We start from the raw sequence: 85,833 nt of genomic DNA on the forward strand, positions 1-85,833 counted from the left end.
CCGAGGGGCTTGCCCAGCAGCAGGCGAACGTACTCCGACCCGATGAATCCGGCTCCGCCGGTGACGAGGATCCTCACGGGTCCGGAAGTGTACGCGGGGCAGGTCGGGGAGCAAGCCACCCGACCGTTCGGTTGCCGCGGAGGAGATTCGGGGGCTTCCGGGTCGAACCGCCCGGGCGATTGCAGGTAGAGCGGCCGTCCGGTAGAAATCACCAGCGGCGTACGACTCGTCGTACTGCACGTGTCGCAATTATGGGGGGCGAAACGGCGTGTCGCTGGTCAATGCTGCTCGGCCGTCCTCGGGCTCCGGCGTGACACCACCCCCCGGTCGTCGCGCGATGGATCTGCTCCGGCGGCTCATCGCACCCGAGCGTCTCTTCATGGGCGCGCTGGGCCTGACCGGCCTGGCGGCGGTCCTGTCGGTGGCGCTGCCCCCGGCTGAGCGGGGCGAACTCTCCGCGAACATGGTGAGCGCCACGCTGGGCGCCGCCGTCGGTGGTCTGTCGCTGGACACGTTCCTGCTGTCCCGCCCGGCCGGTTGGGTCTTCTCCCGGGGCCGTCCGTGGGTCCTCGCCCTGTTGGGGGCCTCGGTCATCCTCTCCGCTGTCGCCGCCGCGTTGCTCATCGCGGTGGCCGGCCTCGGTAGCTACGTGATCGCGGTGGGGTCCGCGGCGGGTCTGACCATCTTCAACACGGTCTCGTCGATCGCGCTGCGGCAGAAGAGCTTCATGCTCGTCTACTCGATGCGTGCGGTGAGCGGGGCGGTCCTGGTCGGTGGCTACCTCGCTCTCTACGCCGCCGGGCACCTGGACGGCGGTCTGTGGAGCATGGTGTGGCTCGTTGTTCAGTGGCTCAGCGCGCTGGCCGTGTGCGGTCTGGTGCTGGGGATGGTCCGGCGGATCGGACCTGCGCCGACGCCAGCGGCCACGAGATCGGAATACCGCTCCGACGTGGTCGCGGTCGGGAACCTGCATCTCGGGATCTTCGCCCAGATGATGACGCTCCGGTTCAACCAGATCCTGGTGGCCCGGTTCGTCGGTGCCGGACCGCTCGGTGTCTACGCCCTGGCGGTCGCCGCGCTGGAGTTCGCGCAGGCCGGTGCCGTCGTGCGCGCGCAGCGGATCCTGGCCAGCCGGGACGGTGCCCACGGGCCCGACCCGACGCGAGCCGTGGTCAAGGCGGCCCTGCCGATTGCTCTGGCGGCTGTCGTCGGACTTGCCGTGCTGGGCTACGTGCAGCCGGAGTACCGGCATGCCTGGATCCTCGGTCTCGTCCTTCTGCCCGGTTCACTGGCCACGGCGGCCGGCAAGAGCTGGAGCGCCCTGCTGTTGAAGAGGCGGGGCGAGCGGGCGACGACCGTGGTCGCCATGATCACCCTGGCGTTCGCGATCCCCGCGTACTTCGCGATCATCCCCTGGGCGGGCGTGATCGGGGCGGCGGCTGCCTCCACGCTCGCCTACGCCGTACACGCCTTCGCGTCGAGAGCGAGTCTGCGCCGGGCGCAGTCGCCGAATCATGGGACGGTTTGACATGGATGTCTCCATTGTTGTCCTCGCGTGGGAGGACTTCGAGCGCAGCCGCGCCTGTGTGCTGTCGCTGCCGAGTGCGGCGGAGATCGTTGTCGTGGACAACGGCAGCTCCTTGCACATCCAGGAGGCGTTGAGCGAGTTCTGCGCCCAGCAGGGTGTCCGGTACGTCCAGTCCGGCTCGAACCTGGGGTACGCACGGGGAATGAACCTCGGCGTGCGTCACACGAGCCGGGCTAACGTCATCCTCTCCAACAACGACATCATCGTGCACGCCGATGCCGTGACCCGACTGCTGGCCGCCCTCGAGGACCCCAAGGTGGGTGCGGCCTTCCCCGGCGTGGTGACGCCGGCGGGTGTGTCGCAGACGGAGGGCGGGCGGTTCCTGAGCATGGGCGTCGGTTTCGCCCACGCCACCGGGCTGAGCCTCGTGCTGCCGAACCTGCGGATCGTCGCGCCGCCGGAAAAGGCGGACTGGCTGACCGGGCCCTTCGTGGCCATGCGCCGGAGCACCTTCGACGCCATCGGCGGCGTCGACGAGACGTCCTTCTTCTACTCCGAGGACATGCGGCTGTGCTGGGCCGTGCGTCAGCAGGGCATGCGGCTGGCGTACGTGCCGGAGGCCGTGATCATGCACGAGGACGATGCGACCGCCAAGCGGCGCTGGTCCGAGGAGGAGATCTCCCAGCGCCGTACCCGAGAGTTCATCCGGGCGAGCCGGGACATGGGCGGCCGGCGCGGCCGCATCGCCACGACGGCGTACGTGGGCGGGGTGCTGCTGCGGGCGGCGGTGGGCGGAAACCCCGTCCGTCGGGCGATCGCGCGCGGTGCCGTCGAGGGACTGCGTGCCTCGTGAAGGTGTTGTTTGTCTGCACCACGGGCGGCTCCGGACGGCGGCAACTCGGCGGCGCGGAACGGATCCTGACCGAAATCATCCCGGCTCATGCCCGGACGGGTGTCGAGGTCATCGCCGCCACCTCGGACGACGAGGTGGGCCATGCGTTGCGCGAGGCCGGGGTGCCCTGGATCGGGCTCAGCGCCACCAGCCGGATCGACCTGGCCTACGCCCGGGAGATCCGCCGCCTCGTCACCGAGGTGCAGCCGGATGTGGTCTGCGCCCACCTGCTGTCGGCGGCGATGCACTCCCGGGCGGCACTGAGCATGGAGCGCAAGCGGACCCCGCTCGTCGTCACGCTGCACAACAGTCTCTGGCAGTACCGGGACACCGCCGCGTCACTTCAGCAGAAGGCCGCCATCCAGTCCAACATCACCCTGGACCTGGCGATGCGCCGCGCCCGGCCACACGCGACGGTGGCGGTGTCCGAGTTCGAGGCCGCCGAGCTGCGCGACCGGGGCCGCGTCAAGAACATCCACCTGATCCCGAACCCGCTGCCGGCCACCTGGCCCAGCCCGAAGCCCGCGCACCCGCGGGAGCCGGGTCGGCGGCCGCTGGTCGGCTACCTCGGCCGGTTGGAGAAGGAAAAGGGGGTTGACCTCCTACCCGAGATCGCCGGCCTCCTCCCGGACGTGGACTTCAAGGTCGCTGGCGCCGGCTCACTGCCGATCGCCGCCCGACCGAACCTCGAACTCGTCGGCCGGGTCACGGCCGCGGATTTCCTCCAGCAGATCGACTGCCTGGTGGTGCCCTCCCGGGTCGAGTCGTTCGGGCTCAGCGCGCTGGAGGCGCTGTCCCTGGGCGTACCCGTGGTGCACACCGGGGCCGGCGGCCTGGCCGAGGTCACCCGGCATGCCACGGGCACGCTGGCGTTCCAGGCGGACCTCGCGCCCGCCGCGCTCGCCGGTGCCATCCGGGAGGCGGTCGTCCACCGCGCGCCAGACGAGGGGCAGCGGGTGGCCGAGTGGTACGCCGAGGAGTACGCCTTCGACCGGTGCGTGACCCGCTGGCAGGACCTGTACCGCTCGCTGCTGTGACCAGCACGCGTTGCCCTGCCCGGCTTTCCTTGAAAATGACCAACCAATGATGAGGGGGTGCCCGAGTGGCAGAGACGCTGACCATCGTCACGGTCCTCTACCGGTCCAGCGACATGCTCGCCGAAACGCTGCCGACCTGGGTACGCGCTGCCGACGGGCTCCCGGTGCGGTTCATCTTCGCCGACAACTGGCCGGAGGACGGGTGCGCGAAGGTCATCGCCAGTTGTCTGGACGACGACCGGTACCAGTACCTCCCCGACTCGTCGAATCCGGGTTTCGCGGCGGGCTGCAACCGGGCCGTCGCGGCGGCGGAGACGAGCCATGTCCTGCTGCTGAACCCGGACGTCTGGCTGCCGGAGGGCGCGTTGGCCCGTCTCTGCGCCACCATCGAGGCTGACCCCGGCAACCCGATCGCGGTCGGCCTGGCCATGCACGGCGGCGAGTACGTCGGCATCGACCTGCACCCGGTCTCGCTCTTCATCGACCGGGCCGCGACGGTGCCGCGGGGGCCACTCGGTCCGTCCGGCGGCGCGGCCGTCTTCCCGACCGCGCTCTTCCGCCGCTTCGGCGGATTCTACGAGCACCTGTTCGCCTGGGGCGAGGACGCCGACCTCGCCTTCCGGCTCTATGCGGAGGGCCTGCGCACCCGCCGGCTGGACATCATGCTCCCGCACGCCGGGGGCCACAGCGTCGAGGGCGACAACAAGCTCCAGGGATTCCGGGCGTTCCTGCTGGCCCGCAACCGGCTTCTGGTCGCGGCCCGGACCTTCACCTGGCCGCTGATGCTCGTCGCGATCCCGATCCTCGCGTTGGCGCACCTGGCGCTGGCCGCCCGACGCGCGAGTCAGGGCCTGCTGCGACCGTTCCTGCGCGGCGTGGGACGTGGACTGATCGAGGGGCCGTCCGCCCGCCGGCAGTGGAAGGGCAAGCGGTTCGGCTTTGCAACCCTGTTCAGCTATCTGAGAGTTCGGAGCGCGTGATGGCAGGACACCAGTGGAGTGTCGTAACGGTCACCTACAACTCGGCGGACACCCTCCGCCAGTGCTGGCGCGACGCCGACAAGCCCTACGAGTGGATCGTCGTCGACAACTGCTCCGCCGACGACTCGGTCGCGGTGGCGGAGGAGCTGGGCGCCCGGGTCATCCGGCTACCGGAGAACGTCGGCTTCTCCAGGGCCAACAACGTCGGCGTACGCGAGGCGGCTGGTCAGTACATTCTGTTCGCCAACCCCGACCTCGAAATCGGCCCGGACGGTTTCGACGTGCTCCGGCGGCACCTCGACGCCCACGGTGGTCTGGTCGCTCCCCAGCTGCTCTCCACGGAGGGGGTCCCCCAGCCCAACGGGCGAGGTTTCCCCTACGCCACCGCCAAGCTGGGCAACCGGAAGATCTGGCCCCTCTCCCGGCTGCACGCGACCTACCGGGTGGTGGCCAATGCCGGTGAGGCGGTCTACGTCGCCTGGGTCATGGGCGCGGCGGTCGCCGCCCGCACCGCCGACTTCATCGCGATGGGTGGGTGGAACGAGCGGTTCTTCCTCTACTACGAGGACCACGAGCTCGGGCTGCGGGCATGGCGACACGGCCTCCCGGTCGCCCTGCTCGGCGACGTCCGCTGGACCCACCACTGGGCACGTGCGACAAACTCGTTCCAGTGGTCGCGGGCGCACACCTTGGAGTTGCAGAGCGCCAAGACCTTCTTCGGCATGTTTCCCGAGTTCCTGGTCGGTCTGCCCCTAGCCGCTCGACGGCACCGGCGGGCGGCACGCCTGATCGGTTCACCGGTGGCTACGGACCACGGCGCGGGTGAACCCGTGCCCATGTCAGCCCCGCGGGCGACGTCCAGCTAGTGCCCTCCTCGCTCCTGCGGCGTTCGGTGCGACGAACAACGACGTGGCAGCCGATGGCCGAGGCGTATCGCGGGCGCGCGAACAGTTTCGGGGCCCTCCGGCTCGCATTCGCGCTCGTCGTGGTGCTGTCCCACACGGCGGCGCTCGGCTTCGGGCGTCCGCTCATGCAGCGGCTCGACGTGGGCGACGTGGCAGTGGCCGGATTCTTCACGATCTCTGGGTTCCTGATCGTCCGCTCCGCCCGGCGCAGCTCGGTGCCCCGCTTCCTGTGGCATCGGGCCCTGCGGATCTGGCCCGGCCTGTGGGTCTGTCTCCTGCTCACGGGCCTGGTCGTCGCACCCCTGCTCTATCTCGATCGGCACGGCACAGTCGACGGATTGTGGCGGAGTCCCGGAGGCGCGCTCGACTACCTGCGGCAGAACTGGTGGGGTGGTCTCCGCCAGCTCGGGATCAGTGACCTGCTGCAGGGTGACACGCCGTACTGGCGGTGGCAGGGCGGAAACACGATCAACGGATCGCTGTGGACGCTCGCCTACGAGTTCTACTGCTACCTGTTGGTAGCCGTCCTGGCCGCTCTCACCATCCTGCGCCGGCAGCTCCGGTGGCTTCCGCTGCTCGGCGCGGTGGGCGCCTTCGGGGTCATCTGCTGGAACTACTTCCTGCATGGCAGCGACGGGCAGGGAATCTGGATGACGGGGACGATCGGGCCGCTGCCGCTGCTCGGCGTGCTCCAGCAGAACGACCTTCTCTGGTTCGGCTTCATGTTCCTCCTCGGCGGGGTCGCTGAGCTGTACAGCGACCGTTTGCCGATCAACGACGTACTCGGTGTGCTCGCGCTGGTCGTCTTCGGCTGGTTCGCCGTGAGTGGGACCTTCTTCGGCCCGGGGCTGGTCGCCTATGCGTACGTCATCCTCTGGCTCGCCGTGCGGCTGCCGAAGGCGTTGCACCGGGTTGGACACCGCAACGACTACTCGTACGGGGTGTACATTTACTCGTTCGTCGTGCAGCAGGTCATGGCCAAGTTCGGGGTGCAGGCAATCGGTCTTCTCGGCTTCTTCACGGCCAGCGCCCTGGTCAGTACCGGGCTCGCGATGCTCTCATGGCACTGGGTCGAGAAGCCGGCGCTGCGGCTCAAGAACTGGACGCCATCCAAGCTGCGCGAGCGACCCGACGAACCGGCACCGCCGAGAGGTGGTGGCCCGACTGAGGACGTATCGGAGGGGAGCACCGCCGCACCACCCAGTCGCTTCCCCGCACCGGAATTTCACCGGGAAGCGGCCGTTGCATCAGCACCTGCTTAAGACCGGCAGCGCGTCTCGCTCCTTCCGACGACGACGTCAGGTTGGAGTATGACGCCCGACCGTTCCGCACTCGGGATGGGAATCCGTGTGGTTACACAGCTCGCACGCGCGGACGTGAGTCATTCCGACACGTCGGCGGCACCCGCGACCGGGCGCCGTCCCATCCCCGCCGACTGGATCGCCGTCGCCGTTCTGCTGGCCTTCATCCCGGTCGTCCACGACCTCAAGACCATGCTCACGGCGTCGTACTGGCTCGACGAGGCGTGGGTGGCACTCTCGGTACGGCTACCGCTCAGCGATCTGCTGGTGGCCACCTCGTCGACCCCGATCGGGTGGAGCCTCCTGCTGCGGCTGGTGCCGGACACCGACTACCTACGGGTGGTGCCGCTCGCGTTCCACGGGCTCTCGGTTGGCGCCGCGTACGCGCTCGGTCGTTTGCTGCACTGGCCGACGCGGCGACTCGGCATGGTGGCGGGCATGGTCTGCGGGGCGGCTGTCCTACTCCTCCCGGCCCAGCAGATCCGTCATGACCTCAAGCAGTACACCGCCGACGCCGCCGTCACGGTGTGCCTGCTCGCCCTGGGCGCCTGGACGGAGCAGACCTGGTCGCGGAGGCGGCTCGGAGTGATCACGGGCGCGGTCGCCGCGGGCATGCTGTTCAGCCACGTGACCGCCATCGCCGCTCCGTGCGTGTTCGGCGGGTTGTTACTGGTCACCGCGATCCGCCGCCAGTGGGCGCGGCTCGCGGAGGTGGCCGTGGCCGGGCTCACCGCCGCAGCGATCATCGCGATCGTCTACTTCGGTATCTCGGCGCGGGGCAGAAATGAAGCGATGCAGCAGTTCTGGGCCGGGAGTTTTCCCAGCCTGACCGAGCTGCCCGACTACCTCGGCCGGCAGATCGACGCCCTGACCCCGGTGCTCGGCGCTCCGGCCCTGGTCGTTGGCGGCCTGCTCGTCGCTGGCGTACTGACGCTCGTCGGGCAGGCTCGTCCCGCCTCCGCGACCGCGGTGATCCTGCTACCGGTGGCGGTGACATCGCTGGGGGTCGCGAGGTCCTATCCGCTGCTGGAGCTGCGTACCTCCCACTTCCTGCTCGTCACGACGGCGGCGGTGGCCGGCATCGGGGTCACCGGCCTGGCGAGCGGTGTGGCCGCGCTCGTCCGCCGCGGGCTCCCACGTGCGTGGCCCACCGCCATGACCGCGACGATCTGCGCGGTTCTGCTCGGGACGTTCGCCATGAACAACGGCCGCTGGTACCGGTTCGACGGCAACGAGTCAGGGCTCTACTACACCGCGATCGCGGTGACCGACATCCGCGCGGCCACCGAGTACGTGGCCACGCACCGATCGAGGAACGACGTCGTCGTCATGAACAACGCGGCGTGGTACGGCTTCGCGTTCTACTCGCAACACGACGACGTCAAGCTGGTCGCACCGTACGGCAACACCGTCGGCTGGTGGGTCGACATGCCCACCCGGTCCGACGTCGTCGTGATCCGGAACCGTGACACGCCAGGTATCCGTACCGGCCTCGACCGCGCGCTAACGCTGGCAGGACGGCGGGGTGGCGCTCGGATCTGGCTGATCCGCTCCCACGTCGTCGGCGAGGACGTGGAAGCCTGGCGATCGGCGCTCACCGGCTACCGGGTGGAACAGGTCACCGATGGGTTGGAGCCGGTCGCGTTGATCAGCGAGGGATGACAAACCCCGGCGCGACTGGCCGCACCGCGGCTACCTCGTCAGCTCGCTCTCCTGCTCCGGCCGCCGCCTCCCTGGAACGAACACCGACGTCGGCCGGGTTGACTCCGACGTGTTGTCCGCATCGGACAATGCGACCGCCAGGACGAACACGGCCACCGCCCCGAGCCACAGCCATGCGTCGAAGAAGAAGACCTGGGCCGCGATCCCGACGAGCAGGATGCGAGCCGTCAGCGAGCGGAAGCGCCAGTAGAGAACCAGCAGGATCGCCAGCAGGCAGGCCAGGCCGAGCAGCCCGTAGTTGTACCAGAAGGTCAGGTAGGTGTTGTCGAAGACCTGCGCCTCACCGTCGCCGATACCGACCTTCTCCAGGTAGCGAACGTTGGACTCGGGCCCGTTCCCGAACAGGACCGTCGACCAGTCCTGCGTGATGCCGTCCCAAACGACGCTGATCCGGGTGAAGCGCGCACTCGCGCTGGCCGATTCCAAGGGGTCGGAGATGCGCGACCCCGCCACGTCGACGGAATCCCCGTGGCTTGGTGTGGCGGCGGGGGTCGCAGGGGTGGGGGATTGCGCTGCGGGAGGTTCGGATGCTGGGGCAGGAACGGAGGCCGTCGGCGTACCGGCGAACCAGACCGGCCCCGGCGAAGTGGAGGATGAGGAGGAGGAGAAGCCCGGTGCCTTGACAGCCACGATCGCGAAGGCGACCGCGGTGATGAGGATCGCGCTACCCATGCCGCGCAAGGAGACCTTGCGCCATCGGAAGAGCAGCCACAGGGTGAGGGCGAGAACTGTCCCGACCCAGGCGCTCCGGGTGCCCGACAGCACCAACCCAACAAGGTTGGCGGTGAAGGGGACGTACCAGAATCTGCCCCGGATGGTCAGCGCAACGAGAGCCATCGCCATGGCGAAGCTGCCGTAGATGATGGGGTGCCCCGAAATGCCGACCGCCCGTGTCGCGTCGAACGCGGAGGTGTAGGTCCAGTGGTACGCGAATTGATCGAAGATCGGCCAGCTCAGCGAGAGCGTCTGATACTTGGCGAATACCGCGACCGGAACGCTGAGCCAGGTGAGCGTCCGGGCGATTCGGATGATCAGCTGTCGATCATGACGCGCTTCCTCGACAACATGCCAACACAGCACGCCGACGCACGCGAGAGGCGCGAGACCGACAGCGATCGGCTTAACCCCGTGCCAGTGCACCATCCCGGAGAGCAGCCCGGACAGGGGTAGGAGAAGCGCCGCCAGGATCACGTTCCGCCGCCACCCGTCGCGTTCGGCGCGAAGAAGGCGCCCCCAGACGGCGAGGAGGAAGAGAAGCAGCAGCAGTGAGTACGACGGGTTGGTCGGGTAGCCGAAGTTGATGGTCACCGGGATGGTGAAGGCAACGACCAACACGGCCCAGGTGGTCCGGGCCGGTTCCAGCAGCACCCAACCGAGCACGGCACCGACGCCGACCGCAACCGAAAGGTCCCACCTGCCGGCCATCAGGAATGCGGCAGCCAGGACGACAAGGCCGAAGCTGAGGATGCGGTACGCGAGCCCCATACTCTTGATCTTGTCGGTCAACTCCCGCATTCCGGCATAGAAGGTATCCACCATCAGCTGCCGCGGCGCCACAGATCCCGCAGAGCGTCCCAGTTCCCGGCGATGCCTTCTTCACAGAGCGTCTCGACGTAGAAGGCACCGTTCGTGTCGTCCGGGTCCCACCAGAGACCGCAGATGGTCCGGCCATCCCCGCCGTCGAAGGCGTACTCGACGTAGCTGCCAGCGGTGTTGCTCACCCCACCGGTCGTACGGGTCGCCTCGCGCAGCCCCGGTGCCAGCGCACCGCCGGAAAGGTTGAGCCCCAGACGGAACTTGCGCGCCGAGTCCTTCTGAGTCTTCCCGGGGTAGAGCACGAAGTGCAGCCACGCGCCGCTGTGGTCGCAGAAGACGTGCTGCTTCTCGTCGGCCGGCAGCTTCGGGGCACCGGGCCCGTTGTAGGACACGCAGCCGCCGATCCGGCTCAGCCAGGGCTTTGCCAGCGGAGCCAGCTCGCCCTCGAAGATGGCGCTGTTGATGGAGAACTGCGTCGCCTCGTACGGCGCGAGGGAGGCGCTGGCCGACGGCGAGGGCGGGCCGTCATCGTCGCCGCCGGCACTGCCGACGAAGAACCCCGCGGTGCCGGTGACCAGGGCGAGCACCAGCGCGCCAACGACGTAGAGCCAGCTGTGCCGCTTCGGCTCGGGCCGCACCGGGGCGATCCGCCGGCCCGTGCCCGCGAAGGGGTCGTACGCGGCCGGGGACGGCAGCGCCGGGTCATTGGCGGGAGGGGTCGCCGGGGTCTGCGACGCCGCCGGCGAGGTCGGCATACCCGAGACCGGCTGCGGGGGCGCGGACACCGGCTGCCCGGAGACCGGGTTGGTGTGCACGGCCCAGGGCAGCTGCGGCATGTGGGCCACCAACTCGGGCACCCCGGAGACCGACTGCGGCGGTCCGCTGACCTGCTGCGGCACGCCGGACACCGGTGGCGCCGACGAGGGCGGAGCCGAAGATGGGGGTGCCGAGACCGGCAGGTCGGGCACCGGCTGGTAGTCCATGCCGAGGCTCTGGAAGAGCCGCTGCGGGGCGTGCCCCTGCTCGGCCCGGTAGGCCACCCAGGGGTGGGCGGCCGACAGGTCGGCTGCGGCGTACTGGTGACCGCCAGCGGCCTGCGCCAGCGCGTTGGCCGCGGTGCCGAAGGCTTCGCGCCAGCGCTGGTCGGACGCGGCGACCCCGTCCAACACGGCCACGGTGGCGAACTGCCCCTGCCCGTCCACTGCCGCCCAGGCCTTACCAACCTGGCACGCGCCCAACAAATGGGTGTACCTGTACGGGCTCTCCGGCTGCATGCCACTCCTCCGCTCAACCGCCGTGCGGATCCTACAGAGCCTGCGCCAACTCAGCGTCCCGCCGGTCGGCCGACCGACAGGTCGGTAGAACGAGTGGTTCATGCGAACCCTTGCCCTCTGAAAGTTTTGATGCATAGAGTCCTGGCGTGAATGAAGGAGCTGTCGGGGCGCCGGTCGAGCAGGTGCTCGACCTGTTCGACGGGGTGCGACTCACCCCGACCCAGCGCCGGATCGCGCACTGCCTCGTGCAGCACGCCCCGGCCGTGGCGTACCTCTCCGCGGCCGAGGTCGCCGAGTTGGCCGGGGTCAGCCAGCCGTCGGTCACCCGCTTCGCCGTCGCACTCGGCCACGACGGCTACCCGGCCCTGCGCCGCCGGCTGCGTGACCTGACCACCGCCGCGCCCGGCGGACCGGCGGACGCCGGCAACGAGCTGCAGCAGGCGGTACGCGCCGAGATGGGCAACCTGGACCGGCTCGCGGGTCAGCTCGCCGACCGGGACCGGATCGCCGAGACCGGCCGGCTGCTCGCCGCCAGCCGCCCGCTGCCGGTGCTCGGCCTGCGGGCCGCCGCGCCCCTGGCCGCCTACTTCGCCTACTTCGCGGCCAAGGTGCACCCGGACGTGCGGGTGCTCGACGACGGCGGCAGCCTGCTCACCGACCGCCTGGAGCAGGCAGCCGAGGCCGGGGCCGGCGCGCTGCTCGCCTTCGTGCTGCCCCGCTACCCCCGGGAGACCCTGGACGCGCTGCGCGAGGCACGCGCCGCCGGGTTGACTGTGGTGGCGATCACCGACTCGCCGGTCAGCCCGGCCACCGAGCACGCCGACGTGGTGCTGCCCGCCGCGGTCGGCGCCCAGCTCGTCTTCGACCTGCACACCGCCCCGATGACCCTGGCCATGGTGCTGTTGCAGGCGATCTGCGACGCCGCGCCGGCCGACACCCAGCGCCGATTGGAGGCTTTCGAAGCCTCCGCGGCCCGCCGTCAGTTGTTCCTCAGTTGACCGGAGGAGACCGGAGATGACCCAGCCCGTCCGTGCCGCACGGGGCAGCCAGCTCACCACCCGTGGGTGGCCGCAGGAGGCCGCCCTGCGGATGCTCATGAACAACCTCGACCCGGAGGTGGCCGAACGCCCCGACGACCTGGTGGTCTACGGCGGCACCGGCAAGGCCGCGCGGGACTGGCCGTCGTACCACGCGCTGGTCCGCACGCTGACCGACCTGCGCGAGGACGAGACGATGCTGGTGCAGTCGGGCCGCCCGGTCGGGGTGATGCGCACCCACGAGTGGGCGCCCCGGGTGCTGCTGGCCAACTCCAACCTGGTCGGCGACTGGGCGACCTGGCCGGAGTTCCGCCGGCTGGAGCAGCTCGGCCTGACCATGTACGGGCAGATGACCGCCGGCTCGTGGATCTACATCGGCACCCAGGGCATCCTCCAGGGCACCTACGAGACGTTCGCCGCCGTGGCCGCCAAGCGGTTCAAGGACACCCTCGCGGGCACGCTGACGCTCACCGCAGGGTGTGGCGGGATGGGTGGCGCGCAGCCGCTCGCGGTCACCATGAACGGTGGCGTCTGCCTGATCGTCGACGTGGACCGCACCCGCCTGGACCGCCGGGTGCACGACCGCTACCTGGACGAGGTCGCCGACTCGCTGGACGACGCGGTCGGGCGGGTCCTCGCCGCGAAGCGGGACCGGCGGGCGCTCTCCGTCGGCGTGGTCGGCAACGCCGCGGAGGTCTTTCCCGAGCTGCTGAACCGGGGCGTCGAGATCGACATCGTGACCGACCAGACCAGCGCGCACGACCCGCTGGCGTACCTGCCGGTGGGGGTGGAGCTGGCCGACGCCCGGGAGTACGCGGCGGCGAAGCCGGCCGAGTTCACCGACCGGGCCCGGGCGTCGATGGCGAAGCACGTCGAGGCGATGGTCGGCTTCCTCGACGCCGGCGCCGAGGTCTTCGACTACGGCAACTCGATCCGGGGCGAGGCGCAGCTCGGCGGCTACCAGCGCGCCTTCGACTTCCCCGGCTTCGTGCCGGCGTACATCCGGCCGCTGTTCTGCGAGGGCAGGGGCCCGTTCCGGTGGGCGGCGCTCTCCGGCGACCCGGCCGACATCGCCGCCACCGACCGGGCGATCCTGGAGCTGTTCCCGGAGAACGAGTCGCTGGCCCGCTGGATCAAGCTGGCCGGTGAGCGGGTCGCCTTCCAGGGCCTGCCGGCCCGGATCTGCTGGCTCGGCCAGGGCGAGCGGGACAAGGCAGGTGTGCGGTTCAACGACATGGTCGCCTCCGGCGAACTTTCCGCCCCCGTCGTCATCGGCCGGGACCACCTGGACACCGGCAGCGTGGCAAGCCCGTACCGGGAGACCGAGGGGATGGCCGACGGCTCCGACGCGATCGCTGACTGGCCGCTGCTCAACGCACTGGTCAACACGGCCAGCGGTGCGTCCTGGGTGTCCATCCACCACGGCGGTGGGGTGGGCATCGGCCGCTCCATCCACGCCGGGCAGGTCTGTGTGGCCGACGGCACCGCCCTCGCCGGGCAGAAGATCGAGCGGGTACTCACCAACGACCCGGCCATGGGTGTGATCCGTCACGTCGACGCCGGCTACGACTCCGCCCGCGAGGTCGCGGAACGCACCGGCGTCCGCGTCCCGATGACGGAAGGACCGGCGTGACCGACGACCTTCCCGGCCGGTTCCGGACGCTGTGGGACGAGATCGCGCCGATCGGGCGGGACGCCGGCAGCGGCGGCTACCTGCGCTACGCGTTGACCGAGCCAGAGCTGGAGCTACGCAGCTGGTTCCGGTCGCAGGCCGACCGCCGAGCCATGCCGGTCACCGAGGACGGCAACGGCAACCTCTTCGCGCACTGGGGTGACCCGGAGGCCGGGGACGCGGTGCTGACCGGCAGCCACTTCGACTCGGTGCCGCACGGCGGGGCGTACGACGGGCCGCTCGGCATCGTGAGCGCGTTCCTCGCCGTTGACGAGCTGCGCGCCGCCGGCGTCACGCCGGGCCGGCCGCTGGTGCTGGGCGCGTTCGTCGAGGAGGAAGGGGCGCGCTTCGGCGTACCGTGCCTGGGGTCGCGGCTGCTCACCGGGGCGCTTCCGGTCGACCGCGCGGCCGGACTGCGCGACGCGGCCGGGGTGAGCTTCGCCGAGGCGCTCGGTGACCAGCCGGCGGGTGCCCGCCCGGAGCTGCTGGGCCGGTTCGGCGCCTTCGTGGAGCTGCACGTCGAGCAGGGCCGCGCGCTGGTCGAGGCGGACGCGCCGGTCGCGGTGGCCAGTGCGATTTGGCCGCACGGCCGGTGGCGCTTCGACGTCGTCGGCGAGGGCAACCACGCGGGTACCACCCGGATGGCCGACCGCCGCGACCCGATGCTCACCTACGCGTTCACCGTGCTGGCGGCCAACAAGGAGGCCCGGCTGCGCGGCGCGCACGCCACCGTGGGCCGGGTCGCCGTCGAGCCGAACGCCACCAACGCCATCCCGTCGAAGGTCACCGGCTGGCTGGACGCCCGGGCCGCCGACCCGGAGACCCTCTCCGGGTTGGTCGACGCGGTGCGGGGCAAGATCGCCGAGCGGGCCCGTCGCGACGGTACTGAGGTGACGCTGACCGAGGAGTCAGCGACGCCGCTGGTCGCCTTCGACGGCGGGCTGGCCGGCCGGCTGGCCACACTGCTCGACGCGCCGGTGCTGCCCACCGGCGCGGGACACGACGCCGGAGTGCTCGCCGCGCACCTGCCCACCGCCATGCTCTTCGTGCGCAATCCGAGCGGGGTGTCGCACTCCCCCGCCGAGGCGGCCACCGACGCCGACTGCGCCGCCGGGGTGCGGGCGCTGGCCCGCGTCCTCGAGGAGCTGACATGCCGGTGACCCCGACCCGCTGGCTCGCCGAGTACGCCTGGCTGCCCAACTACGCCGAGCCCACGCCCGACGTGCTGATCGAGACCGACGGGAAGCGGATCACCGGCGTGACGCCGCTGACCGCCGGAAGCCGGCCGCCCGCCGGGGTCGAGGTGTACGCCGACGCCGTGCCGCTGCCCGGGTTGACGCTGCCGGGGCTGGCCAATGTGCACTCGCACGCGTTCCACCGGGCGCTGCGCGGGCGCACCCACGGCGGCCGGGGCGACTTCTGGAGCTGGCGGGACCGGATGTACGCCGTCGCGGACCGCCTGGATCCGGACACCTACCTCGCCCTGGCCCGGGCGGTCTACGCAGAGATGGCGCTGGCCGGGATCACCTGCGTCGGCGAGTTCCACTACCTGCACCATCGCCCCGACGGCGGCGCCTACGACGACCCGAACGCGATGGGCGCGGCCCTGGTCGAGGCCGCCGCGCACGCCGGGATCCGGCTCACTCTGCTGGACACCTGCTACCTGACGGCCAGCGTGGACGGCCGGGCGCTGGCCGGGCCGCAGCGGCGTTTCGGTGACGGCGACGCGACCCGGTGGGCCGAGCGGGTGGCGGCGTTCCAGCCGACGGACTCCCACGCGCGGGTCGGCGCTGCCGTGCACTCGGTGCGGGCGGTCCCCGCCGACCAACTCGGCACGGTGGCCGCCTGGGCACGGGACCGGCAGGCGCCGCTGCACGTGCACCTCTCCGAGCAGCCCGCCGAGAACGACGAGTGCCGGGCCGTGCACGGCCGCACGCCGACCGCGCTGCTCGCCGAGCACGGCGTGCTCGGATCGAACACCACGGCCGTGCACGTCACCCACCCGACCAGCGGCGATTTGACGCTGCTCGGGGAGAGCCGGACCGGGGTGTGCCTCTGCCCGACCACCGAGCGGGACCTGGCCGACGGGATCGGCCCGGCCCGCCGGATGGCCGACGTGGGGATCCAGCTGAGCCTGGGCAGCGACAGCCACGCCGTGATCGACCTCTTCGAGGAGGCCCGGGCGGTGGAGCTGGACGAGCGGCTGCGCACCCGGCGGCGCGGCCACTTCACCCCGGTCGAGCTGCTCAGCGCCGCCAGCGCCGCCGGGCACGCCGCGCTGGGCTGGGCCGACGCCGGGCGGATCGCCGTGGGAGCCCGCGCCGACCTGGTCACGGTACGGCTGGACAGCGCCCGCACCGCCGGGGTGCCGCCGGTTGGCGCGTTCTTCGCGGCCGGGGTCGCCGACGTCGAGCAGGTCGTGGTGGACGGCCGTGTGGTGGTGGCCGAGGGCAGGCACCTGAGCGTGGACGTGCCGGCCGAGTTGTCGGCCTCGATCGAGGCGGTGACACCGGCATGAGCAGCCTGCTGGTCGACAACATCGGGGAGCTGGTCACCAACGGCGCTGGCGAGGGCCCGCTGGGCATCCGCCGCGACGCGGCCGTGCTGGTCGAGGACGGCCGGGTGGCCTGGGTCGGGCCGGCGTCGTACGCGCCGGCCGCCGACCGGCGGGTCGACGCCGGTGGGGCCGCCGTGCTGCCCGGCTTCGTGGACAGCCACGCACACCTGGTCTTCGCCGGCGACCGGGCCGCCGAGTTCGCCGCCCGGATGGCCGGCCAGCCGTACACCGGCGGTGGCATCCGGACCACGGTCGGCGCGACGCGGGCCGCCAGTGACGACGAGCTGCGGGCCACCGTACGCCGGTTGCGCGGGGAGGCCCTGCTCCAGGGCACCACCACCATGGAGATCAAGAGTGGGTACGGGCTGACCGTCGCCGACGAGGCCCGCTCGCTGCGAATCGCCGCCGAGACCAGCACCGAGACCACCTTCCTCGGCGCGCACGTGGTGCCCGCCGAGTACGCCGGCCGTCCCGACGACTACGTCGGGCTGGTCTGCGGGCCGATGCTGGCCGCCGCCGCGCCGCACGCGAAGTGGATCGACGTGTTCTGCGAGCGGGGCGCCTTCGACGTCGACCACGCCCGGGCCATCCTCGCCTGCGGGCAGGCCGCCGGGCTGGGCGTGCGGGTGCACGCCAACCAGCTCGGCCCCGGCCCCGGTGTCCAGCTCGGCGTGGAGCTGGACGCCGCCAGCGTCGACCACTGCACCCACCTGAGCGACGCCGACGTGGACGCGCTGGCCTCGGCGACCACCGTGGCGACCCTGCTGCCCGGCGCCGAGTTCTCCACCCGCTCGCCCTACCCGGACGCCCGCCGGCTGCTCGACGCCGGCGTCACCGTCGCGCTGGCCACCGACTGCAACCCCGGCTCGTCGTACACCTCGTCCATGCCGTTCTGTGTGGCCCTCGCCGTCCGCGAGATGCGGATGACCCCGGCGGAGGCGGTCCGGGCCGCGACGCTGGGCGGCGCGCGGGCGCTGCGCCGCGACGACATCGGCGTGCTCACCCCCGGCGCCCGGGCCGACCTCGTCGTCCTGGACGCCCCCTCGTACCTGCACCTGGCCTACCGGCCCGGTGTCCCACTGATCCGCCAGGTCCTGCTCAACGGAGTGCCGCAATGACGACCGTGACCATCCAACCCACCGGAATCTCCGCCGACGACGTGCTCGCGGTGGCCCGCGGCACCGCCACGATGGTGCTCGACCCGGCCACCCGGGACGCGATGGCGACCAGCCGCGCGATCGTGGACGGCATCGAGGCCGCCGGGCGGCCCGTGTACGGCGTCTCGACCGGGTTCGGGGCGCTGGCCAACACCTTCGTCGCCCCGGAGCGGCGGGCCGAGCTGCAACACGCGCTGATCCGCTCGCACGCCGCCGGGGTGGGCGCCCCGATGCCGCGCGAGGTGGTCCGGGCGATGATGCTGCTACGGGTCCGGTCGCTCGCCCTGGGCCGCTCCGGGGTCCGCCCGCTGATCGCCGAGGCGCTGGTCGACCTGCTCAACCACGACATCACCCCGTGGGTGCCGGAGCACGGCTCGCTGGGCGCCTCCGGCGACCTGGCACCGCTGGCGCACTGCGCGCTGGTGCTGCTCGGTGAGGGCTGGGTGCTCGGCCCGGCCGGCGATCGGCAGGACGCGGCGGACGCGCTGGCCGCCGCGGGGCTCAAGCCGATCGAGCTGGCCGCCAAGGAGGGGCTGGCGCTGATCAACGGCACCGACGGAATGCTCGGCATGCTGCTGCTGGCCGTCCACGACGCGGCGCACCTGTTCGCCATGGCCGACGTGACCGCCGCGCTGGCGATCGAGGCGATGCTCGGCTCGGAGCGGCCGTTCCTTCCCGAGCTGCACGCGATCCGGCCGCACCCCGGCCAGGCGACGTCGGCGGCGAACATCCACCGGCTGCTGCAGGACTCCCGGGTGATGGACTCGCACCGCGACGACCTGGCGCACGCCGTGCAGGACGCGTACTCGATGCGCTGCGCGCCGCAGGTGGCCGGCGCGGCCCGGGACACCCTGGACTTCGTCCGCACGGTCGCGGGTCGGGAGCTGGTGTCCGTGGTGGACAACCCGGTGGTGCTGCCGGACGGCCGGGTCGAGTCGACCGGTAACTTCCACGGCGCTCCGCTCGGTTTCGCCGCGGACTTCCTCGCCATCGCCGCCGCCGAGGTGGGCGCGATCGCCGAGCGGCGGGTGGATCGGCTGCTGGACGTCACCCGCTCCCGGGAGCTACCGGCGTTCCTCTCCCCCGACGCCGGGGTGAACTCCGGGCTGATGATCGCCCAGTACACGGCGGCCGGGATCGTTGCGGAGAACCGGCGACTGGCCGCCCCGGCCTCGGTGGATTCACTGCCCACCAGCGGCATGCAGGAGGACCACGTCTCGATGGGCTGGGCGGCGGCCAAGAAGCTGCGCACGGTGCTGGACAACCTGACCAGCCTGCTCGCGGTGGAGTTGCTGGCCGGCGTACGCGGCCTTCAGCTGCGCGCCCCGCTGGAGCCGTCGCCGGCCGGCCGGGCCGCGGTCGCCGCACTGGGCGGAGCGGCCGGTGAGCCGGGCCCGGACGTGTTCCTCGCCCCGGTGATGGAGGCGGCCCGCGCGGTGCTGGCCGGACCGGAACTGCGCGCCGCCATCGAACGGGAGGTCGGCCCGCTGGGCTGACCTCTGCGGGGTCGCTGTCGTCCGCCGCGGGTCAGGCGGCGGGCGGCAGCACCTTGGCGACCAGCTTGGCCAGCTCGCGCAGCGCCTTGCCGCGGTGGCTGATCGCGTCCTTCTGCTCCGGGGTCAGCTCGGCGTTGGTCCGGTCCTGCCCGTCGCCCAGGAAGATCGGGTCGTAGCCGAACCCACCGTCGCCACGCGGGGCGCGCAGCACCCGCCCGGACTGCCGGCCGTCGACCAGGTGCTCCTTGCCGCCGGGCAGCACCAGCGCCACCGTGCAGACGAAAGAGGCGGCTCGCTCCTCGTCGGGCACGTCGGCGATCTGATCCAGCACCAACTGGAGGTTGGCATGGTCGTCGCCGTGCTGGCCGGACCACCGGGCGCTGAACACACCCGGCATCCCGTTGAGCGCGTCCACCGCCAGCCCGGAATCGTCGGCGATGGTCGGCAGCCCGGTACGCCGGCAGCCCTCCCGCGCCTTGATCAGCGCGTTCTCGCCGAAGGTCAGGCCGGTCTCCGGCAGCTCCGGGTACTGCTCGACGTCATCCAGCCCGAGCAGGGCGATCCGGTGCGCGCCGAGCGCGCCGTCCAGGATCCGCTGGAGTTCTACCAGCTTCTTGCGGTTGCGCGTGGCGAGCAGGACCTTGTTCATGAGAGATCACCTTTGTTCGCGGCTGCGGGGCTCGCAAGCTCACTCCTCGCGCTCACGAGCCGAGGGCCTTCCGCTGGGCTTCGGCCAGGTCCGCGCAGCCGGCGACGGCCAGGTCGAGCAGGGCGTCGAGCTGCTCCCGGGCGAACACGCCTGCCTCGCCGGTGCCCTGTACCTCGACGAAGTCGCCCGCACCGGTGCAGACCACGTTCATGTCCACCTCGGCGGCCACGTCCTCCTCGTAGCAGAGGTCGAGTCGCGCCTCGCCGGCGATGATCCCCACGCTGACCGCGGCCACCGAGCGGTGCATCACCTTCTCCGGCTTCCCGGCCAACGCCTTGCGGGCGGCCAGCCAGTCCACCGCGTCGTGCAGCGCCACGTAGGCGCCGGTGATCGCGGCGGTCCGGGTGCCGCCGTCGGCCTGGAGCACGTCGCAGTCGAGCACCACCGAGTTCTCGCCCAGCGCCTTGAGGTCGATGCAGGCGCGCAGGCTGCGGCCGATCAGCCGGGAGATCTCGTGGGTCCGGCCACCGACCCGGCCCTTGACGCTCTCCCGGTCGGAGCGGGTGTTGGTGGCCCGGGGCAGCATCGCGTACTCGGCGGTCACCCAGCCGAGCCCGGAGCCCTTGCGCCAGCGGGGCACCCCCTCGGTGACGCTCGCCGTGCAGAGCACCCGGGTGCCGCCGAACTCGACGAGCACCGAGCCCTCCGGATGGGTGCTCCAGCCTCGGGTCAGGGTCACCGGTCGAAGTTGATCGGGCCCTCGCCCGTCAGGTCGCGCCATGCCTGCACCCTATGTGGTGCGGTGATCTCCCTGCCCCGGGGTGCCCCGACCGGACTCCGCGCCGTGCACGCGGAGGAATCCGGCGACGGCCGCCGGCCAGCCGAACTCCTCGGCCCGGGCCCGGGCGGCCCGCCGCCGCTCCGCCTCCGGCCGGGCCGCCAGCCGGGTCACCGCCGCGGCCACCGACGCCCCCGAGCCGTACGCGGCCAGCCCCGCCGTCCCGACCACCTCGGGCAGCGCGCTGGCCGCGTTGACCACCACCGGGGTGCCACAGGCCAGTGCCTCCAGCCCGGCCAGGCCGAAGGTCTCCACCGGGCCGGGTGCCAGCACCACGTCCGCGCTGGCGAGCAGCGCGGCCACCGCGGCGCGGTCGGGCAGGAAGCCGGTGAACGTGACCGGCAGGCCGGCGGCGCGGCGGGCCAGCGCGGTGCGCAGCGGGCCGTCCCCGGCCATCACCAGCACCGCCGGCACGCCGGCCCGGCGCAGCTCGGCCAGCGCCCGCACGGCCAGCTCGGGGCGTTTCTCCGGGGACAGCCGGGCGCAGTGCACCAGCAACAGCTCGGTCGGGTCGGCGTAGCGCTCACGCAGCCGCGGGTCGGCCCGGTCGGGACGAAAGGTGCCCAGGTCCACCCCGAGCGGCACCAGGTCCACGTTGTCCGCGCCAATCCGGTCGAACTCCTCGGCCGCCCAGCGGGTGGTGCACACGATCCGGTCGTACGCCCGGCTGGTCGCCCGGTTGAGCCGGTCGGCGGTCGGTCGGCGCAGCGCGTCCGGCACGCCCCACTGGCCGAGCAGCCCGGTCAGCGACTCGTGCGAGACCATCACCGACGGCACCCCGTGCGCCTTCGCCCAACTCCCCGTCCAGCGCAGCGACGACCGGTCGGAGACCTCCAGCCGGTCCGGCGCCAACTCGGCGAGCACCCGGGCCAACCGGCGCCGACCGGCGAGCAGCCGGTAGCCGCCGCTGCCGGGCAGCTCCGGCCCGGGCAGAGTGACGACCCGACCCCACGGGTGCCTCTCGTCGGTGGCCCGTGGGCCGGGTATCACCAGCACCGGATCGTGCCCGGCCGCCCGGTAGCCCTCGCCGAGATGCCGCAGCGCGGTGCGCAGGCCGCCGGAGCGCGCGGTCACGAAGTTGGCGAGCCGCACGATCCGCAGCCCACCGGCCGTCCCGGTCACGACGCGGCTGGCAGGCCGACGGTGGCGGCCCCGGCCCGTACGGCGTGATAGTGGCCGATCAGCTCGTCGCCGACCGCGGCCCAGCTACGCCGGCCCACGGCGGCGCGGGCGGCCAGCCCGTACGCCCGCCGCCGGTCGGCGTCGGCGGCCAACTCGGCCACCGCGTCGGCCAGCGCGTCCCCGTCGTTCGGCGGCACCAGCAGCCCGGTCACCCCCGGGTCGACCAGGTCGACCGGCCCGCCGCTGGCCGGCGCCACCACCGGCACGCCGGAGGCCAACGCCTCCTGGAGGGTCTGGCCGAAGGTCTCGTGCGGACCCGTGTGCACGAACAGGTCCAGGCTGGCGTAGAGCCGAGCGAGGTCCTCGCCGTGCTGCACCCCCAGGAAGTTCACCCCGGGCAGCGCCCGCGCCAGTTGGCGGCGGGCCGGGCCGTCGCCGGCCACCACCACCCGTACGCCCGGCAGCCGGGAGGTCGCCGCCAGCAGCTCCACCCGCTTCTCCGGGGCCAGCCGGCCGACGTAGCCGACCAGCAGTTCCCCGCCGGGGGCCAACTGGTGGCGCAGCGCCGCGCAGCGCTTGGCCGGGTCGAACCGGACGGCGTCGACGCCCCGGCGCCACAGCCAGATCCGCTGTACCCCGTTGGCGATCAGGTCGGCCGCGGCCCGGGTGGACGGGGCGAGGGTGCGCTGCGCCGAGTTGTGAATCTCCCGAAGCCGACGCCAGGCTGCCGCCTCACCCCAGCCCACCCGGTACGCCCGGGCATAGGCCGCGACGTCGGTCTGGTAGACCGCCACCGTGGGCAGCCGGTGCCGGCTGGCCAGCGTGGCCGCCCGAGCGCCGAGGATGAACGGACTCGCCAGGTGGACCACGTCCGGCTCGGCCGACAGCAGCGCCCCGGCCAGCCGGGTGGTGGTCGGCACGCCCAGCCGGAAGCCCTGGTATCGGGGCAACGGCACGCTGGGGATGCGCACCACCGGGTACGGCAACCCGTCGGTGTCCTGCCGGCCGGCCCCGGACGGGGCGGGTGCGATGACGACCGGCTCGTGGCCCCGGGCGAGCAGGTGTTCCGCCGTCCGCACCACGGAGTGCGCGACGCCGTTCACGTCCGGCGGGAACGACTCGGTCACGATGGCGATCCGCATGCCCACACCGTGCGGGTGCCACGGGTGCGCCAGACGACCGTCCGCTGACCGGCTGGCGAACAGTACGGCACAACACCGCTGGCCGACCCCGGGAGACCGGGACGCGGTGGGTCAGATGTCGTAGCTGGCGCCGGCCCGGACCACCTCGAGCGGCCCGGTGTACGCACCGGCGGCCGACTCCAGCGTGTGCGCCTCGCTGCCCCAGGCGGCCACCAGGTGGGTGAGCAGCAGCCGGCCCACCACGGCCTTGGTCGCCGTCTCACCAGCCTCCCGGCCGGTGAGGTGCAGATCCGGCGGATTGTCCGCGCCGTCGAGGTAGCTGGCCTCGCACAGGAAGACGTCGGCGTTCTGGGCCAGCCGCAGCAGCGCGTCGCAGGGCGCGGTGTCCGAGGAGTAGCAGAGCGATCGGCCGCCGTGCTCCAGCCGCACGCCGTACGTCTCGACGGGGTGGTTGACCCGGTCGACGGTGACCGTGAACGGCCCGATCGGGAAGGTGCCCGGTTGGAGGGCGTAGAACTGGTAGACGTCCTCCACGGTGCCGTCGTCGCCGTACGCGGCACTGAGCCGGTCCGGCGCGCCGGAGGGCGCGTACACCGGTAGCGCCGGGCGGGGGCCGTCCGGGGCGTACCGGCGGACCACCACGTACGACACGGCGTCGAGGATGTGGTCGCAGTGCAGGTGGGTCAGCAGGATCGCGTCCGGGGCGTGCAGCCCCGCGTACCGCTGGAGGCTGGACAGCGAACCCGAGCCGAAGTCGACCAGGAGCCGGAAGCCGTCCGCCTCGACGAGGTAGGCCGAACACGGCGACTCGGGGCCGGGGAAGCTCCCGGCGCAACCCAGAACGGTCAGTCGCATCGAGTCGTCTCGCTGTCACTGTCAGTAGCATCCGTGTCGGCCATCGTCCAGGCCGTGATCTCTACCGACGCGTGAGCCACGCTGCGCAGCCTACGCCGGGGTACCCGGCAGCAAGAATCATCCTCTGGAAGTTGTCACGAACGTGACACCTGTTCACGAGGCTGCGGACAGCGTGCGGGCCGCCGACGCGAGCGTCGACGGCCCGTACAAACCGACCGGATTGGTCAGGCCCAGAGCTGGCCCTCCAGGGCGTCCTCGGCGTCGGCCAGCGTCCCGCCGTACGCGCCGGTGGACAGGTACTTCCAGCCGCCGTCGCAGACCACGAAGGCCACGTCGGCACGGCGACCGTCGCGGACCGCCTCATGCGCCACCGCGAGCGCGGCGTGCAGGATGGCGCCGGTGGAGAAGCCGGCGAAGATGCCCTCCACGTCGACGAGCTGCCGGGTGCGCAGCACCGCGTCCCGGGTGCCCACCGAGAAGCGCCGGGAGAGCACCGAGGCGTCGTAGAGCTCCGGCACGTACCCCTCGTCGATGTTGCGCAGGCCGTAGACCACCTCGCCGTAGCGCGGCTCGGCGGCCACGACCTGGATGCCGTCGACCTTCTCCCGCAGGTAGCGTCCGGTGCCCATCAGGGTGCCGGTGGTGCCCAGCCCGGCCACGAAGTGCGTGATGGTGGGCAGGTCGTGCAGCAGTTCCGGGCCGGTCGTCTCGTAGTGCGCCCGGGCGTTCGCCTCGTTGCCGTACTGGTAGAGCATCACCCAGTCCGGGTGCTCGGCGGCGATCTGCTTGGCCGTGGCGACGGCCTGGTTGGAGCCACCCGCCGCCGGCGAGAAAATGATCTCAGCGCCGTACATCCGGAGCAGCTGGACCCGCTCGGTGGAGACGTTCTCCGGCATCACGCAGACCAGCCGGTAGCCGCGCAGCTTGGCCACCATGGCCAGCGAGATGCCGGTGTTGCCACTGGTCGGCTCCAGGATGGTGTCACCCGTCCGGAGCCGGCCGGACTCCTCCGCGGCGCGGACCATGAACAGCGCCGCGCGGTCCTTGATGCTGCCGGTCGGGTTCCGGTCCTCCAGCTTGGCCCAGAGCCGCACCGGAGGCGCCCCGTCGGGCACAGTCGGGGAGAGTCGGGGCAGGCCGACCAGCGGCGTACCCCCGCAGGCGTCGAGCAGGCTGTCGTACCGCGCCATGGTGACCGCCCTCAGCGGGCGGCGACGGCGCCGCGAGCCACCGCGGCTGCGGCGCTGTGCTGACTGATCGCCGCTGCCGCGGCGCTGTGCTGGCTGATCGCCGCTGCCGCGGCGAAGCCGAACGCGCCGCCGGCCACGGCCGGCAGGATGGTGACGCTGTCGCCATCGGCGAGCTTGGCGTCCAGCGCGCCGAGGAAGCGGACGTCCTCGTCGTTGACGTAGACGTTGACGAAGCGGTGCAGCGTGCCGGCCTCGGTGACCAGCCGGCCCCGCAGCCCGCCGTGCCGGGAGTCCAGATCGGCGAGCAGGTCGCTCAGGGTGTCGCCGGCGCCTTCGACGACCTTGGCGCCGCCGGTGTAGCTGCGCAGGATGGTGGGGATGCGAACCTCAATGGCCATGATGTCGTGCTCCTCGTTCAGGTGTGCCTACGGTGACGGGACGAAACGGGTGCGGCTGCTGACGGGTCAGCGGCCGGAACACTCGTAGTCGACCGTCGCCGGGCTCTGCCCGAACATGTAGGACTGGACGGCATGCGGGTCGACCCCGGCCTCCACGATCCGGACCGGCTCCTCGGCGATTACACCGTCGACGATCCGGAACGACCGGATCTCCTCCGAGTCGGGCTCGCGGGTCGAGACGAGCAGGTAGTGCGCGCCCGGCTCACCGGCGAAGGAGACGTCCGTCCGCGAGGGGTACGCCTCGGTGGCGGTGTGCGAGTGGTAGATGACCACGGGCTCCTCGTCCCGGTCGTCCATCTCCCGCCACACCCGCAGGTGCTCCATCGAGTCGAACTCGTAGAAGGTCATCGACCGCGCGGCATTGTCCATCGGGATGTGCCGGGTCGGGGTGTCGCTGCCGACGGGACCGGCGACCACGCCGCACGCCTCGTCGGGGTGGTCCCGGCGCGCGTGGGCGACGATCGCGTCGATGATCGACCGGTCGATGCTCAGCACGTGTTCCAGCCTAACGCCTGCCGGGCACGGGCCGAAGTGGTGCCGGTCACCGCTAGTCGATCAAGGCGTTGAGCAGCGACTCCTGCAGATATCCCAGGTACGCGTAGACCGACAGCTGGAACACCCGGCTGGAGGCCGGGTCCTCGGCCACCGCGTCGTCCAACTCCTCGCCCAGGTCCGTGCCGTCCTTGATCTCCAGCCGGACGCCCATCGCCAGCCGGGCGTCGTTCAGCGCCCGCAGCCACGCCTCGGCCGCCTCGGCGTCCAGCCGCACCTCGCCGCCGGCCTCATCGGGCAGCGCGGCCAGGATCGCCCCGGCCTGGTCGATCTTCGCGGTCTTCAGGTCGCCCTCGGTGTAACGGCGGAACTCGGCGGAGCCGGCCGCGTCCTCCGGGTAGACCGCCGGGAAGAGCCGGCCGACAACCGGGTCGGTGTGGTCGAAGCCGTCGGTGAGCAGGCCGACCACCTCGGAGGCGACCTTGCGCAGCACCCGCACCTCGTCGACGGCGAAGGTGGCGACGTAGCGGCCGGCCTGGCGACGGAACATGCTCACGAGCGGTCCACCGTCGCCCACAGCCCATACGCGTGCAGTTGCGACGCGTCGTGCTCCATGCGTTCCCGGGCGCCGGTGGAGACCACGGCCCGGCCCTTGTGGTGCACGTCCAGCATGAGCTGCTCGGCCCTCTCCCGGCTGTAGCCGAAAAGCTTCTGGAAGACCCAGGTCACGTACGTCATCAGGTTGACCGGGTCGTCCCACACGATCGTCACCCATTGCCGGTCAGACGCCGGCACCTCGTCAGTGTCCGGCGTCTCGACCGGTGCAACCTGCGGAGCCGCCATGCCCCCCATCGTGCCACCGGTTTCCCGGAACCGAGGAACCGGAACGCCGGCCCGGCGAGGATCGCCCACTCCGGCCGCCCCGGACCCGCCCTGGACGTCGTCGAACGCGAGGTGTGGTACCGACCCGGGTCGGGGGGCAGCCACGGCGTCAGGCGAGCAGGATGCCGTGGTCGACTGCATCGGAGAGCACCGCGCCCAGCGAGAGGCGGATCACCTCGAACCGTCGGGAGATCTCCCGGGACAATCCCAGCTCGACCTCCCGCAGCGCCCGCTGGGACCACGCCCGCGCGGCGTTGTGGTCGTCGTTGCCGGGAGTGCGCCACGTCTGCCAGCACCCACCGGAGAGCGCCACCGCGACCGGCGGGAGCACCTCGTCGCGCGACGCCGCCGGATAGCCGGACAGCGCGTCGATCGCCTCCGGGCCGGTCAGATTGGCCACCCCGGCCGTGCTGGTGATCAGCAACACCCGGTCCAGGTCGCGCCCGTGCCGGTGGTCAGCCAGGCCGTACTGCACGGCCGTGGCGATCCGGCGGCGCACGCCCTCGGCCAGCGGAGCGCCGAGCACCCGGGTCGCGGCATCGGCCACGATGCCCCGCACCGCGTGGTCGCACTGGGCGGTGGCCAACAGCGACAACGCGGCCATCTCCCGGTCCAGCAGCTCGGGCAGGCCGGCGCAGCCGACCCCGAAGACGATCTCCTGAACCACCCGCAGGTGGGTGTTCGCCAACTCCAGCGCGAGGTACTGGCGGATCCGCTGGGCGCAGGAGCGGGTCTGCCGGTCAAGCTGCTCGGACCAGTCCCCCGGGTCAGCGACCACGGCCACCCGGTCGTGCCGGCCCGGCAGCACCGGCGGATCCACGCTGGCCCGGTGCAACCCCTCGTCGGCCGACCAACCCACCAGCGCCCGGCGCAGGTCCGCAGCGGTGTCGGTGTCGGCGACCGGGAACCACCGCGCGCCGGCCAGTGCGGGCACCGCGGCCAGCAGCACCGCCCGGTGCGCCTCCACGGTCACCGCGACCGGGTCGACCTCGCCGGGCAGACCGCCGGCCGGCGGGACGGACGCCCCCGCGTCCTCCGTCGTCGCCGCGCCGTCGGGCACCGGCGCCCAGCCCGCCGCGCCGGGGGTGACCGCGAAGACGACCTTCACCGGGGCCGGGGCCACCTCGGCGAGCAGGTTCAACTCCGCGGCGGTGAACGCCTGGTCGGCCGCGATCACGAAGAGCAACGCGCCGGCCCGGCCGACCGCGTCGAGCAGCACCCGACCCCCGGCCACGCCGAGCGTGCCGCTGTCCGGCGTGTCGATCAGGGTGAAGTGCCGCAGCAGCGGCTCCGGCACGCTCAACTCGACACGCCGGGGCGGGCGGGCCAGCGCCGGGCCGGCCGCGTCCCGGTCCGCGCCGTACGAGTGCGGCTGGCGGTAGCCCGGCACGTACGCCGCGCGGGTGGGCTCCTTGGCGTGCCGCACCACCAGCCAACTGCCCGCCGGCACGGTGAGCATGACCGGGTCGAGCCCGAGCAGGGTGGCGAGCACCGCGCGCCGCTCGGCGCCGGCCGGGCCGACGGCGACCACGCCGAGCGGCTCCTCCGGAGCGGGGCCGGTCACCCCGACCTGGGTGGGCAGCGGGCCGCAGCGCGGCAGCTCGACTGGGCCGGCCATGTCGTCCGACGAGTCGACCGAGGGGAGAGGGCCCTGCTTCATCAGGTGGCCTCCCAGGGCAGGCGACCGGCGCGCCGGTCGCGTTGAAAATCCGGTGACAGTACCCGGATATCGGAACAGTACGGGCGGCCCGATGACCGGACGGAACACTACACATACTCACCGGTAATCACGAGATTACTCAACTTCGCTGCGTGACGGTCCGCGCGCAGACAGGTTTCGATGGATATGCTGCCCGGATGAGTCGATGGACGTTCGTCGGCCGAACCGACGAGCTCAACCGCCTGCTGGCGGCGGTGACCGGCGGGGCCGGCCGGGGGCTCTTCTTCAGCGGCAGCGCGGGCATCGGCAAGAGCCGGCTGCTGCGCGAGGGCGTGAGCACCCTGCCCACCGACCGGTACGCGATCTGGTCCATCGCGGCCAGCGCCACCACCGCCGCGCTGCCGTTCGGCGGGCTGGTGCAGGTCCTCCCCGCCGAGCAACCCCAGGGGCTCTCCCCCGCCGGCATCCTGCGCTGGGCCCTGGGCGTGCTGCACCAGCAGGCGGCCGGCCGCCGGATCGTGCTCGCCATCGACGACGCGCACCTGCTCGACCCGCCCTCGGCGGCGCTCGTGCATCTCGTCGCCCGGGACGAGAACGCCACCGTGGTCGGCACCCTGCGCGACGGCGAGCAGATCCCGCTGCCGATCCGGGCACTCTGGACCGACGACCTGGTCGAGCACATCGAGCTGACCCCGATGCCACAGGCGGAGACCGCCGGCCTGCTGGCGGCGATCCTGGATGGCCCGGTCGACGCCGGCTCCGCCGACCGGCTCGGCCGCCTGTCGTCCGGCAACCCACTGCTGCTGCGCGAGCTGGTGCACGCCGCCAACGGCAGCGCGGAGCTGAAGCGCACCTACGGCATCTGGAAGTGGACCGGGCGCCTGGAACTGGCACCCAACCTGACCGACCTCATCGACACCCGGGTCGGGCAGCTCACCGACGGTGTCCGCACGATCGTCGAGCTGGTCGCCTTCGGCGAACCGCTGGGCCTGCACCTCCTCAACCTGGCCGCCGACCCGGTCGACGTGGAGATCGCCGAGGAACGCGGGCTGATCAGCGTCGTACAGAGCGACCGACGGACCGACGTCCGGCTGGCCCACCCGCTCTACGGCGAGGTGATGCGCCGCCGCTGCCCGGTCAGCCGCACCCGACGACTCCAGGCGCACCTCGCCGAGCTGTTGGAGCGGGTCGGAAAGCGCCGCCGCGACGACCTCCTGCGGGTGGCGGTGTGGCGGCTCGACTCGGGCACCGCGCAGGACGCCGCCCTGCTGGTGGACGCCGCAGTGCAGGCGTTCACCCGCTACGACGTGCCGCTCGCGACCCGGCTGGCCCGCGCCGCGCTGAACGCCGACGGCGGCTCGGACTCGGCGGAGCTGCTGGCGACCATCCTGATGTTCGCCGACCGGCCGGACGAGGCGATCGACGTCCTCGACGCGGTGACTCCCGAACCCGGCGACGAGCGGCGGCTCTGCCGGTGGCTGACCGTGCGGGGGATGGTCAGCTACTGGGGGCTGAGCCAGGAGTCCACGGTGGAGGAGATCGCGAGCCGGGTCGAGCAGCTCAGCGACTCCGCCGACCGGTCCCGGGTGCACGCCTTCGAGGCGATCATGCGACTGCACCGGCTGGACACGACCACCTCCGTGCGGCTCAGCCAGCGGGTGCTGGACCGCCCGGCAGCGAGCGTCGCCGCCCGCGAGCTGGCCCGCAGCACCATCGCGTACGTCCAGGCCGCGCAGGGCCAGCTCGCCCGCAGCGGTACGGCAATCGCCCAGGTGCACTCCGCGGCGGCCAGCTGGCGTACCGACATGCCGTACCTGCAACTGGCCCTGGAGCTGGCCCGGGGCACCCGGCTCATGCTCACCGGCGACCTGGCCGGGATCGACGCGATCGTGGCCGACGAGTTCGCCGACCTCGCGGGCGCCGGTGACTTCCGGCTCGGCACCGGGTACCTGGCCATCCTCCAGGCGTACGCGGCCCGCCTGCGCGGGCAGAGCGACGCGGCGATGCGGACCTCGCTGGGCGCCTGCGCGGTGCTGGCCACGAGCCGGGTCTACGCCGGTCTGGCCCAGGCCGAGCGGGCCCAGGCGGCGGCCCTGCGCGGCGACGCGGCGCAGGCAACCGAGGCGATGGCCGAGGCCGACCGCACCCACTCGCCGAGCATGGCGGTGCTCTATCCGTGGCTGGAGCAGGCCCGAGGCGCCGTGCTCGCCGCGTCGGGCGACGTGCCCGGCGCGGCAAAGCAACTCAACGATCTGGTGGACCGGCTGCGCGCGGACGGCTTCGCCGGGCACGAGGTGCACGCCCTGCACGACCTGGTCCGGCTGGACCAGGCCGGCGCACCGGTCGGGCCGACCTGCTCCGACGGCGGCCGACGCACCGTCGCGCAGCGCCTCGCGGAGCTCTCCGAGCGGGTCGACGGGGTGCTCCCGCCATTGCTGGCCCGGCATGCCCGGGCCGCAGTGACCGACTCCGCCCCGGATCTGCTCGCGGTCGCCGACGACTACGCCGCGCTGGAACTGCACGTGTACGCCGCCGAAGCCACCGCCCAGGCGCTACACCGGCTGCGGCAGCAGCACTCGCCGGCGGCCGGTGAGGCCCGGGAGCGCCTGGCCGGGCTGCTCGGCCGCTGCGAGCTGATCCGCACGCCGGCGCTGCACGCCGGGGCGCCGGTGCTGACCGAACGGGAGTGGCAGGTGGCCCGCCTCGCCGCCCACGGCGCGACCAGCAAGGCCATCGCCGAGCGGCTCTATCTCTCCGCCCGCACCGTGGAGAACCACCTCCAGCGGATCTACACCAAGCTCGGCGTGACCGCCCGGGCCGAGCTGTGGGCTGCGCTGCGATCGATCCCGGGGCACGAAAGCGGCGACTCAGGCTGAACCTTAGGCTTGGGCGGTGAGCACCCTCCGCCCCGCGCTTCTGACCGACCACTACGAGCTGACGATGGTCAGTGCGGCTCTGAAGGACGGCACCGCCGACCGCCGCTGCGTCTTCGAGGTGTTCAGCCGTCGGCTGCCGACCGGCCGCCGGTACGGCGTGGTCGCCGGGACGGCCCGGCTGATCGACCTGATCCGTGACTTCCGGTTCGACCCGACGGAGATCGACTTCCTGAGCCGGACCGGTGTGGTCGACGAGGCGGGCGCGGCCTGGCTCGCCGACTACCGCTTCACAGGCGACATCGACGGGTACGCCGAGGGTGAGCTGTTCTTCCCCAATTCGCCGATCCTCACCGTCTCGGGCGGCTTCGCCGAGTGCGTGGTGCTGGAGACCCTGGTGCTCTCCGTGCTCAACCACGACAGCGCGGTGGCGGCCGCGGCGGCCCGCATGGTGACCGCCGCGCGGGGTCGCGCGCTGATCGAGATGGGTTCGCGGCGGGCGCACGAGGAGGCCGCGGTGGCCGCGGCGCGGGCGGCGTACCTGGCCGGGTTCCGGTTCACCTCCAACCTCGCCGCCGGTGCGCGCTACGGCATCCCCACCGCGGGCACAGCGGCGCACGCGTTCACCCTGCTGCACCACGACGAGCGGGCGGCGTTCGCATCGCAGGTCGCCACGCTGGGCAAGGACACCACGCTGCTGGTCGACACGTACGACATCAGCCAGGGCATTCGCAACGCGATCGCGGTGGCCGGGCCGGAGTTGCGGGCGGTACGGATCGACTCGGGTGACCTGGCGGTAATCGCTCAGCAGTGCCGGGAGCTGCTGGACTCGCTGGGCGCCACCGAGACCAAGATCATCGTCTCCGGCGACCTGGACGAGCACGCCATCGCTTCGCTGGCCGCCGAGCCGGTGGACATGTACGGCGCAGGCACGGCCGTGGTCACCGGCTCCGGGGCGCCGACCGCCGGGCTGGTCTACAAGCTCGTCGAGGTCGAGGGGCGGCCGGTGGTGAAGCGCTCCGAGCACAAGGCGACCATCGGTGGCCGGAAGGTGGCGGTCCGCCGGCACAAGCCGACCGGCACCGCCACCGAGGAGATCATCGTTCCGCAGGGCGTACCGGACCGGCAGCCCAACGACCGGATGCTCCAGCACTCGTACGTGGTCGACGGTGAGCCGGTAGCCCTGCCCTCCCTGGACGAGTCGCGGGAACACCTGCGCGAATGCCTGATCTCCATCCCGTGGGAGGGGCTGAAGCTCTCCGGCGGCGATCCGGCCGTACCGGTCAGCGTCGTACCCGCCGACTGAGTTCATCCAGGACCGGCACCGCAGACCCGATCATGAGGAGGGAGACCTCGATGGCCAATGCGCTGATCATCGTGGACGTGCAAAACGACTTCTGCGAGGGCGGCTCGCTGGCCGTCGGGGGCGGCGCGGATGTGGCCGTTGGCATCTCTCGGCTGCTCGCCGCCGAGCCGGACCGCTGGGCACACGTGGTCGCCACCAAGGACTACCACATCGACCCGGGCGCGCACTTCGGCGATCCGCCGGACTTCGTGGAGTCCTGGCCCCGGCATTGCGTGGTCGGCACCAGCGGCTCGGAGTTCCACCCCGATCTGGACACCGGGCGGGTCGAGGCGATCTTCCACAAGGGCGAGCACGCGGCGGCGTACTCCGGGTTCGACGGGCACGCCGACGACGGCGAGTGCCTGGCCGACTGGCTGCGCCGGCACGACGTGGACCAGGTCGACGTGGTCGGCATCGCCACCGACCACTGCATCCGGGCGACCGCGCTGGACGCCGCCCGGGAGGGCTTCGCCACCACCGTGCTGCTCGAACTGACCGCCGCGGTCGCTCCGGAGACCACCGACGTGGCGCTGCGGGCGCTGGACGGTGCCGGGGTGACCATGCACGGTCAGCCTGTGATCAGGGCCGCATGAGGCGGTAATTGGTTGGTCATCCGCCCGCCGCCGGTCGAGGATGTCGCCGGAGGTACGGACCCACGTGAACATGAAGCCTTACCGGGCAGCGCTCGCCGTGCCCGGCCTGCGGTCGCTGCTGCTGCTCGCCGTCCTCGCCCGCATCCCGCTCACCGCGACCGGTGTGACGCTGACCTTCTACGTCGTGCTCGACCTCGACCGGGGCTACGGGGCGGCTGGCCTGGTCGGTGCGGCCGTCACGGTGGGCGCGGCGATCGGCGGCCCGCTGCTCGGCCGGCTGGTGGACCGGCGTGGCCTGCGCCCGGTCCTGGTGCTCACCGCGATCGCCGAGGCGGTGTTCTGGACCACCGCGCCCTCGCTGTCGTACCCACTGCTGCTGCCGGCCGCCTTCGTGGCCGGCTCGCTCGCCCTGCCCATCTTCTCGGTGGTCCGCCAGTCGATCGCCGCGATGGTCCCGGAGGATCGGCGCCGCCCGGCGTACGCGCTGGACTCGATGTCGGTGGAGCTGTCCTTCATGATCGGCCCGGCGCTGGCAGTGGCCCTGGTCACGGCGATCTCCGCGCGCACGACCCTGTACCTGGTCGGTGCCGGCATCGTCGCCGCCGGGATCGGCCTGTGGCTGCTCAACCCGCCCACCCGGAGTGCCAGCGAGCCGACCGGCCCGCGACGCCGGGTGCCCCGCCGCGAGTGGCTGACCCCCCGATTGCTCGCGGTGCTGGCCGTCAGTACCGCCGCCACGCTGGTGCTCGGCGGCACCGACGTGGCGGTGGTGGCCGTGCTGCGGGCGAGCGGCGAGGTCGGCTGGACCGGCGCGGTTCTGTCCATCTGGGCGGTCGCCTCGCTGGCCGGCGGCTTCGCCTACGGCGCCGTGCACCGTTCAGTCTCCCCACTGGCCCTGACCGCGGCGCTCGGCCTCTGCACCATCCCGATCGGGCTGGGCGGCGCGCACTGGTGGCTGCTCTGCCTGGCATTGATCCCCGCCGGCGCGCTCTGCGCGCCGACCATCGCGGCCGCCTCGGACGCGGTCAGCCGGCTGGCTCCGCCCGAGGTACGCGGAGAGGCGATGGGCCTCCACGGGTCGGCGGTCACCGTCGGCATCGCGATCGGCGCTCCACTCGCCGGCGCGGTGATCGACGCCAGCGCGCCGCTCTGGGGCTTCGTGGTGACCGGCGCGCTGGGCACGCTGGTGACCCTGGTGGTGCTCCCGATCGAGCTGCGCCGCCGCCGCAACGCCGTCACGGCCGCCCTGGCGCCGCCCGTCGAAGCCGACGTCACCCCCGTCGCCCGCTGACGTCCCGGGTCCCCACCCCGGTGGGCGGCAACGCGCCCGTCCCGCCTGGTTGGCGCTGCGATTGCCAGCCTTGAGAGCGGGCCGGCACCGGGGCAGCCGACACCGGGGCAGCGGGCACCGGGCGGCCGGCGCCGGGCCAGCCGGCGCCGGGCCAGCCGGCGCCGGGCCAGCCGGCGCCGGGCCAGCCGGCGCTGTTCTCAGGGGCCACGTCGAGATGGCGACGATCGTCCGGGCGGCATGCACAAAAGAGGGTGATACCTGTGAGGCATAAATATGCCTCACAGGTATCACCCTCATCTGGAACAGTGGCCGGACAGCCGGGACGGACGACCCCGGGGCCGGGCGGAAGCGCAGACCGAACCGAAGCAAGCCGAGCGAGCCAGGCCGGGCGGAAGCGCGGGCCGAGCTGAGCCGCCGGCCGGCTGCGCTAGCTGAGCCGACTCGGAACCGAACCGAGCCGAACCGAACCGAACCGCGCTGCGCCGATCCGCGCTGCGCCAGCCGGGCAGCCAAGCCGAACGAACCGAACCGCGCCAGCCACGCCGAGCCGAGCCACGCCGGCCGGGCAGCCGCGCCAAGCCAGTCGGGCCGGGCGGGTCGGGCCGGGCATGAGGCGAGCGCGGGTCTGACGGTGGCCGGACATGGCGACGGGCGCCGCTCCCGGTGGTCCCGGGGGCGGCGCCCGTCGTACGGCTGCTGAGCTGAGCGTCAGTGCCGATCGATGTCGCTGGCGGTGTCCTCGCGGTAGCTGGCCCCGCCGTCCGACTCGCTGGTGAGCGGCTTGGCGCCACCCTCCGGCGGGCCGGCCAGGCTCTGGCCGCCGGCGGCCAGCTCCGGGAACTTCATGTCGAACGCCGGGCGCTCGGAGCGGATCCGGGGCATCCGGTCGAAGTTGCGCAGCGGCGGCGGGCTGCTGGTCGCCCACTCCAGCGAGTTGCCGTAACCCCACGGGTCGTTCACCTCGACCACCGGGCCGGTCTTGTACGACTTCCAGCAGTTGTAGATGAACGGCAGCGTGGAGATACCGGTGATGAACGCGCCGATCGTGGAGACCATGTTCAGCGTGGTGAAGCCATCGCTAGGCAGGTAGTCGGCGTACCGACGGGGCATGCCCTCGTTGCCGAGCCAGTGCTGCACCAGGAAGGTGGTGTGGAAGCCGATCATGGTGAGCCAGAAGTGCACCTTGCCCAGGCGCTCGTCGAGCATCCGGCCGAACATCTTCGGGAACCAGAAGTAGATGCCGGCGAAGACCGCGAACACGATGGTGCCGAAGAGCACGTAGTGGAAGTGCGCCACCACGAAGTACGAGTCGTGCACGTGGAAGTCGAGCGGCGGGCTGGCCAGCAGCACGCCGGTGAGACCACCGAAGAGGAAGGTGACCAGGAAGCCGATCGCGAACAGCATCGGCGTCTCGAAGCTGATCTGCCCCCGCCACAGGGTGCCGATCCAGTTGAAGAACTTCATACCGGTGGGCACGGCGATCAGGTAGCTCAGGAAGCTGAAGAACGGCAGCAGCACCTGGCCGGTCGCGAACATGTGGTGCGCCCAGACGCTCATCGAGAGCGCGGCGATCGCGATGGTCGCGGCGACCAGCCCCTTGTAGCCGAAGATCGGCTTGCGGGAGAAGACCGGGATGACCTCGCTGATGATGCCGAAGAACGGCAGCGCGATGATGTAGACCTCGGGGTGCCCGAAGAACCAGAACAGGTGCTGCCAGAGCATCGGCCCACCGGTCGCCGGGTCGTACACGTGGGCGCCGAGGAGGCGGTCCGCGGCGAGCGCGAACAGCGCGGCGGCCAGCAGCGGGAAGACCAGGATCACCAGGAGGCTGGTGACCAGCATGTTCCAGGTGAAGATCGGCATCCGGAACATGGTCATGCCCGGCGCGCGCAGGGTCAGGATCGTCGTGATCAGGTTGACCGCACCGAGGATCGAGCCGAGGCCGGAGATGGCCAGCCCCATCACCCACATGTTGGCGCCGACGCCGGGCGAGTGCTCGACGCTGCTCAGCGGCGTGTACGCGGTCCAACCGAAGTCGGCGGCACCGCCCGGGGTGAGGAAGCCGGCGGTCGCCATCGTCCCGCCGAACAGGAACAGCCAGTAGGCGAAGCTGTTCAGCCGCGGGAAGGAGACGTCGGGTGCACCGATCTGCAGCGGCACGACGTAGTTGGCGAACGCGAACACGACCGGCGTCGCGAAGAACAGCAACATGATCGTGCCGTGCATGGTGAAGAGCTGGTTGTACTGCTCGGGCGACAGGAACTGCATCCCGGGTCGCGCCAGCTCAGCCCGCATGACCAGGGCCATCAGGCCACCGATCATGAAGAACACGAACGCGGTGACCATGTACATGATCCCGATTTGCTTCGCGTCCGTAGTACGAAGCAGCCGCGCGATGGCCGACCCCTTGACCGGCTCCCGGACCGGCCAGGGCCGGGTCACGACCAGCTTGGGTGCGACGGTGGTCACGAGTGGCCTCCGGTTCTCGGTTGTCCCGCTCGGCACACGCTGGTTATCGGCGGGCCGTTATCCGCAGGAAGAATAGTCCCCGGCAGGTCGGAGCGCCGCGTGGGGTGGCGGGACACGATCTACAGCGGCCCGACCAGCAAGCGGTAGTGCTCTCCGAAGATCCGACCGCCCCGTCCGCGCAATAGCGGGTCGCGCAGCGCTGGCGGCACGTCCCTGGTCCGGTTGCGGTCCCGGGTCCGGTCCCGCACCCAGCGGGTACGCGGACGGCGGCGACTCTCGTACGCGACCAGGGCCGCCTCCACGCTGCCGGCAGCGCGCAGCGACTCGGCCAGCACCACCGCGTCCTCCAGCGCCATGGCCGCACCCTGGGACAGTGTCGGCGCGGTGGCGTGCGCGGCGTCGCCAACCAGCAGCACCCTCCCCCGGTGCCAGCGCCCCAGCTCCACCTCGTCGGTGATCCCGACGTGCACCCCGTCGAGCGCCGCGAGCACCTCGGGGACCGGGCCGCGGTAGTCGGCGAAGAGTTCGCGCAGCCGGGCCAGCGGGTTGGCCGGCGCTTCGGTGCCGGCCTCATCGGCGTAGCAGTGCAGCCGACCGGCGCCGATCGGCACCATCAGGAACCCGGAGCGCTGACCGAGCAGGGCGGTCCACTCGCTGACCGGCGGACCGTCGCGCAACACGGCCCGGTAGACCACCTGCCCGACGGGTCGGGGCGGCCCGCCGAGCGAGGCCAGCGCGCGGACCGAGGAGCGCGGCCCGTCGGCGCCGATGACCAGGTCGTACTCGGTGCTGGTGCCGTCGGTGAAGGTGACCCCGACCCCGCCCGGGAGCAGGTCCAGGGTGCGGACCTCGGCGCCGTGCCGGACGGCGCCGCCGGCTCCGCTGAGCAGCACCCGGTGCAGGTCCGCCCGGGGCAGCGCCCGGCACTCGCCGACGCTGGCCCAGAGGGTGTCGAGGTCGACTTCGCAGAGCGGCGCGCCAGCGGCGTCGAAGAAGCGCTGCCGGCGGATCACCTGCCCGAGTGGGCGTACCGGGTCGTGCAGGTCCAGCCGGTGCAGCGCGCGGGCCGCGTTGCCCGGCAGGTAGAGGCCGGTCTCGGTGGACTCCCCCGGCGGCAGCTTGTCGGTGACGTCGGGCCGGAAGCCCGCCAGGCGTAGCGCCCGGGCCACGGCCAGGCCGGCAATGCCCGCGCCGACGACGAGGATGCGCAGGGGGGAGCCACCCATGGTGGTGTACGCCTCCGGAGGGGATGCGGCACGCGTTGGAGGCAACACGCTACTCGGCGCTATCGGCGCACACCAGGGCCCATTTGGCCCGCCCGGAGTCGCTCGTCGGCGACTCCCGCCGCTTAGCTGGACGTCCGCTGGCGACCGTCCGGCGCGGGCGTGGCAATCCTCACATTTCACCAGTTTGACGCGTACGGTTGCGCACCACTATCAGACATGTAAATGTGTCATCAAGCGTGGGAGCGCTCCCGTACCTGCCCCGACCTCATTTCGGCGCCCGGCACGCGCCGCAGTCAAGGAGCGTCATGAAACGTCCACTTCGGGCCCTGGTCGCCGCCGGCCTGCTGCTCGGCGGCTCGATCGTCGCCGTGGCCCTCGGCGGCAACGCCTCCGCCGACACCCAGATCTGTGAGCAGTACGGCTCGACCGTCATCCAGAGCCGGTACGTGGTGCAGAACAACCGGTGGGGCACCACCGCCCAGCAGTGCATCAACGTCACCGACACCGGCTTCGAGATCACCACGCAGAACGGCAGCAACCCGACCAACGGCGCGCCCACCGCGTACCCCTCGGTGTTCTTCGGTTGTCACTACACCAACTGCTCCCCCGGCACGAACCTGCCGATCCAGGTGAGCCAGATCAGCAGCGCCACCAGCAGCATCAACTACCGGTACGTCAGCGGCGCGACCTACAACGCCTCGTACGACATCTGGCTGGACCCGACGCCCAAGCGGGACGGGGTGAACCAGATGGAGATCATGATCTGGCTCAACCGGCAGGGCTCGATCCAGCCCATCGGCTCACCGGTCGGCACGACCACCCTGGCCGGCCGGACCTGGGAGGTCTGGCGGGGCAACAACGGCGGCAACAACGTCATCTCGTACGTCGCGCCGTCGCCGATCACCAGCCTGAACTTCAGCGTGCTCGACTTCATCACCGACGTCCGCAACCGGGGCGCGATCACCAACAGCTGGTACCTGACCAGCATCCAGGCCGGCTTCGAGCCCTGGCAGGGCGGTGCCGGTCTGGCGGTGACCTCGTTCTCCGCCGCCGTCAATGGTGGCGGCCCACCGCCCACCACGCCGCCCCCGACGACTCCGCCGCCGACCACCCCGCCCCCGACCACGCCGCCGCCGGGTGGCGCCGGATGCGCGGTAAAGTACACGCCGAACTCGTGGAACAACGGCTTCACGGCCGACGTCCAGATCACCAACACCGGGTCCAGCACGGTCAACGGCTGGACGCTGAGTTACGCGCTGCCGAGCGGGCAGCAGGTCACCAGCGCCTGGAACGCCACGGTGAACCAGAGCGGGTCGACGGTGACCGCGCGGAACCTGAACTGGAACGGCACGCTCGCGCCGGGCGGCACGGCCAGTTTCGGGTACCAGGGGACGCTGAGCGGGGCGTACTCGTCGCCGACGAGCTTCACCCTCAACGGCGTGACCTGCTCCCGCTCCTGAGCGGTAGCCAACTGGCAGTGGGGGCGTGACCATCCGGTCACGCCCCCCACTGCTCACCCGCACTCCCTTGCCCTACCCGCGCGAGACTTCACCAGCTTCGGAGAACTCCCCGATCAGAGCCAGCATGCGATCAATCAGCCGTAGCTGCGTCTCGGGGCCGAGGTCGTTCAGGTTCACCGCACATCGTCGCACCACGACGGGGTCAGACCCGGGTGAGCCGGACGGCGTCGGCGATGACCAGGCCGGCGGCGCTGCTCCACCGGCTCACCGCCACCCGGTTGGCGTCCCCGGCCGGAAGCGTGAACGTGCCGAGGGACCGCCACTGCCCGCCGGTGGCCCGTTGGTCGACGATGATCGTCCGGTTGCCGGTGCTGGTGGCGACGATGTACGGGGTGGCGCTGTTGTAGCCGGAGGTCGCCGGCCACCAGGCGTCGACACGGTAGTTGGCGGTGGCCGGGACGTTGAACTTGTACCACGCGGCGTCGCTGGACGCGACGGGTTCCGCGTACCGGTAGTCGGCGCCGTACCGCTGCGCGGAGTACGTCGATACGCCCCAGTTGGCGCTGGCGGTGAACCGGCCAGCGGTGGTGTTGTCCACGATGGAGGACCACGCCGGGGGGTTGCCGCCGGACATCTTCGCCGCCACGTCGGCGCGCATCACGTTCAGGTCGATGAAGGACGGGTCGATCTTGCCGCTGGTGCTGGTCTCCCGGTGCCCCCGGGCGTAGCTGCTGTCCCTGCCCAGCCGGGTGAGCACGGCGGCGGTGGCGGCGATCGACGCGTTGTACTGCGCGGAGGTCATCTGCTGGTTGACGCCGTTGTAGTCGATCTCCCACCCGATCATCAGGGTGTTGCCGTCTCCGGCCGGGATCGGCCCACTGCCGCCGCTGGCCCCGGCGTGGTTGCACCGGCCGGCCGAGATGACGTGGAAGACCCCGTTGTAGTCGACGAGCGCCTGGCAGAGCGGGCCGGCCAGATCCGACCGGCCGTTGATGCAGATGTTGAGCGCCGGGTGCGGGTTGCTGGCGCTGGAGGTCGCGGCGGTGTGGTGCCAGAGCACCCCGATCGGGTCGAAGGATCCCGGCCGCATCCGGTTGAGCCAGTCACCTTCGACGACGACCTGGACCCCGGCGGCGCGCAGCACGTCCACGAGCCAGGGAATCGTGGCCATCAGGACGCTCCGAGAAGGTCAGCCAGGCACTCGACCTTCGGCGCGGCGCTCGCCGGGGTGGGCCGAGCGACGGTGGTCAGCGCGACGGCCACCAGGGCGGGGATGCCGAGCATCCCGCGGCGGCGCAGACGAATGGATGGTGACCGGGCCATGAAAATCCTCCAGCGACGACGGGTTCAAACACATCGACGAACGTGATGACGGGCACGCTATACCGTCACGAGCGTCGATGTCGATACCCTTCATCAACGAGCCGGTCACTGAAGGAATTTGGCAGCGGGAGCGCCGTCAGGCGCCGCCGAGCGCATTGATGTCGCGCATCTCCTCCGCGGTCAACGAGAAGTGGAAGACGTCGAAGTTGGCGGTGATCCGCTCCGGGGTCACCGACTTCGGGATCACCACGATCTCGTGGTCGATGTGCCAGCGCAGCACCACCTGCGCGGGCGAGACGCCGTGCGCACCGGCGATCCTGGTCAGCACGGGGTGGCTGAGGTCGCTGGTCTTGAACGGGCTGTACCCCTCCAGCACCACGCCCCGGTCCCGGTGCTCGGCGTGCCGCTGCCGGTCGTACAGCGCCGGGCTCCACCGGATCTGGTTGACCGCCGGGTTCTCCTCGGTCGCCTGGATCAGCTCGTCGATCTCCGGGGTGCTGTAGTTGCTGACCCCGACCGACCGGGTCAGGTTCTCGTCCCGGGCGGCCAACAGCTCCCGCCACATCGGGATGCTGTCGGTGGGCGACGGCGGCCAGTGGATCAACCAGAGGTCCACCTGGTCGACGCCGAGCGCCTCCAGACTGGCCTCCAGCGTCTCCCGCTCCCGGCCCACCCGGTTCGGCGGAACCTTGGTGGTGATGAAGACGTCCTCCCGGCGCAGCCCGCTCTCCTTCACCGCCCGGCCGACCTCCCGCTCGTTGCCGTACATGGTGGCGGTGTCGAGGTGCCGGTAGCCGGTGTCGAGCGCGGCCAGCACCGCGTCGTAGCCGGCCTGGCCGGTGGCCTTCCAGGTGCCGAACCCGAGCAGGGGCATCCGCACTTCACCGGGGAGCAGGACGGTGGGCTGGTCGGTGTGGTCCATGAGGACCGTTCTACCCCGCCGCGGACCCGGCCGGCGAGCGAACCGGACACTCCGGTGTCCAGCGCAACGGTCCGGTTTGCCGGAGAATGCGGGTGTGACGGACCGGCTGGAGGAGTACCGGCGCCGACGGGACGCGGCCCGCACGCCCGAGCCGGTGCCGGAGCGGAGCCCGACTGCGGCCGGCCCCGACGACGGCAACGCCCGCTTCGTCATCCAGCAGCACCACGCCCGCAGCCTGCACTGGGACCTGCGGCTGGAGCACGAGGGAGTGCTGGCCTCCTGGGCGGTGCCGCGCGGCCTGCCCCGCGACCCGGGCCGCAACCACCTCGCCGTACACACCGAGGACCACCCGATGGAGTACCTCGACTTCTCCGGTGAGATCCCCGCCGGCGAGTACGGCGGTGGCCAGATGGTCATCCACGACCGGGGCACCTACCACTGCGAGAGGTGGCGCGACGACGAGGTGATCGTGACGCTCTCCGGTGAGCGGACCGCCGGCCGCTACGCGCTCTTCGCGACCGGCGGGCGGGACTGGATGGTTCGGCGCACCGACCCGGCTCCGCCCGGCTGGACGCCGATGCCCGAACTGGTCCGCCCGATGCACCCCACGCCCGCCGCCGGGCTCCCCCGGGACAGCGCCGCGTGGGGGTACGAGCTGCGCTGGGACGGGGTCCGGGCGATGGCGTACGTCTCCGGCGGCCGGCTCCGGCTGCTCTCCGAGACCGACGAGGAGATCACCGCCGGGTACCCGTGGTTGCGCGCGCTGGCCGAGGCGCTGGCGCCGACGGAGGCGGTGCTGGACGGGGTACTGGTCCGCATCGACGGCGCCGGCCGGGTCCGCCCGGCCCGTCCGGCCAGCAGCGGTCGGGTTCCGGCGGGCGCCCAGTACCTGCTCGTCGACCTGCTGTGGTTGGAGGGCGTGAGCAGCGTCGACGTGCCGTACGCGCAACGCCGGGAGCTGCTCGATGGGCTGGCATTGACCGGTACGCACTGGCAGACTCCGCCGTGGTTTCCGGGCGCCGGCGACGAGGCGCTGCGCACCGGGCGGGAGCAAGGCCTGCCCGGCGTGATCGCCAAGCGGCTGGACTCGGTCTACGAGCCGGGCCGGGGCAGCCGACGCTGGCTGAGCATCGACGCGGTCTGACGGCGAGGAGCGACGTGTACCTGACCCACCTGGACTGCCCGCGCTGCGGCCGGGAGTACGCCGCCGACCGGTTGCAGAACCTCTGCGAGTGCGGCTCCCCACTGCTGGCCCGCTACGACCTGCCGGCGGTGGCGAAGGCGGTCACCCCGGAGCGCTTCCCGCTGCGCCCGGCCGACCTGTGGCGTTACCGGGAGCTGCTGCCGGTCGCCGACCCGCGGCACATCACCACACTCGGCGAGGGCTGGACGCCGCTGCTGCGCGCGCCCGCGTACGGCGCCGAGATCGGCATCACGGACCTGATGGTCAAGGACGAGGGGTTGATCCCGACCGGCTCGTTCAAGGCGCGTGGCGCGGCGGTCGGCGTGAGCCGAGCGCGCGAACTGGGCGTCGAGCGCATCGCGATGCCCACCAACGGCAACGCCGGATCGGCCTGGGCGACGTACGCGGCGCGGGCCGGGATGGGTGCCACGATCGTCATGCCGCTGGCGGCGCCGACCATCTGCCGGAACGAGTGCGTTGCCGCCGGGGCCGACCTGCGCCTCGTCGACGGGCTGATCAGCGACGCCGGCCGGCGGGTGGCCGAGCTGATCGCGGAGTCCGCTGGCACGATCTTCGACGCCGGCACGCTGCGCGAGCCCTACCGGCTGGAGGGCAAGAAGACGATGGGGTACGAGATCGTCGAGCAGCTCGGCTGGCAGGCGCCCGACGTGATCATCTACCCGACGGGCGGCGGGGTCGGTCTGATCGGCATCCACAAGGCGCTGCACGAGATGCGCGAGCTGGGTTGGATCGGCGACAAGCTGCCCCGGCTGGTGGCCGTGCAGTCGAGCGGTTGCGCGCCGATCGTGCGGGCCTTCGCCGCCGGCGACGAGCGGGCCGAGCCGTGGGCCGACGCGCACACCGTGGCGTTCGGCATCACCGTGCCGGCGCCCCTGGGCGACGAGCTGATCCTGGCCGCGTTGCGGGCGTCCGCCGGCACCGCGGTCGCCGTCGACGACGCGGACATCCTGGCAGACCTGCGGGACTTCGCCACCCGGGAGGGGCTGCTGCTCTGCCCGGAGGGCGCGGCCTGCCTGACCGCGGCGCGGCAACTGCGCGCCGGCGGGTGGATCCGGGCCGGTGAGCGGGTCGTGGTGCTCAACACCGGCGCCGGGCTGAAGTATCCGGAGACGGTCGACGTCTCCGGCGTACCCGTGCTGGCCTGAGACCGGCGGGTGCCCCGCGGACCGCGCGGTCCGCGGGGTGCCCTCTGGCCGGCCTACTGGTAGGTGATGTCGGACGGTGCGTAGAGGCAGTTGACACCGTCGGCGCCCTCGCCGATCTCGGTCGGCTCGTCGCCCTTCGGCACGCCGCGGTACTTGACGCAGATCGAGGTGTCCCGGTCCGGGTCGTCGACGATCGTGATCCGGCTGAACCGGGCGGTGTCGCCCCAGTTGGTGTTGATGCCGGCGATCGCGTCGGTGTCCCGGACGACCACGTTGTCGATCACCACGTGCCGCTGGTACGAGGTGGAGCAGTTGCCGCAGGCCCGGTAGAGCTTCCCGGCGTTCTCCACCCGGAAGTTCTTGATGTAGACGGTGCCCGAGCCGTTGTGCTGGAAGACCTTGTCGCTGGCGGACCGGGCGCCGCCTCCGTCGACGGTGTACGTGGTGCCGCCGCGGAAGGTGGCGGCGTCCTCGCCCACGTCCTCCCACCAGACGTTGATCAGGGTGCAGTTGCCCTCGCAGTGCACGCCGTCACCGGCTGGCGCACCGATGATCACGTTGCGCAGGGTGGCTCCGGCGGCCAGCTCGAACATCGGGTCCTGGCTCTCGCTCTGCCCGCCGTCGCCGATGCCGTAGTAGCGCTTGAGCCCGCCGTCGAAGGTGCCGGAGACCGGGATCGTGGCGTCCACCTTCTGGCTGCCGGTGGGCGTCGGCCAGCCTGCCGGCGGTGGGGTGGTCGGGCCCGGCGGGGTGCTCGGCGGCGGGGTGGTCGGAGTGCCGCCACCGGCCGAGTCGACCGCCACGTCGTCGAAGCTGCCACTGGCGTACGCGGTGACCAGGCCGATCCGGCCGGCGCCGGCCAGACTGTTGCTGCCGGCGGCGATCTGGGTGCCGTTGACGAAGCCCCGGATGGTGCTGCCGCTGGTCTCGATGCGCAGGGTGTACCAGGTGCCGGTGCCGATGCCGAGCGACGCGGAGCCGATCGCGGTGATGGCACTGCCGTTGACGGCCTGGAGTTCGGCCCGACCGGAGCCGAGCAGGGCCAGCCGGTACATCTTGGTGCTGCTGGTGGACCGTGCGGCCAGCCCGACCAGGGCAGTGGACGAGCCGAAGCTCACCGGCCTGACCCGGGCCTGCACGGCGTAGTCGGTCCAGCTGGTCTGGCCAGCGAACTGCCGGGCCAGTTCGCTGCCGGCGTTGGACTGGTTGAACACGCCCGAGCCGTCGACGGCCCAGGTGCCGCCGGACTTGGACCAGCCGGAGGCGTTGCCGTCGTTGAAGTCGTCGGTGAAGACGGTGGCCGCGAAGGCCGAGGTCATGCCGGCCGCGAGGGCTGCCGCGGTCGCGCCGGCGCCCACCGCGAGCAGCAGTGGTCGTCGGCCGGGGAGTCGTCTCTTCTGCACAGTTGTCCTCCTTGACGCATGTGGTGGCGATCCCCCGGCCGTCCGGGCGAGGACGTGTCGGCACCGCGTGATGCCACGACCTGGGATCGGTGCGCCCCGTCGGATGCCCGGTTTCCGGAGCGGGGTGAAGCGGGATCAAAACCCTGGGGAAAGGGCTTTCCCGTCTCTTCGAGGCTAGGACCGCGTACGCATCAGCGTCAATGCCTGGCGCTTGCAGGTCTGTTGCAGGATTCACCGCACGGCAACGCGGCACGTCGCGGTCGATCCCGCCGGCATACCCCGGTCAGTAGCTGTCCGGCTCGGTCAGCCGCCAGGCCGCGTTGATCAGGCCGATGTGCGACAGCGCCTGCGGGGTGTTGCCGAGCTGCGCACCGGTGACCAGGTCGATCTGCTCGCTGAACAGACCCACATCGTTCGCGTGCTCCACCACCTGCTCGAACAACTCCTCGGCCCGTCGCCGCTCGCCGGCCATCACCAGGCACTCCACCAGCCAGAACGAGCAGAGCAGGAAGCCCGCGGGGTCGTCCGTCCAGCGCCGGACCAGCCCGTTCTCGGTGCCGAGTTCCCGCTCCACCACAGCGATGGTGGAGCGCATCTGGGGGTCGGTGGCCGGCAGGAAGTGCGCCACCGGCAGGAAGAGTGCCGAGGCGTCCATCTCGGCCGAGCCGAACGCCCCGGTGAACGCACCCAACCGGTCGTTCCAGCCCTGACGGAGCACCTCACCGCGGATCTCGTCGCGGACCGCGGCCCAACGACGTGGATCAGCCCGCTCGCCGAGCCGGTCGGCGAGCCGCACCGCCCGGTCCATCGTCAGCCAGCAGAGCACCTTCGAGGAGAGGTAGTGCCGTTCCCGGTCCCGGGTCTCCCACATGCCCCGGTCGGGCAGGTGCCAGGTGCTCGCCACCTGCTCGGTCAGGCCGAGCACCATCTCCCGCAACTCCCCGTCGAACGTCGTGCCGAGATAGTCGCGCAGCCGCCAGACCGCCGACATCACCTCCCCCGGCACGTCGAGCTGCCGCTGCCGCCAGGCGTCGTTGCCGATCCGGACCGGCGCGCTGCCGACGTGGCCGCGCAGGTGCGTGCACTCGTGCTCGCTGAGGTCCCGCTCCCCCCGCAGCCCGAACAGCACCGGCACCGGCTCGTCGCCGACCCGGCCGATCGAGCGCGACACCCAGGCGAACAGCCGGGCCGCCTCGGTAGGGCAGGCCGCCACCCAGAGGGCGCGCAAGGTCATCGAGAAGTCGCGCAGCCAGGAGTACCGGTAGTCGTAGTTGCGGTCGCCGCCGAGCCGCTCCGGCAGCGACGTGGTCAACGCCGCGGCGACCGCGCCACTGCGGGCGTACGTGAGGCCGGTCAACACGGTCGCGCTGTGCCGGACCAGATCCCGGTACCGGCCGTCGTACCCGTGCGCATCCCGGTACGCCTCCCACGCCTGCGTCGTCTCGGCGAGCGCGGCCACCGGGTCCAGCCGAGCCGGCTGGGCGCCGTACGTCTCGCCGAACGCCACGTCCAACCCGACCACCTGGCCGGCGGAGACCTCGAACTCGTGGGTCACCCGGTCCCGGCTGGCGCGCAGCGGCAGGTCACCCGCGTGCAGCACCAGCACCACCGGACCGGCGCCGGCCAGCACCCCGCCGTCCGGCTGGTTGTGCAGGTACGGGGTGAGCAGCCCGTACTCGGGCCGGGGCGCGAAGTCCAACGCCATCCGGACCCGACCGGACAGCCCCTCGACCACCCGGATCAGCACGGCCGGCGAGTTCTTGCCCAGTTCGTGCGCGCGGGCACCCATCTCGGCGGCGAGCGCGTCGGTGACGGCCACGCTGCCGTGCGGTGTGTGGTGCACCGTGCGCAGCACCAGCGTGTCCGGCCGGTACGCGCGCTCCACCCGGTACCCGGGCCGGCCGGCGCCAACCGGCGCCAACCGGAAGTGCCCGGCGCGCGGGTCGAGCAACCGCCCGAACACGGACGGGCCGTCGAACCGGTCCGGACACCACCAGTCGATCGAACCGTCCCTGCCGACCAGCGCGCCGGAGCGGGAGTCCGAGAGGAACCCGTAGTCGGAGATCGCCGGCTGCTGCTCCACCCGCCGCGGGTACCCGGATCGGCCCGGATCAGACCGCCGCCAGCGGCTCCGTCAGCCGGTCGGCGGCTCGTCCTCGCCGGCCTCCTCGGCCTTGTCGGCCTCCTCCTTGGTCCGGTGCACGGCCTGGTCGGCGTGCTCCGGCGGGCCGTAGACGGTGTACAGCACCAGCGGGTTGGGGCCGGTATTGACGAAGTTGTGCTTCGTGCCCGACGGCACCACGACAAGGTCGCCCGCGACGACCTCCCGCTTCTCGCCGGCCACCCGCGCCTCGCCGGCGCCGCTGACAAAGGTCAGGATCTGGTCGATGCCCTCGTGCACCTCCTCGCCGATCTCTCCACCCGGCGGAATGGTCATGACGACCAACTGGGTGTGCTCCCCGGTCCACAGCACTCGGCGGAAGTCCGGACTCTTCTCGGCGACGGTTGCGATCGTGAAATGCTCCATGTCGCGCTCATACCCGGTTCAGGGGCGCGCCACGCCGGGACGCGCAGATGGTGGAATTCCCCACGCTGGGCAGGTTTGGATCTGCCCCGACCGGGGATCGACAGGTTGACCGGTGCACGCGGCCGGTCGAGCCAGGTCCCCGCCGACGTACCGCCGAACGGCTGCGGTGGTGGGAGACGGCCAGAGCGCGGCGACGTTCCGACCACGGTCGAAGCGGCGCCGTGCGCTCGTCTGTGCACCCCGGCCGGCTGGTCAGCCGTCGCGGTGCAGCCAGGCGAGCAGGTCCGGCGGCGCGAGGGCGGCCGTTCGCGCCCGGTAGCGCGCCTGCCCGGCCGGATCCAGCAGGTCCCGCCCCTGCCCCGAGCCACCTTGGCGGAAGAAGGCCCGGCGGTCGCGCAGCACGCCGAGCGTGTCCGGGGCGAGCTGGTCGGCGCGCTCCCGCATCCGGCCGAAGGTAGCCGCCTCGACCAGCTCGGGCCAGCGCTCGGCAGGCACCGTGAGGCCCCACCGGTCCGCGAGGCGACGCACCTGGCCGCCCAGATCGGCCCGCAGGTCGTCGTAGTGCACCAGCTCGACGTTCGGCTCGTGCCGACGGGCCCAGGCGTCGCTCAGGTGCCACAGCACCCCGGCCAGTGAATCCAGCTCGGTGCGCGGGTCGGCCTCCCGGTCGACCCAGCTCGGCAGCCACTGCCATACCGGCAGACGCGCCAGCGGCGGTCCGGCAGGCGCAGGTTGACCGGTCAGCTCGGCCAGCCGCACCCGGTCCAGGTTGCCGGCCTGGTGGTAGAGGGACACCGCCATGTCCAGCGGGTGCCGGGCCACCACCACGTAGTGCACCCGGGGGTCGAGCGGCACACCGTCCAGCGGGGTGTGAGTCTTGATGAACCGTCGGTGCGGCTGGGCGGCCAACCGGCGGTACACCTCGTCCTTCGGCTCGACCAGCCAGTCCAGCCACGGTGACAGCTGGGTCAACGGCGCCGGCAGCTCCGGGGTGCCCAGCACCAGCAGGGCACAGATCATCTGCATCCAGGTGGTGCCGCTCTTGGACCGGGTGCTGATCACGATGTCGCCGTCCCGGAACGGGAAACCCGTCCAGCGCCCGCTGTCCTCGTCGTCGGATCGGTAGCGGTGGGCCGGCGTGAGCATCCGGCGAGCGTAGTCGCCGAGCCGACAGCCGAGCAGCCGATTTTGGATTGGACGGCCTGTGACATATGCGCATGCCTGGCTAGATTTGACGTATGGTGCCCGCCCACGGAGGCCGGGCGGCGGAACCTGTCTACCGCCCCATCCTCGCCAGCCGGCGCGGCGAGCTGGAAGCGTTGAGCCACCTCGACCCCGCGGCCGCCCCACTGCTCGCCCCGATCCTGGAGGTCGGCACGGTCGATCGGTCCACGATGGACGTTCTCCACCGGATGCCGGCCGGACTGCTGACGGCCGTCGACGTCACCGGCCTCCCGGACAGCCCCGACACGGAACTGGCCCGCTGGGGCGTACCGCTGGTGCCGGTGGTCGGGCTCGCCGAGAGCGACCGGCGGCTGGTCGCGCACGGCGCGGCGGCGCGGACGTACGCCCGGCGGGCGCTGGTCCGGCTGCGTGCCGGTCAGGACCGGGCCGGGCCGGCCGCGAGCACCACCGCCGTCGAGCGGATCTGGCGGCTCACCGGGCTGGTGCCAGAGGAGTGCGACCTGCTGGTCGACGCCGGAGACGTGTGCTGCCCGGCGGACGTGCGGCTGGCCGAGCCGCGGGTACGCCGGCTGCTGGACTGGGCCCGCCGGCACTCCTGGCGGTCGGTGACGGTGGCGGCGGGCGGAATGCCGCCGACGCTGTCCCGGCTGCCCACCGACGAGCCGGTCCGGCTCGACCGCTGGGACTGGCAGCTCTGGCAGCGGCTGACCGACGCCGGGGTCGGCTACGGCGACTACGGCGTCGGCCCGGCCCTGCCGGGATCGGGTGACCCCGGAGACCGGCTGCCCACCGTGCGCTACACCGCCGACGGGAGCTGGTGGGTCTACCGCTGGTCCCGGCGGGGCGGGCGGGGCGACGACCGGTTCGCCGACCTGTGTCGCACGCTCGTGTCGGCGCCGCACTGGCCGAGCACCGGCGCGGCCTTCTCCTGGGGCGACCACGAGCTGCTGCGCCGGGCTCGACGGGGTGCCGGTGCCGGCTCGGCCGCCAACTGGGCGGCATGGAGCACGTCGCACCACCTGGCGCACGTGCTGACCGCGCTGTTGCGCCCGGCCGGCGGCAGCGCCCCGGGTTCGCAGCCCAGGCCGGACCCGCCGCAGCGCGGGCGATCGCTGCGACAGCCGCGCGGCGGCGAGACCCGCCGCGCCGGTTGAGCCGGGCTGCTACTTCTCGGTGAAGCCGAACTGGATGATGCCCTCGTCGTCGACGGTGGCGTCCACCGAGGCGTCGCCGAGCAGTTCGGCGGCGTCCTCGTCGAGGAAGATCCGGGCGCCCTGGTTGTCGACCACGCGGTCGCCCTGCGCCGGCTCGGGCACCAGTTCCACGGTGAGCGATCCGGCCTCGGTGTCGGCGGCGATCCGCACCCCACCGTCCTCGGCCACGTCCTGTTGGTTGGCGAGGTCACGGATGACGAGCACGGCGTTGTCGGTCATGGTGAGCATTGGCGGAACTCCTCGTGGATTCTCGGCTCGCGGTCGGTTACCGCGCAGACCGGACAGTCGGTCCGCGTACGAGCACACGTGGGAGGCGACAGAAGGGGCGAACGTCGTCGCCGTCGCATCGCGTCGGGGCAGCTGACGGGCCCCGTCATCACCTACGTTGCCCGCTGCCGGGCGATCCGTCAAATAGAGCCGGATCAGTCGAGAGCGGCGACCGGGGCGAGCCACGCACGAATCTCGTTGACCGCCGCGCGGCCGGCGCGGTTGGCCCCGATCGTGCTCGCCGACGGGCCGTACCCGACCAGGTGGATCCGCTCGTCGGCGGCCACCCGGGTGCCGTCCATGGTGATACCGCCGCCCGGCCCGCGCAGCCCCAGTGGGGCGAGGTGGTCGAGCGCGGCCCGGAAGCCGGTGCACCAGAGGATCACGTCCGCCGGCACGAACCGCCCGTCGGCCCAGGCCACCCCGTCGGGCGTGATCCGGTCGAAGACGGGTAGCCGGTCGAGCACACCGCGCTCGCGCAGCCGGCGTATCTCCGGGGTGACCGGCAGCCCGGTCACGCCCACCACGCTGCCCGGCGGGCGCCCGGCGCGCACCGCCACGTCCACCCGGGCCACCGCGGCCCGGCCCAGCTCGGTGCCGAACTCCTCGTCCCGGAACTCCGGCGGCCGACGGGTCACCCAGGTGGTGGCGGCCGCGACGGTGGAGACCTCGGCGAGCAGTTGCACCGCCGAGGTGCCGCCGCCGACCACCACCACCCGCCGGCCGGCGAACTCGGCCGGACCCTGGTAGTCGGCGGTGTGCAGCTGCCGGCCCCGGAACGACGACCGGCCCGGGTAGTGCGGCCAGAACGGCCGGGTCCAGGTACCGGTCGCGTTGATGAGGGCCCTCGTCGTCCACTGGTCGCCGTCGGTGTGTACGTCCAGCCGGCCGTCCGGGCGGGAGTGCACCGCGCGGACCCGCACCGGCCGCTGGACCGGCAGGTCGAAGGCCTTCTCGTACTCGGCGAAGTAGGCGCTGACCTGCTCGGCCGCCGGCCCTAGCGGGTCGGCGGGCGGGAAGGGCAGCCCGGGCAGGTCGTGGATGCCGTGCACCCGGTCCATCCGCAGAGTCGGCCAGCGATGCTGCCAGGCTCCGCCAGGGCCGTCGTCGCCGTCGAGGATGACAAAGCCGCTGCCCGGGGCGAAGCCCGTACGGCGCAGGTGGTAGCCAGCGCTCAGGCCGGCCTGGCCGGCACCGATCACCACGACGTCGGCGAAGTGGGTGTCCACGTCGGGTGCAACACCGCGGGTACCGCCGCTGTGCCCGCCGCCGGCCGTCGCGCCGATCACAGACCACCGATCCGACACGAAGGCGCCTAAATTATCCCTAGGCTGGACGAATGGAAGATGCCCGCCGCGCCGCCGCCGAGTTCCTCGGCACCCTGCTGCTGGTCTTCTTCGGGGTGGGCAGCGCCGTCGCCGCGCGGGTCCAGGGCGGCGTGGTGGTGGTCGCGCTGGCCTTCGGGTTCGTCATGCTCGCCCTGGTTTACACCATCGGCCCGCTCTCCGGCAGTCACGTCAACCCAGCGGTGACGCTCGGCGTGCTGCTCTCCGGAAAGATCTCGGCGATCGGCGCGGTGGCCTACTGGATCGCGCAGTTCGCCGGCGCGACCGTGGCCGCCTTCGTGCTGTGGGCACTGACCCGCTGGGGTGACGTGGCGGACCAGTCCGGGGCGCTGGGCTCGAACGGGTACGGCGCGCACATCAACCGGGGCGGCGCGGCCGTGCTGGAGGTCGTACTGACCTTCCTCTTCGTGCTGGTCGTCCTGGTGGTGACCAGTCGTAGCGAGAATCCGGGTACCGCCGGGGTCGCCATCGGACTGGCCCTGGCCGCGACCCAGCTGGTCGGCTTGACACTGACCGGTGCCGCGGTCAACCCGGCCCGCGCCTTCGGCCCGGCGGTCTTCGAGGGCGGCGTGGCCCTGCGGCAGCTCTGGGTGTTCATCGTCTTCCCCCTGCTCGGCGGGGCACTCGCCGCGCTGGTGGCACCGCTGATCATGGGGGCGCAGCGGCACTACTGGGGCGGGCACGACAAGTCGGTCGGCCGGCCGACCTAGCACGACTGGCAATAACCTTCGTCTGAGACTCTTCTCCGGCGAATACCTTCGTGGCAGCATCAGCGCATGCATCGTCGTCACTTTCCCAGGGCCCTCGCGCTGCTCGCGCTGGTCGCCACCGCGGCCACCGCCGGAGCGCCCGGCGCCACCGCCGAGTCGCCCACCCCCGCGACGACCCGACTGAACGCCACCATCGACACGATCCTCGCCGACACCCGGCTCACCGGCGCGCAGGCCTCGGTGGTGGTGGTCGACACCAGCACGGGACAGACCCTCTACGACCGCAACGGGGACCGTCGGCTGATCCCGGCCTCCAACACCAAGCTGCTGACCTCGACCGCCGCCCTGGAACTGCTCGGCCCGGGGCACCGCTTCACCACCGACGTACGGACCACCGGCAAGCGTCGCGGCGGGCTGCTCTCCGGCAACCTGTACCTACGCGGCGGGGGCGACCCGACCATGCTCGCGGCCGACTACGACGCACTCGCCGCGCAGGTCGCCGCCGACGGCGTCCGGGTGGTGACCGGCACCCTGATCGCCGACGACTCCCGCTACGACCGCACCCGACTCGGCCCCGACTGGACCTGGGACGACGAGCCCTACTACTACGCCGCCCAGATCTCCGCGCTGACGGTCGCGCCCGACACCGACTACGACGCGGGCACCGTGATCGTGCACGCCGCCCCGGCCGGCCGGGCCGGCGCCCCGCCCGTGGTCAGCACCACCCCGCCCACCGATTACGTCCGAATCGACAACCGGGCCGAGACGGTCGCCGACGGCGAGACCTCGATCTCGATCGAGCGCGAGCACGGCGGCAACACCATCGTGGTGAGCGGACAGATCGCGGTCGGCGATGCGCCGGCCAGCGACTGGGTGACCGTCTGGGAGCCCAGCGGCTACGCGGCCGACGTGTTCCGGGCGGCGCTGCACCGGCACGGCGTCCGGGTGCTCGGCCGGACCGTTCTCGGCCAGCCCACCCCCGAGGCGGCCCACCCGGTGGCCCGGCACGACTCGATGACCCTGGGCGAGCTGATGACGCCGTTCCTCAAGCTCTCCAACAATGGGCACGCCGAGGTGTTGACCAAGGAGATCGGCAGGGTGCTCTCCGGTTCGGGCACCTGGTCGGCGGGGCTCACCGCGATCAGCGAGTACGTCGCCGACACCGGGATGGACACCGGCAAGCTGCGCCAGCGCGACGGATCGGGCCTGTCCCGGCGCAACCTGGTGCCGGCGACGGAGTTCGTCGACCTGTTGGCCGCTGTCCGGGCCGAACCCTGGTTCGCCACCTGGTACGCGGCGCTGCCGATCGCCGGGCAACCCGAGCGGTTCGTCGGCGGCACACTGCGCAGCCGAATGGCCGGCACCCCGGCCGCGGGCAACGTGCACGCCAAGACCGGCAGCCTGACCGGAGTCTCCGGCCTGTCCGGCTACGTCACCAGCGCGGACGGCCGGCTGTTGGCGTTCTCCATCCTGCTGAACAACTACCTGACGGCGTCGGTCAAGGCGCTGGAGGATCAGATCGCCGTGGCGCTGGCCGGGTACCGCGAGGACGGCTCGACCGCGGCGCGGATGGCAGTGCCGTCGGTGCCGGAGACGCCCCGGACCCCGGAGGGTGTGGAGTGCTCCTGGGTCAAGCCGATCACCTGCTGACCGGCCGCCGGGGGGGCGCGGCGCGTACCCCAGCCGCCGGTCAGGCTGGACGGTCCGGTACGGGGATCACCGCCGTCGGATCGCCGCGCTCGATGAGCGCGGCGATCTCGGCGGCCCGCAGGCCGCCCAGTGACAGCACCCGGGTGCCCCAGCGGTGCAGCCGGCACGGGTGCGGGCTGGCGTCGTTGCGGCAGACCATCCCGCCGGACCACCGCCGGGGCGCGTGCACCACCACAGCCCGCACCGCGAACTGGGCGTCCTCGCCCGTCACGTATGGCGGCAGGGGGATGTCGCGGAGCACCTCTCCGGACGCTTCACCGGCGCCTGACGAGGCGGCAGGACGGACGCGGTGGGCGGTACTGGCGCTCATCTGCGCTGCCTCCACACTGGATGGTCGGACGAGGACAGCAGAAAGTTACGTCCCCCTCGACCCCGCCCGACGGACAAACTGTCCCGCGGTTTGAGCGCGACAACAGACGCCAGGTCAGACCCGTTCCAACACCACCACCGGGATCTCCCGGTCGGTCTTGGCCTGGTAGTCGTCGTACGCCGGCCAGATGGCCGCCATCGTGGACCACATCCGCGGCTTCTCCTCCGCCGTCGCGGTGCGGGCCCGCGCGGTGAACGTCTCCCCACCGACCTGCACCTCGACCTGCGGCTCCGCCAGCAGGTTGAGGAACCAGGCCGGGTGCTTCGGGGCACCGCCCTGCGACCCGACCACCAGGTAGCCGTCACCGTCCCGGCCGTAGATCAACGCGGTGCGCCGCAGCTTGCCGCTGTGCCGACCCCGGGTGGTCAGCAGCAGCGTGTAGACGCCTGGCCGCCACTCGTGCCCCTCGGCGCCGCCGGTCTCGACGTACCGCTGGATGTGCTCGGCGACCCAGCCCTGAGGGCTGTCCACCACCTGCTCGCTGGCCGTCATCGGCGCTCCCTACGGATCGGTGGCACTCGCGCCCAGGCTACTGCCGCCAGCCGCCGTCGGCAGGGCGAACGCCGTGCTGACGGCGGCCGGTCAGCGCACCGCCACGGCCTGGAGGCCGACGTTGCCGCAGTGCTCCGTGAAGACCTTCTCGACGGTCCAGGTCAGCACCAGCCGGGCGCCCTTCGGCAGCCGGAACCGGATCGTGAACTGGGCGCTTCGGCTGGTGTACGGGTCCTCCAGCCGCACGGTGCTGGTCGGCCCACCGGTGGACAACCGCGCGTCCAACCGGCCGCGGGCCATCCAGGTCCCGGCATAGAGCTGGACCGTGCGTGGCTCGCCGCTGCCGGCGACGGCGAGGCTGAACCCGTTGCCGGCCCCGCAGGTGTAGACGCCGTTCGCGCTGCCGCTCACCGACCGCTCCGGCGTGCCGTCGGACCAGCGGACGGTTTCCTGGTTGCCGTCCCAGCCGACCCGGGTGCCTGCGCCGCCCCCGTCGATGATCTCCCCGGAACCGGCGCGCTTGCGGACCGTCGATTTGCCGCCGCTCAGCCCCCAGTGCATCCAGTCCCGGGTGCCCACGGCGGTGAGGTTGACCTCGGCGGGTATCTCACCCTGGCTCACCGACAGCGTCGATCCCGCTGCCGGTGGTGGCGCCGGCGGGACCGACGCACTGACCGACGGCGTCGGGTCGGGCGACGGTGGACGCTGCCGGGGGCGCAGGCCGGGCGTCGCCGGCCCGGTCTCGGTGGTGCGCCCCTCGGCACCCGGGAGGCGGGTGGAACGGGCGACGGCTCCGGCGTGTACGCCGTCCGGGCGACCTGCCTGCTCGTCGCCGGCCTCCGGATCGGATCGCGTGCCGAGGTACGTGACCAGGACCACCAGGCAGACGAGCACGGCGAGCCCCTCCACCGCCCAGAACCGACGTCGCCGGGCACGGGCGAGGCGGCGCAGCGCGCTGCGGGTCTGCCTGATGGTGACGGCGCGCGGTCGATGCGCCGGTAGGTCGGAGGACTCGTCCCCGCCCCGCGAATTCGCCCGCGTGCGGTCTTCGTCCGCCACCGACCCCTCCAACTCCGCCGCCCGGCCGTCATCGACCCGTGCGGATCGCACCGTCCACTGTGGGCCGTCTCACGTCTGCGCCGACGTGATCGACACGCTAGATCCGGACGGGCGGGCGTGTCCAGCCGTTACCGGAAGTATCGGACGCACGGGCACGCTCGGCCGGGGACGTCGGTCGCCGCGAGCACCCCTCGCGTCAGCCGATCTGGAAGCCGAGCGCCTGCGCGATGATCACGGCCTGCTCGCCGTCGATGATGGCACCGGCCCGCTCGACCACCGTCGGGTCGAGCGCGGTCAGGTCGCTGCCGCGCAGGTCGGCGCCGCCCAGCCGGGAGCTGTGCAGCTGCGCACCGGAGAGGTCCACGCTGCTCAGCGTGGCGCCGGTGAGGTTGGCGCCGGTCAGGTCGGCCTCGCGCATCCGCACATCGGTGAGCCGGACGCCGCGCAGGTCCGCGCCGGGCAGCGCGACGAAGGACCAGTCGCCGCCGGCGACCGTCAGCGGACGCAGGTCGCACTGGGTGAAGGTGCTGCCGACCATCTTGCAACCGGTGAACTCGGCCTCGAAGAAGTTGCACCGCTTGAAGGTGCAGCGGGTGAAGGCGGAGTCGACGTGCCGGGAGGCGTTGAACAGCACGTTGCCGAACGTGCAGCCGGTGAAGACCGCGCCGCGGCTCACCGCCTCGGTGAGGTCCACGTGGAAGAACTCGCAGCCCACGAAGTGCCGGTCGGTCAACTCCTCGCCGTACCAGTCCTCGTGGCGGAAGGTCACGTCCTCGGTCAGCTCCGGCATCCGACCAGGCTAGTGCCGGCCACCGACCACGGGTCCGGGGCGGCCCCTTCCGGTACCGGCGAACCGGCGAGTAGGTTCGGCGACGTGAGTGTGGCGCGGAGCAAGGACCCCGATCAGATCGGCTTCGACCCTGCGCGGCTGGCGCGGATCGACGAACACTTCGGCGGGTACGTCGACGACGGCCGGCTGGCCGGCTGGCAGGTGGTGGTCACCCGCCGCGGCGAGGTGGCGCACTCCTCGACGTACGGGCTGCGGGACCGGGAGTCGGGTGCTCCGGTCGAGGCCGACACTCTCTGGCGGATCTATTCGATGACCAAGCCGGTCACCTCGGTCGCGGCGATGATGCTGTGGGAAGAGGGCCGGTTCGAGCTGACCGACGAGATCAGCCGCTGGCTGCCGGAGTTCGCCGACCTGCGGGTCTACTCGAAGGGGTCGACGCTCAAGCCGTACACCGTGCCGGCGATCGAGCCGATCCGGGTCTGGCACCTGCTCACCCACACCGCCGGCCTGACGTACGGCTTCATGCAGACCTCGGTGGTCGACGGGATCTACCGGGCCGCCGGCTACGACCTGTACCCGCCAGCGGACGTCGACCTGGCCGGTGCCTGCGCGGCGTTCGGCGAGCTGCCGCTGCTGTTCCAGCCCGGCACCGCCTGGGGCTACTCGGTCGCCACCGACGTGCTCGGCCGGCTGGTCGAGGTGGTCTCCGGGCAGAGCCTCGACGCGTTCTTCGCCGACCGGATCTTCGGCCCGCTGGGCATGACCGACACCCGGTGGTGGGTCGAGGGCGACGAGGCCGAGCGGCTGGCGGCGCTCTACGCACCGGACCCGCGCAGCGGCCAGGCGGTCCGCTACGACAGGCTCGGCTCGCTCGCGTACCGCAAGCCGGTGTTGCACTCCGGCGGCGGCGGCCTGATCTCCAGCGCCGCCGACTACCACCGCTTCACGCAGATGCTGCTGCGCGGCGGCGAGCTGGACGGGGTCCGCCTGCTCGGGCCGCGCACGGTGCGCTTTATGACCCGCAACCACCTGCCCGAGGGTCAGGACCTGGGCACCCTGTCCACCGGCGGCTTCGCCGAGACGACCCTGGACGGGGTCGGCTTCGGCCTCGGCTTCGCGGTGATCGACGACCCGATCCCCAGCCGGGTGCCGAGCAGTGTCGGCGAGTACTACTGGGGCGGGGTGGCCAGCACCGCGTTCTGGGTGGACCCATCTGAGGAGATCACCGCGCTCCTCTTCACCCAGTTGATGCCGTCGAGCACGTACCCGTTGCGCTCCCAGCTGCGCCAGCTCGTCTACTCCGCCCTGGTCGCCTGACGGGGATCGCCGTTCCACCGACGGGCGGTGCGCCCGGTCCCTAGCCTGGGCTGGTGAGCACCATCGTCGTGTTTGGCGCGGGCGGCACCGCTGGTTCGCGGGTCACCGCCGAGGCGATCGGCCGGGGGCACCGGGTGATCGCCGCGGTCCGCCGCCCGGAGGCCACCTCGTACCTGCCCGCCGGGGTACGGGTCGTGACCGGGGACGCCACCAGCGAGCGGAGCGTCCGGGAGGTGGCGCCGGACGCGGACGCGCTGGTGGTGGCGATCGGCGGCGGCGGACCTGAGCTGTGGCGGAACGCGGCGGAGAACCTGGTGACCACGCTGCGGGGGATGCCGGCCGCGCCGCGGATCATCCACCTGGGCGGCGGGTCGACCCTGCTCACCCCGCGCGGCACCCGCATCGTGGACGAGCCGGACTTTCCGGCGCAGTACCGGGACTCGGCGCTGGGCCAGGCCGACGCCCTGGACTACTACCGCACCGCCGCCGACGGGGTGACGTGGACCTACGTCTCCCCGCCGCCGCTGGAGTTCCACCCCGGCGAGCGCACCGGGCACTACCGCACCGGCACCGACCAGCCGGTCACCGACGATCAGGGCCGCTCGGTGCTGACCTACGAGGACCTGGCGGTGGCGATCGTCGACGAGATCGAGCAGCCTCGGCACCAGAACGCGCGCTTCACCGCCGCGTACTGACTCGGGGGCCGGCCAGTCATGGTCAGCCGGCGAGCCGGGCCGGGAAGCCGCCGGTGGCGATCGGACCCCACGCGTCGATGGTGACCCGGATCAGCGACTTGCCCTGGCGCACCATCGCCGCCCGGTAGTCGTCCCAGTCCGGGTGCTCGCCGGAGATGCACCGGAAGTACTCGACCAGCGGCTCCAGTGCCTCGGGCAGGTCCAGCACCTCGGCAGTGCCGTCGAGCTGCACCCAGGGCCCGTTCCAGTCGTCGGAGAGCACGCAGGCCGAGACCCGGGGGTCGCGGCGGATGTTGGTCGCCTTGGCCCGCTCGGGGTAGGTGGAGACGACCAGCCGGCCCTGGCCGTCGATGCCGGCGGAGACCGGGGAGGACTGCGGGCGGCCGTCGGCCCGGGTGGTCATCAGTACGACGCGGTGTCGCGGCCGAAGGAAGTCGAGCAGGGTGTCCCGGTCGACCCGGGTGTTCTTCGCGATGCTGGGCGCCATCACTCGTTCCTACCAGGGCGGCGGCCGATCGGTGGCGGCGGGTCAGCTGGGCCGGGTGGCGGCGCGGTGCACCACCTGGGCGGGCACCCGGGGCCGGCCGGACGGGCGCCAGGCCCGGCCGTTGGCGTAGATCACGCGGAAACCGAGGTACGAGGCGAGCGGCGCCCAGTGCGCCGATCCCATTCGCAGCTCGGCGGCATTGTGTCGCTGGCCGTTGGCCAGCACGTCGAGCAGTACGGTTTCGAAGGCCGCCGATTCGACCCAGTCGACTTCCCGGGTAAAACCGCAGATCAGCGCGGCGCCGGTGACCTCCAGAAACTCGCGCAGTACCGCGTCCGAGGCGCGCAGCACCGAACAACTGCCGAAATAGAGTCGGCGCCCCTCGGCGCGGCCGGCCATCAGCTCGGCCACCTCGTTCAACTCCACCGATTGCCAGTCGGTGAGGCAGAGCCGGCTCGGCTCGCCGTGCATGGCGAAAAAGCCGACCCGGTGGTCGGCGTACTGCTTGAGCAGCCAGCGGTCCAGGAAATAGAACAGCTCGTCGCGGGTCGCCGCGTCCTTGTGGATGAAGCGGATCTTGCCCAGCCGTTCCAGCAGCTCGAGGGTGGGCAGCACGGAACCCCGCTCGTTGAGGTCGCGGTGCCACTGGCCCTCGACACAGAAGACGCCACCGCGTGCCACGTGCACCTCCGCCAGTCCGCCGCCCTGGGCTGACGTTACCGCCCGAGTACGACAGGGGAACATCACCCTCGCTGTGGCAAATCGCGACGTTCGGTGTGGTTAGCCCGTGTGCGGGGTGATCGGGGTGAATGGCTGTTTCGCAAATCAGCCGAATTCCCAGCCAAGACCCTGGTAACGCGAATCGTGAGGACATTTCTCGTTAATTGCCGCCAACGGCACTGATCAGTGCGAGGGTGGAAATCACGGGACGTCCCGGTCGATGTCCCGGAGCCCACCCCATTCGCTCTCCTATCGGGAGGACTTCTGTGCGCGTAAACACCTTGAAGCGGGCTGCCGTCGCATTCGCCCTGGCGCTACCCGGGGCAGCGATCGCCGCGGTGATCGCCGCGCCGGCGGCGCACGCGGACGGCTGCTACACCTGGAACCGCACCCTGAACCAGGGACGCTCCGGCGACGATGTCCGCCAGTTGCAGATCCGGGTCGCCGGCTGGGCCGGCAACCGGGACATCGTGGAGCTCGACGGCCGCTACGGACCGAAGACCGCCGCCGCGATCAAGCGGTTCCAGCAGGCGTACGGGCTGCGCGCCGACGGGATCGCCGGCCCGCAGACCTACGCCAAGCTGTACCAGCTCCAGGACAACGACTGCACGCCCGCGCATTTCACCTACAGCGAACTGGACGACGGGTGCGGTCGGGGCGGGTACAGCGGCGGCCCGCTGTCGGAGGCCCAGACCCGACAGAACGCGCTGCACACCATGTGGAAGCTGGAGGCGCTGCGCAAGAGCCTTGGCGACAAGCCGCTCAACGTGACGAGCGGGTTCCGCAGCCGGGCCTGCAACAACCAGGTCGGCGGCGCGTCGGACAGCCAGCACCTGTACGGCAACGCGGCCGACGTCACCTCGCGGACGTCGTCGCTGTGCGAGGTGGCCCGTGGTGCCCGCAACAACGGCTTCAGCGGGATCTACGGGCCGGGCTACCCCGACCACGACGACCACGTGCACGTCGACTCGCGGCGACAGAACAACAGCGACCGCAGCTCGAACACGACGAGCTGGTCCGCACCGGACTGCGGAATCGGGGCGGGCAACGACTGACCCGTACGGACAGCACGACGTCGGCCCGGCGTGGGTGGGGAAACACCCGCGTCGGGCCGACGTCCTGTCGCCCCGGGCCGGGCGGCGGAGGGGTAGTGCCGCTCAGCTCGCCCGGGGCCAGCGCGGCGCGGTGACGGGGGGAGTCACCGGCCGGCCGGGAGCGGTGGGCCGTACCCCGGGTGGGACGACCCGCGCGGCCTGGTGCCGCGCCGGCAGCCCGCCGGTACGCGGCGCCTGGGCCGGGTAGCCAGCGGGACGCGCGGGCGCCGGCCCGTTCGCGGTGAACGGGAAGGGCACGTGCACGAACGGGTTGCCGTGCCGGATCAACGCTTCGATCTGGCGTTCGTTGAGCCCGTGCGTCTCCAGCACCCGTCGCCCCCAGCGGTGCAGGCGACACGGGTAGGAGGCGCCGTCGTTGCGGCACAGCGGCCCGGTCGGCCACTCCTCGGCGGTGTGCACCACCACCGCCCGGACCGCGAGCCGGACATCCTCGGGGGTCAGCGGCGCCGGCATGGGCACCTCACCCAGTACCTGATCGATGGGATCCGTCGACTGCTCACCAACTCGCACGGCAGGCCTCCCGCAGTTCGGCAGCGGTACGGCGGACCCACCGCACCGACATCCTCGGGCAGTGGTACGGCCGGCATCGGACAAAGGTTCAATTCCGGTACCCGGTAAGGAGATCGTCCGGGGACAACACGCGCACCCCGTCGACGGCCGCGCCGCTGCGCGACACGGCCAGGGCCGGCACAGTCTCGTCGGCCCCGGGCAGCAGGGACCGGTGCAGGAGTAGTCGGCCCAGGTCATGTGCGTCGAACGGCCGCTTCTCCTGCCACTTGATCGAGCCGACGAAGCAGATGCGACTGGCGACCGGCCCACGATCGGTGCCGACCACATCGATCTCAGGGTCGTTGGTCCTGGTCCAATAGCCACCGATCACCGCCGCCTCCGCCGGCAGATAGTCGTTCGGCAGCCGGCGCAGCGCCTCCCGGACAACAGGTTCGATCACCCGCCCCCGCCAGGACGCCCACGACGTGACGATCCTGTTCAGGGTCAGGTCGCCCCGGCCTCGCTCGATCTCCGAAAGATGAGGCCCCAGGAACGACAGCCAGAAACGCAGGTACGGATCGGCCACCGTGTACCGGGTCTCCCGGGACGGCTTCGTCGACAGCGGAACGCTGACCTCCACCGTGCGCTTCTCGGTCAGCAGGCGCAGGGCCCGCGTCAGTGACGCCTGCGGAAGATCCCCCGCCGCGCGGGAGATCAGCGAGAAGGTTCGCTCGCCGGAGCCGATGGCCCGCAGCACCAGACCCGCCTGGGACTGGGGCGGGAACTCGGCCGCCAGCGCCCGCTCGCCGCTGACCAGCAGGGCAGAGGTGGGATCTCGTACCGCCTCGGCCAGATACTCGTTTACCGATGCGCCCGTCGGCCACTCATCGAGGATCAACGGCAGACCGCCCGACACCAGGTAGGCGTCGAACGCGTCGGCGGCGGGCAGGTTGAGCATCTCGCGGACGTCGGCCGGACTCAACGGCGGGATGACCATCTCGGTGGCCCGCTGGTGGAATGGCCGGCCATAGTCGTTCAACGCCTCCATCATCGCGAGATCCGACCCGACACAGACCAGCAGGACCGGCCGCCGGGACAGCTCACGATCGAAGACCTTCTGCAACGTCCCCTCGAAACCCGGGTCGCTCGCGATGAGGTACGGCATCTCGTCCAGGACGACGACACTCGGCCGATCGGTCGGCAGCGCGGCAGCGAGCAGGGTGAGCGCAGCGTCCCAGGTCCGTGGTTGCTGCTCACGCAGCATCTGGGCACCCGGCAGCGTCGAGGCGGCCGCCGCCTCCACGAAGAGCGCGAGATCGGCGGCGACAGTCGGTTGCGCCGAGGCGGTGAAGAAGAGGTACGGCACCTCTGCCCGTTCGACGAACTCCTCCACCAGTCGGGACTTGCCGACACGTCGGCGACCGCGCATGAGGAGGGCACGACCGGGCCGACCAGCCCGACCACCGCGTTCAACCCGGGACAGCATGCCGTTCAGCAGCGACAGCTCATAATCCCGTCCCACGAAGCCGTCCACGCGATCACCCCTGATACATCCACCGATGGAACACTCAACAATGAGTGTAACCTCATCCGTGTCAATAGGGTTCGATCGCTCGGATCGGCGCAGCCTTCGCTCAGACCAGGCCGGCGTCGTGCACCAGCAGGGCCACCTGGACCCGGTTGTTGAGGTCGAGGCGGGTCAGCAGCCGGGAGACGTACGCCTTCACCGTCGCCACGCTCATGAACAGCTCCCCCGCGATCTCCGCGTTGGTGCGGCCCCGGCCCAGCGCGACGGCCACCTGCCGCTCCCGCTCGCTGAGCCCGGTGAGCAACCGCAGTGCCCGCTCCCGGCGCGGGTCGGGGCCGGCCGGGCCCGGGGCGGCGGCGGTCACATGGGCGATCAGCGTCCGGGTCACCGTCGGGGAGAGCGTCGCCTCGCCGGCCGCCACCCGGCGTACCGCGTGCACGATCTCCGCCGGCGGGGTGTCCTTGAGCAGGAAGCCGGCCGCCCCGGCGCGCAGCGCCCGCAGCACCTGCTCGTCGGCGTCGAAGGTGGTCAGCACCAGCACCTCCGGCGGTTGCGGCTGGGCGCGCAGCGCCTCGGTGGCGGTCAGCCCGTCCACCCGGGGCATCCGGATGTCCATCAGCACCACGTCCGGGGCGTACGCGGCCACCGCCGCCGGCACCTCGCCGCCGTCGGCCGCCTCGCCGACCACGATCAGGTCCGGCAGGCCGCCGAGGATCATCGAGAGCCCGGCCCGGACCAGCGCGTCGTCGTCCACGATCAACACCCGCACCGGCGAGGTGCCGGTAGCTGACCCGGCCTGGCCGGGCGGCCCGGTCACGCCGGCCACGGCAGCCAGGCCGCCAGCCGGAAGTCGCCCGCGTCGTCCCGCCCGTACGCCAGCCGGCCGCCGGCCAGCGTGACCCGCTCGGTGATGCCGACCAGGCCGGTGCCAGCGCCCGGCACCTCTCCCCCGGCCGGGGCGCCCACCGGCCACCGGTTGCCGATCGCCACGGTCAGGCCGGTGCCCGGCCCGCCAGCCAGGTCCACGGTGACCGCCGCGCCGGCCGCGTGCTTGCGGGCGTTGGTCAGCCCCTCCTGCACGATCCGGTACGCGGCCCGGCCCAGCGCCGCCGGCACGTCCCCCGGCGCGACGACGCTGTCACTGACGTTGACCCGCACACCGGCCGTGCGCGACTCGTCGATCAGCGCCGGCAGGTCGCCGAGGGTGGGCTGCGGAGGCTCCGGGGCGTCGCCGTCGCCCTCCGCCCGCAGCACCCCGATGACCTCCCGCAGGTCCTGCAGGGCGGCGTGCGCGCTGCCCCGGATCACCCCGGCCGCCCGGGCCACCTCGTCGGGCGGCGCGTCCGGGCGGAACTCCAGAGCGCCGGCGTGCAGGCTGAGCAGCGAGATCCGGTGAGCCAGCACGTCGTGCATCTCCCGGGCGATCCGGGTGCGTTCGAGATGGCGGGCCTGGGCCACCCGGAGCTGCTGCTCGGCCTCGGCCCGCTCGGCCCGGTCCCGCAGCGACACGATCAACTGCCGCCGGGCCCGCACGAACATCCCCCAGGACAGCACGACGAAACTGAGCACCACGCCCCACGACGCGGTGGCCCAGTACGGCATGTTCGGGTCCGGGCGCAGCAAACTGAAGACCATGTTGGTGACCAGTCCGGCGCCGGTCACCGCCACCGCGACGGCAGTCCGCCGGTGCACCACCACGGTGAAGTAGAGGATCAACAGCGGGATGGCCGCGGCCATCGAGAACAGCGTCAGCGGTGTGGTGGCCACCACCAGCCCGAGCGGCCACCGCCGACGCAGCCAGAGCAGCCCGCAGCAGGTCAGCCCGAGCAGCGCGTCCACGCCGGCCATCCAGTCGTGCGGGAGCGCGGTCGTCATCGCCGGGTCGGGCGACAGGGCGTCCGCCGTGGCGAAGAGCACCCAGACCAGGGAGAGCAGGAACGCCAGGGTGTCCACCGCCCAGTCCCGGGTGGTGCGGCGCGGTCGCCGGGTGGCCGCGTCCGGGCTGGCCGCGCCGGCCAGCGCCCCGGGCAGCAGCCAGGGGTGTTCCGGCACGGCGAGGCTGGTCACGAGGCCATGCTAGGCAGCCGACCGGCACCACGACCAGCTACCAAAGTCGAGACCGGTCGGTCGACCAAGGTCGGTGCGGCGCCGACCGGTGGCCGCAGCGGATGGCCGGGCGGCGCGGGCAGGCTCGACGACATGATCACCGTCGAGAACCTGACCAAGCGATACGGGCCGCACCCGGCCGTGGACGACGTGTCGTTCCAGTGCGAGCCGGGCACGGTCACCGGCTTCCTCGGCCCGAACGGCGCCGGCAAGTCCACCACCATGCGGATGATCTGCGGGCTCACCGCACCGACGGCCGGCCGAGCCACCGTCTCCGGTCGGCCGTACCGGGAGCTGCCCAACCCGGGGCGGGAGGTCGGGGTGCTGCTGGACGCCTCCGCCCAGCACGCCGGTCGCACCGGCCGCGAGGCGTTGACGCTGTCCGCGTACACCATGGGGTTGGACCGGCGCGAGGTCGCCGCGAAGCTCGACCTGGTCGGGTTGAACACGGTGGCCGCCAAGCGGCGGGTGAAGGCGTACTCGCTGGGCATGCGCCAGCGGCTCGGGCTGGCGCACGCGCTGCTCGGTGACCCCCGGGTGCTCATCCTCGACGAGCCGGCGAACGGCCTGGACCCGGAGGGGATCTTCTGGATGCGCGGCCTGCTGCGCGACTTCGCCGACCGGGGCGGCACCGTGCTGCTCTCCTCCCACCTGCTGCGCGAGGTGGAGGCGATCGCGGACCGGCTGGTGGTTATCGGGGGCGGCCGGATCGTGGCCCAGGGCAACAAGAACGAGCTGCTCGCCGGCGGCGGCACGCTGGTCCGGGCCCGCGACGGCGCAGCACTGCGCCGGGCGCTGGACACGGCCGGCCTCACCGCCGCAGACGGCTCCGACGGGCTGCTCGTGCAGGCCGACGCCGAGGTGGTCGGCCAGGCCGCCGCGGACGCCGGTGTCGCGCTGGCCGAGCTGCGCCCCGCCACCGGCGGTGGCCTGGAACAGCTCTTCCTCACCCTGACCGCCGGCGAATCCACCAAGGAGGCCGTCCGATGACCACCACCACCGCGCCCACCGCCGACGCCGTCGCGCCCCGGCAGCACAATCCGGTACACCGCCCGTCGCTGCTCCGGCTCACCGCCGTGGAGCTGCGCAAGCTCGCCGACACCCGAGCCGGCCGCTGGCTGCTGATCACCATAGGCCTGGTCGCCGCCGCGATCGTCACCCTCCAGCTGATCTACGCCAAGGACACCGAACAGACCTTCGTCAACTTCTTCACGCCCTCGCTGCTGCCGATCGGGGTGCTGCTGCCGGTGCTCGGCATCCTGTCGATCACCAGCGAGTGGTCCCAGCGCACCGCCCTCACCACGTACGCCCTGGTACCCCGCCGGGAGCGGGTGGTGGCCGCGAAGCTGATCGCGGTGGTGCTGGCCGCACTCGCCTCGGTGCTGGCCAGCCTGGCCATCGCCGCCGCCGGGACGCTGGTGGCGTCGGCCACCGGCGGCGCGGGCAGCTGGCGGATCGACGGGGCGCTGATCCTGAACGCGGTGATCCTCCAGGTCACCGGCGTACTGATGGGTGCCGCCTTCGGTCTGCTGCTGCTCAACCCGCCGCTGGCCATCGTCGGCTACCTGCTGCTGCCCACCCTCTGGGGAGTGCTCGGCGAGGTGGTCCGGCCCCTGCGCGGCCCGGCCAGTTGGCTGGACACCAGCCGGACCATGGAACCGTTGTTCAGCAGCGACACCATCACCGGCGAACAGTGGGGGCGGATGGCGGTGTCCCTGCTGGTCTGGATGGTCCTTCCGCTGGCCGCCGGCCTGGTCCGGACGCTCCGCCGGGAGGTGTCCTGACCATGGATGTCGCCGGCAACCGTCCGCGCACCGTGGTCAGCGGCGGCCCACTGGAGCTGGTGGTCATGTGGGGCGGCTTCCCGCTGCTCGGTGCCGCCGCCGGCGGCCTGCTCGCGCTGGCGGCGGGCTGGGTCGCCGGGCTGCCCTGGGCACCCGTGCAGTGGCTCTTCGGGCTGCTGGACCGGCTGCCCGACGCACAGGCCATCGCCGGCACGGCCGCGGTGGGTGCGCTGGCCGGCCTGGTCGTCGCCGGGAACGGCACCGCCGAACGACTCGTCGTCACCGTCGACGCGGCGCAGGTCCGGCTGCGCCGCGCCGGCAAGGACCGGACCGTCGGGCGGGCCGAGACCCGGGTGGTCTTCGTCGACGACGGGCGCCTGGTGCTGCTCGACTCCGACGGCGCCGAACTGGCCCGGGAGTCGACGGACCTGCCGGCCGACCGGCTGACGGCGGCGTTCCGGACGCACGGATGGGGGTGGGCGGACGGCGATCCGCACCGGTCGGCGTACCGGCTGTGGGTGCCCGAACTGCCCGGTCTGCCCACCGGAGCGGACGCCCTGCTGCAGGCACGCGACCGAGCGGTCCGGAAGGATCGCCGCGACGACGCCCGAGAACTGCGCCGGGAGTTGGGCCGGCTCGGGGTGGTCCTGCGCGACGAGGAGAAGCGACAGTACTGGCGGCTGAACGGACGCGCCGTCACGCCCGGGCAGCAGGAGACGACTTCTGCCGAGCGCGGGCCGGAAGGGCGGTAGCGTCTCTCCCAGGAGATCACTGGGAGCGCGCGATGACCGAGCGGCAGCCGTACCGGGTGGTGGCCCGACACCCCGGCTTCGAGCTGCGCCGGTACCCGGCCCACCTGGTGGCCGAGATGCAGGTCGAGGCGTCGTTCACCCGGGCACCGCTGGAGGCGTTCCGGCCGCTGGCCGCGTACCTCGGCGGCGCCAACCGGGCGCGGCACCCGGCCGGGCTGACGACACCGGTGCCGGAGGCCACCGGCACGGAGAAGATCCCGATGACCGTGCCGGTGGTCCAGGAGGAGGGCGAGCGGCCGGGCGCGTACCTGGTTCAGTTCGTCATGCCGGCCAACTCCACCGCCGCCACCCTGCCCGAGCCGGTGGACCCCCGAGTGCGGATCCGCGAGATCCCGGCGCAGCTCGCGGCGGCGATGCGTTTCTCCGGGCGGTGGACGGAGCAGGCGTTCGGGCAGCGGGCCACCGCGCTCGGCCGGGCGGTCACCGCGGCCCGGCTGCAACCCACCGGCGCCATCCGGTACGCCCGCTTCGACTCGCCGTGGAAGCCGTGGTTCCTGCGCCGCAACGAGGTCGTGCTGCCGGTGGTGGAGTGAGTCAGCGACGGTCGACCAGGGTCGGTAGGGCAAGCAGCAGCGCCATCCCGAGCCCGGAGAGCAGCCCGGCCAGCGAGAGCAGCACGTCGGAGTCGGCGGCGTTGATCGGGCTGTTGCCCGCCAGCGCCGTGAACGTCGCGCCGATCGGCAGCAGCACCATCATGGCGATGGCCGCGACCACCAGCATCGGCACCGGGCCCACCAGCGCGGCGAGGCCAGCCAGCGCGTGACGTCGCCAGGCCGGTCGACCGCCCGGCCAGTCCCAGGCCAGCAGCGTGACGCCGGTGAGCAGCACCGCCCCGAGTGCGAGCTCCACCAGGAGCCGCGGGCCGGGCGGGACGGCACGGATCAGCCCGACACCGAACGCCGCCGCGACGCCGAGAGCCGCCGCCAGCCAGAACCGGGCGCGAGCCGGAGCCGGAGCCGCAGCCAGGGCGGCGCCGATGGTCAGGGCGACCAGCAGCGCCGCCGTGGCCACCGCCGCCTGGTTCAGCTCCGGCTCGCGGTCAGTCGGCGACTCCATGCCGGCGGCCACCAGCGTCAGCACCCCGGCCACGCAGGATGCGGCGATCAACGCCGGCCGGTCCGGACCGGCCGGCGGCGCGCCTCGCTCCCGCCACAGCAGGACCGCCGCCAGCGCGCCGACGACCGCGCAACCACCGGCGGCGATCAGTACGGTCGCCCCGTCGCCGCTCGGGTCAGCCCGGTCGATCGCCACGTCGGCGGCGACCCAGAGACCACCGAGCAGCACCGCCGGGCCGCTCCAGCGCAGGCGCCCCCGGCCAGCCAGCACCAGCCCGAGTGCCACCGCGACGATCGCCGCGAACCGCAGATCCCGCGCCCAGTAGGCGTTGTTACCCGGCAACCGCTCCGACCACGGGCCGAACGGTTCGGTCAGCGGTTGCAGCACCGTCATGCCGATCGCCCGGAGCACGACGGCGGCGGCGGACAGGAGCAGCCCGACCGGGCGCGCGGATCGCATCCGTGGACGGTAGCGGCCCGACCGCCCCCTCGGAAGGCGGCCGGGCCGGAACGCGGGTCATCCGGCGATGACGCCAACCGGCGATCGGGCGGGACGGTGGCGCAGCAGCCGCCACGTCGGCAGCACGCTCGCCACCACCGCGAGCAGCAGGCAGAACCCCACCACCCCGCCGATCACCGGCCACGGCACGACCAGGCCGACCGGGGCGCCGACCTGTTCGGCGAGGCCGGCGCGGATGCTCAGCAGGCCGGCGAACGCGACAGCCCCGCCGAGCACCGCGCCGATCAGCACCACCAGGGCGGATTCGGCGGTGACCAGCCAGAGGACCTGCCGCCGGGTCGCCCCGGCCAACCGGATCAGCCGCAGATCCGCGGCCCGGCCGGCGGCGGCCAGCAGCACCGTGTTGGCCACCGCGATTGCCCCATAGCCGGCCGACACCCCGATCAGCAGCAGCGTGAACAGCCAGACGAGGCGGTCCTCGGCGCGGTCCGCCTCCGCCGCCCAGCCGGGGACGTCGACGATCCGCGCCCCGACCGGAGGATCGATCCGGTCCCGGACGTACACCGCGGAGGTCAGCGCCGACGGGTCGTGCGCCCGCACCACGGCCCGGGGCAGGAGCAGGTCGCCGGGGATCGAGTCGTCGGTGACCACGGCGACGACGCTCAGCGACACCCGTTCCCCGTCGGCGAAGACCACCGGGTAGGGCTCCGGCGGCAGCCCGACCGCCGGCGCCGCCGAGGCGGTGAGCACCACCGTGTCGTCGCCGCGCAGGTCATCGAGCGAGCCGGCGACGACGGTGAGCACCCGGTTCGCCGCGGCGAAGCCCGCCGGGTCCACGCCGAGCGCGTTCAGTGGCAGGTCCCCGACCCCTGCGCCGGGGTCGGTGCTGAAGACCGTGGTGGGCAGGAGGGCGGTGCCGCCCGTCGAGGCGACGGCCCGGTCCGACAGGCCGGGTGCGCGGTCGGGCACGACGACCCAGCCGGCGTTCACGTTGTCCGCCCGGCCCGCCGTGTACGCGGCGGTCGTGGTGAGCACCATCCCGGACACCAGCACCGCGAAGGCGACCGTGAGCAGCACCGGCGCGGCGGTCGACGCGGTCCGTCTGGTCGCGGTCAGCGCCCCGGCCCGGACGAGCAGCCCGATCGCGCCGCCGCGCCGACGCACCGGAGAACGCAGCAGCCGCACCGTCGGCCCGACGACCGCTGGGGCGAGCACGGTGGCGCCGGTGACCAGGGCCATCACCGCGTACAGGGCGTACGTGGCACCGTCGTGGGCGTCGTCGGAGGTGGCGGTCGCGAGGCTGAGGGCAGCCCCGGCCGCGAGGAGAAGCGCGCCGGCGGCGACGCGCAGCCGACCGATCGGTCGCTGCTCCACCGCCGCCTCGCGCAACGCCTCCAACGGGCGAACCCGCGCCGCTCGCCGGGACGCCGACCAGACGGCCAGCAGCGCGATCACTGGGCCGGCGGTGAGCGAGACCGCGACCGGCCAGTGTTCGTACCGGACCCGGAAGGTCGCTGGCTCGAAGCCGACATCGACCAGCAGTCGTCCCAACGCCGGGGCGAGCGCCGCGCCGACCAGCAGGCCGACGAGCCCGGCCGAGGCACCGACTGCGAGCGCCTCGGCGTACACCATGCGGCGGACCTGGCGCGGGGTGGCGCCGACGGCGCGCAGCAGGCCCAGTTCGCGGCGGCGCTGCGCGACGGTGAACGCGAAGGTGGAGGCGGCCACGAAGACCGTGACGAAGCCGGCGAGGGCCGCCGTGGCGGTGAGCACCTGCATCCCGATCCAGCGGGTCCGGGCGTCGCCGCGTGGCTCCAGCGCGCCGCGCCGGTCGCCGGTGAGCACCCGTCCGTCGCCGCCGACGACACCGCGAGCCGCCACGGCGAGTTGCTCGGGATCGACGTCCGGCGCGAGCACCAGCCCAATGGCCCGGACCCCGGGTGCGAGCGCGGCGGCCACCTCGTCCGCGACGTGGACGCCGGGCGCGTCGACCAGACCGGTGACGGTGTACGCCTCCGGACCCGCCGCGGTCAGCAGGGTGACCGCCGCGCCGGAGCGAAGCCCGAGCGCGCGGTCGACGACCACCTCGCCGGGCCTCCGAGGCGGCTCGCCGGCCGTGAGGCGCAGTCCACCCAGCCGGGCGCTGGACCAGCCGTGCCCCTGGTGGGCGTCCTCCCGCTGGCCGTCGGTCGCCGGGGGGCGGCCGTCGACGAGCGGCTGGGCGTAGAAGGTCCGGTCCGGCACCGCCGCCGCGACGCCAGGCAGGCCGGCCAGTCTGCCGACGAGTTCCGCCGCCCTGGTGGCGGACCAGGGCCGGGTCGGCGCGAACGAGTCGGCCGCCGTACCCGCCTCGGGGCTCTGCACGACGACCGCCGCCTGCGCCAGCCGGTCCGGCACCTGTGGTCGCCCGGAGGCGAGCAGCAGGGTGGCCGCCGTGACCAGCGCGACCCCAATCGCGACGGCCACGAACGCGCCGGCCGACCGCCGGACGCTCAGCACGACAGCTCCACGGCCGGGTCCGCCGCCCGTCGGGACGTGCCCACCGGATCCGTCTCCCGCTCGGCGATCCGTGCGGCGACGACCGCGGCGGTGATCCCACCGGTCAGTTCGTCGGCGAGGCGGCCGTCGGCGAGCAGGAGAACCCGGTCGGCGTACGCGGCGGCGCTGGGGTCGTGGGTCACCATCACGACCGTCTGCCCATGCTCGTTGACGAGCGCCCGCAGCAGCCGGAGGACCTGCCGGGACGCGGCGCTGTCCAGCGCGCCGGTCGGTTCGTCGGCGAAGACCACCGCCGGACGGGTGATCAACGCCCGAGCCACGGCGACGCGTTGCTGCTCGCCGCCGGAGAGCTCGCTCGGCCGGTGCCCGGCCCGATCGGCCAGTCCCACCGCGTCCAGCGCGGCGGCGACGTCCCGGGCCGGCGGGCGGCGACCGGCCAGGCGCAACGGCAACTCGACGTTCTGCGCCGCGGTCAGCGTGGACAGTAGATTGAACGCCTGGAACACGAAGCCGATCCGGTCGCGCCGCAGTCGGGTCAGCTCGTCCTCGCTCAGGTCGTTCAGGCGGGTGCCGTCGATCGTGACGGTCCCCTCGGCCGGGTGGTCCAGCCCCGCCGCGCAGTGCAGGAGGGTGGACTTCCCCGAGCCGGAGGGGCCCATCACCGCCGTGAACGTGCCGCTGGCGAAGCTGGTCGTCACGCCGTCGAGCGCCGTCACCCGCCGAGTCCCGGTGCCGTACACCGCGCGCAGCCCCGTCAGGGTCACCGTGTCTGTGGTCATGACCGTCACGGTGCCCGTCCCACCTGGTGCCGCGCGTCGGACCGGGGCCGGCACTTTCCGGCCCTCCCGGAGGTGGAGCCGGGGCCTGTGACGAGGCCGGGCGTCGTCCCCGAGGATGACGTCCTGCGGGTGGACGCGCGGGCCACGGCCGGCCGATACCGTCTGACGGGTGACCGCTCTCCTGCTGACCCGGCGGCTGCGGCCGGTGGATCTGTACACCGTGGACGCCGTGCTGGCCGTGGTGGTCGGCGGGATGCTCTGCGCGTACGCGGCGCTGGAGTCACCCCTGCACGGGGGCGTACGCGAACCGGCCTGGGTGTCCGTGCTGGTCGGGCTGACCATCGGGCTGCCGCTGGCCGTGCGCCGACGGTGGCCGGTCGCGGTGGCCGTCACGATCAGCTGCGCCGCCGCCGTCGCGCTGATCACCGGGCTCATCCCCAACTTCGCCGCCGCCGCGCCGGCGGTCGCCATCGGGCTGTCCTTCTACACGGTGGCCGTGTCGATGCCCCCGCGCCGGTCGGTGGTCTGCGCCGCCGGCTGTCTCACCGTGATCAGCCTCGGCTTGGCGACGACCGCGGGCGACCTCTGGTCCGGGGGCGGCGCGGTCGGTTACGGCATCGTCATGATCGCGCCCGCCTGGCTGATCGGGTGGTTGATTCGGGAGCGACGCGCCCTCGCCGCCCGGCAGGGTGAGCACCTGATCCGTCAGGCCGCTACCGAGGAGCGGCTGCGGGTGGCCCGGGAGCTGCACGACGTGGTGGCGCACACGATGAGCCTCATCGTGGTGAAGGCGGCCGTCGCCAACCACGTCGCCGAGGCCGACCCGCGCGAGGCGGGGGCCGCGTTGCGGGTGATCGAAGAGACCGGCCGCAACGCGCTGACCGACATCCGCAGGGTGCTCGGCGTACTGCGCGAGGGCACGCCGTACGCGCCGACGCCCGGGCTGGACGAGCTGCCGGGGCTGGCCGAGCAGGCGGCGATCGGCGGCGTCGACGTCCGGCTCGACGTCCGGCGCGAGGAACCGGACGGCGCGGTGCCGGAGTCGGTGGGCCTCGCGGTGTACCGGATCGTGCAGGAGGCGGTGACCAACGTCGTGAAGCACGCCGCGCCGGCGGCCTGTCGGGCGACGGTGACCGTGACACCCGGCGAGGTGCGGGTGGAGGTGACCGACGACGGCCGGCGCCCGGTCCTGCCCGCCGGGGACGGGCACGGGCTGACCGGCATGCGGGAGCGGGTGGCGTTGCACGGCGGGGACTTCCGCGCCGGGCCGCGCGCCGGCGGGGGTTTCGCGGTGACGGCGCGCCTGCCCTACCGGGTGGCCGCGTGATCCGGGTGCTGATCGCCGACGACCAGGCGCTGCTGCGCGGCAGTTTCCGGTTGCTGGTCGACCTGACCCCGGACTGCACCACCGTCGGCGAGGCGGGCACCGGCGTGGAGGCCATCGCGCTGGCCGGCCGGCACCGGCCGGACGTGGTGCTGATGGACGTGCGGATGCCGGAGATGGACGGCATCGAGGCGACCCGGCGGATCTGCGCCGATCCGGCGACGGCGGGCACCCGGGTGCTCATCCTGACCACGTTCGACCTGGACGAGTACGTCTACGGTGCGCTGCGCGCCGGGGCCAGTGGCTTCCTGCTCAAGGACACCCCGCCGGCGGAGCTGCTGGCCGGCATCCGGGTGGTCGCCGCCGGCGAGGGGTTGCTCGCACCGACGGTGACCCGCCGGCTGATCGACGAGTTCGCCCGGCGGCCGGAGCCGGCCCGGCCGCTGCCGCGACGGCTGGACGGGGTGACCGAGCGGGAACGGGAGGTGCTCGCGTTGGTCGCCCGGGGCCTGTCCAACGCGGAGCTGGCCGCGCACCTCAGCCTCAGCCTGGCCACCGTGAAGACGCACGTCGGGCGGCTCCTGACCAAGCTGGCGGTACGCGACCGGGCGCAGCTCGTCATCGTCGCGTACGAGACGGGCCTGGTCGGTCCGGGCGGGCCGGGGCCGGTCGACCTACGCTGAGCGGGTCCGCCCAGGATCCGAGGAGGAGCCCCATGACCCGCTACGTCGCCCTGCTGCGCGGGGTCAACGTCGGCACCACCCGGCTCGCGATGGCGGATTTGCGCCGGCTGGTCACCGACCTCGGGCACGACGATGTCAAGACGTACCTGCAGAGCGGCAACGTGGTGTTCGGCAGCAGCGTGCGCGACGCCGAGCGGCTGGCCGGTGGGATCGAGCGGGCGCTCGCCGACGAGCTGGGGCTGACCGTGCCGGTGCTGGTGCGCAGCGCCCGGGAGCTGGCGGCGGTGGCCGGCGGCAACCCGTACGCCGAGCGGGAGGACGACCCGACGAGGCTGCTGGTGGCCTTCCTGCGCAGCGGGCCGACGAAGTCGGCGGTGGGCGGGCTGACCGTCCCCGGCAGCGAGAACGTGGCGTTCACGGTCAGCGGTCGGGAGGTTTTCCTGCACTACCCCGACGGTGGCTACGGGCGGTCGAAGTTCACCAACGCGTACCTGGAGAAGAAGCTCGCCGTGGTGGGCACCACGCGGAACTGGAAGTCGGTGCGCGCCCTCGCGGACCTGGCCGCTGGCTGACCCGGCGGGGGTCGCGACGGCCACGCCGCGACCGCCCCCCGGGGTCGGTCAGAAGTGGTACGCGGTCTCGTACTCGGGTACCAGCACCCGGCTGCGCGGCGAGATCCGACGCACCGCGGCGATCATGTCGTCCAACCGCTGGCGGTCGGCCGGGGCGACGACCGGCGGGTTCTGCAACCCGGTCTCGAAGTTGTCCCAGTGCACCGGCACCACGACCTTCGGGTAGTCCAGACCGGCCAGCAGCCGGGGCAGGTAGTCGCCCGTGGTGGTGGCGTTCTGCAGTGCCACCATGGCCACGTCCGGCGCCAGGCCGGTGAGGTTGCGCTCCGCGACGTCGCTGGCCCCGGTGAAGTAGACCGACGGGCCGCCGTCGACCCGCAGCAGGTAGCCCAGCGTGTCCCCCTCCGGCAGGTCGGCGATGGTCGCCGGCCGCGCCGGCTGGCTCACCCGCACCCCCGGAAAGGCCAGCGAGTACGAGGGGTTACGGCTGTGCAGCGAGCCGACCACTTCGACGGTGTGATCGCCGAAGTCCAGCACCTCCCCGCCCTTCACCGGGCTGAGCTGCGTCGACGGCACCCCGTAGGCCAACCCCAGGTGGTACGCGGTCAGCGTGCCGAACACCCGCGCGCCGGTGCGGCCGGCGATGTACGGCACGTCCATGAAGTGGTCCCAGTGGGTGTGCGTGACCAGCACCGTCGTGGCCCGGTCGACCCGCGGGTCGATCACGTCGGTGCGCACGGTCAACGCGGTGGCCGGCTTGAAAGCGCCGGTGAACAGCCCGGTGTCGATCCGGCTGAGGAACGGGTCGACCAGCACCGTCCGGTCCCTGATGTCGATGCGCCAGCCGGCCGTACCCCACCAGCGGAAGCTGACCGCGCCGCTGCGGCGGCTGGTCGGCGCGGGGTCGGCGACCGGCGGCGCGGCCTGGGCCGGGGCAGCGGAGGTGGCGGCGAGGCCGCCGGCGGAGACGAGGGCGGTGGTGGCGGCGGCGTCGCGGAGGAAGCGACGGCGGTCGAGACTGGGCATGAAGGATCTACTCCCCGTGGTCGGGCGGTTGGTCGCCACGAGCCAATCAGCGCCACTCGACCCAGGTCCAAGATCCAACACCACCCGCACCGATACGCACCCGCATATCGGGCCGGCTCAGGGACGGTGTGGCGAGGCTCGGACGAGCGAGAAATCAATCGCCGCGCAGCGCCTCGACGGCTGTCCGAGCGGCGTGCCCCATCGCCAGGTCCACGTCGATCCGGCGCGGGGTCAGCCGGTCGGCACGGGCGAAGACGGCGATGGCGTACCGGCCGCCGTCCGGATACTCGGCGACGCCGGCCTCCAGGTGCAGGCCGGGCAGGGTGCCGGTCTTGCCGGACACCCGCACGCCGGGCGGGAACCCGGCGGCCAGCCGGGTCCAGAAGATCTGCCGGGCCATCCAGGTGCGGACCATCGCGCAGGCCTCTGGCGGCCCGGCCTCGTCGCGCCAGATCAGGGTGAGCAGCCGGGTGATCTCCCGGGCGGTGCTGGACGTGGTGCGCGCCGGGTCGAAGACCCGCATGGCCCAGACCCGGTCGTCCGGCAGGGTGGGGAAGATCCGGGCGAACTCCGCCTCGGTCCGCGCGCCCACGTCGGCGAGCATCCCCTCGACCATGTCCCGGGGGCCGCCGAGGACGCGGGTGCGGGTCAGCCCCAGCTCGGCGGCGAGCATCGGCAGCAGGTCCGGGCCGACCCGGCGCAGCAGCAGGTCGGCGGCGGTGTTGTCGGTGACCGACATGGCGAAGTACGCCAGGTCACGCAGTGACACCTCGGCGTCGTCGGCGCAGCCGGCCAGCCCCCACCCGCCGAGCCGGTCGGCGGCGGTGACCAGGACCCGTTCGGTCGGGTCCAGTTGACCGGCGACGACCTGCCGGGCGAACTCCAGCACCAGCAGGATCTTGAAGATCGAGGCGATCACCACCTGCTCGTCGGCGCGCACCCCGACCTCTGCACGGCTGCCGGCCGCACCGCTGGTGTACCCGGCGGTCAGGTCCACGGCGTCCAGGTCGACGGCGTGCAGGCTGGCGGTCACGCCCGCACTGGCGAAGATGACCTCGATGCGCTCCCCCACGTTCACCCCGGAACGGTATCCAGCAGCACGATGCCGGCGCTGGCGTAGGGTCCGGCCGTGGACCTGCTCCGGCATTTGCGGCACTTCGTGGTGGTAGCCCACGAGCTGCACTTCGGGCGGGCCGCGGAGCAACTCGGGATGGCCCAGCCGCCACTGAGCCAGTCGATCCAGCGACTGGAACGGGAGCTGACCGTCGAGCTGTTCGACCGGTCCCGCCGCCAGGTGCGGCTCACCACCGCCGGTGAGCTGCTGCTCGGCGAGGCCGAGGAGCTGCTCGCCGGTGAGGGTCGGCTGCGCAACCTGATGGGGCAGGTCCGCGCAGGTGAGCTGGGTGTCCTGCGGGCCGGGGTGCCACCGGAGACGCCCGCCGTGACGCTGCGCGCGCTGCTGGACGAACTCACCGCCCGGGCACCGGGGCTGGACGTGGAGCTGCACGAGCTGACCACCGGCGAGCAGGTGCGGATGCTCACCGAACGGAACCTGGACGTGGGGCTGGTGCATCACCCGGTGGCGGCGGACGGGCTGCGCTTCGGCACCCCGGTCGACGTACCGCTGGGGGTGCTGTTGCCGCGTACCTCGCCGCTGGCCCGCGACCGGGAGGTGCCGCTCGCCGCGCTGGCCGGCCTCGACCTGGTGGCCGCGCCCCGGGCCACCGCACCCGGCTGGCACGACCACCTGCTGGCGGTGTGCCGACGGCACGGCTACCGGCCGGCCCGGGTCCGGCCGGCGCGCAACCCGGAGTTCCTCTTCGGGCTGGTGCTGGCCGGTGGCGCGGTGGCCGTGGAGCCAGCGACGGTGGCCCGTCGGGAGCCCCGGATCGCCTGGCGGCCGATCGCCGGCGCACCGCTGCCGAAACGCACCTCGGCGGCCTGGCCGGACCGCTCGGCGCACCCGGCGGCGCCGATGTTCGGGCAGCTCGCCGCCGAGGTGCTGGCTGGCGAGCCCACGCCGCCCGGCCCACCGTCGGTGCCGGCGGCGCGACCCTGGCCGGTGCTGTTCGACACGACCGGGTGAGCGGCCAGCACCCGGCGCTGCGCTCGTCACCACGGGAGGGACGGTGAATCGACCTCCCGCTCGGGTATGGATGACAAGGTGGCGGACGTGGACGCGACTCCGCGCCCTGGATGCCTCCGACGAAGACGTGAAGGAGCCGCAGTGGCCAGCACGATTCCTGACATCAGCCTGAACGACGGCACCACCATTCCGCAGCTCGGCTTCGGGGTGTTCCAGATCGAGCCGAAGGACACCGTCGCCGCCGTGGCCACGGCGCTGGAGGTGGGCTACCGGCACATCGACACCGCCGAGATGTACGGCAACGAGGCCGAGGTGGGCGAGGCCGTGCGCAGGTCCGGCCTCGACCGGGGCGCGGTCTACATCACCAGCAAGGTCAACTACCCGCCCATGAATGGGCGGGCTTGCAGATCAACCCCGCTGCTGGGTGCAACGAGGTGCCGCGTGTGGGCGATTGACTGCTCCCCAGCCGTCCACACCGCGCTGGGCGATGTTGACGGCCGCATTCCGATCGGCGTGGGCAACGACCCCGCACGACCGGCAGATGAAGGTGGCCTGGTCGGGCCGGTTCCGCTTGTCCCGGTGACCACACTGCGCACACGTCTGCGAGGTGTACGCCGGGTCGACCTGGACAAGAGCGACACCGGCCCGGCGAGCCTTGTAGGTCAGGAAAGAGCCGAGCTGGGCGAACGCCCACGAATGCACCGCGGCCCGTTGGGGCTTGCGCAGCCGTACCCTCTGCCGGATCCCCGTCAACTGCTCGACGGCGACCCCGCGCGAGGTGCGTGCGGCCTCGGCCACGATGCTTTTCGAGATCACATGGTTGGTGTCGGTGGCATGCCGCGCTTCCTTGCGCTTGCGCCGGGCCAGCAGGCGCCGCGCGGACTTGGTGCCCTTGGCTTGCAGACGGGCGCGCAGTCGCAGCTGCCGCCGCCGGTAGCGGCTCAGCTTCTCCCCGGCGTATACCCGCCCGTCGGAGTCGGTGGCGATGTTCACCACGCCGAGATCCACGCCAAGGAACCCCTGCGGGTCGACCGGATCAGCCTCGGCAACCTCGACAGTGGCGCACAGAAACCACGTGCCGTCGCGGTGCACGAGGTCGGATTCCCCGACCGGCAACTCGGCCACGGCCTTGAGCTGCTCGGGCGAACCAGTGTAGGCGACACCCTTGCACCGTCCGTCGATCGTCCAGATCGACACGGTGCGCGAGTCGGACTGCCACGACAGCATCCTGGCGTCGTACGGCTGCGCGGCGTCCCACCGGAATCGGACCGGCGTCGCCTCGACCCGCCGCCGGCGCTGCGACCCTGGCTTGCCGTAGTTACCGGCCGTGATGTTGGCGTGCAGCGTGGTGTAGGCGTCGGCGACCTTCTTGATGACGTGCTGCGCGGCCTGCGCCCCGAGCCGGTAGTCGGTCCTGATGCCGTGGTATGCGTGCCGGCGCAGGTCGTAGTTGCGGTAGCAGTCGATGTCGCGGGCCATCCGCGCCACATCGGACGCCGCCTCGTTGCAGGCGCGCAGAGTCGCCGTCAGCGCGGACGCCTGCTCCGACGTCGGCAGCAGCTTCACCTGCACGACCAGCTTCACCAGCCCATCGTATCATTTGGTCCATGTCACCTCGATGGACTCCCGACCCAGACGTGCGCAGGGGTCGCAGCGTCGTCCACAATCTTCACGCGCACTTGGTCTTCACCACCAAGTACCGACGCGGCGCCCTCACCGATCCGATCCTCACCCGCTGCCAGCAGGTCATGGCCCAGGTGTGCGAAGACTTCGGCGCGCAGCTGCGCGAGTTCAACGGCGAAGACGACCACGTCCACCTGCTCGTGCACTACCCGCCAGCCGTGGCTCTGTCGAAGTTGGTCAACTCGCTCAAGGGTGTCTCGGCCCGGTATCTGCGGCAGGAGTTCTCGTCTCACCTCAGTCGGTATCTGTGGGGCGGTCACCTGTGGTCGCCGTCGTACTTCGCCGGCTCGTGCGGCGGTGCCCCACTAAGTGTGGTCGAGGAGTACGTCGAGAACCAGAAGCGTCCAGGTCCGTGACGGCATTCCTCCCGGCCGTAAACGGCCGGGGTTCCCGCCTTATTCACTGCTGAACAACGGCTTCCACCGCCCGGACGACGCCCGCAGGGCGTTCGACTCGACGTTGGCGGCGCTGAAGATGGACTACATCGACCTGTTCCTGATCCACTGGCCGCCGCCGACGCTGTACGACGGCGACTTCGTCTCCACCTGGAAGGTGCTGGAGGAGTTCCAGCACGACGGCCGGGCCCGCTCGATCGGCGTGTCGAACTTCCAGGTGCCGCACCTGCAGCGGCTGGCCGCCGAGGCGGACGTGGTGCCGGCGGTGAACCAGATCGAGGCGCACCCGTACTTCGGCAACGAGGAGGTTCGCGCCTACGGCCGCAAGCACAACATCCTCACCGAGGCGTGGTCGCCGATCGCGCAGGGCATGGTGCTGGGCGACCCGACGGTGGTCGACATCGCCGAGCAGCTCGGCCGGACCCCGGCGCAGGTGGTGCTGCGCTGGCACGTGCAGCGCGGCGACATCATCTTCCCGAAGTCGGTCACCCCGAAGCGGATCGAGGAGAACATCCGGATCTTCGACTTCGAGCTGGACGACGCGGCGATGGAGCGGATCGCCACGCTGGACAAGGGCGAAACCGGCCGGCAGGGCGCGCACCCGGACACGTTCGCCTACCTGCCGGCGTAACACGTCGGCCGGCGACGGCGCACACAGAAAGGGGGCCCGGCCGGGCCCCCTTTCCGCGTGAAAGGACCGCGCCCGGCGATGTCGCTCCGCCGTACCATCCTGGCCCTGCTGTCGTTGCTCCTGCTCGTGGCGGCTGCCTGCTCCCCGAGCCAGGCCGCCGAGGCCCCCCGCTGGTCCGCGCCGGCGGTGTCGGCGTCACCGACCCCGCCGAAGCCGCGCCCGGCGCCGACCTCCACCGCCGAGGTAGGCAGCCGCGTGACGGGGGCGATGCTGGACCTGAATGCGGAGTTCCACCCGGAGACGGCGCAGTACACCGACGAGAACACCGACGCGTGGAAGCTGATCTCGTTGTGTAAGGCCAGCCTGCCGTCGGACCGTCAGCGCACCGCCTACCGCGAGCGGAGCTGGGACGGCGAGACCGTGTGGGTCCGGCAGTACGTGGTTGGCTACCTGAAGGTCCCCGGCCGCAAGCTCGCCGACGAGCTGCGGTCCGTCCTCGCGACGTGCAAGCAGTACGAGGTGCCCAACGACGGGCGTACCTCGACGATCGTGCGGCCCTCGCCCCCGCCGGTCCCGAACGGCCCGGACGTGATCACCTTCTGCGAGCGGCTGAAGGGCAAGGCGACCCGGCACCAGTGCACGCTCATCCTGGTACGCGGCAACTTCGTCATGGAGGTGGACGCCTCGGCGAGCGACGGCGACCTGGCGGCCGGCACCGCCCTGATCGCGAAGATCGCCCCGCTCGCGACGGCCGCCCTGGAGAAGATCGCCTGAACGCCGCCGTGGGGCGGGCGCCGATGCTGCCGCGCCCGCCCCTCCCCCCGGTTGGCGACCCCCCTGGTCAGATCCGGCCGACGGAATCCTGGTTCTGCAGCACCAGCCATCGGCCGTGCTGGTAGGTGTAGCTCACTCCGATCAGCAGCGGCACCCGGGTGCCGCTGGCCGGCACCGCGTAGACGGAGTCGAACAGCACGAAGCCGGTGCGGCAGCCCGCCACGGTCTGCTTCGCGACGCTGAACGACTGGGTCCAGGAGTCGTCGGCGAAGAACCCGCGCAGCCAGTCGACGGTGGCCCGCTTGCCGTCGAGCACTTCCCCGTCGGAGGCGAAGACGGAGGTGACGTCGGGGTGCAGCAGCGCGGCGAAGCCGTCCAGGTCGCGCCGGGCGGTGGTGTCCACGTACGCCCGGACGGCCCGGTCGAAGGAGCGCTCGCAGCCCCGGGCGGCCGCGTCGCCGGTATTGGTGTCGCGAGGTCCGGGGGTGGCGGCCGACACCGCGGCGGGAGCCGCGGCCAGCAGGCCGGCGGTGATTCCGACCAGGGCGATCGTGCGGCCGAGCCGGCCGGCGGGACGGGCGGAGGCAGGTGGGAGCATCGGGTTCTCCTCAGGACGAGTGGCTCTGCCGTCGCAGCCAACCCGGCCCGCCGCGCCGCCGGGTAATGATTCGAACCAGCTCGAATGCGGACCGCGCATCGACGCCACCGCTTGTACGATCCGCGCTGTGATGGTCGCGCATCTGGACGGCCCGAGCCTCGCCCGGCTCCGGTTGGCGATCTCGCCGGCCTCGGAGGTGACGTCCTGGATGCGGGCCGCGCTCTCCCGGTTCGGGCATCCCGTGCACGGCGATCCCGGGCCGGCCGCCCGCGCCGCACTGCGGCACCCCGACGTGGCCCTGGTCGCGGCGCTGGTAACGCCACCCGGCCGGCTCGGCTACACGCCCGACCTACTCACGCCGAAGCCGCCCCTGGGCCCGCTCGACGCGGTCTTCGACCGACAGTTGGCGGCCATGGCGGCGACCCCGGACGACGAGGTGACAATCCAGGTGAACGCCCGATACCCGGCGGACGGGATGCCGGCGCGGGTCCGCGCGGCGGTCGAGGACGGCACCCTCGCCCGGCGGGTCACCGACGGGCTGCGGCACTTCTGGCTTGCCGCGCTCGCCGAGCAGTGGCCGGCGGTGCGGGCCATGCTGGAGGCCGAACTGGCCGTCCGAGCCACCGCGATGGCGACCGCCGGGGTGGGCAGCATGCTGAACAATCTGCACCCGAAGGTCGGCTGGACCGGCAGGTCGCTGACCATCGACAGCTCGTACCGGATCACCACCGCGCTGACCGGCGCGGAGCTGGTGCTCGCGCCGTCGGCGCTGGCCTGGCCGCAGGTGTCCACCCAGCTGTGCGACGAGGGCAACGCGGTGCTGGTCTACCCGCTCGGCGTGGGGCGGGCGGAGCAGCGCCGGGCGGGCCGGCTCGATGACCTGGTCGGCGCGAGCCGAGCGGCGATCCTGGCGGACCTGGACGTGCCCCGCTCCACCGGGCAGCTCAGCGAGCGGCACCGGCTGGCCCCGGCCACCGTCTCCTACCACCTGGGGGTGCTGCTGCGCTCCGGCCTGGTGGTGCGCAGCCGCGAGCGGCACAGCGTGTTCTACCGGCGATCCGCCCACGGGGACGGGCTGGTCGGCTGCCGGTCGGGTCAGGAAGCGACGCTCTCGGCGAGCCGGCGGAACACCGCCTGGGTGGGCGAGCCGGGCTCGGGGACGTAGACGATCATCCGCTGGTCGGTCTCCTGCACGTGCAGTACCCGGCACTCGAACTCCAACGGACCCAGCTCGGGGTGCGGCACCCGCTTGACGACGGGCCGGCGTTCGGCCACGTCATGCTCGGCCCAGAGCTGGGCGAACCGGGGCGAGGTGCCGAGCAGCTCGGTGACCAACTGCTGGACCGCCCGGTCGCCGGGGTAGCGGCCGTAGGCGGCGCGCAGGTCGGCGACCGAGGCGCGGACGAACCGCACCAGGTCGGGGTCGGTCCAGTACCTGTCCTCGGCGGGCCGGCGGAACATCCAGCGGATCATGTTGCGGTCCGTGGTGGGCACGGTCGCCAGATCCCCCACGAAGTACGTGGCCAGCCGGTTCCAGGCCAGCACGTGGTACGCCGCGTCGACCAGGTACGCCGGGGTCTCGGTCATCGCGTCGAGCAGGTGCCGCAGCCCGGGGGTCACCTCCCGGCTCGGCCCGGCCGTCAGTGGCGGGCTCTCCCCCGCCACCCGGAACAGGTACTCGCGCTCGTCCCGGCTGAGCAGCAGCGCCCGGGCCAGCGCGGACAGCACCTGCCGGGACGGGTGCGGGCCACGGCCCTGCTCGATGCGGATGTAGTAGTCGACCGACATGCCGGCGAGCTGGGCGACCTCCTGCCGGCGCAGGCCGGGCGTGCGACGCCGGACCCCGTCGGGGAGGCCGACCTCGGCGGGACGCAGTCGGGCACGGCGGCTGCGCAGGAACGCCGCCAGTTCGTCACGTCGCAGGCAGTTGCGGTCCATGTCCCCAAGCTTGCCTCAGCCACCGGCGGTGAGGGTGGTACCCCTGGTCCCAGCCTCAGCCGGTCTCTGCCGCCGGCCGGACCCGGCGGGCAGTGTCGAGGGCATGACAACGAACATGATCGCCCTGATCACCGGGGCCAACAAGGGCATCGGCCTGGCCACCGCCCGACAGCTCGGCAGCCTCGGGATGACCGTGCTGGTGGGCGCACGGGACGCCGAGCGGGGTCGGGCAGCGGAGCGGGAGCTACGCGACGGCGGCGCGGACGCCCGGTTCGTGCCCGTGGACGTCACCGACGCCGAATCGGTGGCGGCCGCGGCGAAGCTGGTCGAGACGGAGTACGGCCGGCTGGACGTGCTGGTCAACAACGCCGGCATCGTGCTCGGCGACGGGCAGCGGGCGCTGCCCAGCGACACCACCGTGGCGACGCTGCGTCGGGTGTACGAGACGAACGTCTTCGGGGTGGTGGCGATGACCAACGCGCTGCTGCCGCTGCTGCGCCGGGCACCGGCGGCCCGGATCGTCAACGTCTCCAGCGAGGTGGGCTCCATCACGGTGATGACCGACCCGGCGGGCGCGCTTTACGGCTTGACCTCGGTGCCGTACCCGTCGTCGAAGGCGGCGCTGAACATGATCACCGCGATGTACGCCAAGGAGCTGCGGGACACCCCGATCAAGGTGAACGCGGCGAACCCGGGTTACTGCGCCACCGACCTCAACGGCAACAGCGGCTTCCGGGCGCCGGAGCAGGGCGCCGAGGTCAGCGTGCACCTGGCGACGCTGCCGGCGGACGGGCCGAGCGGGCTGCTGTGGGGCTTCCAGATGGACGCCGGCGGCGGGTACGGGGAACTGCCCTGGTGAGGGGTTGTTGGCAGTTCCCGATTCTGTGATCAGGCATGCGAATATGTGAGTGTTAGTGTCGGTCTCGTGAAGCTTGCTGAGTGGGCGCGCCGCAACGGGGTGCACCCACAGA

The 85,833-nt window shown here is 72.4% G+C and carries 81 protein-coding genes and 1 pseudogene; 40 read left to right on the plus strand and 42 right to left on the minus strand.

The window, feature by feature from the left end; translation table 11 throughout:
• The first annotated feature begins 337 nt into the window (after positions 1-337).
• The 7 genes from ABZV00_RS25195 (at position 338) to ABZV00_RS25225 (ending at position 8,305) form a co-directional block, all read left to right on the plus strand.
• The gene (locus ABZV00_RS25195; protein ID WP_355610155.1) at positions 338-1,528 is read left to right on the plus strand and encodes a hypothetical protein; all 1,191 of its coding nucleotides are present in this window, start codon (positions 338-340) and stop codon (positions 1,526-1,528) included.
• Between the two features lies 1 nt (position 1,529).
• On the plus strand, positions 1,530-2,381 hold the full coding sequence (locus tag ABZV00_RS25200; protein WP_355610157.1) for a glycosyltransferase family 2 protein: 852 nt from the start codon (positions 1,530-1,532) through the stop codon (positions 2,379-2,381).
• Positions 2,378-3,457: a glycosyltransferase family 4 protein gene (locus tag ABZV00_RS25205; protein WP_355610159.1), complete on the plus strand. Its 1,080-nt coding sequence runs from the start codon at positions 2,378-2,380 to the stop codon at positions 3,455-3,457. Before ABZV00_RS25200 ends, ABZV00_RS25205 begins: the two co-directional genes overlap by 4 nt.
• Positions 3,458-3,522: 65 nt before the next feature.
• Positions 3,523-4,437 carry a glycosyltransferase gene (locus ABZV00_RS25210; RefSeq protein WP_355610161.1) on the plus strand — a complete coding sequence of 305 codons (915 nt, stop codon included), beginning with the start codon at positions 3,523-3,525 and terminating at the stop codon, positions 4,435-4,437.
• Positions 4,437-5,303, plus strand: coding sequence for a glycosyltransferase family 2 protein (locus ABZV00_RS25215; protein ID WP_355610163.1), 867 nt, complete (start codon positions 4,437-4,439; stop codon positions 5,301-5,303). The genes ABZV00_RS25210 and ABZV00_RS25215 overlap by 1 nt, the downstream gene beginning before the upstream one ends.
• Positions 5,304-5,356: 53 nt before the next feature.
• Positions 5,357-6,604 carry an acyltransferase family protein gene (locus tag ABZV00_RS25220; protein ID WP_355610165.1) on the plus strand — a complete coding sequence of 416 codons (1,248 nt, stop codon included), beginning with the start codon at positions 5,357-5,359 and terminating at the stop codon, positions 6,602-6,604.
• A 114-nt stretch (positions 6,605-6,718) separates the two neighbouring features.
• The gene (locus ABZV00_RS25225; RefSeq protein ID WP_355610167.1) at positions 6,719-8,305 is read left to right on the plus strand and encodes a hypothetical protein; all 1,587 of its coding nucleotides are present in this window, start codon (positions 6,719-6,721) and stop codon (positions 8,303-8,305) included.
• 30 nt (positions 8,306-8,335) lie between these two features.
• Here ABZV00_RS25225 and ABZV00_RS25230 read toward each other — a convergent pair whose 3' ends face one another.
• Together ABZV00_RS25230 and ABZV00_RS25235 are read right to left on the minus strand one after the other, a co-directional pair.
• A complete protein-coding gene (locus tag ABZV00_RS25230; protein ID WP_355610169.1) occupies positions 8,336-9,922 on the minus strand; it encodes an O-antigen ligase family protein in 1,587 nt (528 codons plus the stop codon).
• Positions 9,904-11,175 (minus strand): hypothetical protein, encoded by a 1,272-nt coding sequence (locus ABZV00_RS25235; protein WP_355610171.1) that lies wholly within the window; start codon positions 11,173-11,175, stop codon positions 9,904-9,906. The genes ABZV00_RS25230 and ABZV00_RS25235 overlap by 19 nt, the downstream gene beginning before the upstream one ends.
• A 146-nt stretch (positions 11,176-11,321) precedes the next feature.
• Here ABZV00_RS25235 and ABZV00_RS25240 point away from each other — a divergent pair, with 146 nt between their 5' ends.
• The 6 genes from ABZV00_RS25240 to hutH are packed head-to-tail and all read left to right on the plus strand — an operon-like array spanning position 11,322 to position 19,094.
• Complete coding sequence (locus ABZV00_RS25240) at positions 11,322-12,173, plus strand: MurR/RpiR family transcriptional regulator (RefSeq protein WP_355610173.1); 852 nt, start codon at positions 11,322-11,324, stop codon at positions 12,171-12,173.
• Positions 12,174-12,189: 16 nt separating this feature from the next.
• Positions 12,190-13,845 (plus strand): urocanate hydratase, encoded by a 1,656-nt coding sequence (gene hutU, locus ABZV00_RS25245; protein ID WP_355610175.1) that lies wholly within the window; start codon positions 12,190-12,192, stop codon positions 13,843-13,845.
• Positions 13,842-15,044, plus strand: a complete 1,203-nt coding sequence (locus ABZV00_RS25250) for an allantoate amidohydrolase (RefSeq protein ID WP_355610177.1) — start codon at positions 13,842-13,844, stop codon at positions 15,042-15,044. Before hutU ends, ABZV00_RS25250 begins: the two co-directional genes overlap by 4 nt.
• Entirely contained in the window at positions 15,035-16,402 is a 1,368-nt protein-coding gene (locus tag ABZV00_RS25255) for a formimidoylglutamate deiminase (RefSeq protein WP_355610179.1), read from the plus strand. The genes ABZV00_RS25250 and ABZV00_RS25255 overlap by 10 nt, the downstream gene beginning before the upstream one ends.
• Positions 16,399-17,559, plus strand: coding sequence for an imidazolonepropionase (hutI, locus tag ABZV00_RS25260; protein WP_355610181.1), 1,161 nt, complete (start codon positions 16,399-16,401; stop codon positions 17,557-17,559). The genes ABZV00_RS25255 and hutI overlap by 4 nt, the downstream gene beginning before the upstream one ends.
• Positions 17,556-19,094 (plus strand): histidine ammonia-lyase, encoded by a 1,539-nt coding sequence (hutH, locus tag ABZV00_RS25265; RefSeq protein ID WP_355610183.1) that lies wholly within the window; start codon positions 17,556-17,558, stop codon positions 19,092-19,094. Before hutI ends, hutH begins: the two co-directional genes overlap by 4 nt.
• A gap of 31 nt (positions 19,095-19,125) precedes the next feature.
• Here hutH and rdgB read toward each other — a convergent pair whose 3' ends face one another.
• The 11 genes from rdgB to ABZV00_RS25320 form a co-directional block, all read right to left on the minus strand.
• Entirely contained in the window at positions 19,126-19,743 is a 618-nt protein-coding gene (gene rdgB / locus ABZV00_RS25270; protein ID WP_355610185.1) for an RdgB/HAM1 family non-canonical purine NTP pyrophosphatase, read from the minus strand.
• Positions 19,744-19,795: 52 nt separating this feature from the next.
• Positions 19,796-20,524 (minus strand): ribonuclease PH, encoded by a 729-nt coding sequence (rph, locus tag ABZV00_RS25275; protein ID WP_328424126.1) that lies wholly within the window; start codon positions 20,522-20,524, stop codon positions 19,796-19,798.
• Positions 20,525-20,533: 9 nt separating this feature from the next.
• Entirely contained in the window at positions 20,534-21,703 is a 1,170-nt protein-coding gene (locus ABZV00_RS25280; protein ID WP_355610188.1) for a glycosyltransferase, read from the minus strand.
• Complete coding sequence (locus ABZV00_RS25285; RefSeq protein WP_328424121.1) at positions 21,700-22,845, minus strand: glycosyltransferase family 1 protein; 1,146 nt, start codon at positions 22,843-22,845, stop codon at positions 21,700-21,702. Before ABZV00_RS25285 ends, ABZV00_RS25280 begins: the two co-directional genes overlap by 4 nt.
• A 111-nt stretch (positions 22,846-22,956) precedes the next feature.
• Positions 22,957-23,700 (minus strand): MBL fold metallo-hydrolase, encoded by a 744-nt coding sequence (locus ABZV00_RS25290; RefSeq protein ID WP_355610190.1) that lies wholly within the window; start codon positions 23,698-23,700, stop codon positions 22,957-22,959.
• A gap of 224 nt (positions 23,701-23,924) precedes the next feature.
• On the minus strand, positions 23,925-24,890 hold the full coding sequence (locus tag ABZV00_RS25295; RefSeq protein ID WP_355610192.1) for a cysteine synthase: 966 nt from the start codon (positions 24,888-24,890) through the stop codon (positions 23,925-23,927).
• Between the two features lie 11 nt (positions 24,891-24,901).
• Entirely contained in the window at positions 24,902-25,288 is a 387-nt protein-coding gene (locus ABZV00_RS25300; RefSeq protein ID WP_328424115.1) for a MoaD family protein, read from the minus strand.
• A 66-nt stretch (positions 25,289-25,354) separates the two neighbouring features.
• Positions 25,355-25,843 (minus strand): M67 family metallopeptidase, encoded by a 489-nt coding sequence (locus tag ABZV00_RS25305; protein ID WP_355610195.1) that lies wholly within the window; start codon positions 25,841-25,843, stop codon positions 25,355-25,357.
• A gap of 52 nt (positions 25,844-25,895) precedes the next feature.
• Positions 25,896-26,390 (minus strand): DUF2017 domain-containing protein, encoded by a 495-nt coding sequence (locus ABZV00_RS25310; protein ID WP_172899170.1) that lies wholly within the window; start codon positions 26,388-26,390, stop codon positions 25,896-25,898.
• 2 nt (positions 26,391-26,392) lie between these two features.
• Positions 26,393-26,683: an ATP-dependent Clp protease adapter ClpS gene (gene clpS, locus ABZV00_RS25315; protein ID WP_088946433.1), complete on the minus strand. Its 291-nt coding sequence runs from the start codon at positions 26,681-26,683 to the stop codon at positions 26,393-26,395.
• A gap of 148 nt (positions 26,684-26,831) precedes the next feature.
• Positions 26,832-28,382 carry a hypothetical protein gene (locus ABZV00_RS25320; protein ID WP_355610197.1) on the minus strand — a complete coding sequence of 517 codons (1,551 nt, stop codon included), beginning with the start codon at positions 28,380-28,382 and terminating at the stop codon, positions 26,832-26,834.
• Positions 28,383-28,579: 197 nt separating this feature from the next.
• Here ABZV00_RS25320 and ABZV00_RS25325 point away from each other — a divergent pair, with 197 nt between their 5' ends.
• From ABZV00_RS25325 to ABZV00_RS25340, 4 genes are read left to right on the plus strand one after another with little or no spacing between them, the layout of a single operon-like run.
• Entirely contained in the window at positions 28,580-31,258 is a 2,679-nt protein-coding gene (locus ABZV00_RS25325) for a LuxR C-terminal-related transcriptional regulator (protein WP_355610199.1), read from the plus strand.
• 16 nt (positions 31,259-31,274) lie between these two features.
• Positions 31,275-32,561, plus strand: coding sequence for a nicotinate phosphoribosyltransferase (locus ABZV00_RS25330; protein WP_355610201.1), 1,287 nt, complete (start codon positions 31,275-31,277; stop codon positions 32,559-32,561).
• A 50-nt stretch (positions 32,562-32,611) separates the two neighbouring features.
• Positions 32,612-33,193 carry an isochorismatase family protein gene (locus ABZV00_RS25335; protein WP_355610203.1) on the plus strand — a complete coding sequence of 194 codons (582 nt, stop codon included), beginning with the start codon at positions 32,612-32,614 and terminating at the stop codon, positions 33,191-33,193.
• A gap of 40 nt (positions 33,194-33,233) precedes the next feature.
• Positions 33,234-34,484: an MFS transporter gene (locus ABZV00_RS25340; RefSeq protein WP_355610205.1), complete on the plus strand. Its 1,251-nt coding sequence runs from the start codon at positions 33,234-33,236 to the stop codon at positions 34,482-34,484.
• Between the two features lie 708 nt (positions 34,485-35,192).
• Here ABZV00_RS25340 and ctaD read toward each other — a convergent pair.
• Both ctaD and ABZV00_RS25350 read right to left on the minus strand, forming a co-directional pair.
• Positions 35,193-36,953 (minus strand): cytochrome c oxidase subunit I, encoded by a 1,761-nt coding sequence (gene ctaD, locus ABZV00_RS25345; RefSeq protein WP_355610207.1) that lies wholly within the window; start codon positions 36,951-36,953, stop codon positions 35,193-35,195.
• 119 nt (positions 36,954-37,072) lie between these two features.
• Complete coding sequence (locus ABZV00_RS25350; RefSeq protein ID WP_355610209.1) at positions 37,073-38,179, minus strand: FAD-dependent monooxygenase; 1,107 nt, start codon at positions 38,177-38,179, stop codon at positions 37,073-37,075.
• A 305-nt stretch (positions 38,180-38,484) separates the two neighbouring features.
• Between ABZV00_RS25350 and ABZV00_RS25355 the strand changes: the two genes are divergently transcribed.
• Positions 38,485-39,639, plus strand: coding sequence for a cellulose binding domain-containing protein (locus tag ABZV00_RS25355; RefSeq protein WP_355610211.1), 1,155 nt, complete (start codon positions 38,485-38,487; stop codon positions 39,637-39,639).
• A 202-nt stretch (positions 39,640-39,841) separates the two neighbouring features.
• Here ABZV00_RS25355 and ABZV00_RS25360 read toward each other — a convergent pair whose 3' ends face one another.
• From ABZV00_RS25360 to ABZV00_RS25370, 3 genes are all read right to left on the minus strand, one after another.
• A complete protein-coding gene (locus tag ABZV00_RS25360; protein WP_355610213.1) occupies positions 39,842-40,810 on the minus strand; it encodes an N-acetylmuramoyl-L-alanine amidase in 969 nt (322 codons plus the stop codon).
• Positions 40,810-40,962, minus strand: coding sequence for a hypothetical protein (locus ABZV00_RS25365; protein WP_328424093.1), 153 nt, complete (start codon positions 40,960-40,962; stop codon positions 40,810-40,812). Before ABZV00_RS25365 ends, ABZV00_RS25360 begins: the two co-directional genes overlap by 1 nt.
• A gap of 136 nt (positions 40,963-41,098) precedes the next feature.
• Entirely contained in the window at positions 41,099-41,884 is a 786-nt protein-coding gene (locus tag ABZV00_RS25370; protein WP_355610216.1) for an aldo/keto reductase, read from the minus strand.
• A gap of 94 nt (positions 41,885-41,978) precedes the next feature.
• On the opposite strand from ABZV00_RS25370, the gene ABZV00_RS25375 reads away from it, so the two are divergent.
• Complete coding sequence (locus tag ABZV00_RS25375) at positions 41,979-43,028, plus strand: DNA polymerase ligase N-terminal domain-containing protein (protein WP_355610218.1); 1,050 nt, start codon at positions 41,979-41,981, stop codon at positions 43,026-43,028.
• Between the two features lie 14 nt (positions 43,029-43,042).
• The gene (locus ABZV00_RS25380) at positions 43,043-44,233 is read left to right on the plus strand and encodes a threonine synthase (protein WP_355610220.1); all 1,191 of its coding nucleotides are present in this window, start codon (positions 43,043-43,045) and stop codon (positions 44,231-44,233) included.
• Positions 44,234-44,286: 53 nt separating this feature from the next.
• On the opposite strand, the gene ABZV00_RS25385 is transcribed toward ABZV00_RS25380, so the two are convergent.
• From ABZV00_RS25385 to ABZV00_RS25400, 4 genes are all read right to left on the minus strand, one after another.
• The gene (locus ABZV00_RS25385; RefSeq protein ID WP_355610222.1) at positions 44,287-45,636 is read right to left on the minus strand and encodes a pectate lyase; all 1,350 of its coding nucleotides are present in this window, start codon (positions 45,634-45,636) and stop codon (positions 44,287-44,289) included.
• Positions 45,637-45,919: 283 nt separating this feature from the next.
• Positions 45,920-47,719 (minus strand): glycoside hydrolase family 15 protein, encoded by a 1,800-nt coding sequence (locus ABZV00_RS25390; protein ID WP_355610224.1) that lies wholly within the window; start codon positions 47,717-47,719, stop codon positions 45,920-45,922.
• 51 nt (positions 47,720-47,770) lie between these two features.
• Complete coding sequence (locus tag ABZV00_RS25395; RefSeq protein ID WP_355610226.1) at positions 47,771-48,163, minus strand: cupin domain-containing protein; 393 nt, start codon at positions 48,161-48,163, stop codon at positions 47,771-47,773.
• A 252-nt stretch (positions 48,164-48,415) separates the two neighbouring features.
• Complete coding sequence (locus ABZV00_RS25400; RefSeq protein ID WP_355610228.1) at positions 48,416-49,309, minus strand: sulfotransferase domain-containing protein; 894 nt, start codon at positions 49,307-49,309, stop codon at positions 48,416-48,418.
• A gap of 92 nt (positions 49,310-49,401) precedes the next feature.
• Between ABZV00_RS25400 and ABZV00_RS25405 the strand changes: the two genes are divergently transcribed.
• A complete protein-coding gene (locus ABZV00_RS25405) occupies positions 49,402-50,502 on the plus strand; it encodes a hypothetical protein (RefSeq protein WP_355610230.1) in 1,101 nt (366 codons plus the stop codon).
• Positions 50,503-50,511: 9 nt separating this feature from the next.
• Here the strand turns inward: ABZV00_RS25405 and ABZV00_RS25410 are convergent, their stop codons facing one another.
• Positions 50,512-50,790, minus strand: a complete 279-nt coding sequence (locus tag ABZV00_RS25410) for an adhesin (protein ID WP_328424075.1) — start codon at positions 50,788-50,790, stop codon at positions 50,512-50,514.
• 194 nt (positions 50,791-50,984) lie between these two features.
• Positions 50,985-52,058 (minus strand): NAD(P)-binding domain-containing protein, encoded by a 1,074-nt coding sequence (locus ABZV00_RS25415; RefSeq protein ID WP_355610232.1) that lies wholly within the window; start codon positions 52,056-52,058, stop codon positions 50,985-50,987.
• Between the two features lie 110 nt (positions 52,059-52,168).
• Here ABZV00_RS25415 and ABZV00_RS25420 point away from each other — a divergent pair, with 110 nt between their 5' ends.
• Together ABZV00_RS25420 and dacB are read left to right on the plus strand one after the other, a co-directional pair.
• Positions 52,169-52,885 (plus strand): aquaporin, encoded by a 717-nt coding sequence (locus ABZV00_RS25420; RefSeq protein WP_355610234.1) that lies wholly within the window; start codon positions 52,169-52,171, stop codon positions 52,883-52,885.
• A 66-nt stretch (positions 52,886-52,951) separates the two neighbouring features.
• A complete protein-coding gene (gene dacB, locus ABZV00_RS25425) occupies positions 52,952-54,535 on the plus strand; it encodes a D-alanyl-D-alanine carboxypeptidase/D-alanyl-D-alanine-endopeptidase (protein WP_355610236.1) in 1,584 nt (527 codons plus the stop codon).
• Positions 54,536-54,575: 40 nt separating this feature from the next.
• Here dacB and ABZV00_RS25430 read toward each other — a convergent pair whose 3' ends face one another.
• From ABZV00_RS25430 to ABZV00_RS25445, 4 genes are all read right to left on the minus strand, one after another.
• The gene (locus ABZV00_RS25430) at positions 54,576-54,905 is read right to left on the minus strand and encodes a hypothetical protein (protein WP_355610238.1); all 330 of its coding nucleotides are present in this window, start codon (positions 54,903-54,905) and stop codon (positions 54,576-54,578) included.
• Positions 54,906-55,019: 114 nt separating this feature from the next.
• Positions 55,020-55,457 carry a nitroreductase family deazaflavin-dependent oxidoreductase gene (locus ABZV00_RS25435; RefSeq protein ID WP_355610239.1) on the minus strand — a complete coding sequence of 146 codons (438 nt, stop codon included), beginning with the start codon at positions 55,455-55,457 and terminating at the stop codon, positions 55,020-55,022.
• Between the two features lie 90 nt (positions 55,458-55,547).
• The gene (locus ABZV00_RS25440) at positions 55,548-56,516 is read right to left on the minus strand and encodes a hypothetical protein (protein WP_355610241.1); all 969 of its coding nucleotides are present in this window, start codon (positions 56,514-56,516) and stop codon (positions 55,548-55,550) included.
• A gap of 196 nt (positions 56,517-56,712) precedes the next feature.
• Positions 56,713-57,306 carry a pentapeptide repeat-containing protein gene (locus tag ABZV00_RS25445; RefSeq protein ID WP_328424062.1) on the minus strand — a complete coding sequence of 198 codons (594 nt, stop codon included), beginning with the start codon at positions 57,304-57,306 and terminating at the stop codon, positions 56,713-56,715.
• A gap of 84 nt (positions 57,307-57,390) precedes the next feature.
• On the opposite strand from ABZV00_RS25445, the gene ABZV00_RS25450 reads away from it, so the two are divergent.
• Positions 57,391-58,623, plus strand: coding sequence for a serine hydrolase domain-containing protein (locus ABZV00_RS25450; RefSeq protein ID WP_355610243.1), 1,233 nt, complete (start codon positions 57,391-57,393; stop codon positions 58,621-58,623).
• A 53-nt stretch (positions 58,624-58,676) separates the two neighbouring features.
• Entirely contained in the window at positions 58,677-59,318 is a 642-nt protein-coding gene (locus ABZV00_RS25455; RefSeq protein WP_355610245.1) for an NAD(P)H-binding protein, read from the plus strand.
• A 22-nt stretch (positions 59,319-59,340) separates the two neighbouring features.
• Here the strand turns inward: ABZV00_RS25455 and ABZV00_RS25460 are convergent, their stop codons facing one another.
• On the minus strand, positions 59,341-59,805 hold the full coding sequence (locus ABZV00_RS25460; RefSeq protein WP_328424054.1) for a PPOX class F420-dependent oxidoreductase: 465 nt from the start codon (positions 59,803-59,805) through the stop codon (positions 59,341-59,343).
• Positions 59,806-59,847: 42 nt separating this feature from the next.
• On the minus strand, positions 59,848-60,486 hold the full coding sequence (locus ABZV00_RS25465) for a hypothetical protein (protein WP_328424052.1): 639 nt from the start codon (positions 60,484-60,486) through the stop codon (positions 59,848-59,850).
• A gap of 305 nt (positions 60,487-60,791) precedes the next feature.
• Here ABZV00_RS25465 and ABZV00_RS25470 point away from each other — a divergent pair, with 305 nt between their 5' ends.
• Positions 60,792-61,580, plus strand: a complete 789-nt coding sequence (locus ABZV00_RS25470) for a D-Ala-D-Ala carboxypeptidase family metallohydrolase (protein ID WP_355610248.1) — start codon at positions 60,792-60,794, stop codon at positions 61,578-61,580.
• A gap of 102 nt (positions 61,581-61,682) precedes the next feature.
• On the opposite strand, the gene ABZV00_RS25475 is transcribed toward ABZV00_RS25470, so the two are convergent.
• From ABZV00_RS25475 to ABZV00_RS25490, 4 genes are all read right to left on the minus strand, one after another.
• A complete protein-coding gene (locus ABZV00_RS25475) occupies positions 61,683-62,150 on the minus strand; it encodes a hypothetical protein (protein ID WP_355610250.1) in 468 nt (155 codons plus the stop codon).
• An 88-nt stretch (positions 62,151-62,238) separates the two neighbouring features.
• Entirely contained in the window at positions 62,239-63,663 is a 1,425-nt protein-coding gene (locus ABZV00_RS25480) for a DUF234 domain-containing protein (RefSeq protein ID WP_355610252.1), read from the minus strand.
• A gap of 100 nt (positions 63,664-63,763) precedes the next feature.
• Positions 63,764-64,483, minus strand: a complete 720-nt coding sequence (locus ABZV00_RS25485; RefSeq protein ID WP_355610253.1) for a response regulator transcription factor — start codon at positions 64,481-64,483, stop codon at positions 63,764-63,766.
• Complete coding sequence (locus tag ABZV00_RS25490; RefSeq protein WP_355610255.1) at positions 64,471-65,724, minus strand: histidine kinase; 1,254 nt, start codon at positions 65,722-65,724, stop codon at positions 64,471-64,473. The genes ABZV00_RS25485 and ABZV00_RS25490 overlap by 13 nt, the downstream gene beginning before the upstream one ends.
• Positions 65,725-65,856: 132 nt before the next feature.
• Here ABZV00_RS25490 and ABZV00_RS25495 point away from each other — a divergent pair, with 132 nt between their 5' ends.
• From ABZV00_RS25495 to ABZV00_RS25510, 4 genes are read left to right on the plus strand one after another with little or no spacing between them, the layout of a single operon-like run.
• On the plus strand, positions 65,857-66,753 hold the full coding sequence (locus ABZV00_RS25495; protein WP_355610257.1) for an ATP-binding cassette domain-containing protein: 897 nt from the start codon (positions 65,857-65,859) through the stop codon (positions 66,751-66,753).
• A complete protein-coding gene (locus ABZV00_RS25500; protein WP_355610259.1) occupies positions 66,750-67,547 on the plus strand; it encodes an ABC transporter permease in 798 nt (265 codons plus the stop codon). Before ABZV00_RS25495 ends, ABZV00_RS25500 begins: the two co-directional genes overlap by 4 nt.
• Positions 67,548-67,549: 2 nt before the next feature.
• Complete coding sequence (locus ABZV00_RS25505) at positions 67,550-68,299, plus strand: hypothetical protein (RefSeq protein WP_355610261.1); 750 nt, start codon at positions 67,550-67,552, stop codon at positions 68,297-68,299.
• 32 nt (positions 68,300-68,331) lie between these two features.
• On the plus strand, positions 68,332-68,892 hold the full coding sequence (locus ABZV00_RS25510) for a heme-binding protein (protein WP_355610263.1): 561 nt from the start codon (positions 68,332-68,334) through the stop codon (positions 68,890-68,892).
• Position 68,893: 1 nt separating this feature from the next.
• Here ABZV00_RS25510 and ABZV00_RS25515 read toward each other — a convergent pair whose 3' ends face one another.
• The 3 genes from ABZV00_RS25515 to ABZV00_RS25525 are packed head-to-tail and all read right to left on the minus strand — an operon-like array spanning position 68,894 to position 73,152.
• Complete coding sequence (locus tag ABZV00_RS25515) at positions 68,894-69,874, minus strand: hypothetical protein (RefSeq protein ID WP_355610265.1); 981 nt, start codon at positions 69,872-69,874, stop codon at positions 68,894-68,896.
• A 57-nt stretch (positions 69,875-69,931) separates the two neighbouring features.
• Positions 69,932-72,373, minus strand: coding sequence for an ABC transporter permease (locus tag ABZV00_RS25520; protein WP_355610267.1), 2,442 nt, complete (start codon positions 72,371-72,373; stop codon positions 69,932-69,934).
• Positions 72,367-73,152: an ABC transporter ATP-binding protein gene (locus tag ABZV00_RS25525; RefSeq protein WP_355610269.1), complete on the minus strand. Its 786-nt coding sequence runs from the start codon at positions 73,150-73,152 to the stop codon at positions 72,367-72,369. The genes ABZV00_RS25520 and ABZV00_RS25525 overlap by 7 nt, the downstream gene beginning before the upstream one ends.
• Positions 73,153-73,321: 169 nt before the next feature.
• Here ABZV00_RS25525 and ABZV00_RS25530 point away from each other — a divergent pair, with 169 nt between their 5' ends.
• From ABZV00_RS25530 to ABZV00_RS25540, 3 genes are read left to right on the plus strand one after another with little or no spacing between them, the layout of a single operon-like run.
• The gene (locus ABZV00_RS25530; protein ID WP_355610271.1) at positions 73,322-74,479 is read left to right on the plus strand and encodes a sensor histidine kinase; all 1,158 of its coding nucleotides are present in this window, start codon (positions 73,322-73,324) and stop codon (positions 74,477-74,479) included.
• On the plus strand, positions 74,476-75,159 hold the full coding sequence (locus tag ABZV00_RS25535) for a response regulator transcription factor (protein WP_355610273.1): 684 nt from the start codon (positions 74,476-74,478) through the stop codon (positions 75,157-75,159). Before ABZV00_RS25530 ends, ABZV00_RS25535 begins: the two co-directional genes overlap by 4 nt.
• A gap of 32 nt (positions 75,160-75,191) precedes the next feature.
• Positions 75,192-75,731: a DUF1697 domain-containing protein gene (locus ABZV00_RS25540; protein WP_355610275.1), complete on the plus strand. Its 540-nt coding sequence runs from the start codon at positions 75,192-75,194 to the stop codon at positions 75,729-75,731.
• A 48-nt stretch (positions 75,732-75,779) separates the two neighbouring features.
• On the opposite strand, the gene ABZV00_RS25545 is transcribed toward ABZV00_RS25540, so the two are convergent.
• Both ABZV00_RS25545 and ABZV00_RS25550 read right to left on the minus strand, forming a co-directional pair.
• Positions 75,780-76,757, minus strand: a complete 978-nt coding sequence (locus tag ABZV00_RS25545) for an MBL fold metallo-hydrolase (protein WP_355610277.1) — start codon at positions 76,755-76,757, stop codon at positions 75,780-75,782.
• 154 nt (positions 76,758-76,911) lie between these two features.
• On the minus strand, positions 76,912-77,835 hold the full coding sequence (locus ABZV00_RS25550) for a serine hydrolase (protein ID WP_355610279.1): 924 nt from the start codon (positions 77,833-77,835) through the stop codon (positions 76,912-76,914).
• A gap of 51 nt (positions 77,836-77,886) precedes the next feature.
• Between ABZV00_RS25550 and ABZV00_RS25555 the strand changes: the two genes are divergently transcribed.
• Entirely contained in the window at positions 77,887-78,843 is a 957-nt protein-coding gene (locus ABZV00_RS25555) for a LysR family transcriptional regulator (protein WP_355610281.1), read from the plus strand.
• A gap of 66 nt (positions 78,844-78,909) precedes the next feature.
• A pseudogene (locus ABZV00_RS25560) lies at positions 78,910-79,218 on the plus strand (aldo/keto reductase); the annotation flags it as partial.
• A gap of 33 nt (positions 79,219-79,251) precedes the next feature.
• On the opposite strand, the gene ABZV00_RS25565 reads toward ABZV00_RS25560, so the two are convergent.
• Positions 79,252-80,427, minus strand: coding sequence for a transposase (locus ABZV00_RS25565; RefSeq protein WP_355610283.1), 1,176 nt, complete (start codon positions 80,425-80,427; stop codon positions 79,252-79,254).
• Between the two features lie 23 nt (positions 80,428-80,450).
• On the opposite strand from ABZV00_RS25565, the gene tnpA reads away from it, so the two are divergent.
• The 3 genes from tnpA (at position 80,451) to ABZV00_RS25580 (ending at position 82,326) form a co-directional block, all read left to right on the plus strand.
• Positions 80,451-80,882 carry an IS200/IS605 family transposase gene (gene tnpA / locus ABZV00_RS25570; RefSeq protein WP_355610285.1) on the plus strand — a complete coding sequence of 144 codons (432 nt, stop codon included), beginning with the start codon at positions 80,451-80,453 and terminating at the stop codon, positions 80,880-80,882.
• Entirely contained in the window at positions 80,836-81,552 is a 717-nt protein-coding gene (locus ABZV00_RS25575) for an aldo/keto reductase (protein ID WP_355610287.1), read from the plus strand. The genes tnpA and ABZV00_RS25575 overlap by 47 nt, the downstream gene beginning before the upstream one ends.
• A 78-nt stretch (positions 81,553-81,630) precedes the next feature.
• Positions 81,631-82,326 carry a hypothetical protein gene (locus tag ABZV00_RS25580; RefSeq protein WP_355610289.1) on the plus strand — a complete coding sequence of 232 codons (696 nt, stop codon included), beginning with the start codon at positions 81,631-81,633 and terminating at the stop codon, positions 82,324-82,326.
• Between the two features lie 67 nt (positions 82,327-82,393).
• Here the strand turns inward: ABZV00_RS25580 and ABZV00_RS25585 are convergent, their stop codons facing one another.
• On the minus strand, positions 82,394-82,924 hold the full coding sequence (locus tag ABZV00_RS25585; RefSeq protein WP_355610291.1) for a nuclear transport factor 2 family protein: 531 nt from the start codon (positions 82,922-82,924) through the stop codon (positions 82,394-82,396).
• Positions 82,925-83,054: 130 nt separating this feature from the next.
• On the opposite strand from ABZV00_RS25585, the gene ABZV00_RS25590 reads away from it, so the two are divergent.
• Complete coding sequence (locus ABZV00_RS25590; protein WP_355610297.1) at positions 83,055-84,089, plus strand: winged helix-turn-helix domain-containing protein; 1,035 nt, start codon at positions 83,055-83,057, stop codon at positions 84,087-84,089.
• Here the strand turns inward: ABZV00_RS25590 and ABZV00_RS25595 are convergent.
• Positions 84,020-84,862 (minus strand): helix-turn-helix transcriptional regulator, encoded by an 843-nt coding sequence (locus ABZV00_RS25595; protein ID WP_355610293.1) that lies wholly within the window; start codon positions 84,860-84,862, stop codon positions 84,020-84,022. The two genes, ABZV00_RS25590 and ABZV00_RS25595, sit on opposite strands and share 70 nt — an antisense overlap.
• Positions 84,863-84,965: 103 nt before the next feature.
• Here ABZV00_RS25595 and ABZV00_RS25600 point away from each other — a divergent pair, with 103 nt between their 5' ends.
• Positions 84,966-85,721 (plus strand): SDR family oxidoreductase, encoded by a 756-nt coding sequence (locus tag ABZV00_RS25600; protein ID WP_355610295.1) that lies wholly within the window; start codon positions 84,966-84,968, stop codon positions 85,719-85,721.
• Positions 85,722-85,833 lie beyond the last annotated feature (112 nt).

It is taken from the genome of Micromonospora sp. NPDC005173, assembly GCF_040608515.1.
GTDB lineage: Bacteria > Actinomycetota > Actinomycetes > Mycobacteriales > Micromonosporaceae > Micromonospora.

What these genes read in the sequence shown, in the direction of transcription:
- ABZV00_RS25195 (WP_355610155.1), top strand. Translation starts at nt 338, where the DNA reads ATGGATCTGCTCCGGCGGCTCATCGCACCCGAGCGTCTCTTCATGGGC.
- ABZV00_RS25200 (WP_355610157.1), top strand. Translation starts at nt 1,530, where the DNA reads ATGGATGTCTCCATTGTTGTCCTCGCGTGGGAGGACTTCGAGCGCAGC.
- ABZV00_RS25215 (WP_355610163.1), top strand. Translation starts at nt 4,437, where the DNA reads ATGGCAGGACACCAGTGGAGTGTCGTAACGGTCACCTACAACTCGGCG.
- ABZV00_RS25220 (WP_355610165.1), top strand. Translation starts at nt 5,357, where the DNA reads ATGGCCGAGGCGTATCGCGGGCGCGCGAACAGTTTCGGGGCCCTCCGG.
- ABZV00_RS25235 (WP_355610171.1), bottom strand. Translation starts at nt 11,175, where the DNA reads ATGCAGCCGGAGAGCCCGTACAGGTACACCCATTTGTTGGGCGCGTGC.
- hutU (WP_355610175.1), top strand. Translation starts at nt 12,190, where the DNA reads ATGACCCAGCCCGTCCGTGCCGCACGGGGCAGCCAGCTCACCACCCGT.
- ABZV00_RS25255 (WP_355610179.1), top strand. Translation starts at nt 15,035, where the DNA reads ATGCCGGTGACCCCGACCCGCTGGCTCGCCGAGTACGCCTGGCTGCCC.
- hutI (WP_355610181.1), top strand. Translation starts at nt 16,399, where the DNA reads ATGAGCAGCCTGCTGGTCGACAACATCGGGGAGCTGGTCACCAACGGC.
- hutH (WP_355610183.1), top strand. Translation starts at nt 17,556, where the DNA reads ATGACGACCGTGACCATCCAACCCACCGGAATCTCCGCCGACGACGTG.
- rdgB (WP_355610185.1), bottom strand. Translation starts at nt 19,743, where the DNA reads ATGAACAAGGTCCTGCTCGCCACGCGCAACCGCAAGAAGCTGGTAGAA.
- rph (WP_328424126.1), bottom strand. Translation starts at nt 20,524, where the DNA reads ATGGCGCGACCTGACGGGCGAGGGCCCGATCAACTTCGACCGGTGACC.
- ABZV00_RS25285 (WP_328424121.1), bottom strand. Translation starts at nt 22,845, where the DNA reads ATGCGGATCGCCATCGTGACCGAGTCGTTCCCGCCGGACGTGAACGGC.
- ABZV00_RS25290 (WP_355610190.1), bottom strand. Translation starts at nt 23,700, where the DNA reads ATGCGACTGACCGTTCTGGGTTGCGCCGGGAGCTTCCCCGGCCCCGAG.
- ABZV00_RS25295 (WP_355610192.1), bottom strand. Translation starts at nt 24,890, where the DNA reads ATGGCGCGGTACGACAGCCTGCTCGACGCCTGCGGGGGTACGCCGCTG.
- ABZV00_RS25300 (WP_328424115.1), bottom strand. Translation starts at nt 25,288, where the DNA reads ATGGCCATTGAGGTTCGCATCCCCACCATCCTGCGCAGCTACACCGGC.
- ABZV00_RS25310 (WP_172899170.1), bottom strand. Translation starts at nt 26,390, where the DNA reads ATGTTCCGTCGCCAGGCCGGCCGCTACGTCGCCACCTTCGCCGTCGAC.
- clpS (WP_088946433.1), bottom strand. Translation starts at nt 26,683, where the DNA reads ATGGCGGCTCCGCAGGTTGCACCGGTCGAGACGCCGGACACTGACGAG.
- ABZV00_RS25320 (WP_355610197.1), bottom strand. Translation starts at nt 28,382, where the DNA reads ATGAAGCAGGGCCCTCTCCCCTCGGTCGACTCGTCGGACGACATGGCC.
- ABZV00_RS25325 (WP_355610199.1), top strand. Translation starts at nt 28,580, where the DNA reads ATGAGTCGATGGACGTTCGTCGGCCGAACCGACGAGCTCAACCGCCTG.
- ABZV00_RS25335 (WP_355610203.1), top strand. Translation starts at nt 32,612, where the DNA reads ATGGCCAATGCGCTGATCATCGTGGACGTGCAAAACGACTTCTGCGAG.
- ABZV00_RS25340 (WP_355610205.1), top strand. Translation starts at nt 33,234, where the DNA reads ATGTCGCCGGAGGTACGGACCCACGTGAACATGAAGCCTTACCGGGCA.
- ABZV00_RS25350 (WP_355610209.1), bottom strand. Translation starts at nt 38,179, where the DNA reads ATGGGTGGCTCCCCCCTGCGCATCCTCGTCGTCGGCGCGGGCATTGCC.
- ABZV00_RS25355 (WP_355610211.1), top strand. Translation starts at nt 38,485, where the DNA reads ATGAAACGTCCACTTCGGGCCCTGGTCGCCGCCGGCCTGCTGCTCGGC.
- ABZV00_RS25360 (WP_355610213.1), bottom strand. Translation starts at nt 40,810, where the DNA reads ATGGCCACGATTCCCTGGCTCGTGGACGTGCTGCGCGCCGCCGGGGTC.
- ABZV00_RS25365 (WP_328424093.1), bottom strand. Translation starts at nt 40,962, where the DNA reads ATGGCCCGGTCACCATCCATTCGTCTGCGCCGCCGCGGGATGCTCGGC.
- ABZV00_RS25370 (WP_355610216.1), bottom strand. Translation starts at nt 41,884, where the DNA reads ATGGACCACACCGACCAGCCCACCGTCCTGCTCCCCGGTGAAGTGCGG.
- ABZV00_RS25395 (WP_355610226.1), bottom strand. Translation starts at nt 48,163, where the DNA reads ATGGAGCATTTCACGATCGCAACCGTCGCCGAGAAGAGTCCGGACTTC.
- ABZV00_RS25400 (WP_355610228.1), bottom strand. Translation starts at nt 49,309, where the DNA reads ATGCTCACGCCGGCCCACCGCTACCGATCCGACGACGAGGACAGCGGG.
- ABZV00_RS25405 (WP_355610230.1), top strand. Translation starts at nt 49,402, where the DNA reads ATGGTGCCCGCCCACGGAGGCCGGGCGGCGGAACCTGTCTACCGCCCC.
- ABZV00_RS25410 (WP_328424075.1), bottom strand. Translation starts at nt 50,790, where the DNA reads ATGCTCACCATGACCGACAACGCCGTGCTCGTCATCCGTGACCTCGCC.
- ABZV00_RS25420 (WP_355610234.1), top strand. Translation starts at nt 52,169, where the DNA reads ATGGAAGATGCCCGCCGCGCCGCCGCCGAGTTCCTCGGCACCCTGCTG.
- dacB (WP_355610236.1), top strand. Translation starts at nt 52,952, where the DNA reads ATGCATCGTCGTCACTTTCCCAGGGCCCTCGCGCTGCTCGCGCTGGTC.
- ABZV00_RS25430 (WP_355610238.1), bottom strand. Translation starts at nt 54,905, where the DNA reads ATGAGCGCCAGTACCGCCCACCGCGTCCGTCCTGCCGCCTCGTCAGGC.
- ABZV00_RS25435 (WP_355610239.1), bottom strand. Translation starts at nt 55,457, where the DNA reads ATGACGGCCAGCGAGCAGGTGGTGGACAGCCCTCAGGGCTGGGTCGCC.
- ABZV00_RS25445 (WP_328424062.1), bottom strand. Translation starts at nt 57,306, where the DNA reads ATGCCGGAGCTGACCGAGGACGTGACCTTCCGCCACGAGGACTGGTAC.
- ABZV00_RS25460 (WP_328424054.1), bottom strand. Translation starts at nt 59,805, where the DNA reads ATGGCGCCCAGCATCGCGAAGAACACCCGGGTCGACCGGGACACCCTG.
- ABZV00_RS25495 (WP_355610257.1), top strand. Translation starts at nt 65,857, where the DNA reads ATGATCACCGTCGAGAACCTGACCAAGCGATACGGGCCGCACCCGGCC.
- ABZV00_RS25500 (WP_355610259.1), top strand. Translation starts at nt 66,750, where the DNA reads ATGACCACCACCACCGCGCCCACCGCCGACGCCGTCGCGCCCCGGCAG.
- ABZV00_RS25505 (WP_355610261.1), top strand. Translation starts at nt 67,550, where the DNA reads ATGGATGTCGCCGGCAACCGTCCGCGCACCGTGGTCAGCGGCGGCCCA.
- ABZV00_RS25510 (WP_355610263.1), top strand. Translation starts at nt 68,332, where the DNA reads ATGACCGAGCGGCAGCCGTACCGGGTGGTGGCCCGACACCCCGGCTTC.
- ABZV00_RS25515 (WP_355610265.1), bottom strand. Translation starts at nt 69,874, where the DNA reads ATGCGATCCGCGCGCCCGGTCGGGCTGCTCCTGTCCGCCGCCGCCGTC.
- ABZV00_RS25525 (WP_355610269.1), bottom strand. Translation starts at nt 73,152, where the DNA reads ATGACCACAGACACGGTGACCCTGACGGGGCTGCGCGCGGTGTACGGC.
- ABZV00_RS25540 (WP_355610275.1), top strand. Translation starts at nt 75,192, where the DNA reads ATGACCCGCTACGTCGCCCTGCTGCGCGGGGTCAACGTCGGCACCACC.
- ABZV00_RS25545 (WP_355610277.1), bottom strand. Translation starts at nt 76,757, where the DNA reads ATGCCCAGTCTCGACCGCCGTCGCTTCCTCCGCGACGCCGCCGCCACC.
- tnpA (WP_355610285.1), top strand. Translation starts at nt 80,451, where the DNA reads ATGTCACCTCGATGGACTCCCGACCCAGACGTGCGCAGGGGTCGCAGC.
- ABZV00_RS25580 (WP_355610289.1), top strand. Translation starts at nt 81,631, where the DNA reads ATGTCGCTCCGCCGTACCATCCTGGCCCTGCTGTCGTTGCTCCTGCTC.
- ABZV00_RS25585 (WP_355610291.1), bottom strand. Translation starts at nt 82,924, where the DNA reads ATGCTCCCACCTGCCTCCGCCCGTCCCGCCGGCCGGCTCGGCCGCACG.
- ABZV00_RS25590 (WP_355610297.1), top strand. Translation starts at nt 83,055, where the DNA reads ATGGTCGCGCATCTGGACGGCCCGAGCCTCGCCCGGCTCCGGTTGGCG.
- ABZV00_RS25595 (WP_355610293.1), bottom strand. Translation starts at nt 84,862, where the DNA reads ATGGACCGCAACTGCCTGCGACGTGACGAACTGGCGGCGTTCCTGCGC.
- ABZV00_RS25600 (WP_355610295.1), top strand. Translation starts at nt 84,966, where the DNA reads ATGACAACGAACATGATCGCCCTGATCACCGGGGCCAACAAGGGCATC.